We start from the raw sequence: 113,573 nt of genomic DNA on the forward strand, positions 1-113,573 counted from the left end.
GCCGGCCGGGTCTCCGACGCGGCGACGACCACCACGTTCAGCGCCGCGACGTCCACCCCCCGGGCGTGGGCCCGGGCCCGCTGGGCCGGACCCACCGGCGCGGTGGAGACCAGGAGCTCGGTGAGCAGGCTGCCGCTGACCCGCTCCTCGGCCTCGGCGACCGCGGTCTCCTTGAGGATGAGCAGCCCCATGATCTGGGCGGCCCGCTCCAGCGTGCGCAGGTCGACCGCGCTGGGCTCCTCGTCCCGGGACAGCAGGAGCGCGCCCAGGTAGGTGTCGCCCGCCTGCACCGTGGCCGCGCTGTGCCAGCTGCCGTCGTCGTCGTCGGTGGCGGTGGCCCACCGCCCGGTGCGTCGGGCCTGCTCGACGACGTCGGCCGGGGACGGCCCGATCGCCGCCCCCACCGCGCACCGGGCGGTGACCGCGCCGGCCCGGTCGAAGACCGTGACCTCACCACGCAGGTGTTCGACGAGCAGCCGGGCGATCTCGTCGGCGCCGCCGCCGGTCAGCACCACCCGGGCGAGGGCCTCGTGCACCGCCTGGGCCCGCTCGGTGACCGCGACCTGGTGTTCGATCGTCCGGTACGCGGCCTGCAGCTGTTTGAGGGCCGAGCGGCTCTCGTCGTAGAGCCGCGCGTTGTTCAGCGCGATCGCCGCGTGGTCGGCGAACGCGCTGAGCAGCGCCACCTCGTCGTGCTCGAACGGGCGCTCGGTGCGGTCCGCGGCGAACAGCACGCCGATCACCTCCTCACCGACCAGCAGCGGGACGCCGAGCAGCGCGACCATGCCCTCCGGGACGACGAGACCGTCGAACGTGCGGTCGTGCGGGACGTCGGTGGTCTCCAGGTAGTTGCTCACCCAGGCCGGTGCGCCGGTGGCGATGACCCGGCCACCCACGCCGGTACCGGAGGGCACGCTGGCCTCCTGGAACGTCGGGGAGATCGTGCCCTGGGACGCCTTCAGCGTGAGCTTGCCGTCGGGGCCGACGAGCGAGAGGTACGTGAAGTCGGTGCCGACCAGCTCGTGCGCCTCCCGGACGATCGACTCCAGCACCGCGTCGGGCTCGCCCAGGGCGGTCAGTGACCGCGCGGTGGCGTAGAGCGCGCTGAGTTCGCGCTCGCGCCGCCGCCGGTAGGACACCAGGTCCGGCGACTCGCTCACGGTGGGAAACTCCTCCACCTCGGTGGCCACGGAAGTGGAGTGATCATCCCTCACCGAGGCCTCGTCACCCTCCTAGAGTTCTGCGGAACACAGGTGTGACCCGTGCCACAACGAGGGGGCGCGTGATGCGCGGATTGATGCAGGACCGTCCGCTGACGATTCCGACGTTGCTCTCCCGCGTCGAGACCAACTTCGGGCACAAGCGGGTCGTCACCGGCGACACCGTGGCGACCTGGAGCGAGGTGGCGCCGCGCGTCCGCCGGCTCGCCCGGGCGCTCGACCACCTCGGCGTGCCGCCCGGCGCGTGCGTCGGCACGTTCGCCTGGAACAGCCAGCGTCACCTCGAGCTCTACCTCGGGATCCCGGCCTCCGGGCGGATCCTGCACACGGTCAACCACCGCCTCTTCGCCGACCAGATCACGTTCATCGTGAACGACGCCGCCGACGACGTCCTCTTCGTCGACCGGACGATCCTGCCGGTGGTCTGGCCGCTGGTCTCGTCGTTCCGGTCGGTGCGGCACGTGATCGTGATGGACGACGGCGGGGACTTCCCGCTCCCGGACGACCCGCGGATCCTCGACTACGAGGACCTGCTCGCCCAGCGGAGCGGTGAGCCGCTGGAGCTCGCGGTTCCGGACGAGAACGCGGCCGCGTCGCTCTGCTACACGTCCGGGACGACCGGCAACCCCAAGGGGGTCCTCTACAGCCACCGGTCGGTCGTGCTGCACAGCCTGCTCCTGCTCGGCGCCGACGTGTTCGCGTTGAGCGAGAAGGACGTGGTCGCGCCGATCGTGCCGATGTTCCACGTGAACGCGTGGGGTCTCCCCTACGCCGCGATGCAGTGCGGCGCCGACCTGGTGCTGCCCGGGCCGCACACCGCACCCGAGCAGCTGGTCACCCTGCTCTCCCGCCACCGGGTCACGTTCTCCGCCGCCGTCGCCACGGTCTGGCGTGACCTGGTGCCGCTGCTGGCCGGCTCCGACCTGGGCAGCCTGCGCCACATCGCGTGCGGCGGCGGCGCGGTCGACGACGCGCTGTCCCACGCGTACGAGAAGACGATCGGGATCCCGCTGACCAACGCCTGGGGCATGACCGAGACCAGCCCCGTCGTCACCACCTCCCGGCTGGGCACCCACCACGTCGGGCTGACCGGGGACGAGCGGCGCCTGCTGCTCGGCACGCCCGGCCCGGCGGTGCCCCTGACCGAGTTGCGTGTCGTGGCCGACGACGGGGTGCCGCAGCCCCGCGACGGAACCACACCCGGCGAGTTGCAGGTCGCCGGGGCGACGATCGCCGGCGCCTACTACGGCGCCGACAGCGGCGCGGACTCGTTCACCAGCGACGGCTGGCTGCGTACCGGGGACGTGGCGACGATCGACCGCTGGGGTTACCTGCGCATCGTCGACCGCACCAAGGACCTGGTGAAGTCGGGCGGCGAGTGGATCTCGTCGGTCGAGCTCGAGAACGCGATCATGGCCGATCCCCGGGTGCGTGAGGCGGCCGTCGTCGGCGTCGCCGACCCCCGCTGGGGCGAGCGCCCGGTGGCCTGCGTGGTTCCCGCCGACGGTGTGCACCTCACCGGCGACGACGTGCGTGCGCACCTGCGCGGCCGGGTCGCCTCGTGGTGGATCCCCGAACGCGTGGAGCTGCTCGACGAGATCCCGAAGACCGCGACCGGCAAATGGTCGAAACAGACACTCCGCCAACGGCTGGGAGGCCAGCGTGCCGATTGAACCGCGCCTGATCGTCACCGGGCACACCCCGGACGGCCACGCCGTCTTCGTCGAGGACCGCCACCCCGAACCGGTACGCGTCCAGGCGCTGCCCGGCGCCGACTTCTTCCTGCTGTGGGGCACCCCGGACGGCACCGCGCGGGTCGGTTCACCGAACCCGTCGCCGGTGCTGCGGCCCTACTTCCCCGGCCTCGGGGGCAGCCGGGCGCTCTTCCTGCGCTGGGCTCCGCACGCGGACGCCCCCGACGCCCCGGACCCCGGCACCGTCCGGAGCGAGGTGGCCGACACGCTGCCCGGGCTGCTGGACCCGTTCGAGGACGACGGCGACGGGATGCACACCACCGACACCGTCGACTACGCGATCTGCCTCGAGGGCGAACTGCGCCTCGAGCTCGACCACGGCGCGCAGGTCACGCTCACCCCCGGCACCTGCGTGGTGCAGCTCGGCACCCGGCACGCCTGGAAGAACACGAGCGACCGGCCCGCACTGATGTGTTACGTCCAAATCGGAGCTGTACGTGATTGAGGAGTCCGGCATGCCGCACAGACCCTGGCGCCGCGTCGTCGTCACCCTCGGGCTCACCGGGGCGTTACTGGCGGCGGGCGGCTGCGCCGGCTCCCCGCAGACCACGAGCGCGAGCACCGGCGGCCCGAAGGGCAAGACCGTCAGCTTTGTCGGGTACGGCAGCACGAACCAGTGGGGCGCCTACTTCAACGGCGTCTTCACCAAGAAACTGACCGCGGAGGGCGTCGAGGTCAAGGACCTGACGACGATGGACCCCGGCACCGCGGTGCAGAACTTCAACCAGGCCATCGCCGAGAAACCCGACCTGATCGTCACCGCGCTGCTCGACACCACGTCGATGGCGGTGCCGATCCGGAAGGCCAAGCAAGCCGGCGTCCCGGTGCTGGTCTTCGACGGGCGCCCGGACCCGAAGGTCGACGGCGACGTCATGCAGGTCGTCTCGGACAACGTCGCGCTGGGCACCGCCGCCGCGCAGAACATCATCGAGGGCCTCACCGCGCAGGGGAAGAAGTCCGGCCAGGTCTTCGTGATCACGGGCACGGCCTCGTCGCTGGTCACCCAGGACCGGATGAAGGGCTTCGAGGCCGAGATGGCGTCCGCGCCGCAGTTCCAGGTCGTCGACGTGCAGGACGGCAACTGGGACCCGGCCCGCTCCGGCCAGCTCGCCACCCAGCTGCTGGCGAAGTACGGCTGCGCCGGGATCCAGGCGGCCTACGGGATGGCCGACTACATGGCGCTGCCGATCATCGCGTCGGCGAAACAGGCCGGCTGTCCGGTCGCCGGACCGAACGGGCTCGTCGTGACCAGCAGCAACTGCTTCAAGGCCGGGATCGACGCGATCCGGGCCGGCACGCTCTACGGCACCGCCACCGAGGACCCGGGCACGATCGCCGAGCAGACCGCCGACTACGTGCTGCGGTACTTCAACGGGGAGAACCCGCCGAAGAAGGAGACCGTCCGCGAGGAGCGGGTCACCGCGAAGAACGTCGAGCAGTTCGCGGCCCAGTGCAGCAACGCATGAGCCTGATCCGGGTCGACGGGTTGTCGAAGTCGTACGCCGGCACGGTCGCGGTCCGCGGGGTGGAGCTGGAGCTGCGGGCCGGGGAGATCCACGCGCTCTGCGGCCACAACGGCGCGGGCAAGAGCACCGTGGTCCGGCTCCTCTCCGGCCAGGAGAGCCCGGACGCCGGCTCGATCGCGGTCGACGGCGTCCCGGTCGAGCTGAAGACCCGGCGGGACGCCCAGACCGCCGGGGTGGCGCTGGTGGACCAGGAGCTGAGCGTGGTCCCGTCGCTGACCGTGGCCGAGAACCTGCTGCTCGGCGACCGCGACGCCGGCTGGCTCAACCGGCGCCGGGCCCAGCACCGCCGGGCCCGGCGGATGCTCGACGACCTCGGGCTCACCCACGTGCGCCCCGAGCAGCGGCTCTCCACGCTCGGCCTGGGCGAGCGGCAACTCGTCGAGATCGCGCGCGCGTTGGGCCAGCGCGCCCGCCTGGTCATCCTCGACGAGCCGACCGCCACGCTCACCGACGTCGAGAGCGAGCACGTCTACGCCGCGGTGCGCAGCGTCGCCGCGGCCGGCTGCGCGGTGCTGTTCGTCTCCCACCGCCTCGGTGAGGTGCTCGCGCTCTGCGACCGGGTCACCGTTCTGCGCGACGGCGCGGTCGTCACCACCAGCGACGCCGACGCGCTCACCGTGCCCGCGCTGATCCGGCACATGCTCGGCGAGAGCCCGGCGTCGGCGCCGCGGACCCGGGCGGAGTCCGGCGAGACGGTGCTCGAGCTGACGTCGGTGAGCGTGCCCGGCCGGTTCGGCGACCTGTCCCTCCGGGTGCGCGCGGGCACGATCTACGCGATCGCCGGGCAGCTGGGCTCCGGGGCCTCGGACGTCCTGCGCGGGCTGGCCGGCCTGCACCCGGCGCTGGCCGGCCAGGTCACGGTCGGCGGCGCCCGCCTGCGCACCGCCGACCCGGTGGCCGCCGCCCGCGCGGGGATCGCGTTCGCGTCCAACGACCGCAAGTCCGAAGGCCTGTTCCTCGACCGCTCCACCGGGGTCAACCTGCTCGTGACCCGGATCCCGGCGCTCAGCCGGTTCGGCCTGGTCGGCGCGCGCCGCTGGAAGGAGACCGCGTCGCGGCTGGGCGAGCGGTGCGGTTTCCCGGCGAACCAGCTGGCCCGGCCGGTGGGCCGGCTCAGCGGCGGCAACCAGCAGAAGGCGTTCGTCGGCCGCGCGCTGGACCGGTCCGGCACCCGGGTGCTCCTGCTCGACGACCCGACCCGCGGTGTCGACGTCGGCGGCCGGGCCGCCGTGCACGGCCTGGTGCGGAACGCCGCCGCCCAGGGCGTCGCGGTGGTGTTCTCGTCCACCGAGCTCGACGAGCTGGTGGACCTGGCCGACGTCGTCGTCACGATGTACCAGGGCCGCACGGTGGCCCGGCACGACGAGGCCGTCCCCGGTGACGTCCTGCTGCACGAGATGACCCACGGGACGGAACCCGGATGAGCGCGGTCACCGCCGAGCGGCGGATCGTCCGTCCCCGGCGGACCGACGTCCTCCCCGTCGCGGCGCTGCTCGTGCTCCTCGCCGTCGGAGCGTCGACCCCGCGCTTCCTGAGCCTGGACAACGTCAAGGCCATCCTCACCTCGGCCAGCCTGATCGGCATCGCCGGGCTCGGGCTGACGCTGATCGTGATCGGCGGCACGTCGGTCTCGCTGGCGATCTCCCAGTCGGTCGCGGTCAGCGCGATGGTGTTCCTCGCCGTGCAGTCGGCCGGGCTGGTCGTGGCCCTGGTCGTCACGATCGTCACCGGTGCGCTGATCACCGGTCTGCAGGGCCTGGTGGTGGGGTACGGGGAGGCCAACCCGATCGTGCTGACGATCGCGGCCGGCTTCGCGCTGACCGGGCTCGCGACCGGGGTCGGCGGCGGCACGTCGGTGTCCCCCACCGGCACCGGCTACACCGTGCTGAACGCGACCCCCGGTGGCCTCCCGCTCAGCGTCTTCACGTTGGTGCTGCTCACCGTCGCGGTGCAGGCCGTTCTCGACCGCAGCGTCTTCGGCCGGCTGCTCTACCTGACCGGCGAGAACCGGCCGGCGGCCCGCGCCGCGGGCCTGCCGGTCGGCCGGGTGGTCACGGTCGCCTGGGTGCTGGCCGGGGCACTGTTCGCGATCGCCGCCGCGTTCAGCGGCGCGTTCAACACCAGCGCGAACATCAACCTCGGCGGCACGCTGACGTTCGACGCGATCGCCGCGGTGCTCGCCGGTGGGACACCGATCGCGGGCGGCAAGGGATCGGCCCGGCGGACGCTGGCCGGCGTGCTCCTGATCGCGACCGTCTCCGACATCCTGCTGCTCCGCGGGTACAGCACCGGCGCACAGATCATGGTCAAGGGCCTGATCGTCCTCGCCGTGATCCTCGTGGTGCACCTCCGCACGACGAGAGGCCGCCCATGAGCCGGTTCGCACGGCCGGAAGTCCTGGTCCCCGGCGTCGCGCTCGGTGCCACGCTCCTCGTCTTCGCGGCGCTCCCGCTGCGCACCGGCCAGCTGCTGACGCCGTTCGACGCGTACAACGCGCTGCAGGTGCTGGCCCGGCTGGGGCCGCTGATCCTGGCGCTCGGGCTCACGATGATCGCCGGTGAGTTCGACCTGTCGGTGGTCGGGACGTACGCGTTCGGCGGGATGCTCGCGGTCACCTACGGCCAGGACCACTGGGCGCTCGGGCTGCTGCTCGCGCTGGCCGCCGGCGTCGCCGTCGGGGTGCTGCAGGGTGTCGTCGTCGCGCGGTTCCGGATCTCCTCGATGCCGGTGACGCTGGCGACCTACATCACGCTGCTGGGGTTGACCAGCTCGCTCTCCGGCGGGCTGAGCAAGACGTTCGACAACGCGGACGTGACGCTCTGGGTGGACCGGCCGGTCCTGCAGGTGTTCTCGCCGCGCAGCCTGCTCGCCCTCGTCGTGTTCCTGGTGCTGGCGCTGGTGCTCGCCGGGTCGCGCTGGGGGCGGGAGATCCGGGCGATCGGCGGTGACCGCCGCGCGAGCCGGGTCTCCGGCGTCCGCGACGACCGGCTGCTCGTCGGTCTGTTCGCGACCTCCGGTCTGCTCGCGGCCGGCGGCGGCGCGCTGCTGAACTTCAGCCTGGGCTCGGCCAACCCCGACCCCGGCGTCCAGCCGCTCATCCTGGCCGCGGTCGCGGCCCTGCTCGGCGGGGTCTCGCTGGCCGGCGGGCGCGGAAGCGTGCTGGGCCTGCTGGCCGGTGCGCTGACGATCGCGTTCCTGGCGCAGGTCGTGACCGTGGCCGCGCTGCCCACCTACGTCAGCCAGCTGTTCTACGCGCTGCTGCTCGCGGGGGTGGTCGCGGTGGACGCGCCCGGCCTGCGCCGCGGTGTGCTCCGACTCCGAAAGGTGCGGCGATGAAGCTCTACGACGGACTCCGGTTCCCCGAAGGCGCCCGCTGGCGGGACGGACGGCTCTGGTTCTCCGACATGCACACCGGCGAGGTCTTCCGGGCCGACCCGGCGTCCGGGAAACCACCGGAGGTGGTGGCCCGCATCGACGACCAGCCGTCCGGGCTCGGCTGGAGCGCCGACGGTTCGCTGCTGGTCAGCTCGATGACGCGCCGGCTGGTGATCCGGGTCGGCCCGGACGGCACGCAGAGCGTCTTCGCCGATCTCTCCGGCCACACCGACGCCCCGATCAACGACCTGGTCGTCGACGACGACGGCCGGGTGTACGTCGGCGGCTTCGGGTACGACCTCTACGCCGACGCCCCGCAGCGGCCGGGGCCGATCTTCGTGCTGGAGCCCGACGGCCGGGCCCGGGTGGCCCGCGACGACCTGGTCTTCCCGAACGGGGCGGTGGTGCTGCCCGGATCACGGACGCTCGTCGTCGCCGAGACGTGGGCGGCGCGGCTCACCGCGTTCACGATCACCGGCGACGGCGACCTGGTCGACCGGCGGGTGTGGGCGCCGTTGCCGGCCGGCGCCACCCCCGACGGCCTGTGCGTCGACGCGGAGAGCGGCGTCTGGGTGGCGGACATCAGCAACGGGCGGTTCCTGCGCGTCCGTGACGGGGGCGAGGTCACCGACCGCATCGACGTCGGTGACCGGGCGCCGGCCGACTGCGCGCTGGGCGGACGGACGTTGTACCTGCTGACGGCGAACAGCTGGCAGCCGTCCGAGACCGGCGTGCGAGCCGGCCGGGTGGAGACCGTGGAGGTGTCGGTCCCCGGCCCTTGAGTCAGCCCGACCCCCGAGTCGTCGAACCGCGGCCGGCTCGGCCCGAAGCCGGCCACGGACGCCGACCGGTCCGCGTCGGGACCGAACCGGGTGGACGGGCTGTCGTCGAGGCCGCTCCAGGTCGCGATGCCGCAGCACTCCGCCCGGGCGCAGCACCCGGCGCAGCGGCTACGCGACGCCGTTCGCGTTCACCGCCGCGTTCCGCCGCCGGGACGGCGTCCCGCCGGGCCACTACCGACACTCCGGAGTGGTCGACCGACGTCACGGGACGGCGAGGCGGTCGACCAGGAGTTCCACCCGCCGGGCGGTGTCGCCCGGCGGGAGCCGCCCGGCCCTCGTCAGCGTGGCGACCCCGTGCAGTGCCGCCCAGAACACCTCGGTGAACAGGCCCGGGTCGACACCGTCGCCGGCCACCGCGCCGAGGCTCTCCTTCAGGGCCGCGAACGCGTCCTTCAGCGGCTCGGGGGTGTCGTCGCGGGCGAACGCGAGGCCGCCGTCGAGCTGGAACATCGCGTCGTAGACCGCGGGGTTGCGGACGGCGAAGTCGAGGTAGGCGTTGGCCAGCGCGGCGACCCGCTCGCGGGGACCGTGCGCGCCGGACGCCGCGGCCCGCACGGCCGCGGCCATCTCGGTGGCACCGTCGATCGCCACCGCGCCGATGATCTCGCGTTTCCCGCGGAAGTGGCTGTAGAGCACGGGCTGGCTGTACTCGATGCGCTCGGCGAGCAGCCGGGTGGTGACCGCGTCCCACCCCTGTTGCTCGGCGAGTTCCCGAGCCGTGGCCACGATGAGCCGCTCACGTTCCGCGCGCTCACGCTGCTTGCGTTCCTGGACCGACATGGATGGATCCTAGCACCGCTAGACAATCGAGCGGCAATAGTATTAGCGTTGGCACATCCGCTAGCAGCGCTAGATCAAGGTGGTCATCGTGCTCGACGTCCTCGCAGTTGTCACCGTCGTCGTGGTCGGCCTGATGGTGGGCGTGGAACTCGCCGTCTCCGTCGTCCTCAACCCGATCCTCGACGCCCTCCCCGGCGACGCCGGCCAGCTCGGCCGGGCCCACGGCGGCCGGATGCTCGGCGCGGCGATGCCGGTCTGGTACATCACGTCGCTGGTCCTGGCGGCGGGCTGGGCCGTCGCCGGGTGGTCGGAGCCGGGCACCGGTCTGGTCCTCACCGCGGCCGGGTTGCTCGTCGTCAGCGTGGTCATGTCGGTCCTGCTGCTCGTCCCGATCAACAACCGGGCCAAGACGTGGACGCCGGAGAACCGGCCCGCCGACTGGAAGGAGCAGAGCCGCCGCTGGGACCGCCTCCACTACGTGCGTGTCGCCGTCATCGTCGCGGCGTTCGCGTTAGTGACCAGCGCCCTGGCCTGAGCGCCGTCCATGTTGCAGGCTGGGGTCATGACCGCCGACACCGCACGGGACGCGATCTACACCGACGGCATCACCGCGCTCCCCGGCGCCTTCGACGTCGCCTGGGCCGACCGGATGCGTGCCGACATCGAGGCCGCCTTCGCCGAGGCCAGGGCGCGGCCGGGCGGTGCGGTCGGCCGCGGCCCGAACCGGTACTACGTGGAGATCCACCCCGAGCAGCTCAGCGGCTTCGTCGACCTGGTCTCGCACCCGTGGGTGCGGGCGGTCTGCGCGGCGGTGCTGGGCGAGGACTACCGCATCGTGGAGCTGGGCTTCGACATCCCGTTCGCCGGCGCGGTCGCCCAGCCCTGGCACCGCGACTTCCCGATGCCCGACGTGACCCGCACCGACCGGCGGCTCGACTCGCTGGCGTTCAACCTGACCGGGGTGGACACCACCGACGAGATGGGCCCGTTCGAGATCGCGCCCGGCACCCAGTTCGACGACGAGCCCGACTTCGAGCACGGCATGTTCCCGCCCCGGTCGCGCTACGACCGCTACGAGGCGCTGGCCGTGCGCAAGTACCCGCGCCGGGGCGACATCTCCGCCCGGTCGGCGCTGACCATCCACCGCGGCACCGCGAACCGGTCGCCGCTCGCGCGGCCGGTGCTGGTGCTCGGCGTCGACGCCGCCGACGCGACGAACGACGACAAGCACGACCTGGCCGTCACCGAGCGGTACTGGGCGGCGCTCCCGGCCGACGTGCGCGCCCACCTGACCTGCCCGGTCGTGGAGCGGCTGACCCCGATCACGCAGAAGCACACGATCGAGGGCCTCGTCATGGGGGCGGAGTGACGCTGTCGTCCCAGCCTTCCTGCGGCGTCGCGCAGGTGCCGCGGAAGACGTACTGGGACGGCAGTTTGCGCTCCCGGCTGCTCCAGTCGATCGGGGGCCGGCGCTGCTCGGAGGGCAGGTACCCGAGGCGGTAGACGGCCATCAGCTCCAGGTCGTCCGGCACCTGGAGCAGGGCCACGATCTCGTCCCAGCGGCCCGGTACCTCCATCGGGAACGAGACGAACTGGATGCCCATGCCGAGCTCGACCGTGGTGAGCCAGACGTTCTCCATCGCCGCGCCCATGCTGAACACCGAGTAGAACGAGGACAGTTCGCCGGGCCGGTACTCCGCCCGGTCGAGCATCACGCCGAGGAGCAGCGGGGACCCGGCGACGAGTTTGCGGTTCTCCTCGCCGAGGCTCTGCGGCACCCGCAGGACGTTCATCAGCCGCTGGCCGCGCGAGGTGAACACCTGGCCGGTGAACGGGCGCAGCGGTGCGGGCAGGCGGTCGAACAGCATCCCGTCGCGACGACGTTCCATCTCCTCGCGGCTGAAGCGGAAGTACGGCTTGTAGCGTTCGAAGAACGTGCCGTTGGACATCGCGGTGGTCATGCTCTCGCCGCTGATCCTGCCGATGGCCTCGATCGTCGCCCGTTCCTCGACGATCACGAACCGCCACGGCTGGCTGTTGAGCTGCGACGGAGCCCGTCCGGCGACCTCCATCAGCAACCGCTGGTGCTCCTCGGAGACCGGGTCGGGAAGGAACGCCCCGTTCGTCGTCTTGCGGCGACGCAGCACGTCGAGGAATTCCATCAGTCTCTCCTCCGGACCAGGACCAGTGCGGCCACGAACGCCGGCGCGGCCGTCCCGGCCAGCGCGGCGTGCCGGCGCAGGCGCCCGCCGGCGTACGGCAACGCGGCCAGCGGACCGACCGCGGGGAGCAGCGCCAGACCGGCGGCACGCCGCTCGGCGGCGCCGGCGACGAGCGCGACCGCGGTCAGCGACACCGTCGCGGCGTAGAGCGCGTGGTGCACCCAGCGGATGCGTGCGTTGTCGATCAGGCCGGCGGCAACCGCGGTGCCGAAGGCCGTGTTGGCCGCGTAGCTCGCGGCCGCGGCGGTGACCAGGGGGCGGGTCAGTGTCATCAGTCGTCTCCCGGAGGAGACAACTGCCCACTCGACGCCGGTCGAAACTCAGGCCTTGCGGGCCACCCCGCAGTACACGGCCAGCTCGGCGGGGTCGGTGCCGGGCTCGGGGCGCCACCGGGGGTTCGACACGACGCCCGGCTCGACCAGTTCCAGACCGTCGAAGAACGCGGTGATCTGTTCGACGGTGCGCAGGGTGTAGTCCACCGCGCCCTGGCGGTGGGCGGTCGCGGCGGCGTCGTCGTTCTGCGGGGTGGTGATGCTGTCGTTGATCGCGAGGTAACTGCCGCTGGGCAGGGCGTCCACGATGGTGCGCACGATGCCGGCCGGATCGTCGTCGTCGGGGACGTGGCCGAGGATGCCGATCATCATGACGGCGATCGGGCGCGAGAAGTCGAGGGTGGCCGCCGCGGCCTGGAGGATCTTCTCCGGGTCGCGGGCGTCGGCGTCGACGTAGTCGGTGGCCCCTTCGGGGCTGCTCGTCAGCAGCGCACGGGCGTGCACCAGCACCAGTGGGTCGTTGTCGACGTAGACGACCCTCGACTCCGGCGCGATGCGCTGGGCCAGCTCGTGGGTGTTGTTGACGGTGGGGAGGCCCGGCCCGATGTCGAGGAACTGGCGGATGCCGGCCTCGCCGGCCAGGAACTCCACGGCGCGGGCGAGGAACCGGCGGCCGGCCCGGGCGAACTCGGCCATCTCGGGAAGGCGGGCGACGACGGCGTCGGCGGCGGCCCGGTCGGCGGCGAAGTTGTCCTTGCCCCCGAGCAGGTAGTCCCACATGCGCGCGCCGGCCGGCTGGTCAGTGCGTAACCGGGCCTGCAGGTCGAACTTGGGGCCGCTGGTCATTCCTCTGCCTTCCGTCGGCTGAAGTCCATCCTGCCCGATGCAGCATAGTGTGGACGCCGCGTTCCGTTTATCGCGCACGACCTCGCCGTCCCTCGATCAGCGCACCGGCGCGAGCAGCACCTCCCGCACCGCGCGCAACAGCTCCACCGCCTGGGCCCCGTTGACGACCCGGTGGTCGTAGGCCACCCCCAGCTGCACCACGGACCGGGTCACCGGTGCACCGTCGGCGTCGAGCCGCACGACCGGCTGCACCCCGGCCAGCGAGACCGCGCAGACCGTCCCCGGGAGCACGATCGGCACGGCCACCGTCACGTCGTCGTCGGTGTGCAGGGCGAGCAGCACGTTCGCCCCGGTCAGGTCGGCGGGCCGGAAGCTGCCGCGCAGCGCGGTGAGCCGGTGACGCATCAGCTCCTTCGCGACCTCGGCGACCGGCTTCGCGGCGACGTCCCGGACGACCGGGACGTGCAGCCCCTGTCCGACGTCGATCGTCACCCCGACGTCGATCCGGTCGGGCCGGCGGACGGCGCCGGGCTCGACGTAGGCGCCGAAACAGTGCGGGAACCGGTCGGCGACGGCGCCGAGCGCCGCGACGACCAGTTCGGGCAGCCCGATCAGGCAGCGGTGGGTCCGGCTGAGCTCACGGGCGTGGCGTAGCGCGTCGTCGACCGGGACCGCGATCGCGACGAAGCCGGTGGGCACGGACCGGTGCGATTCGCTGACCACGGCGGCCACCGCGCGCTGCACCGGGGAGAGCGGCTCGGTCCGGCCGGGGTCGGGCGGCGTCAGCGCGTCGAGGTCGGCCACCCGGATCACCGGCCGGCCGAGGGCGCGGACGGCGGCGAGGTCGATCCCCCGCTCGGCCATCACCCGCCGGGCCGGTTCGGTGACGATCGGCTCGCCCGCGAGTGGCTCCCCTTCGGGCCCCGGCGTGCCCGGCCGCGGCCCGTCGGGCACGCGCGCGCCGACCGGCAGGACGGTGGCGATGACCTGGCCGACGGCGCACTCGGTGCCCGCCGCGACCAGGTGCCGGAGCACCCCGGCGTCGGCGCAGGCCAGGTCCTCGGTCGCCTTCGACGTCTCGACGGTCGCGACCAGGTCACCCGGGCGCACCGGCTCCCCGGTCGCGACCAGCCACTCGACCAGCGTGTACTCGGTGTCGTTCGAGTTCAGGCGGGGAACGCGCAGCTCGCTCACCGGTGGCCCCGCTGCACGGTCGCGCTGATGGTTCCGGCCTGCACGAGAACCTCCTCCTCCAGATGGGCGGCGGCGGGCACCACGCCGTCGGCCGCGCTGACCACCCGCACCGGCCCGCGCAGCTGTCCCCACAGCGCGGTGTGCAGCTGGTGCGCGAGGTCGGCGGCCCAGGTGCCACCGGCCGTCCCGTCCTCGACGATCACGACCTGACCGGCCCGGGCGGCGGCCGGCAGGATCGGCTCCAGCGCCGTGCGGTCCAGCCGCGCCGGCACGTACAGCTCGCACGTGATCTCCCGACTGATCAGGAGCTCACGCATCGCCACCAGCGCACGCTCGGCGACGCCGCCGGGGGTGATCAACACGCAGTCAGGCGGGTCGATGCCGGCGATGCGGACCACCGCGGTACCCGGCCACGGCCCCACCAGGTCGTAACGGAACAGGTCGTCGGCGGTGCCGGGCGGCCGCCGGAGCCCGGTGTAGAGCACTTTGTCCTCGAACACCAGCGCGGGTACCCCGCGGCCCAGCACGCCGGTGAACAGGTCGGCGCAGTCGTGGAACGGGCTGATCTCGTAGACGTCCAGATCGGGCACACCGAGGAAGTGCTTCTGGAGGCTCTGGCTGTGCGTCGGGCCGTAGCCGCGCCGGCCACCGGTCGGGCATCGCACGACGACCGGCATCGGCAGCCGCTGCCCGTACATGCTCACCGACTTGGCCGCGAAGTTGACGATCTGGTCGAACGCGAGCGTCACGAAGTCGGCGAACATCATCTCGACGATGGCCCGGTTCCCGGCCAGCGCGAGGCCGTTGGCGATTCCGACCAGACCGGCCTCGCTGATCGGCGTCGCCACGACCTGGCGCGGGAAGCGGGTGGAGAGCCCGCGGGTGATCTTGAACGCGCCGCCGTAGGGGTCGGTGATGTCCTGGCCGAGCAGGTAGAGCCGGTCGTCGGCGGCGAGCGCGGCCCCGAGCGCGGCGTTGAGGTGCTCGGCTACACGCTGACGGGCTGCCACTGCTCCACCTCCGCGGCGGCGCGGCCGGTGGCCGGGGGGCGGGCGGTGACGTCGCGGACGACCGCGGCGACGCGGGCACGTTGCTCGGCGTCGAGCCGGTCGAACTCGGGTCCGTCGAGCCGGGCGTACCAGTCCTCGGCACGCAACCGGTCGAGCTCGTCGGCCGGGCGGGGATCGTCGCCCTTGCTGTGCGGGCCGGCGCGCCGGGTCGCGAACTCCACCACCAGCGGCCCCGCGCCCCGGCGCACGCGCTCCACCGGCCCGGTGAGCGCGTCGCGCGGCACGGACACACCGGGTCCGGTCGCGTCGACGTGGAGGTGCTCGACGCCGAACGCGGCGGCGCGGCCGGCGATCGTGCCGGCCATCGCCGCACCGGTCGGGGTGCTCTGCGCGATGCCGTTGTGCTCGACCGCGACCAGCAGCGGCAGCCGCCACAGCGCCGCCATGTTCAGCGCCTCGTAGACCGCGCCCTCGCCCCAGGTGCCGTCGCCGACGTAGACGCAGGCCAGCCGCCCGGGTTCGGAGCGGGCCAGGTGCAGTGCGGTGCCGGCCGCCACCGGCAGGCTCTCCCCCTGCACCCCGGTCGAGAGGTGCCGGCCGCGACGCAGGTGCTGGCTCCCGCCCACCCCGCCGCTGACCGCGCCGTCGCGGCCCAGGATCTCGGCCAGCAGCCCGGCCGGGTCGTCGAAGCGGGCCAGGTAGTGGCCGTGGCCCCGGTGGTTGCTGAACACGAAGTCGTCCGGGTCGAGCAGCGGGCTGAGCGCGACCGGCACGGCCTCCTGACCGAGGCAGGTGTGCGTGGTGCCGTGCACCTCGCCCCGCGCGAACAGGTCGAGCAGCGCCAGTTCGAAGTGCCGGATCAGCAGCATCATCCGCAGGTCGTCGGGGTTCACGTCGCCACCTTCCGCCGGGCGATCAGGGCCGCCAGCGCACGTCGCCGGGCCGGGTCGGGTGCGGTGGGCGGCGGCGGCTCGGCCGGGGTGAGGCCGGTGAGGTACCGCTCCAGGGCCCGGGCGTCGAGACCGCCGACGAACTCCGCCGCCGCGCGCCGGCCCTGCTCGGCCAGCGCGGTGTAGTGGTCCGGGTCGTCCAGCAGCCGGCGCAGCGCGGTCCGCCACGGGGCCAGGTCCTGGGGCGGCACGACCGGTCGCGGGTACGGTTCGTCGGCGCGCTGCGGGTGGTAGGCCTCGATGGTGCGGACCGGAAGCAGGTGCGGCACGCCGAGCTTGGCTTCGCGCAGGCCGCCGACGTCGGCGGCGAGCACCGGTACCCCGTGCAGCATCGCCTCCACCGCCGTGTAGCCGAACGTCTCGTCCCAGAGCGAGGGCATCAGCAGCACCCGGGTGCGGGCCAGCAGGTCGGCGATGTCGTCCACCGGCGCCGCGATCTCGATGGAGGGCCTGCGGGCCAGCGCGGCGCGCTCGGCGGCGTCGGTTCCCCAGGTCGGCACGGCGAGGAACGGCACGTCCGGCTCGGCGTCGGCCAGCCCGAGCAGGACGTCGAGGCCTTTGACGCCGCACGGGTTGACGAGCGTCACCGCGCCGGTGTCCGGCCGGCCGAGCCGCGGGTGCGGGCCCGGGCCGTAGACGTGGGGCCGGATCAGCGTCGCGTCGAGCCCGGCCCAGCGGTGGGCGTACTCCTGGGCCGCGCGGCTGACCGCCACCACCCCGGCGCAGCGCCGGACCAGCCGCAGCCCGGAGCCGCCCGGGTAGAACGACCGCGGCCCGAACGGGGCCTGCTGGAGCGTGTGCAGCAGGTAGACGACCCGTCCCGGGGTGGCGCGCAGCGCGGTGCCGAGCACGACCAGCCCGGGGTCGTCGGAGGGTACGAGCGTCCAGTCCGGACGCTCCGCGGCGGCCACCGCGGCGATCCGGGCGACCGACCGGACCGTGTGCACCTCCACCCCGCGGTGCTCGAACACCGTGTCGGCGTCACCGGGCGCCACGGCCACGCAGCGGTGCCCGGCGGCGGCCAACTCCTCCAGCAGCATCCGGTTGGACTTGGTGGCGCCCCCGTGACCGGGGAGGTACCGCATGTTCTGGGCCAACAGCACCCGCATCCGTCACCCGCCCTCGGCCAGCAGCGCCGCCAGCTCGGCCTCGGACATCCCGTCGAGTTCGGCGAGCGCGCGGGCGAGGTCGTCGGCGTCGGCGGCGTCCAGCCGGGCCGTCGTGACGACGTTCGCCGCGGCCCGGACGGTCAGGTCGGTCTCGAACAGCGCGTCGACCGGCAGCTCCAGGCCGAGCTCCTCACGCACCCGGGCGAGGAACCGCACCAGCGTCAGCGACTGCCCGCCGAGCGCGAAGAAGTCGTCGTCGGCCGAGGTGGGGCGCAGCCCGAGGTCGGTCCAGATCCGGGCGACCGTCGACTCGGTCGCGTCCATCTACGACGCCTCCCGCGCGGTCAGCGGACGCATGTCGGTCCAGACCGTGTCGATGTGGTCGAGGCACTCCTGCCGGGTGCCGACCGTGCCCTCGGCCCGCCAGCCCGCGGGCCGGTCGTAGTCGGTCGGCCAGATCGAGTACTGCTCTTCGAGGTTGAGGACCACCTCGTACTGACGCTCGGTGCTCATCTCCGTCGCTCCTTCTTCTTCTCCGCCAGCGCCTTCGCGCCGATCAGGTCGTCGGGCATCGCGTCCGGCACCCGGTCGTCGAACCGCGCCAGGCTGGGCAGGCGCAGCGAGATCAGCACCTGCGCGACCATCGCGGCCGCCAGGAGCAGGAACAGCAGGGCGATCCCCCGGCCCTCGCCGACGCCGATGAGCGCGCCGACGCTGCCGGCGAGCGCCCCGTCCGGGGCCATCAGCGGCTCCAGCAGCGCGCTGCCGAGCGGCGCCACGACCGCGTAGCCGATCGGGATCGTGGAGAACGCGATCACGGTGTTCACCGCGAACACCCGGCCGTGGTAGCGCTGCGGGACCTTGACCTGCACCACGGTCGTGTAGACGCCGTTGGCCAGCGTGAGCCCGAACGACATCCCGAACGCGCCGAGGGCCACCAGCCACTCGCTCGGGCGCAGACCGGGCACCGCGCTGAACAGCGCCAGCCCTCCGACGACGAGCAGCATCCCGCGCACCCGGTCGTGCCGCGGCCCGCCCCAGACGCTCATCAGCAACCCGCCGAGCACCGCCCCCAGGCCACCGGCCATGCTGGTGCGCGCCACCGCCTCCAGGTCGGAGAACGACAGCACCAGCGGCGAGAGCAGCAGGAACAGCGGGGTCATGAAGAGGTTGAGCACCGCGAAGAACAGCAGCACCGGGCGCAGGCCACCGGCTCCCAGCGAGTAGCGCCAGCCGCCGACGACCTCCTGCCAGAACGTCTCCCGCCGCACCCAGGCCATCGTGTTCGGGAACCGCACGAACAGCAGCACCGCGATGCCGACGCCGTAGCTGAGCACGTCGGCGAGCAGGATGCCGGGCAGCCCGATCGTGGCCAGCAGCCCGGCCGCCACCAGGGGCACCAGGAACTGTCCGGCGCCGAAGCTCATCTGCACGACGCCGTTGGCGTGCCCGAGGTAGCGCTTGGGCACCAGCTGCGGCACCGCCGACGCGAACGCCAGCCGCTGGAACGTCAGCGCGACCGAGAGCGTCACGAGCAGCACGTAGATCGCGCCGACGCCGAGGTTGCCGGTGAGCGCGAGGCCGAGCAGCACGGCCTGGCTGCCGCCCGCGGCGGCGTCCGCGAGCAGCATGACCCGGCGCCGGTCGTAGCGGTCGACGACCGCGCCGGCGAACGGCGCGACGAGCATCCCGGGCACCAGGCCGAGGACCGCGAACGTCGCGAACTTCACCAGCGAGCCGGTCTGCGTGTAGATCCACAGCGGGATCGCGAACTCGCTCAGCGCCGAGCCGACGATCGAGACCAGCTGTGCCGCGGCGACCGTCCCGAAGCGGCGCAGGCTCGGCTCCGGCCCCGGCGAGCCCCCCGGAGCCGACGCGGCCGGGGCGGGCGGCGTGCCGGGCCCGGCCGGCGGCGCGGTCGAGCGGCCCTCGACCCGCCACCCGTTCTCGGCGTCGCGCCGGAGCTCGTCGGTGCGGTGGACGGTGGTGACGATCTCGGCGAGTTCGGCGGCCCGGTACTTCAGGAAGAAGTGCCCGCCCTCGTCCAGGACGACGAGCGATGCGGACCGGGCCAGGAAGTGCCACTCGCGGTAGCGCTCCTGGTAGAACTCGGTCTGCGGGTCGCGGTTGCCGACCACCGAGACGATCGGCGCACGCAGCCCGGCGCCGCCGCCGGCGAACAACCCGGTGAAGTACTCCTCCGCGATCTCGGAGGCCTTCCGCATGTTCGCGACGATCACGTCCGACTCGGCCGGGTCCAGCTCGGCCATGTCGACGCCCATCGAGCGCAGCCAGTTCTCGTAGACCCGGTTGCCGAGCAGCCGTTCGCGCCCGGCGATCCGCGACAGCAGCGACAGCACCCGGCCGGTGGGGCGCGCGAACGGGAACACCGCTCCGATGTAGACCGCCTCGACCGCACGGCCGGCCGCCTCCAGCCGCCGGGCCGTCTCGACGGCCAGCGAGGAGCCCACCCCGCAGTGCCCGTAGACGATCACCGGGCCTTCGATCCGCTCGATCACCTCGGCGACGCACTGCGCGGCCAGCTCGTCGAACGGCAGCGGGTCCTCACGCAGCCCGATGTCCTGGCCGGGGATCGCGACCGAGTACAGCGACCAGCCGGCCGGCAGCGCGTCGGCCAGCGGCTGGTACACCACCGCGCTGCCGCCGCCGTAGGGAACGCAGACCAGCGTGGCCACCCGCTGCGCGGCCGGGACTTCCCGGGTGAGCTCGTTGAGCAACCGGCGCGGCCCCCGTGCCCGCGCCGGTTGCTCGACGAGCGCCGCGAGGTCGCGGATCGTGCGGTGCGCGAACAGGTCGAGCACCGACACCCCACCGGCGGCGACCGTACGCAGCCGCGCGGCGACCTGGGTGGCGATCAGCGAGTGGCCGCCCAGGTCGAAGAAGTCGTCGTCGATACCGAGGGTGTCGACGCCGAGCAGCTCCGACCAGATACCGGCGATCAGCCGCTCGGTGTCGGTGCGCGGCTCCACCAGCGCGGTCGACGTGTCGCGCCGGATCACCGGGGCCGGCAGCGCCCGCCGGTCGAGTTTCCCGCTCGGCGTCAGCGGCAGGGCCGGCAGCTCGACGAACGCGGCCGGCACGAAGTGGTCGGGCAGCACGCTCCGCAGCGCGCTCCGCAGCGCGGTGTCGTCCACGCCGCCGGGCGCCACCAGGTAGGCGACCAGGCGTTTGTCGCCGGGGTTGTCCTCGCGGACGACCACGGCGGCCTCCCGCACCTCCGGCCGGCGACGCAGCTCGGCCTCGATCTCCCCGAGCTCGATCCGCAGGCCGCGCAGCTTGACCTGGCCGTCCATCCGCCCGAGGAAGTCCAGGGTGCCGTCCGGGCGGAAGCGGGCCAGGTCACCGGTCGCGTACATCCGGGAGCCGGGCGGGCCGAACGGGTCCGGGCCGAAGCGTTCGGCGGTGAGCGCGGGCCGGTTCAGGTACCCGGTGGCCAGGCCGACCCCGGCGATGAACAGCTGACCGGGCAGCCCGACCGGCACCGGCCGGAGCCGGTCGTCGAGCACGTACAAAGACAGGTTCTGGATCGGCTCGCCGATCGGCACCCGCGGCAGCCCCTCCAGCGCGTCGGCACCGCACGGCCACGCGGTGACGTCGATCGCCGCCTCGGTGGGGCCGTAGAGGTTGTGCAGCTCGGCCGGGAGCAGCGCCAGGCACCGGCGGGCCAGGTCGACCGGGAGCTCCTCGCCGCTGCAGATCACCCGGCGCAGCGACGCGCAGCCGCTGACCCCGTCGGCGCCGAGGAACATCGCCAGCATCGAGGGCACGAAGTGCAGCGTCGTGACGCCCTCGGTACGCACCAGGTCACGCAGGTACTCGGCGTCCTTGTGGCCGCCGGGTTTGGCCAGTACGAGCCGGGCACCGGCCAGCAGCGGCCAGAAGAACTCCCAGACCGACACGTCGAAACTGGCCGGGGTCTTCTGCAGGACGACGTCGTCGTCGCCGAGCCGGTAGGTGCGCTGCATCCAGTCCAGCCGGTTCACGATGGCCCGGTGGGTGTTCGGCACCCCCTTCGGCCCGCCGGTGGAGCCCGACGTGTAGATGACGTACGCCGGGTCAGTGGGCCGGGGCCCCGGTCCCGGTTCGCCGCCGGCGGCGTCCGTCGGGGCGTCGTCCAGGACGATCCGCCGTTCGCACGTCAGCAACGTCGCGAAGCGGCGCTGGGTGAGCACCACCGACGCGCCGCTGTCGGTGAGCATGTGCTCCAGCCGGCGCACCGGGTACTCCGGGTCGAGCGGCAGGTACGCGGCGCCGGTGCGCAGCACCGCGTAGAGCGCGACGACCAGCTCCGGCGACCGCTCGGCGCAGACCGCGACCAGGTCACCGGGTCCGACGCCGAGCGCACGCAGCCGGCCGGCGAGCTCGGCGGCGCGGGCGTCGAGCTCGGCGTAGGTCAGGTCCGCGCCCTCGAACGTCACCGCGACCGCGGCCGGGCGGCGGCGCACCGTCTCGGCGATCAGCGACGGCAGGGTGGCGTCGGCGGGCAGCTCGACCGGTGGGCCGCTCCGCGCGGACCGCTCGTCCGCGGTGGTCAGTTCGAGGCCGGAGACCGGCCGGTCCGGGTCGTCCAGCGCGGCCGAGAGCAACCGGTGCAGGTGATCGGCGAGGCGCTCGACGGTGTCGGGCCGGAACAGGTCGATGTTGTAGACGAACGTCGCCCACAGGTGCCCGGCGGGGTCGTCCCGGACGTAGATCTCCAGGTCGAAGCGCGTCGCGGTGACCGGAGCCGACCAGTGTTCCAGCGTCGTGCCGTGCGGGGCCCGGCCGCTGTGCTCGGCGTAGTTCTGCAGCGCGAACAGCACCTGGAACAGCGGCGAGCGGGACACGTCCCTGGGCACGTTCAGGGCCTGCACCAGCTGCTCGAACGGCAGCTCCTGGTGGGCGAACGCGTCGAGGCACGTCTCCCGGGTGCGCCGGACGAGTTCGGCGAACGTCGGGTCACCCCCGAGCGAGGCGCGCAGCGTCAGCGTGTTGACGAACATCCCGACGAGCTTCTCCAGCTCACCGTGGGTGCGGCCGGCCACCGGCGACCCGACCGCGAAGTCCGACTGCCCGCTGTAGCGGCCCAGGAGCGCGTGGACACCGGCCAGCAGCACCATGTAGGGCGTCGCGCCGGTGGTGTCGGCCAGCCGGGCGACGCCGGTGCGCACCGCGGCTCCGAGGTCGACGGTGTGCTCCGCGCCGCGGAACGTCTGCCGGGGTGGGCGGGGGTGGTCGGTCGGCAGGTCCAGCGGTTCGAGGCCGGCGACCGCGCCCCGCCAGTAGTCGAGGTCGGCGTCCTTCTCCGGCCCGTCCGTCCGGGTGCGCTGCCAGGCCGCGTAGTCGCGGTAGCGCACCGGGAGCTCCGGCAGGTCGGCCGGGCGGTCGTCGTAGAGCGCGGTGAGCTCGTCGAGGAACAGGTCCATCGACCAGCCGTCGGTCACGACGTGGTGGATCGCCAGCACGAACAGGTGGTCCACCGGCCCCAGCCGGAGCAGCAGCGGGCGCACGAGCGGGCCGGTGGCCAGGTCGAACGGCTGCGTCACGTGCGCCTCGACGCGGGCCTGGGCGTGCTCCTCGGGCACGTCGACGACGGCCATCCCGATCGTGTCCGCGGCGCTCGGTGGGTCGACGGTGAGCACCGGCCGGCCGTTACCGGCGTCGGTGAACCGGCTGCGCAGCGGCTCGTGCCGGGCCACCACGCCGCGGACCGCGGCCAGCAGCGCCGCGGTGTCCAGCGGGCCGCGGATCCGCAGGACCACCGGGATCGTGTAGGCGCCGCTGCCCGGGGTGAGCTGCTCGAGGAACCACAGCCGCTCCTGGGCGAACGAGAGCCGCGGCGGCTCGTCGTCCGGCCGGGCCGGGATCGTCGTCACCGGGGCGGCGCGGCGACGCAGCCGCCGTTCGAGCAGCGCGCGTTTGGCCGGGGAGAGTGCGTCGGTCGTCATGGCGTCGATCCCTCCTCGGCGGCCAGCAACGCCGCGGCCTCGTCGTCGGACAGGTCGGCCAGGTCGGCGACGAGCGCCTCCTCGACCGCGGCGGCGAACCGCTCCAGCACCGGGTGGCCGAACACCGTCCGCAGCGGGATCCGGGTCCCGGTCGCCGCGCGGAGCCGGGCCAGCATCTTCATCGCCAGCAGCGAGTGGCCGCCGGCGGTGAAGAAGTCGGTGTGCAGCCCGACCCGGTCGAGGTCGAGCAGCTCCGACCAGACGTCGGCGACGAGCTCCTCGGCGGCGGTGCGTGGCGCCACGTAGGGCGCGGGTGCGCTGAGCACCGGCGCCGCCCGCCGGGTCAGCCGGCCGAGCACCGGGCGGTCGGGATCGGACAGCAGCCCGGTGAGCAGGGCCGCGAACCGTTCCGCCCACTGCGCCACGGTGTCGCGGTCGAACAGGTCGGTGCGGTACCCGAAGACCAGCCGCAGGCCGTCCGGCGTCCACCAGGCGTCGAGACTCAGGTCGTACTTGACCTGCCGGAACTCGGCGTCGAAGAACTCCGCGTCGACGCCGGGCAGCAGGTCGGTGCCGGCGGCGTCCTCGGTGTGCAGCGTGAACATCGTCTGGAACAGCGGGGTGCGTCCGACGTCGCGCGGGAGGTCGAGCGCGCCGAGGATCCGGTCGAACGGGACGTCCTGCCGGGCGTAGGCGGCGAACGCGGTGTCCCGGACGCGGGCCACCAGCTCGCGGAACGTCGGCGCGCCGGTCAGGTCCGCGCGCAGCGCCAGCGTGTTGACGAAGAAGCCGATCAGGTCGGCCACCTCGACCCGCGGCCGGTTCTCGACCGGCGTGCCGACGCAGAGGTCGGGCGAGCCGGTCAGCCGGGCCAGCAGCACCTGGTAGGCCGCGAGCAGCACCACGAACGGTGTCGCCGACGACTCGGCGGCCAGCCGGCGCACCCCGCGGACCACCGGCTCGGGCAGGTCGGCGACGAGGAAGTTCCCGGCCGAGGAGGGCTCCGCCGGGCGCGGCCGGTCGGTGGGCAGGTCCAGCGGCGGCACGCCGGCCAGCTGCTCCCGCCACCAGCCGAGCTCCTCGTCGTCGGTCCGGGCCCGCTGCCAGGTCGCGAAATCGGCGTACTGCACCGGGAGGGCGGGCAGCTCACCGCCGGCGTAGGCCCGGCGCAGCTCGGCGGCGAGCACCCCGGCGGAGCGGCCGTCCCCGGCGATGTGGTGCAGCACGACGGCGAGCACGTGGTCCTGGTCGCCGAGCCGGACCAGCCCGGCCCGGATCAGCGGCCCGGTGGCCAGGTCGAACGGGGTGTTGACCCACTCCGCGACCGACCGGCGGGCCTCGTCGGGGCCGGACGCCTCCGCGCGCAGCAGCGTGATCCCGCGGGCCGGCAGCACCTCCTGCACCGGTTCGCCGTCGACCTCGGCGAACCGGGTACGCAGGGCCTGGTGCCGGTCGACGACGACGCCGAGCGCGTGCTCGAGCCGCGCCGGGTCGAGCGGTCCACGCAGCCGGTACGCCAGGTGGATGGTGTAGGAGGCGTCGTCGGGGTCGAGCTGGTGCAGGAACCAGAGCCGTTCCTGGCCGAGCGAGAGCGGCGCGGGACCGGCGTCCGCCGGGCGGACGACGACCGGCCGGTCGGTGGTGCCGGGGCGGGCACGCAGCCGGTCGATCGCCGCGGCCAGACCGGCGACGGTCGGCGCGGCGAACAGCGTGCGGACCGTCAGGTCGCAGTCGACGAGCGTGCACAGCCGGGCGACCGCGCCGGTCGCCAGCAGCGAGTGGCCGCCGAGCGCGAAGAAGTCGTCGTGCACGCCGACCGAGTCGAGGCCGAGCACCGCGGCCCACACCTGGGCCACCAGTTCCTCGGTGGGCGTGCGCGGGGCGAGGTAGCCGGTGACCGGCCGGTTGTCCGGGGCCGGGAGCGCGCGCCGGTCGACCTTGCCGTTGGTGGTCAGCGGGATCTCGCCGACGGCCACCAGGTGGGTCGGGACCAGATAGGACGGCAGCCGCGCGGCCAGCCCGGCACGCACCTCCGCCGGGTCGGCCTCCCCCACCAGGTACCCGACGAGCGTCCGGTGCCCACCGGAGTCGGTGCGGGGCACCACGACCGCCTGCCGGACGCCCGGCTGGGCGCCGAGCGCGGCCTCCACCTCGCCGAGCTCCACCCGGTAGCCGCGGATCTTCACCTGGTCGTCGAGCCGGCCGAGGAACTCCAGCCGGCCGTCGGCCCGCCAGCGCACCCGGTCGCCGGTGCGGTACATCCGGGTGCCCGCCGGGCCGAACGGGTCGGGGCGGAAGCGGTCCGCGGTGAGGCCGGGGCGGCCGTGGTACCCCCGGGCGAGGCCGTCTCCGGCGATCCAGAGCTCGCCCGACGGCGCCGGGGTCAGGTGGTCGTCGAGGACGTAGAGGCGGGTGCGGTCGATCGGCCGGCCGATCGGTGGGCGCCCGGTCACGTCGTCGCCGCCGAGCGCGGCGGCGGTGGCGATCACCGTGGCCTCGGTGGGGCCGTAGGTGTTGAGCACCTCGACGCGGTCCCCGACGTGCCGGCGCCAGGTCGCGAGCGCGTCGGCACGCACCTGGTCGGCGCCGAGGATGAGCAGCCGCAGCGACTCCGGGAGGCGCACCTGGTCGAGCGTGGTGACCAGCTCGTGCCAGTACGGGGTGGGGAGGTCGAGGACGGTGACCGGGTGGTCCTCGAGGAGGTCGGGCAGGTCGTCGCCGGGGGGCAGCAGCACCAGCCGCGCACCGGAGGTGAGCGCCGGCCAGACCTCCTCGACGTGGGTGTCGAAGCTGACCGAGGCGAACTGGACGACCTGGTCGGCCGGGCCGAGGGCGTAGCGGCGGCGCATCCACTCGACGCGGGCGGCGAGGGCCTCGCGGGTGACCACGACGCCCTTGGGGGTGCCGGTGGAGCCGGAGGTGTAGATGAGGTAAGCGGGGGCGGCGGGCGCCGGCGCCGCGAGCACGGTCCGGGCCGGCGTGCGGTCGCCGGTGAGCACCACGTGGTCCACCGGCGGGAAGTGGTCGTGGGGTGCGTCGGTGACCAGCACGGTCGCGCCGCTGTCGCGCAGCAGGAACTCGATCCGCGCGGGCGGGTGGCCGGCGTCGATCGGCACGTACGCGCCGCCCGCCTCGAGCACCCCGAGCAGCGCCACGATCAGCTCCGCCGAGCGGGGCAGCGCGACCGCGACCGGCGTCTCGGGCCCGACGCCGAGCGCGCGCAGCCGGGCCGCGAGCCCCCGGGCCCGCTCGGCCAGCTGCGCGTACGTGACCTGGTCGGTCCCGTCGACGATCGCGACCGCGTCCGGTGCGCGGCGCACCCGCTCGGCGACCAGCACGACGACGTCGGCCGGGGCGCCGTCGGGGAACGTGCCGGTGCCGGCGGCCAGCAGGCGGGACCGCTCGGACGGCGGCACCAGCTCCATCGCGGACAGTGGCCGGTCCGGGGCGGCGACCGCCGCGCGCAGCAGCGCCTCGAGCCGCTCGGCCACCCCGGACGCGGTCGCGGCGTCGAACAGGTCGGTGCGGTAGTTGAGGGCCAGCGCGAGCCCGTCGGGTTCCCGCCAGAACTCCGCCATCAGGTCGAACTTCGCCGACGCGACGCCGTCGTCGAACAGTTCGGCACGCACGCCCGGCAGCACGTCGGTGCCGGCCGCGTCCTCGGTGTGCAGGATCAGCATGGTCTGGAAGAACGGGTGGAAACTGGCGTCGCGCGGCAGGTGCCAGGCCGCGGCGAGCCGCTCGAACGGGATCCGCGGGTACCCGAACGCGCTCAGGACGGTGTGGCGGACACGGCCGAGCAGCTCGGCGAACGTCGGGTCGCCGCTCAGGTCGGCGCGCAGCGCGAGCGTGTCGGTGAACATCCCGATCAGCGGCGCGACCTCGGGCCGGGCCCGGGCCGACGCCGACGTGCCGACGCAGAAGTCGCTCTGCCCGCTCAGCCGGGAGAGCACCGCCTGGTAGGCCGCGAGCAGCACCACGAACAGCGTGCTGCGCCGGGCCACCGCGAGCCGCTCGAGCGCCTCGGTGAGCTCCACCGGCAGCCGGTGACGCACGAACGCGCCCCGGGTGCTGGGCAGCGACGGGCGCGGCCGGTCGGTCGGCAGGTCCAGCACCGGCACCCCGGCGAGCCGGTCGCGCCAGTACACGAACGCGTCGTCCTCGCCGGCGCGGACCACCGCGCGCTCCCAGACCGCGAAGTCCGAGTACTGCACCGGTGACGCCGGCCGCGGCGCCCCGGCGTAGGCGCGCCGGAGGTCGTCGACGAGCAGCGCCAGCGACTGCCCGTCGCCGCCGATGTGGTGCACGACGAGGCACCAGACGTGGTCGTCGGGCCCGAGGCGGATCAGGCCGGCGCGGATCGGGCGGTCGCGCTCCAGGTCGAACGGCGCGTTCGTCCACCCGGCGACCAGCGTCCGCGCCGCACCCACCGGATCCGGCGCGGTGGTGACGTCGACGCGGGTGGCCACGACGTCGCCGGGTGGGTCCACCAGCAGCGCGGGCGCACCGTCGATCAGCCCGAACCGGGTACGCAGGGCCTCGTGGCGTGCGACGACGGCGGTCAGCGCGCGGTCCAGTGCGTCCGGGTCGAGCGGGCCGGCGCACCGGTAGACCAGCGGCATGTTGTAGGAGGCGTCGTCCGGGTCGAGCTGGTGCAGGAACCAGAGAGGCTGCTGGCCGCGGGACAGGGGCGCGGGTTCGGCGCCGGCCGGGCGGGGCCGGATCGGGCTCCGCGCCGCGGCGGCGAGCGCTGGCTCGGCCCGGGCCGGGTCGGCGGAGGTCCGGTCGAGCTCGGCGGCGAGGTCAGCCACGACCGGCCAGGTGAACACCGCGGCGACCCCGACCTCGCGGCCGAACCGCTCCGACAGCAGCGCGGCGACCGTCATCGCGAGCAGCGAGTGGCCGCCCAGCGCGAGGAAGTCGTCGGTGGCGCCGACCCGGTCGAGCCCGAGCACCTCGGCGAACACCGCGGCGACGACGCGCTCGGCCGGCGTGCTCGGCGGCCGGTGGTCGGCGGACTCCGGGGTGGGGTCCTGGGTGGGCAGCGCGGCCCGGTCGAGCTTGCCGTTCGGCGTCGACGGCAACTGCTCCAGCGCGACGTACCGGCGCGGCACCATCACGTCGGGCAGCGTGCGGGCCAGCGCGGACCGCAGGCGGCCCGGCTCCCACGGCGCGCCGGGCACCGGCACGACGTAGGCCACCAGGGCCCGCTCGCCGGTCACGTCGCCGGTGACCGCGACGGCGGCCGCGGCGACGCCGTCGACCGCGCCGAGCCGGTTCTCGATCTCGCCCAGCTCGACCCGGTGCCCGTTGAGTTTCACCTGGTCGTCGGTGCGGCCGAGGAACACGAGCTGACCGTCGCCGCGCCAGCGGGCCAGGTCGCCGGTGCGGTAGACGCGCGCGCCGGGCGGCCCGTCCGGATCGGGGCGGAACCGGTCGGCGGTCAGGCCGGGGCGCTCGAGGTAGCCGCGCGCGACCCCGAGGCCACCGATCCACAGTTCACCGACGGCTCCGACCGGCACCGGGCGACCGTCCTCGTCGGAGAGGCGGACCCGGGTGTTGGCCAGCGGCGTGCCGATCACGACGTCCTCGACGCCGGCCGGGACGTCCCAGACGCAGGACCAGACCGTGGTCTCGGTGGGGCCGTACACGTTGAGCAGCCGCCCGACCCGCGACCGCAGCCGCCGGGCCAGCACCGGCGGCAGCGCCTCGCCGCCCACCAGCGCGGTCACGCTCCGGCCGGTGCCCTCGTCGCCGAAGCCACCGGCGAGCAGGAGTCGCCAGCGGGACGGCGTGGTCTGGACGTGGGTGACGCCCTCGCGGTGGATCAGCGCGGTCAGCGCGCGGCCGTCCCTGGCCGCGGCGTCGCCGGCGACGACCAGCCGGGCGCCGGTGACCAGCGGCAGGTAGAGCTCGAGCGCGGCGATGTCGAACGCGAGCGAGGTGACCGCGAGCCACCGGTCGGCCGGTGCGGCGTCCAGGCGGTGCGCGAAGTCGGCGATCAGGTTGCCCAGCGCCCGGTGCTCGACCGCCACGCCCTTGGGGCGCCCGGTGGAGCCGGACGTGTAGAGGACGTACGCGAGGTCGTCGGGCTCCGGCCCGCCGGTCGGCTCCTCCCCCACCGGGCCCGGCGCGGGCGGGTCCACCGGAACGACCGGAGGCGTCGGGGGCAGCCGGGCCTCCCGGGCGCGTTCGGTCACGATCAGCGCGGCCCGGCTGTCGGCGAGCACCAGCGCCTGGCGGTCGCGCGGGTACCCCGGGTCGACCGGCACGTAGGCGCCGCCGGCCCGCCACACCGCCAGCGTGGCGACCACCAGCCACGGTGACCGCTCCAGGCACACCGCGACGAGCGTGCCCCGGCGGCACCCGGCCGCGCGCAGCCGCGCCGCCAGCGCGGACACCTCGCGGCCCAGGTCGCGGTAGGTCCAGGGGAGCCCGGCTCCGGTCACCGCCACCGCGTCCGGGATCGTGGCGACGCGCTCGGCGACGAGCTCCGCGACCGTGCGCGCCGGCACCTCGCGCGCGGTGGCGTTCCAGCGGCGGAGCACCTCGCGGTCCGCCCGGGGGGTGCGGCCGACGTCCTCCAGCGGGGCGTCCGGTGCCTCGCCGAGCGCGTCGACGAGCGTCCGGAACGCCTCCGCGAAACGCTCGACCGCGCCCGGCTCGGCGGCGCCGCGCGGGGTGCGGAACGTCAGGTCGGTGGTGCCGTCCGGTAACGGGGTCGCCTCGACCGTGAGATCGAGCGCGTCGGCGCCGACCTCGTGGTGCCACACCTCGGTCGTCAGGCCGGGCCAGCTCCCCTCGTCGGCGCGGTGCCGGTGGACGTGCAGCGCGGCCTGGAAGACGGGGTGGACGCCGGGACGGCGCGGGGCGCGGGCGGCCAGCCGGTCGAACGGCACCTCGTGCGCGAAGGCCTCCGTCACGCCGGTACGGACCCGGCGCACGACCTCGGTGAAGGTCGCCGCGCCGGCGAGGTCGGTGCGCAGCACCAGCGGGTTGAGGAAACAGCCGACCAGCGGCTCGAGCTCCGTGCGGGGACGGCCGGCGGAGACGGTGCCCACCGTGACGTCGGTCCGCCCGGTGTACCGGGCGAGCAGCACGTCGAGCACCGCGAGCAGCGTGACGAACGGCGTCCGGTCGCCGCTGACCGCACGCAGCCGCTCCAGCCGCCCGGCGGCCAGCCGCAGCCGCACGCTCTCGGTGCCGGCCGCGCGGCGCGGCGCCGGGGTGAGGAACGGCAGGTCCAGCTCCGGGAGCGGCGGCGCGAGCCGCTCGCGCCAGTAGCGGTCGGCCGACGCGGGCACCTCCTGCTCCGCGGCCCAGCACGCGTAGTCCGCGTAGTCCGGTCGCACCTGCGTACGGGGGGCCTCCCCCGCGTACCCGGCGGCCAGCTCGCGCAGCACGACGTCGATCGACTGCTCGTCGAACGCGATGTGGTGCCCGGCGAAGAGCAGGACGTGGTCGTCGTCGGACAGCCGGCACAGCGTCAGCCGGAACAGCGGGCCGGTGGCCAGGTCGAAGCGTTCGGCGGCCGCCGCGGCGGTGATCGCCGCGACCCGTTCCTCGCGGGCGGCGGACCCGGTCACGTCGACGAGGTCGATGCGTGCCGGCGCGGCCGGACCGACGATCTGGTGCGGAACGCCCCCGGTCACGCCGTACCGCGTGCGCATCGACTCGTGCCGGTCGACCACCCCGGTCAGCGCCGTGCGCAGCGCGTCGAGGCGGAGCGGGCCGCGTAGCCGCAGCCCGAACGTCGCGTTGGGCACCGCCACCGCGCCGGTGCCGACCTGGTCGGCCAGCCACAGGCGCTGCTGGGCCGGGGTGCACGGGAACGTCCGCCCGTCGCGCGGCTGGAGCGGGATGGCCGACGGGCCCGGCCCGCTCCGGGCGCCGAGCAGTGTCGCCAGCGCCGACCGGCGCCGTGGATCCAACGTGGACAAACGGTCGGCGACAGGTGAAGCCATGGACGTAACCCCCGAAACGTCATCGCTGGTGTCGGTGAGGAAACGGCGAATTGGCCGGGAGGGAGGGCCTCGGAGGCCGTCGAACCGGTTGTGTAAGCGCTTTCAGCGTGTCCGAACGGTACTAACCGCACTACGTAGCGTCAAGAGTTCGTGTAACCCGGTGGACACGTGCGCGATACTCGGCCGATGGCGGTCGTCCTGCTCGTCACCCACGGATCCGGCGGTGACGTGCTGCCGTTCGTCCGCATCGGAGCGGCCCTCGCGGCCCGGGGCCACGACGTCAGCCTGCTGACCCACGCGCCCTACGCCGCGCGGGTGCGCGCGGCGGGCCTCGAGTTCGTGCCGATCGACACCGAGGAGTCCTATCCGGAGAGCCAGGTCGGCATCGACGTGCGCAGCCCCGACGAGCTGCGCCGCCACTACCGGAAGGCGGGGCTGTTCGCGCAGCTCGACGCCGAGGTGGCGGCGCTGGCCGAGCGGCACCGTCCGGGTGCGACGGTGCTGGTCGGACGGCACACGTCCGCGCTGTCGGTGCTGATCGCCGCCGAAGCGCTCGGCGCTCCGGCGGTCACGGTCGCGGTCGCCCCGGTCCAGTTGCTCGTCGCGCCGGCCGCGGCGCTCAACCTGGCCCGCGGGCTCGCCGACGGCGTCGGAGCGGTGCGGGCCCGCCACGGCCTGCCCGCGCGCACCGACTGGCTGCGCTGGCTCGGCTCCTCCGCACGCACGCTGGGCCTCTGGCCGCGGTGGTTCGACGCGGCCGGTGCGCCCGCGCCGCCCGGCGTCGACCTGGTCGGTTTCGTCACCGGCGACGACGAGCCGGCGACCACCGACGACGAGGCGGCGACCACCGACGACGCCAAGAAGGCGACCACCGACGACGCCGCGGCGGCGGCCACCGACGGCGCCGACCGGCTCGCCGGTGCGCCGCTGCTCGTCACCGGCGGCACCGGCGCGATGCTGCACCCCCGCTTCTACCCGCTGGCGCTCGACGCGGTCGCACGCACCGGGCACCGCGCGGTGGTCGTCGCCCCCGACCGGGCCCTGCTCCCGGCGCGCCTGCCCCCGCACACGCGCTGGTATCCGCGGTTACCGTTCCCGGCCGTGGTGCCGCGGGCCGGGGCGCTGCTGCACCACGGCGGCATCGGCACCGCGGTCAGGGCGCTGCGCTCGGGCACACCGCAGGTCATCCTGGCCCACGGCGCCGACCGCCCGGACAACGCCGCCCGCCTGGCCCGGTTCGGGCTCGCGCGCTGGACCGACGTCGACCGGGCCTCGCCGGAGCTGCTCGCCGACCTGCTCACGACCGCGCTGCGACGCCGCGCCCGGCCGGCCGGCGAGGACCCGGCACGCAGCAGCGAGACCGCCGCCGACCTGATCGAGGCGACGCTGACGCAGCCGCCCCCGGCCCCGGTTCGCGCTCTCTCCGCGGCTCAGAAACGGCTGCTGCTGCGCAAGCTCCTCAGGTGAAGAACAACGGCACGGTCGACGCGAGCGCGTTGTTCACCGCGTGCACGAACACGCCCGGCCACAGCGACCCGCTGCGCCGGAACAGCACCGCGGTGACGATGCCGACGGTGAACGCGACCGGCATCACCGGGTTGATGCCGTGCGCGACCGCGAAGACCGCCGCGCTGGCCGGCACGCTGACCCAGGCGCCGTAGCGTCCGAGCCCGTTGGCGAGCACCCCGCGGAAGTAGGACTCCTCGCCGAGCGGCGTGAGCACGGCACCGAACAGCAGCGTGGCGGCCAAGGCCAGTACACCGCCGTCCGCGGCCGACTGGTAATCGCCCTGGATGTTCTCCGAGTCACCGGTGAACGCCACGTAGAGACCCGACGCGACGAGGCCGAGCAGGAAGCAGAGCAGGCCGCCACCGGCGCCGGCCAGCAGCCACTTCCCCGTGGTGCGCCGGAAGCCGAACGGTTCGAGCGTGCGGACGCGGATCGCGAACGCCGCACCGAACGCGATCAGGCCGATCACGCCCGAGAGCGCGAGCGCGGCGATCCCGGAGAAAACCTCCTGGTCGTCGGGGATGCTGCGTAAGAGGACGACGGTGACGACGATCGCGCCCAGGTAGGCGAGCCCACCGACGAGGATCTCGGGCCACCCGGGCCGCGGCCGGGTGAGCACAGAAGGCGGCATGACGAGGGGGTCTCCTTCAGGAGTTGAGGATGCGGTTGACGCGGTGCAGCACGTCGAGCTGGGCCGGGTTGTAGAGCTCGCGCAGAGCGCGGTTTATCACCTCGTCGGCGAACGAAAACCCCCGCGGAGCACGGGCGCGTAACCCGGCGACGTCCGGGTGCTCGGCCAGCATGCGTTCGGTCCGGGCCGCGTAGGCCTCCGCGACCTCCTGCCGCCGGTCCTCGTCGGCGTCCGCGGGCAGGCTCTCCAGTGCCCGCGCCTCGGGCTCCAGGTCGGACGTGCGCACCATCTCGCGCAGCGCCGCCATGCCCGCGGCGTCGAACACGCGTGAGTAGATGAGGATGAGCGCGCGGTCGGCGTCGGGCAGGTTCGCGCCGATCGCCCCGAACCCTTCGGGCAGGTCGACCGGGGCGCGCTCGCCGAGGATCACCGCGAGCTCGGCACGCACCCGCTGGAGCCGTTCGATCGTCGCGGCCAGCTCGGTGTCGAGCACCCGCAGCGCGTCCTCGGGCCGCTCGTCGGCCTCCCCGAGGTCGGCGATCTGCGCGAGCGGCAGGCCCAGGTCGACCAGCCGTTTGATGCGCAGCACCCGCACGAGATGACGCACGCCGTACTGCTTGTACCCGTTGGCGGCCCGCTCGGGTTCCGCCAGCAACCCGACCTCGTGGTAGTACCGGACCGCCTTGACCGTCGTGCCCGCGAGATCGGCGAGCTGGCGCGTGCTCCACGTCATGCGGTGATCCTCAACCGTGCCCTCGGGGCACGGTCAAGCGGCCTCACGCGCCGGCCAGCACCCAGTTCCCGCGGCCGAGCCGCTTCGCGTCGTACATCGCGCTGTCGGCCGACCGGAGCAACGCCGACGGCACGACGCCGGCCGGGTCGTCCGCGCCGTCCGCGCCGGTCAGGGAGGCGATACCGATGCTGACGCCCACCCGCAGCTGCTCGCCCCGGTACGGGACCGGCTCGGCGACGTCACGCAGCACCCGGTCGGCCAGCTCGATCGCGTCGGCCTCGGTCGCGCCCGGACAGAGCAGCACGAACTCGTCCCCGCCGAGCCGGGACACCAGGTCGGTCCGGCGGACCGCGGCCGAGAGCCGCGCGGCCACCGCTTGGAGCACGGCGTCGCCGGCCTCGTGCCCGAGCCGGTCGTTCACCTGCTTGAACCCGTCCAGGTCGAGGTAGAGAACGGCCACCGGGGTCGCGGCCTCACCCAGGCGGTCGGTCAGCACCGACCGGTTCGCCAGCCCGGTCAGCGGGTCGTGGTGGGCCTGGTAGGCCAGCTGGGCCTGGGTGCGCTCCTGCTCGCGCACGGCGGCGGTGAAGCGGGCCAGGATGAACGCGGCGCAGGCGGCCGTCGCGGCCAGCGCCGCCACCTCGGTACCGCCCACGTCCGACCGCAGGATCGCCAGCGTCGGCGCGGTCATCAGCGCGCACCCGAGGAAGAGCACCCGGGCCGCGTGCAGCGTGCGCAGCCGCGCCCCGGGGCGGAGCAGCTCGGTGCTGGCCGGGTGGAGCAGCGCCGCGACGAGCAGCCCGTTGCCGGCCAGCACCAGCGGGCCGAGCCGGGCGACCAGGTCGTAGGACACGACGTAGGGCAGCAGGTTGTACCCGAGGTCCACCGCCAGGTACACGGTGACGCCGCCGAACAGGTACTGGGTCGGCCGGCCCCGGCCACCCGGGGAGAGCGCGATGATCAGCACACCGGCCAGCAGGACGACGTCGGCCACCGGATAGAGCGCCGGTACCACCGACGAGGCCAGGCTCTCCCCCGTGGCGAGCAGCGGCGAGATGAGGAACTGCCAGCTGAGCATCGCCGCGGCCATGGTCAGCGTGGCACCGTCGAGCACCGCGCCGCGCAGCTGGCCCGGAGCCCGCCGACGCGCCATCTGCACGAGCGCCACCGCGAGCAGCGGGTACCCACCGAGCCAGCAGACGTCCGACGGCCCGACCGGGGGAACCGTGAAGAAGTAGTACTGCACGGCCTCGATGAGGTCACCGGTCATCCACAGCGTGATCGCGGCCGCGACCAGGAGGCCCGGGCCGCGGTCCGGGCGGCTGCGTCGCACCGCCGAGCGCCACGCGAGCCCGACGACGACGGCGTAGGCGACGAGGTAGCCGACCGAACCGGGAGTGGTGGCGTAGGAGAGGACGCTCGCCGTGACACCGAGGAGGACGAGGGCGAGGAAGATCGCGGTTCTGCGGGCACTCATGCCGTTCTGATCGGCGCGGGCGCCCCCGAGTCAAGCCGACGGGGCGACCGCCCCCCGACCGCTCCCGTGGCGCGCCGGGGCGGCGAGCCGGTCGAGCAGGAACGTCAGGATGAACCGCTGGCCGGCCACCGTCGGGTGGACCCCGTCGTCCTGCAGGTTGCCCGGCGCCGCGGTGCGGGTGACCTCGTGCAGGTCGATCGCGCCGGGGTCGGCGTCCCGGACGGCGGCCGCGATCTCGGCCACCGCGGCCGCGCTCCAGTGCACCGGGACGTCGGCGAACGACGCGTCGACCCGGGCCTGGTCGACCGCGGTCGGGGTGATCGTCGTGACCTCGGCGCCGAGGTCACGGGTGATCAGGTGACGCAGCGCGCGGAGGTTCCGCCCGGTCTCCGCCGTGGTGGCCATCCGGTACCCGCCGGCCCGCCCGTGGGCGCGGGCGTCGTTGGTGCCGAGCAGAAGCAGCACCCGGCTCGGCTCGGCTGCCTGCAGCAGGTCGAACCGCTCGATCACGTCGGCGGTGGTGTCGCCGCTGACGCTGAGGTTCACCAGCGTCGGGCCGTCGCCGCCGTCGAGCTCCAGCGAGGCCCGGAGCAGCTCGAACCAGCCGAGCCGGTCGGCGGTGATCGAGTCGCCCACCGCGACGACCCGCTCGCCGGGCCGGTAGGGCAGCGCCCGGAGCGCGCGCCGGTACGTCTCGTCGCCGAGCAGCTGCGCCGCGGTGGCCCGCAGCTCGTCGTCGAGCGACGCGATCAGGTCCTCGACGACGCCGGCCGGGCAGGAGAGCATGCCGGCGAGCAGTTCGGTGTGCAGCGGCGCCGCGACCGGGAAACGCCCGAGCATCGGCCACCGCTGGGTGCGGGTGTAGCGCAGGAAGTGCCGGCGCTCGTCGTCGCCGTAGCCGCTGGTGTTGATCACCCTTTGCTCGAGCCCTGGAGCAGCGCCGCGACGAAACGGCGCTGGAAGACGAGGAACACCGCGAGCGTCGGGACGAGGATGAGCAGCGCGCCGGCGCAGAGCAGCGGGATGTTGGTGCCCCACTGGCCCTGGAACGCGCCGAGCGCGCCGGCCATCGTCCGTTTGGCCGGGTCGTCGACGAGCACGATGGCCAGCAGGAACTGGTTCCACGTCCAGAGGAACAGCAGGATCGCCAGCGACGAGAGCGCGGGCATGGCCAGCGGCACGTGCACCCGCCAGAACAGCTGCCAGGTGCTGGCGCCGTCGATGCGTGCGGCCTCGGACAGCTCCTCGGGCATCGTGGTGAAGTGGGCCCGCATCCAGACCACCGAGAACGGCATGAACAGGCCGATCAGCGGGAGGATGATCGCCCACCGGGTGTTGAGCAGGCCGAGATCGCGCACCTGGTAGTAGAGCGGCGTGATGATGCCCTCGAACGGCAGCGTGAGGCCGAGCACGAACGCGAGGAAGCCGATCCGGTGGCCGGGCATCCGCAGGTGGCCGAACGCGAAGCCGGCCATCGTGCCGAACACCAGCGAGATCGGCACGACGCCGAGCACGATCAGGCCGCTGGAGACCAGCAGCGCGCCCATGTTCGCGACCTGGAACGCGTCGACGAAGTTGCCCCACTGCGGGCGGTCGGGCCAGGCCAGCCCGGACGGGTAGGTACCCGAGGGGTGCAGCGCGGTGACGAAGAGGCTGATGAACGGGATGATCGTGACGGCCATCAGGAGCACGAGCAGGACGCGCCCGGTGACCGTCTCGCCCCGTTTGACGATCACCGCGAACCGTCCCGGGTGAAGCGCTGGATGGGCAGGACACAGGCGAGCACGAGCACCACCAGGGTCACGGCGAGGGCCGAGGCCATGCCGACCTCGCGCTCGGAGAACGCGAGGTAGTAGATCTCCAGGCCCGGTACCGACGTGGCTCCGCCGGGGCCGCCCTGGGTGGACACGTAGACGATGTCGAAGCTGGCGAGCGCCGCGATCACGGTGACCGTGACGCAGACGCCGATCTCCTGGCGCAGGCTCGGCAGCGTGATCGAGACGAACTCGCGGATCGGGCCGGCGCCGTCCAGGCGGGCCGCCTCGTAGAGCGCGGGATCGATCTTGCTCATGCCCGCGAGCAGCAGCAGCGTGCACAAGCCGACCAGGACCCAGGCGCCGATGATGCCGACGGCCGGCAGCGCGGTGTCGAAGTCCCCCAGCCAGGCCCGGGTGACCCGGTCGAGCCCGACGCCGGAGAGCAGCGCGTTGACCAGACCGGTGGACGAGAGCAGCCAGCTCCACATGATGCCGGCCGCGACCAGCGGGATGACCTGGGGAAGGAACAGCACGGTGCGGGCCACGGTGGCCAGCCGGCTGGTCGCGATGCCCCGGATCGCGGCCGCGACGAACAGGCCCAGCAGCACCGGGATCAGGCTGAAGAACAGGATCAGCTCGAGCGCGTGCAGGATCGTGGCGAACAGCTCCGGGTCGGTCACCAGACGCTGGTAGTTGTCCAGGCCGACCCAGGTGCTCGCCCCGATGCCGTTCCACTCGTAGAACGAGTACTGCACGGTGAGCAGTAGCGGGCGCAGCACGAACGTGGCATAGACCAGCACCGCGGGCGCGGCGAACAACCACCCCACCCACGAGCGCCGAGGGCGGCGCGCTCGCGCGCGCCGCCCGGTGGCCGGTTGCGCCATCAGCGCTTGACCTGGCTCTCGTAGTCCTTCTGTACCGACTTCAGCAGCTCCTCGGGCGTCTGCTGGTCGGCGGCCAGCTTCTGCAGCTGCGGGGTCCAGCTCTTGGCGTAGATCGCGCCGGTGGCGTTGGCGATGAAGTCCATCGCGCCGTTGTCCTGGCCGATCTTCGCGCCGGCGTCCAGCGTGGCCGCGGTGACCGTGTCCTTCGCGACCTCGGGCATGTACGCGTCGGCCGGGCCCATCGGGTGCGAGCCACCGATCTTCACGTCGATGTCGCGGGCCTGCTGGTTGGTGGCGACCCAGTTCAGGAAGAACGCGGCGCAGTCGGCGTTCTTCGACTTACTGCCGATGCCGAACGTCAGCGGGGCGGACATCGCGGCCTGCTTGCCCCCGGCCTTCGCCGGCGGCATCAGGAAGAAGCCGACGTTGCCGGCCATCTGCTTGTCGAGGTTGCCCGACTCCCAGTCGCCGTCGAAGATGAACAGGTTCTTGCCGCCGATGAAGCGGCTCATCATCGTCGCGTAGTCCTGCGAGTTGATGTCCGGCGCGAAGTAGCCGGCCTTCAGCCACCGCTGGAGGTGCTGGGTGGCCTGGAGGTTCGTCGGCGTGTCGATGGTGGCGCCGGCCTTCTGGTAGATCCAGTCGTTGATGCTGGCCGAATCACCGTACGACGCCATCAGGTTCTGCAGCGGGAACGCCAGGCCGCCGGTCGCGCCGCCGTTGAACTGGTTGATCGGCACCAGCCCGGCCGCCTTGGCCTTCTGCAGCACCGCGTCGAACTCGGCCAGCGTGGTCGGCGGCTGGGTCATGCCGGCCTGCGCGGCGAGCTTCTTGTTGTAGAAGACGCCGGTCATGCTGAAGTTCAGGCCCATCGCGTAGAGCGGGCCGTCACCGCGTTCGCCGTTGGCGTTCACCCGCATCTGCTCGAGCTGCGACGCCGGCCACTTGTCCCACCCGAATCCCGTGGCGTAGCCGTCGAGGTTCTTGAGCAGGCCGTCCTTGGTGAGCTCGGAGACCTGGGGCAGGCGCATCAGGTCCGGCGGGTCATCGGCCAGCACCCGGGGCGCGTTCTGCGTGATGACCGCGAACTGGTCCTCGCGGATGTCCCACTTCACGTTCGGGAACTGCTTGGTGAACTCGGTGGTGAGCTCTTTCGGCAGCGGGAAGCCGGTCTCGAAGTAGCCCTTCATCGTGACCGGGTCCTTGCCGCAGGTCGCGTTGGTCACCGGCGCGGCACTGGCACTCGCCTCGCTGTTGCCGCCGTCTCCCCCGGGCGCGCTGCAGGCCGCGGCCGCGAGGAGCCCGGTGAGCGTCAGTGCGGCGAGCCACGGTCGACGGATGGATCTGTAAGCCACGTCAGGCCTCCAGGGAAGGAAGAGCGGGGAACACGCCGCGCTCGCGTAACAAGCACGAAACCGTATGGCGCGAGGCACTGTCAAGCGTTTCTATAAAAGCACTTTTATGAACGACGGCGAGCGACCCACGCCGGTATCGCACCAGCGTGTTCAGGTGGTGGAACGCTCGATCACCCGGACGTCGAGCACCGTCGTCGAGCGCACGCGTGCACCGTCGACGTGCCCGAGGAGGATGTTCAGTGCCGCGCGGCCCGACTCCTCGAACGGCTGGCGGACCGTGGTCAGGTCGGCCGCGGTCGCGCTCTCGCCGTCGTCGAAGCCCATCACGGCCACGTCCGCCGGCACCCGCAGCCCCCGGTCGCGGGCGGCCAGGAGCACGCCGACGGCGAGCAGGTCGTGGTGGGCCATCACGGCGGTGGGCCGGTCCGGCGCGTCGAGCAGCGCGGACGCCGCCCGGCGGGCGCCGTCGACCGAGTTCTCGCTGGTCGCCACCACGACCTCACCGCCGGCCGCGGTGAGGACCTGCTCGAAGCCGGCCAGCCGCTTGATCGCCTGCGACTCGTAGTCCGAGGCCTGGCGTTCGAGCAGGTAGCCGACGCGGCGATGGCCCCGGTCACGCAGGTGCGCCGCGGCCAGCCGGCCACCCTCGTGGTCGTCGACCATGACCCGGCTGAACAGCGCGCTGCCGGCGTCGACGACCACGGTCGCCAGCCGCCGCTCGCGCAGACGGGCGGCGATCGCGTCCTCGATCGGCAGCCCCATGACGATCAGCCCGTCCAGCCGCCCGTGGATCGGCATGCTGGCCAGCACCGGTGAGGACGCCGCCGCGGCCGACTCGTGGTCGAACACGACGACGTCGATCTCCAGCTCGGCCGCGGCCGACAGCACCCCGGCCAACCGGCGCAGGTAGGACCCGTACGCGGTGAACGGAGCCATCACCCCGATCCGCCCGGTGGTGCGACGGGCCAGGCTCACGGCCTGCGCCTTCGGAACGAAACCGAGCTCGTCGGCGGCGGCGAGCACACGCGCCCTGGTCGCCGGGCTGACGCGGTCGGGCTTGTTCAGCACGTTCGAGACGGTCGAGATGCTGACCTGTGCGCGCTCGGCGACCTCGTAAATCGTGACCCGGTGGTCCGCGCCCAACGTCGCCTCGCTTAACGCCTGCGGTGTCGCTAGAAGTGTTTTACCAGAAGCACTCTATAGGTGGCGAACACCGCCGTTCGGCAGGAATCTCGCCAACCACGGCGGCAACCACCAGACCGCCCGGCCGAACAGCGACAACACCGCCGGCCCGAGCGTCATCCGCACCAGCAGCGCGTCGACCGCGACGCCGACCGCCAGACCGACACCCAACGACCTGATGATGCCGTCCCCGGACGGGATGAAGCTCGCGAAGATGCTGATCATGATCAGGGCGGCGGCGGTGACCACCCGGGCGCTGTACCCGGTGCCGACGACGACGGCGTCGTCCGGCGGTGCGCCGCGCAGGTGCTCCTCGCGGACCCGGGTCACCAGGAAGACCTCGTAGTCCATGGCCAGACCGAAGAGCACGCCGACCAGGAAGATCGGCAGGAAGCTGTCGAGCGGGCTCGGGAGCACCAGCACCAGTACCCCGAACGAGGCGGCCACCGACATCAGGAAGCCCAGCACCGCCTTGACCGGGATGAGCACGCTGCGCAGCATCACGGTCAGCAGCACGAAGGCGAGCCCGAGCACGATCGCCAGGTACGGCCACAGGGCCCGGTTGAGCTTCTCGGACACGTCGACGTCGACAGCGGTCCGGCCGGTCACGGCGAGCGTCGCCCCGCCGGTGAGCCGGGCCCGCTCGGCCCGGATCGTGTGCACGAGCTCCCTGGTCGCCTCGCTGGTGGGGCCGGTGGCCGGAAGGACGGTGAACATCGCGGTGTCCCCGGTCCGGTTCACGGTGGGCGGCGTGGCCACCACGACCCCGTCGAGGCCGGCGACGACCCGCTGCGCCCGCGCGCTCACCGCCGGGGCGTCGGCGCCCCGCACCACGACGAGCAGCGGCCCGTTGACCCCGGCCCCGAACCCGGCGGCGAGCTGGTCGTAGGCCTTGCGCTGGGTGGAGTCGGCCGGGGCGGTGCCGTCGTCGGACAGCGCCGTGCGCAGGTCGAGCGCCGGCGCGGCGAGGAGCCCGACGACCACGACGCACAGCACCGACGCGACGATCCGGTGCCCGACCACCGACCGGGTCCAGCGTTCGCCCCGGCCACCGGCACCGGCCCGGGGGCCGATGCGGCGACCGGCCACGCCGAACAGCGCCGGCAGCAGGGTCAGGCTGAGCACGACCGCGACGGCGACCGTACCGGCCGCCGCCACCCCCATCGCGGCCAGCAGCGGGATGCCCACCACGGCGAGCGCGGCGAGCGCGACGACGACGGTCAGGCCCGCGAACACGACCGCGGTGCCGGCCGACCCCACCGCCCGGCCGGCGGCATCGTCGCGGTCCCGGCCGGCCGCGAGTTCGTGCCGGTAGCGCGAGAGCAGGAACAGCGCGTAGTCGATGCCGACGGCCAGGCCCAGCATGGTGGCCAGCGCCGCGGTGTTCGACGGCAGGTCGAGGAAGCCGGTGGCGATCGTGATCCCGAGCGTGCCCGCCGTGACCCCGACGATCGCGGTCAACAGCGGCAGGCCGGCCGCGACCACCGAGCGGAACGTGACCAGCAGGATGACTGCGGCCACGGCGAGACCGAGCAGCTCGGTGCCGCCCGACGCCTCCTCGGCCTCGGTGACCTCACCCGCGTACTCGACGCCCAGGCCCGCCCGTCGCGCGGTGTTCCCGGCGTCCCGGAGCGCGTCCCGGTCGGCGGCCCCGATGTCGGTCGCGTGCACCGGGTAGGTGACGGTGGCGTAGGCGGTCCGCCCGTCCGGGGCCACCGTCCCGGCCTCGTACGGGTCGCTGACCGCCGCGACCCGGGGCGCGTTACGCAGCGCGGCGACCGCGGCGCGCACCGCCGACCGCTGGTCCGGGCCGGTGAGCACGGAGTCGCCGGACGCGGTGAAGACCACCCGGGCCGAGGAGTCCACACCGAACTCCGCCTCGACGACCTCCAGCGCCCGCCACGACTCGGTCCCGGGCAGGGACACCGCGTCGTCGGTGGGGCCGGACAGGGTGGCCGCGCCGACGCCGAGCGCGGCCAGTACCAGGGCCCAGACGGCCAGGGTCAGTCGGCGTCGGCGGAAGCAGGCCCGCCCCAGCCGGTACAACACGCTCTCCACGGAGGTCCTCCTTAGACGATCGCTCCACGGTCGCGGGCCGGGCCCGGTCTGTCGTCCGGTCAGCGCAGGCCGCGGCGTACCGCGGACGCGGTACCCGGGCGGGCCCCGGTACTGCGTGCACAGGTCGTCCCGACGTGGCCGCCCGTTCTACCGTCGTCGCATGTCCCTCGATCGGTACCGCGGCCCGCTCAGCGACGTCGTGCTGACCGCGGCCGGCGTGCTCACCGTGCTGTTCGTCGGCTACCACTCGGTGCGACCGGCCACGATGGCGGTCTCCGTGGTTTTCGCGCTCCCGCTGCTGGCCCGCCGCCGGTACCCGGTTCCGACGCTGCTGGCCGCGATCGTGCTCGGCACGCTCGTGATCGTGGCCGGGCGGCCCCCGGACGGGTTCTTCGTCGTCGCCGGGGCGTTCACGTACTCGGCCGGGGTCTGGAGCGCGCGCCGGCGGCCGTGGCTCTACGCCCTGCTCGTCTGGGGCTCGATGATGGTTGCCGGTTCGGTGGTCTTCGGCACCGACTGGTGGACCACCGACCAGCTGACCACGTTCTCGTTCGTGTTCGGCGGCGCCGCGATCGGGGACTCGATCCGGATGCGTCGCGCGTACGTCGCCGAGGTCACCGAACGGGCCCGGCAGGCCGAGCTGAACCGCGAGGAGGAGGCGCGCCGCCGGGTCATCGACGAGCGCCTGCGGATCGCGCGCGAACTGCACGACGTCGTCGCCCACCACATCACGGTGATCAGCGTGCACGCCGGCGCCGCCGGTCACGCGCTGCGCGACGAGCCCGACCGGGTGTGGCCCGTGCTCGACCACATCCGCACCGCGGCCGACACCGTGCTCGAGGAGATCAAGTCGGTGGTCAGCGTCCTGCGCGACCCGGACGAGATCAGCAGCACCGAACCCGCGCCCGGCCTGGAGCGGCTCCCGGAGCTGCTGGCCGGCCTGCGCGGCGCGGGTCTGGGCGTCCACCACCGGCAGCACGGCGACGCCCGGCCGCTGCCGGCCATCGTCAGCCTGGCCGCGTACCGGATCGTGCAGGAGGCGCTGACCAACGCACACCGGCACGGCGAGGGTGAGGCGACGCTGGAGGTCGACTACCGCGCCGATACCGTGTGCCTCGACGTCACGAGCCGGATGGCCCCGCCGGAGCGGCGCCGGACCGGCTCCGGTCTCGGGCTGATCGGCATGCGTGAGCGGGCCGAGGCCGCCGACGGCACGATCACGATCGGCCCGCTCGCCGACGGCCGGTACCGGGTGCGTGCCGAACTGCCCGCCGGCCGTGTTCTCGAAGGGATGACGTGACGATCCGGGTGCTGCTCGCCGACGACCAGGAACTCATCCGGGCGGGCTTCGCGATGATCATCGGGACGGCACCGGACCTGGAGGTGGTCGGCGAGGCGGCCGACGGCAACGAGGCGCTCGAGTTCTGCCACCGCACCCGGGTCGACGTCGTGCTGATGGACATCCGGATGCCGCACCTGGACGGCATCGAGGCCACCCGGCGCATCGGCGCCGACCCCCGGCTGGCCGGTGTGCGTGTCCTGGTCCTCACGACGTTCGACGACGACGACAACGTGCTGCGTGCCCTCCGGGCCGGCGCGAGCGGCTTCCTCGGCAAGAACGTCGCGCCGGGTGACCTGGTCCGGGCCATCCGGGTCGTGGCCGGCGGGGAGGCCCTGCTCTCGCCCCGGGCCACCAGCGGGCTGATCAGCCGCCTGGTGCGCTACGTCGAGCCGCCGGTGGACCCGGGCCCCGAGCTCGCGCTGGTCACCGCGCGGGAGAAGGAGATCCTGCTGCTGGTCGCGCACGGCCTGTCCAACGACGAGATCGCCGGGCGCCTGCACCTCTCCACGCTGACCGTGAAGACGCACATCAACCGCACGATGATCAAGCTGCGTGCCCGCGACCGGGCGCAGCTCGTCGTGTTCGCCTACCAGCACCAGCTGGTCAGGCCGGGAGATGCCCTACCCGACCGGTAGCGTCGGCCGGCTGCTCGGGGACCATCGGCCCGGACGTCGTCAGGTGGTGGTCGACGAGCGGCGCCAGGCCCGGTGCGTAGCGCGACAGGATGTGCTGGAAGCGGACCTGGGCCAGCGGCCCGAGCGAGTCGTAGACGCTGGAGAACACCTCGCGGGCGCGGTGGCGCGGCCATCCCTCCGGGAGCACCTGGCTGGGCAGGCCCGGGTCCAGGCCGGGGAAGGAACGCCACACGTCCATCACCGCGGTGCGTTCCACCAGCGCCTCGCTCGACCGGATGTCGCCGTCCAGGATGCGCTGGTAGAGCGGTTCGAAACGGTCGATGAAGTCCTGGTACACCGCGCTCAGGTGGTCGAGGTCCCAGGCCGAGAGCGGGTGCCGCCCGGCGTCCTCGCCGACCGCGTCGAGGCTGGTCGCGCGGAACACGCTGGCGTCGCGGATGCCGCACTCGCGCACCACGGCCTTGGCGTCGGCCCCGGAGGCGTCGCCGCCGGCCGACACCCACACCCCGTCGTAGAGGCAGGCGAACCCGAGCCAGCGCAGACGCGTGCGCAGCGTGTGGCGGACGTCGCGCTGGTCCTCCGGGATCGAGAACGCCACCACCAGCCAGGTGCCGTCCCACTCGGCCCCCGCGTCGGTGCCGAACGAGAGGATGCGCGTACCGCCCTCGACGATCGTCTGCCTGGTGGTCGGGGCCAGACCGTAGTAGGTGTGGCGGCCCACTTTCGACGCCGACAGCAGGTTGCGCCGCCGCAGCCGGCTCAGCGCCGCGCGGGCCGACGCCGAGGAGATGCCGAACTCGTTGGCCAGCGCGACCAGCCCGGCCGAGGGCAGGTGCTCGCTGCGCGCCCACCAGTAGTCGCCGAAGAGCGTCACGAACAGGTGCTGCGGGTTGGGGCCGCCCTGCGCGCGGGGCAACCGGAAGTCACCCTCGATCGGTTCGCCGGTCACGAGGCGAGCCCGTCCAGCCAGGCCGAGATCCGGGCGTTGACCTCGTCGGCGTCGTAGGCGCGCGCGTCGGCGTTCTCCAGCTCGATCTCGAGCACCGGGAAGCCGGCGCGGCGCAGGCACCGGCTGGTCGCCCAGGCGTTGCGCGAGTCCGCGCTGACCAGGTGCACCACCCCGTGGACGCCGTGCGAACGGGCCTCCTTCGCGTACCACTCCCCGCTCCACGGCGGGGTGTACATCTGGTCGTGGAACGCGCAGAAGCGGGCCGCGAGCGCACGCAGCGGGTCGTCGCCGTAGCGTGCGTAGGCGTCGGCGGCGAGCGCCAGGTACATCGACCACACGAACACCGCCCCGTGGGAGCGTTCGAACCGGCGGTAGAAGTCCATGTCGTGCCAGAGGCCGCGGCCGATCCACATCAGACGCAGACGCTCCGGCTCGGCGGCCGCACCGGCGCCGGCCTCGACCCGCTCGCGCACCTCGGAGTAGAGCCGCTCGGCCGCGTCCACGGCCCACTGCGTGCCCCGGTGCCACTGCGGGATCATGACGCTGGGGATGACGTCGCTGACCCGGATCGGGCACGGGCGGGCGCTCGCCAGCAGGTCACGGGTGCGCCGGTTCCACTCGGCCTGCGCGTTGGACAGGCGCATGACCTCGCGCAGCCGCGACTGGCGCAGCGGGCGCCCGGTCAGCGTCTCGACGTGCCGGATCAGCCCGAGCAGCTCCTCGGCCATCAGATCGATCCGGGCCGGGCCGATCGCCTGTTCCCAGCGGTCGGGCATCAGCTCCCACCAGTTGACCGGCACCTCGGGCTCGGCGGCGCTCTCGAACGCGTAGTAGGGCACGCCGAGTTCGGACTCCCAGGCCTGGAAGACCTTGTGCAGGACGTCGCCGGAGGTCTCCGCGACGACGAGCGACGGGCGCGGCAGCCCGCCCCAGGGGCCGCCGTCGGCGTCCGGGCCGAGCAGGCCGGCCAGCGCCAGCGAGTTGTACTGCTCGCTGGTGTCGGGGAAGCCGAGGCCACGCAGGCGGCTCAGGTAGGTGCCGGAGAGCCGCTTGGCCCCGATGATCGAGGCCCACCACTGGTTGACGACGTACGGGACGTCCATCGCGCGGAAGATCTCCTGCGGGGCGTCCGCGTTCGCGAGCACCAGCGGCTCGCCGTCGGCGGCCCGGCGCTGCACGTCGGCGAACCAGGACCGCTGGTGGTCCAGCGCGGCCCGGGCCGAGGCGGGACGATCGGTCATCGCGGGCCATCTCCTCTCACGGCCGCCACGTCGACCGCGCCGTACTCCTGCGCGGCGAGCAGCACGGCCGGTACCGGCACGGCCGCGGCCACCGCGCGGAAGTCCCACAGCGGGGCGTCGTCGTGCGTCCGGACGTAACTGAGCACGTGGTGGGCGCCGGTGCGGGCCACCGCCGCCGCCGGGGGTTCGGTGACCGTCCGGCTCTGGTACCACTCGGCCAGACCGTCGAGCGTCGGCGGCGCCGGCGGTGGTTCGCCCGCCCCGTCGCCCCAGTCGTGGTCTTCGCCGACGACCAGCCAGCCGTCGTCCTCCAGGCTGCGGTAGACCCCGGGCTCGTCGTGCGCGCTGCCGGTGAGCAGCAGGGGGACACCGGGCCGCGGCTCGCGCCCGGCCAGCTCGCCGAGCGCGCCCCGCAGCAGCGGCAGGTACTCGTCGACCGGCAGCGCGCTGCCCGCGCCGACGAGCGTGAGCGCCTCGACGCCGGTCAGCGCACGGTGGCCGGGGCCGCGCAGCACGGCCAGCGCGCGCCGGGCCGCGCGGACCTCGTCGTGCGCCGCGGCCGCGGCGGCCAGCGCGTCGTCGTCGATCGCGGCGCCGACGAACCGCTCCAGGCGGCGACGGAGCTCACGCAGCCGCACCAGGTTGTACGCCGCGGTGCTGCGGTGCGGCAGGTGCAGCACGTCGACCAGCCAGACCGGCGGGAGGTGCGGCTCCAGCCCGAGCCGGCGGATCTCGCGAAGGGCGTAGAACAGCTGGAGCGACGCTTCGCTGTCGTGCGAGACGAGCAGCAGGTCGAGCGGCGGCGCCTCGTCGAGCAGCCCGGCGAAGAGGCTCAGCGTGGCCGCGTCGACGCCGGCGCCCAGGTACTCGAGCGCGTGGCCGAGCGGGCGTCCCGGCCGGCCGGAGAGCCGGACCGGCAGCGCGCCGGCCGCGGTGACGAGCTCGACCGGCACGTCCGCCCCGACGTAGCCGACGACGGTGCCGCCCTGCCCGCGCCAGCTCCGGGCGCGGGCGTACCGGTCGGCGTACGCCGCGTCGAGTGCGGTCACAGTGCGCCGCTCTCGCGCAGCCCGGTGATCCGGTCCCCGTCGTAGCCGAGCACCGTCCGCAGGACGTCGTCGGTGTGCTCGCCGAGGCGGGGCGCGGGCAGGTCGAAGCCGGCCGCCGACTCGGAGAACCGGATCGGCAGCCCCGGGCCGGACACCTGGCCGGTGGCGCCGTGGTCGGGGTGTTCGAGGTCGACGACCTCGCCGCGGCCGCGCACCAGCTCGTCGTGGATCGCCTCGGCGGGCGCGCGCACCGGTGCGGCGGGCACGCCGTGCTCGGCCAGCACCGCCACGATCTCGTCCCGGGTCCGGGCGCCGGTCCACGCGTCGAGGCGCGCGTGCAGTTCGGTGGCGTGGCCGACCCGCTGGTCGCGGGTGCGGAACCGGGGGTCGTCGGCGAGTTCGGGCGTCCCCATGGCGCGGAACACCCCGGCGGCGAACGTGTCGGTGGGCGCGCAGAGCGCCACCCAGCCGTCCTTGGCCGGGAACATGCCGAACGGGGCCAGGCGCGGCAGCGTGCGCCCGGTGCGGGTGGGGGCCCCGAGCAGCTCGAACGCGTCGAACGGCTCGATCGAGAGCAGCGACGTCAGCGCGCCGAGCATCGAGACGTCGACCTGCTGGCCGACGCCGCTCTGCTCGACCTCCACGATCGCCGACAGGACGCCGATCACCGCGAACAGCGGGGCGAGCAGGTCGGCGATCGGCAGACCGACCCGGACCGGGTCGCTCTCCGGCTCCCCCGACGTGTACATCACGCCGCTGAGCGCCTGGATGATCGAGTCCATGGCCTTGCCCGAGCCCGGCGCGCCCTGCGCCCCGAAACCGCTGATCGCCGCGTAGATGATCGACGGGTTGACCTCCCGGCACGCGGTGTAGCCGATCCCGAGCCGGTCGGCGGTGCCGGCGGCGTAGTTCTCCACGACGACGTCGGCGTGCCGGACGAGGTCGAGGAACACGTCCCGGGCCGCCTGCTGCTTGAGGTTGAGCGTGATGCTCTGCTTGTTGCGGGCCCGGCCGATCAGCGAGACCGACATGTCGTCGGCGCTCCCCCGGTCCATCCGCAGCCCGTCCGCGCCCAGGTAGGGGGCGTTGTTGCGTGAGCTGTCGCCGCCGGTGGCCGGGTTCTCGATCTTGATCACGGTGGCGCCCAGCCCGGCCAGCAGCAGCGTGGCGTAGGGCCCGGCCAGCGCCGTGGTGAGGTCGAGCACGATCCGCCCGCGCAGTGGTTTGTCGCCCGCGTTCATCGCGTCGCCTCCAGTTCGTCGAGGAACACCGCGATCTCGCGCACCAGGCGCTCCGGCCGCTCCTCGGCGACGAAGTGGCCCTCGTCCTCGAAGAGCACGGCCTTGGCCCGCGTCACGTTCCGGGCCGCGCGCAGCGTCGACTCCGGCGAGATCACGCCGTCGCGCATTCCGGCCAGGATGAGCACCGGCACGTCGATGGTGCGCAGGATCGCGGCGACCGCGTCGTTCGTCGTCGCCTCCGGGAACGGCATGCCCTGGTTGATGCGTGCCTCGTCGTCGGTGAAGCTCTCCTGCCGGCGCAGGATCGCCGCGATCGTGCGGTCCCGGAGCGCGGCGCGCTCCGGGGTGTCGGTCTCCCCGCCGAGGCGGCGGAACTGCCGTTCGATCTCCGCGACGTTCCCGCGGTTCTCGATCACCGAGCGACGCCCGGCCGACGAGGACGTGTCGCCGTTCCGGTCGTGCGGGGTGCCCACCACCGAGATCAGGGCACGCAGCCGCTCCGGGACGCGGCGGGCGAGGTGCCAGCCGATCCCGGCGCCGTGCGACACCCCGGTGTAGACGAACCGCTCCGCGCCGACGTGGTCGGCCAGCGCCAGCACGTCGTCGCCCCACTGGTCGAGCCAGCCCTGCGCCGGCGGCTCCGGCTGGTGGTCCGACCGGCCGAAACCGCGGGCCTGCAGCGCGAACACGCGCGCGCCGATCGGGGGGTCGGCGAGCACCGCGGGGTAACCGCTGAAGCCCATCGCGCAGGAGAGGACGACGTCCGTGCCGGTTCCGTGCTCGTCGTACCAGAGCTTCGTTCCGGACACATCAAGGTAGGGCACGGGGGCACTCCAGGAATTGAGCGGTGGCGGTGGCGAGCAGCGTCTCGGTGTCCTCCCGGAGCAGGAGTCCCTCCTCGACGAGCACGCGGCACCGGGCGTCGTAGCGGGCGAGGTAGTCCTCGGCCGAGGGGTACCGGCGGGCCAGCACGGACGGCTCCAGCGGGACCAGGTGGCCGCGGAGCCACGCCATCAGCGCGGGGTCGGCGACCGGGGTCCACGGCGACGGCGTGACCTCGGTGACCGCCGGTGTGCTGTGCGGGTCGTAGCGGCCCAGCGGCTCGTCGATCCAGGGTGGACGGACCCCGCCGAGCACGTTGCCGTCGGCGTCCCGGGCCGGCCGGTGGTCGTCGCCGTAGGGGAACCGGTCGGCGCGCGGCGGCGGGACACCGTCGCGGACCCAGTCGTCGAGCCGGGCGAAGACGGCCCTGCCGATCAGGTCGAGCCGGGCGCCGCTGGGCCGCTCGACGATCGGGATCGGCGCGGCGCCGGCCACCCGCGGGCCCAGCGAGTCGTGCGAGGTGCCCGCGACCTGGTAGAGCCGGTACCGGTCGCTGTCGGGCCGCAGGTGGGGCTGGTGCGTCTCGGACTCCAGCTCGCTGAGCAGCTCGACGACCGGGACGTCATGGTCGGCGATCGTCCGGCGCGGGTCGTCGGCCGGTACCTCCCACTCGTCGGACAGGCCCGGGTAGCCGGAGGTCCCGGCCCCGCCGGACGAGATGCCGAGCACGTACCCGTCGAAGACCGGCGCGCCGGTGGGCCGGCGGCGGCGCCGGTGGAAGCCGTCGCCGAGGAACACGCGGGCGAAGCTGCCGGTCATCGACCAGCCCGAGAGGTAGACGCGGGCGGCCCCGGCGGCGGCGCGGAGGGCCTCGGCGACGTCGGCGACCAGCTCGTAGCGCAGGTTCGGGGCCGGGATCGACAGCGCGCCGTACCGGGCCGGGTCGACCTCGGTACGCAGCCACCCGGCGAGCCGGTGGTCCTGGGTGACGCCGGCCCAGGCGCCGCCGGTACGCACGATCCAGCCGTGCAGGACCTGCCAGGTGAGCGCGGTGTCGTACTCGGGGTGCAGCGGCTCGACCTGGAGCACACCGGTGAACCGGTCGTCGTCCGCGGGACGGCGCACCAGCACCCGGGTGGTGTAGGGCACGTCCCGCCGACGCCGTTCGGCGACGCCCGACGCGTCGTAGCCCCACTCGTCGGCGACCCCGCGGACGAGGTACTCCTCCTCCCGGTAGCCGGCGGCGGCGAGATCCGGGGCCGGGCCGGTGCCCGGGAGCAGCTCCAGCGCGGTGACCGTCACGCGACCACCGCCCGGACGTCGGGCAGCTCACCGACGCGGTGGCAGGCCGCCACGGTGCCCGCCGCGGTCGCCCGGAGCACCGGACGCTCCTGCGCGCAACGCTCGACCGCGAACGGGCACCGGTGCCGGAACGGGCAGCTCTCCCCCAGCGCGTCGGCACGCGCCGGCGCGTGCCGGTACACCTCGCGGGCCGCGCGGCGCTCGCGCTGCCGGACCGGGTCGGGCACCGGCGACGCGGCCAGCAGCGCACGCGTGTACGGGTGTTCCGGGCTGCGGTGGATCGCCGCCGCCGGACCCGACTCCATCACCCGGCCGCGGTAGAGCACGACCACGGTGTCCGCGAGGTGCTCGACGACCTGCAGGTCGTGGGAGATGAACAGGTACCCGATCCCGCGTTCGGCCCGGATGTCGCCGAGCAGGTTGAGCACCTGGGCCTGGATCGACAGGTCGAGGGCGCTGACCGCCTCGTCGCAGATCACCAGCCGCGGGTCGACGATCAACGCGCGGGCGATCGCGATGCGCTGGCGCTGGCCGCCGGAGAACTGGGCCGGGTAGCGCGCGGCGGCGTTCCCGCTCAGCCCGACCCGGTCGAGCATCGCGGCGACCCGGTCGCGCACCTCACCCGGCGCGGCCTTCCGGCGTTCCCGGCCGAGCTGCGCCAGCAGGGGCTCGGCGACGGTGTAGCCCACCGTCTTGCTCGGGTCGAGCGAGCTGGTGGGGTCCTGGAACACCGCCTGGAGGTCGGTGACCGGCTTCCGGCGACGCACCCGCTTCGGGTCCAGCGCCACCCCGTCGAAGCTGATCGTGCCCGCGGAGACCGGGGCGATGCCGAGGATCGCCTTGGCGATCGTCGACTTGCCCGACCCCGACTCACCGACCAGGCCGAGCGTCTCACCCGGCCGGACCGCGAGGTCGACGGTGTCGACGGCCCGGAACGTGCGCCGCCGCGGTGCGGGGTAGTCGACCTGGAGCTGCTCGACGCGGAGCAGGTGTTCGGCGCTCACCGGGTGGCCTCCTGTTCGAGCAGCACGGGGATCCGGATGCACCGGGACCGGTGGTCGGCGCCGACGTCGACGAGCGGGATCGCCTCGCCGCGGCACTCCGGCTCGGCCAGCTCGCACCGGTTGGCGAAGCGGCAGCCGGTGGGCCAGTCCTCCGGCGAGGGCACCGTGCCCGGGATCGCGCGGATCGGCTGCCCGATGCCGGCCTTCTCCGGGCTGGAGGCCAGCAGCGCGGCCGCGTAGGGGTGCGCGGGCGCGGCGAACAGCGCGTCGACCGCGGCCTGCTCGACGACCTGCCCGGCGTAGAGCACCAGCACCTCCGAGCACATGTCGGCGATGACCCCGAGGTTGTGGCTGACCAGCAGGACCGCCATGCCGTTCTCCTGCTGCAGCCGGCGCAGCAGGTCGAGGATCTCGGCCTGCACGGTGACGTCGAGCGCGGTGGTGGGCTCGTCGGCGATCAGCAGCCGGGGCCCACCGGCCAGCGCCATCGCGATCGCGACCCGCTGCGCCATCCCGCCGGAGATCTGGTGCGGGTAGCGACGGGCGACGTCGGCCGCGTCCGGGATCTCCACCATCGTGAGCAGCTCGACCACGCGCTCGGTCACGGCCTTGCCGCGCTTGCCCTCGAGGGTGCGCACGACCTCGCCGACCAGGGATCCGATCCGGAACGAGGGGTCCAGCGCCGCCATCGGCTCCTGGGAGATCATCGCGATCTCGCGCCCGCGGAGCGCACGGAAGTCCGCCTCCCGGAGCGCTTTTCCGTCGAACACGACGTGGCCGGATTCGACCAGGCAGTTGGTGGGCAGCAGGCCGATCAGGGCCCGCGCGGTCATGCTCTTGCCGCTGCCGGACTCGCCGACGAGCCCCACCACCTCACCCGCGGCGATCTCGAACGACACGTCGTCGAGCAGCCGGAGCGGGGTGTCGCCGCCGACCGCGACCGACAGCCCCTGCACCGAGAGCAGCGCGTCGGACGGCGCCGCGGCGGTACCGGCCGGTGCGGTGCGGTGCCGGGCCCGCCCGGTGCCGGCCGCGGACTGCCGCTCCGAGGTGGCGTCACGCACGACGTCGCCGAGCACGCCGAAGGCCAGCACGGTGAGCGCGATGATCGTGCCCGGCGGCACCAGCATCCACGGGTCCTGGCTGAACACCGACGCGGCCTCGGCGACCATCCCGCCCCAGGTGGGTTCGGGCGGCTGCGGTCCCAGGCCGAGGAACGTGAGGCCGGTCTGCACGCCCAGCGCGATCGCCGCGAACAGCGAGGTCTGGACGATGATCACGCCGCGGCAGCGGCCCAGCACGTGACGCAGCATCACCTGGGTGCGCGAGAGTCCCATGAGCTCGGCCGCGGTGACGTACAGCTCCTCCCGCGCGACCAGCGCGGCGCCGCGGACCAGGCGCATCAGCCCGCCGGAGCTCAGCACCCCGAGCGCGATCATTGCCACCGGCAGGCTGTTGCCGAAGATCGCGAGCACGGCCAGCAGGATCATGATCGCCGGGATCGACATCAGCAGCTCGGCCAGGCGCATCAGCGCGCGGTCGACCAGGCCGCCGAAGTAGCCGGCGACCAGACCGGCCGGTACCGCGACCAGCAGCTGCGCCACCACCGCCTCCACGACGCCGAGCAGCGACGACCGGCCGCCGAACAGGATCCGGCTCAGCAGGTCCCGGCCGAGCACGTCGGTGCCGAGCCAGTACGTGCCGGACGGGAGCCCGCGCACCGCGTCGATGTGCTGGTCGAGCGGGCCGAACCGGGTGAGCAGCGGCGCGCACACGCAGGCGGTCGTCAGCAGCGCGAGGAACACGACCGCGACGGCGCCGCGCGGGGTGCGCAGGACGGCACGGACCAGTCCGCCGCGGGCCGGACGCGCCTGGACTCCGGAACTCATGAGGCCCGCACCTTCGGGTTGAGGAAGCCGTACGCCAGGTCCACGAGCACGTTCACGACGATCACCAGCATGGTGAAGTACACGCCGAGCCCGAGGATGACCGGCAGGTCGTGGTCGAGCGTCGACTGCGTGGCCAGGCTGCCCAGCCCGGGCAGGACGAAGACGCTCTCGATGAAGACCGAGCCGCCGACCATGCCGACCGCCACCACGCCCATCGCGGTGACGATCGGGATCGCGGCGTTGCGCAGCACGTGGACGAAGACGATGCGCCGCTCGGACACGCCGTTGGCCCGCAGCACCCGCACGTACTCCGCGCCGAGCGTGTCGAGCACCGAGTCGCGGGTCTGTTTGCCGATGATCGCGATGCCGAGCAGGCTCAGCGCCGCCACCGGCATGGCCAACGAGCTGATCCACTCCGACGGCGACGCCGTGAGAGGCACGTACCCGGTGGCCGGGAAGAGCCGGAACTGCACCGCGAACAGCGAGACCAGCACGATCGCGATCCAGAAGTTCGGCAGCGCGAGCCCGATCAGCGACAGCACGTCGACCACGCGGCCGAGCACCCCGCCGCGGACGGCGCTGACCAGCCCCAGCGCCACGCCGATCACCGTGCTCACGACCAGGGCCGTGAGCACCAGCGACAGCGTGACGCCCAACCGGGTGTTCAGCGTCGTCCAGACGTCCTGGCCGCTCAGGATCGAGGTGCCGAAGTCGCCGTGCAGGACCCCCGCCAACCAGCTGCCGTACCGCTCGTACCAGGGCTGGTCGAGGCCGAGCTGGTTCCGGAGGTAGGCGACGGCCTCGGGCGTCGCCTGTTCGCCGAGGATGGTCCGGGCGGCGTCGCCGGGCACCAGCGACGCGAGCCCGAAGACCAGCACGGAGACGACGAACAGCAGCGGCACCGAGAGCGCGAGCCGATTGGCGAGAAGTCGCAGCATGAGGGGATCCTCAGGCCTTTCGCCAGGCGAGCTCGGGAGTGGGCCCGACCGGCATCGGGTTCGGGTTGCCGACCGACGCCGAGATGCCCTCGAGCTTCGAGCTCACGTAGTACACGTTCTCGGTGGCGATCAGCGGGATCAGCCAGGCCAGCTCCTGGAAGCGCTGGGAGGCCTGCTGGTAGAGCGCGGTGCGCTCGGAGCCGTCGGCCGCCGACGCGCGCTGCATGATGCCGTCGAGCTGGGCGTCCTTGTGCCCGAACGGGTTGAACAGCCCGCCGGAGACCTGGCTGTAGTTCTGGAACATGTTCGGGCCGGCGCTGGGCCAGATCGAGGCCGCGTACTTCTTGCTCGTGGCCTCCCCGATGAACGCCGGGACGGTCGTCGAGACGACCTTGAGCGTGACCGTGATCCCGATGGCCTTGAGCGCGTCGGCCACCGCCTGGGAGTAGGTGGTGTTCCGGTCGAGGATCGACTCGGTCAGCACGGTGAGCGGGAAGCCCTGGGCGTACCCGGCCTCGGCCATCAACGACTTGGCCTTCTGCAGGTCGAACGTGTAGCCGATGCTCTCGTCGTAGCCGTCGGCGCCTTCGATCAGCTGCTGCGTGCTGGGCTTGGTGAAGTTCGCGCCGAACGCCTTGGACAGCGCGTCCCGGTTGATCGCGTAGCCGATCGCCTGGCGCACCCGGGGGTCGGCCAGCGGCTTGCTGATCGTGCCCTCGGTGTCGCCGAGCACCAGCTCCCAGTTGAAGAACGGGGCCTTGACGATGTTCAGGCCGGCCGCCTCGGCCGCGTCCGCGGTGGCCGGGCTGCCGGTGGCGTAGTCGACCTGGCCGGTCGTCACCGCGGAGAGCACGGCCTGCGGGTCACCGATCACCCGCACCGAGACCTTGGAGAACTGCTGGGCCTTCGGGTTGAAGTAGGAGGGGTTCTTCGTGTAGCTGTACCGGCTGCCCGCCACCGACGTCGCGTTGTCGTAGACGTAGGCCCCGGTGCCGTCGCTCTTGGTCAGCAGGCTCTGCGGGTTGGCCACGCCGTCCGGGCCGATCAGCACCCCGATGCCGTGGTACTGGTCCATGGTGCCGGCCGCGTCGGGGTTGGCCGTCTTGTAGGTGATCCGGACCGTCTTCGGCCCGGTGGCCTCGACCTTGTCGACCGCGCCGACCGACGGGGCCAACGGCCCGCCGGCCTTGAGGAAGTACTGCATCGACGCGACCGCGGCCTCGGCCGTCAGCGGCTTCCCGCTGGCGAACTTGACGCCCTCGCGCAGCGTGAGCTCGAAGACCTTGTTGCCGGCGCCGACGTACTTCCAGGACTCCGCGAGGTCCGGCTCCAGCTTGCCCTCGTTGCTCAGGTGGATCAGCGAGTCGTAGGCGAGCGCGGTGTAGACGGTGGAGCCACCGGCCCCGGCCAGCGCCGGGTTGAGGCTGATGGGCACGCCGGTGAACTGCAGGTTCAGCTCCGAGGTGTTGCCGCCGCTCGTCGACGACGAACCGGAGGTCGTGCACGCGGCCAGCGTCAGCGCCATCGCGCTGGCCACCGCCGCCGTCAACAATCTCGAGCGGTGAAGAGTCGGCATTGATTCTCCAAGACCTGGGGGTGGGGTCCGGGGACCGGGTCAGGCGAACGTAATACATGTGGTGTCACACGACAAGATAACTGTCACACGTTTACGGCCGGATCTTTGCCGGCCTCGACGAGCGCCCTTGTGGTTCGGCCGCTGATGAGCAGCGAATATCAGGTCAATTAGGGACTGATGGCGCAGCATGTAGCCGGACGAGCGTTATGGATTCTGCAATCCCGTCACGGGTGACAGATGGACGGACGGGTGCCGCGTCAAGCGTTCAGGCGGCGGTAGCGGCGCAGGCGCGCGAGCCCGGCCGTGTCCGGCCGGTCGGCCGGTGCGGCCGCGACCGCGTCCAGGCGCCGGCGCGCGAGCGACGGATCGAGCTCCGGGCCGATCGCGACGAGCTCGCCGACCGGCGGCGGCTCCGGCAGCGCCGCGACGTGCACCAGCGACCCGACGACGTTGACGACGAACCCCTGCTCGCCCCGGGAACCGACCACCCGCACCCGGCCTTTGAGCCGGTAGGCGCCGGCGGGCGGAGTTTCGAGCAGGTCGATCAGCGCGGTCGGGGAGACCGGGCGCACCAGCTCCACCGAGGCCGCCCGTGCGTGGTCGTGGTCGTGGGCGTGCTGGTTCGCGTGGTGTTCGCGGATGAGGCGGGCGATCGGGAGCTGGTCGGCCGGGTCCTCGTCGGCGGCGGTGTCGAACACCAGCGCCGGGTCGATCCGTCCGTACCGGGCCGTCACGATCGGCACCTGCGGGTGACGTCGCCGCACCCGCTCCCGGATGCGCGCCAGCACCGTCTCGCGCTCGTCGTCGGGCAGCAGGTCGGCCTTGGTGACGACGACGAGCGTCGCCGCCGCGTACCGCGCCGGCGGTTCGGTCCAGCGGTCCACGGTACGGAAATGCTCGACCGCGTCGACCACCTCGACGAGCCCACCGGGCCGGACGTTCCGGGCGCCGCTGAAGCCGATCAGGCGGGCCACCGCGATCGGATCGGCCGCGCCGCTGGCCTCCACCAGGATCGCGTCGAGCCGCAGACGGGGCTGCGCGAGCCGCCGGAGCGCGTCGTCGAGGCCACCGGCGTCCGGCAGACAGCACACGCACCCACCCGAGATGGCGGCGGCGTCGTCGACCTGGCCGGCCACCAGAGCGGCGTCGACGTTGAGCGTCCCGAAGTCGTTGACGACCACCCCGAGGCGCGCCCCCGGACGCTGCAACAGGTGGTTGAGCAGGCTCGTCTTCCCCGCCCCCAGAAACCCGGTCAGCGCGATGACCGGTACCCGCCCTCCCCCTCGCATACCGGGAATCTATCCGGCACGGCGAGGTCGGTGTCCTGTGCACCGCTCCGGCGCGGACCCCGTCCCCGGCCGCGCCGCCAGATCGGACCGGCTCCAGTTGCCGGGATCGTCTCAGGATCCGGGTGTCACTGCCAATCAGCTGTCCAGAGACCGCTCCGAGCGGCCGGGGACACAGCGGTGAGGTGGAGACGTTGACCAGAGTGTTCAGCGACGCCCGGGTGAGCACCAAGATCATCCTGACCGTGGCGGTGATCGCGGTGGTGGCCGCGGTCATCGGCTCGGTCGCGTGGTCCCGGATGAGCAGCCTGGACGACCGGGTACAGGGGCTGACGAGCAAGAACATCGCCCGGCAGGCGAGCCTGCTCGAGCTGCGCGACGGCATCTCCGACATGTACCGCGCGCTCTACCTCTACCAGGTCACCAACGGGACGGACAAAGCCGGCTTCAAGGCCGAGGTACCGAAGGCCCAGAGCGAGGTGGACGCCGCGCTGGAGCACTACCGGTCGACGCCGGATCCGCGCTCCGACTGGCAGAAGCAGGTGACCGCGTTCGGTGACGCCTGGACGCTGTACAAGGCGCTCGTCAACAGCCTGACCTTCCAGCAGGCGCCGCCGGCCGGCGTGACGCTCCCGGCCACGATCCCCGAGCAGATCACCGCGTGGAACCAGGCCGAGGACACGATGAACAGCTCGGTGGACGAGCTCATGACGCTGGAGCGCGCCGGCGCCAAGAAGGCGGGCACGTCCGCCCACGAGGAGGCCGCGTCGGCCCAGACGCTGATCGCGATCCTGCTCGTGATCGGGCTGGTCGTGGCGATGGCGCTGGCGGTGCTGGTCGGCCGCGGCGTCTCCCGGCGCCTCTCGGCCGTCCGGACCGTGCTGGACGCGGTCGCCGACGGTGACCTCACCCGCCACGCCGACGCCACCGGGCGCGACGAGGTGGGGATGATGGCCACGGCGGTGAACCGGGCGACCGAGTCGATCCGCCAGACCGTCGCCGCGCTGTCGAGCTCGGCCCGGTCGCTCGGCGACTCCTCCCAGCAGCTCTCGGCCTCGGCCGAGGCCATCGCCGGCAACGCGCACGAGACGTCGTCGCAGACCAGCGTGCTCGCCTCGGCGTCGGAGGACGTGTCGCGCAGTGTCCAGACGGTCGCGGCCGGCACCGAGGAGATGGGCTCGGCGATCCGCGAGATCTCCCAGTCGGCGAACGACGCCGCCGGGGTGGCGTCGCAGGCGGTGACCGCGGCCGCGGCGACGAACGCGACGGTGGCCAAGCTCGGTGAGTCGTCGGTGGAGATCGGCAACGTGGTCAAGGTGATCACGTCGATCGCCGAGCAGACCAACCTGCTGGCGCTCAACGCGACGATCGAGGCGGCGCGGGCCGGTGAGGCGGGTAAGGGCTTCGCGGTGGTCGCGAACGAGGTCAAGGACCTCGCCCAGGAGACCGCGAAAGCGACCGAGGACATCTCCCGGCGCGTCGAGACCATTCAGGCCGACACCGACTCGGCGGTCTCCGCGATCGAGCAGATCTCCGGGATCATCGCGCAGATCAACGACTACCAGATGACGATCGCGTCGGCGGTCGAAGAGCAGACCGCGACGACGAACGAGATGAGCCGCTCGATCATGGAGGCCTCCACCGGCTCGACGAGCATCGCCGACAACATCGCGACCGTCGCCGCGGCCGCGCAGACCACGACCACGACGGTCGCGGAGACCCGGCGCTCGGCCGAGGAACTCGCCCGGATGTCCGCCGACCTCCAGTCCCTGGTCAACCGTTTCCGGGTCTGACCGCCGGCACGGCGTCGAGACGGGGGTAGACCCGGCGCGCGTTGCCCTCGTACACCAGCCGCCGGTCGTGGTCGCTGAGCGGCACCGCGTCCACGTACCGGCGGGTGTCGTCGAAGTACCGGCCGGTCTCCGGGTCGATGCCGCGTACCGCGCCGACCGCCTCGGAGCCGAACAGGATGTTGGGCACGTCGATGACACCGAACAGCAGGTCGATGCCCGGCTGGTGGTAGACGCAGGTGTCGAAGAAGACGTTGCCCAGCACCGACTCCGACGGCGACGGCCGGCCGAGCATGTCGGCCAGGCCGCGGAACCGCCCCCAGTGGTAGGGCACCGCTCCCCCGCCGTGCGGGATCACGAACCGCAGCTCGGGGAAGTCGGTGAACACCTCGCCCGTCAGGAACTGCATGAACGCGGTCGTGTCGGCGTTGAGGTAGTGCGACCCGGTGGCGTGGAAGTTCGGGTTGGTCACCGCGGACACGTGCACCATCGCCGGGACGTCGAGCTCGACCATCGCCTCGTAGAGCGGGTACCAGCTCCGGTCGGTCAGCGGCGGCGACGTCCAGTGGCCGCCGCTCGGGTCGGGGTTGAGGTTGCAGCCCACGAAGCCCAGCTCGAGCACGCAGCGGCGCAGCTCGGCCACGGAGTTCGCGATCGGCACGCCCGGCGACTGCGGCAGCTGACCGACGCCGGCGAAGTGCTCCGGGAACAGCTGGACGACACGCGCGACGAGGTCGTTGCTGACCCGGGCCCAGTCCGCGCTGACCGTCTCGTCGCCGACGTGGTGGCCCATCGCCGAGGCCCGCGGCGAGAACAGCGTCAGGTCGATCCCGCGCTCGGCCATCAGCGGTAACTGGTTGCCCTCGATCGTCTCGCGGATCTCGTCGTCGGTGATCGCGGGGTAGGGCGGCGGGCGGCGGCCGTCGTCGAAGGCCGCGCGCTGGGCCTCCCGCCAGGAGGTGTGCGCCGCGGGGGCGGTCGTGTAGTGACCGTGGCAGTCGATGATCACCGGCGCCCTCCCCCTGCCCACGAGATTGTTGACAAACTAGCTGAGCGGGAACACCGACTGGGCCCACGGCGGCCGGCTCGACGGCTGGATCGAGGTCACCCACTTCACCCACCAGAACCCGCGCCGGCCCGGCGCCGCGATCCGGGCCGGGAAGCCGTGGCCGACGCTCAGCGGCCGGCCGCCGACCGCGGTGACCAGCCACACGTCGTCGAGCGTGTCGGCGCCGAACCAGCGCGCGTAGCCGGTCACCGACCGCACCTCGACGCTCCGGCCGGGCACGACGTCGGCGGCGGCCAGCAACGCGCTCAGCCGCACGCCGTCCCACACCTGGCTGCTGTACCAGCCGCTGGTGCAGTCGAGCACCGCGGTGAACCGCTCGTGCGGCAACGCCAGCACCTGGTCCCGGTCGAACCCGGCGGTCCCCACCCGCAGGCGCCACTGCCCGGCGTCGACGCGCTGGATCCCGTCGTTGATCCACGACGTGACCTCGAGCTCCGGCTTGGGCACCGAGCCGGTGAAGCGCCGGCCGGTCGCCGCCCAGGTGTCCCAGGCCGCGGTGGCCAGCCCCGCGCCGGCGCCGAGCACGGCCAGTCGCAGCAGCGCCCGGCGGTCGACGTCGGTGCGTCGCGGGCGCACCCAGTGGCCGAGGAAGTGCGCCAGCACCGCGGCCACGGCCCCGATCGCGGCCCCGACGTGGATCTGCATCAGCGTCAGCGGCCCGACGTACTCGACCCGGCCGGTGGAGTGCAGCAGGCCGCTGCCGATCGTGACCAGCACCAGGACCAGCAGGACGAGCGAGAGCGCCTTGACCGGCCGCCGCTGCCGCGGGTTGCCCAGGCCGCGGCGGATCACCACCGACTTCCACGGCGCCAGCAGCAGGATCGCGAGCGCACCGGCCGCGTGCAGCTGGATGAGGTCGAGCGGCCAGTTCACGCCGATCGTGTTGGCGCCCAGCCCGGTGAGCACGCCGGCGACGAGCAGCAGGCCGAGCACGAGGTCCACCCGCCGCCCGCCCTGCCGGGCCCGGAAAGTCACGCGCATGCGCCGAACGCTAACGCGCTCGACGTACGACATTCTTGTCGTGTATTCTGGTTCGTAGATGGGGAGTACCCGAGGCACCACGCGTTCGCCGTCATGACGGGCCCGGCCGATCCGGGCCCCGGTGGACCGGCCGCCGCGACCGGCGGCCCGGGGAGACCGTCGACCGCATCGCTGACCGGCCGCGCCGGTCAGCCGGTCGAGAGGGCTCCGGTTCATGACAGTTCCGTGGTGGGCGTGGGTCGCGGTGATGACCGCGGTGGCGGCGATGCTGGCCGTCGACTTGTTCCTGCACCGCGACAACCACGTCGTCGGCTTCCGCGAGGCCGTGATCTGGTCCGGCATCTGGATCGCCGCCGGGCTCGCGTTCGGTGCCGTGCTGTGGTGGTGGCAGGGCGGTGAGGTCGCCGGCACCTACTACGCCGGGTACCTCATCGAGAAGGCGCTGTCGATCGACAACGTCTTCGTCTTCGCGTTGATCTTCACGTTCTTCGCCGTGCCGGAGACCGTGCAGCACAAGGTGCTGTTCTGGGGGGTCATCGGCGCGCTGGTGTTCCGGCTGGCCTTCATCTTCGTCGGCGCGGAACTGCTCGAGACGTTCTTCTGGACCGCCTACGTCTTCGGCGCGTTCCTGGTCTGGACCGGTTACACGATGGCGTTCCGGCACGGCGAGGAGACCCCGCCCGACCGCAACCCCGTGGTCCGCCTGGTGCGTCGGATCGTGCCGACCGACGCCCGCTACCACGGTGACCGTTTCTTCACCCGGGTCGACGGCAAGCGCGTCGCCACGCTGCTCTTCGTCGTCCTGATCGCGGTCGAGGCGTCGGACCTGATCTTCGCGATCGACTCGGTCGCCGCCATCCTCGCGATCACGACGAGCACGTTCGTCGTCTGGACGGCGAACGCGTTCGCGATCCTTGGGCTGCGCAGTCTGTACTTCTGCCTGGCCGGGCTGCTCCGCCGCTTCGTGCACCTGCACTACGGCCTCGCGCTGCTCCTCGCGTTCGCCGGCGTGAAGCTGATCCTGTCCGAGACCCCGGTCGGCAAACTGCCGATCCCGGTGACGCTCGGCGTGATCGTGCTGACGATCGGCGCGTCGATCGTCTCCAGCCTCCACGCCACCCGCCGAAGCGCCGGGCCCCGGTAAACTCGTCCGACGGACAACAGCGGTCAGCCGGGGAAGGTCATGCCTGAGTGGACGTTCCTCACCAACCACGCCCACGTGCTGCTGTGCATCGCCCGCGATCCCGGCATCCGCTTCCGTGACCTCGCCGGTCAGGTCGGCATCACCGAACGCGCCGCCCAGCGCATCGTCGCCGACCTGGCCCGGGCCGGGTACGTCACCACCACCCGCGACGGGCGGCGCAACCACTACCAGCTCGACCCGTCGCTGCCGCTGCGCCACCCGCTGGAGCACCGGCACCTGATCGGCGAGCTCCTCGACATCCTCCGCGATCCCCCGACGCCCTAACCGAGGTGGCGGACGACGACGCCGAGCACGTTGCGGCCGGCGAAGTAGCCCAGCTGGCGGGAGTCGACGCCGGCCGGGTTGTCGGCCGCGACCACGAGGCAGTCCGGCGGCGTGACGTCGTCGGCCGACGCGTGCACCCGGAACGTGTCGCTGCGCGGCACCGGGTCGCCGGGGAGCGCGACCAGGCGCTTGACCATCCACAGCGGGTTGTCCAGCGCCGGCGGGCCGACCGGGCGGCCCGCGGCCACCACGATCACCTGCCCGACCCGCAGCGCGCCGACGCCGGCCCGGCGGACCAGCAGCCGGTCACCCCGGTGGTAGGTGGGTTCCATGCTCACCCCGGTGACCGTCACCACCGCCAGCGTCCGCCGGACGACGCCGACGCCCGCGCCGACCAGCAGGACGAGGACCAGCACCACCGCGGCGATCGTCACGGCGCCGCCACCGGTTCCTCCGCGTACCCGGCGGCCTGCAGCCGGAACAGGCGGGCGTACACCCCGTCGGCCGCGAGCAGCTCGGCGTGCGTCCCCTGTTCGGCCAGCTCACCCTGGTCGAGGACGAGGATGCGGTCGGCGTCGCGGAGCGAGCCCATCCGGTGCGAGATCAGCAGGCTGGTCCGCCCGGCGCGGTGGCTCCGCAGCCCGGCGTGGATCTGGTACTCGGCCTCGGCGTCGAGGCCGGCCGACGGCTCGTCGAGGATCATCAGGTCACGGTGGTCGCGCAGGAACGCGCGGGCGACCGCGACCCGCTGCCACTGCCCGCCGGACAGGACGACGCCGGTCGACGGGTCCTCCCGGTCGGCTTCGGTGAAGAACATCCGGGAGAGCAGCGTGCGGTACCCGGCGGGCAGGCCGGCCAGCTCCGCGTCGACGCCGGCGCGCCGGGCCGCCGCCCGGATGCGCTCCTGGTCGTCGAGCCCGGTCAGGTCACCGAGGCCGATGTTCTCCGCCGCGGTGAGGTCGTACTCCACGAAGTCCTGGAACACCGCGGTGATGCGTTCGCGCAGCGCGGCCGGGTCGAGCTCGCGGAGGTCGACGCCGTCCCAGTGGATCGTGCCGCGCTCCGGATCGTAGAACCGGCAGAGCAGCTTGATCAGCGTGCTCTTGCCCGACCCGTTCCGCCCGACCAGCGCGGTCGCCCGGTCCGGCGGGATCGTCAGCGTGACCCCGCGCAGCACCCAGGGCGCGTCCGGGCCGTAGCGGAACCAGACGTCGCGCAGCTCGATCCCCCGGGTCAGCGCGGGTACCGGCGTGGGCCGCGACGCCACCGGCAGGTCGGGCCCGGCGGTCACCACGGTGCGGAGGTGACCGAACATCAGCAGCTGGTGGTGGAGCTGGGCGAGCTGGTTGATCGCTCCGGCCAGCGCGCTCTGCACCCCGGCGATCGCCAGCAGGAACAGCGACACGTCGCCGATCGACAGGCTGCCCGAGCGGGCCGCGCGCACGGCCCACACCAGGCCGCCGCCCGCGACGACCGCGCCGAACAGCGCCAGGCCGCCCTGGGTGAGCAGGTCCCGGCGGTCGATCCGGCGCCGGGCGTCGTCCGCGGTGCGGCGTTCGGTGAGCATCCGGGTGCGCAGGAACGCCGCGATGCCGAAGAGCCGGATCTCCTTCGCCGCGTCGCTGCTGGTCAGCAGGTTCCGGTAGAACAGCTCCCGACGTTCGACCGGGCTGATGTCGAACGTCATGTCGGCGCGGGCGCGGGAGAGCCGGAACTCCGCGACGAGCGTGGGGACGGCCGCGACCAGCACCACGGCGGTCATCACCGGGCTGAGCACCAGCAGCGACCCGACGAACCCGCCGAGGGCCAGCAGCGAGCGCACCGAGGCCAGTCCGCTGCCGACGACGGCACCCGCGGCCCGCTCCCCCTCGCCGGCCAGCTGGAGCCGGTCGAGGAAACGCGGGTCCTCGAAGCGGCCCAGCCCGACGAAGCGCCCGACGGCGGTGTGCAGCCGTTCCGCGCTGGCCAGGTTCGCCGCTCGCCCCACCTCGGCCTGCAGGTACTGCTCGAGCTGGGGCAGCGTCGCGGTGGCGATGCCGGCCACCGCCAGCGCGACCGCCACCGCGACCAGCTCACCCAGCGGCGCGGCCGTCGCGACCCGGTCGATCGTGCCGCGGGTGGCCCAGGCGGCGCCGACCGGGGCCGCGGCGCCGGCCAGCGCGACGAGCGTCAGCAGCACGACCGGGCGACGCGCGGACCGCCAGGCGATCCCCGCGGCCATCCCGGCCGCCGCGCGCACGCCGGTCAATGCGCCGGCACCGGGGCGGGGAGCGCGGCGACGTCCCCGCCGCTGACCGTGACCCGGCCGGCGGCGTCGACGATCACGACGCCCGGGAACGCGCGCGCCGCGAACGCGGGGACGACGACCGTGCGTCCCGGCGGGTCGGTGACGACCCGGGCCACCGGCGAGAGCAGCGACACGTACCGTCCGGCGTCGCCGGGCATCGCCTCCACCACCGCGACGACCCGCTCCGCGCCGCCGGGGAAACCGGCCGCGTACTCGACGAACTCCGGCAGGAGGTCCTCGCACGCCGGGCAGCCGGGGCTGAAGAAGCCCACCAGCGTGTCGCCGGTGAGCGACTCCTTCGACCAGGTCGCGCCCTCGACGTCGGTCACCGCGAAGTCGTCGACGACGGTGCCGACCGGCGGCATCGGCTGGTCGAACGCGGTGCGGTGGTGGTCGGCCGACTGCGTCCGCAGACGCTTGAGCACCGCGGTCAACAGCATCAGGTTGACCAGTCCCAGCAGGCCGACGGCGACGACGGCGGCAACGAGGTACGGCATGTCAGGTCCTATCCACTGCTACGGAGCCGGGCGTGAGGAGATCGGCGACGTCGTCGAAGGAGATCGTGAGAACGGCGAGTACCAGGGCGCCGAAGGCGGCGATCGCCACACCGGCCGGGTGCGCTCCGTCCAGCGGCGCGGGTACCGCGGCCGCCGCGGCGGCACCACCGGTCGCGAGGACGGCGAGCAGGCCGTTGCGCACCGCCGCCGCGACGCCCAGCGGACGGGCGGAGGCACCGAAGCAGCGGCACGGCGCGGTGACCCCGCGGCGGACCGCGCCGAGGATCGCGACGCCGAACGCGCCCAGCAGGGCCGCCCCGAGCACCAGCCCGGCCACCGGCACGACCGGGAGCGTCGCGACGACGACGAGTTCGGCGACGACCACGAGGAGGGCCGCCGGCCGCGCCGCGCGGAACCGGGGCGGCAGGAGGCGGCCGGTGGAGGCCACGAACGCCGCGTAGGCCGCCCGGCCACGCAGCTTGCTCACGGCGGAGACGGCGAAGACCACCCAGAGCGTCGCCGCGGCGACGAGGACGAGATAGCGCACAGCCCGGCCTTTCGGGGGTCCGGAGTGGACGGCCCGCCCACCGTGGTGGGCGGGCCGACGGTCAGCAGGTCTGGCAGCTACCGCAGCCCCACGGCTCGCAGACGCCCTGGATGCAGTCGCGGCGGCACAGCTTCGAGTAGGTGCTGGCGCAGTAAATGCACTTGGTCTGCATCGCCGCCGATGCGGTGGTCGACGGTGCGATGAGGGCCAGTAATCGATCGGCCAGACGGGTCATGTCCGCACTCCCCTTGATCGTCGGTGCAACCGGTGGCTCGATCGTAGGTTTGGCGCCGCACGCCGATCAACGGATGAAACCGCAGGTCAGCGACGTTCTTTACGCGTTCTCTACCGGATCTGCACGCGGCCGCGTTCCGATCACGACGGACAGTCGAGCGGCGTCGGACTCGTTGCCGAGCCGCCGGAAGATCTCCCGTGCGGTCAGCCCGGCGTCGCGGGCGGCGACCGGGTCACCGGCACGCAGCCAGGCCGACGCGAGGCCCGCGAGCGCCTTCGCCTCGGCCTGCAGGTTGCCCGCCTGCCGGTGCAGCGCGACCGCGTCGGTGAAGTGCGCCACCGCCCGGCGCGGGGCACCGGTGCGCAGCGCCAGCCGGCCGAGCCCGTCCAGCGCCATCGCCTCGCCGAAGTCCGACCGGCTGGCCGTGCTGAGCGCGAGGCCGCGGTCGAGCAGGCGCTGCGCGCGGGGGTCGCCGGACTCGACGTAGAGCCCACCCAGGTGCGCGCAGAGGAACGCGAGCTGCACCGGGTCGCCGGTCTCCTCGGCGATCGTGACCGCCTCGGCCAGCGCCGCCTCCGCCGGCCCCGGTTCGCCCCGGTCGCGGTGGGCGAGCCCGATCAGGCCGAGCAGCACGCTCACGTCCCGGGAGCTGCCGAGTTCCCGGGCGAGCGGAAGCGCGCGCCCGGCCGCCGCGATCGCGTCGGCCTGGCGTCCCTGCTGGCGGCGGAGGATGCCACGCAGCTGCCAGACGTGGACCTCGCCGAGGCGGTAGCCGACCCGGACGGCCGCCGCCAGGCTGGCGTCCAGGCACTCCTCGACCCGGTCGGTCGCGCCGAGCACGCGGTGGACGGTGGCGGCGAGGTAACCGGCGTCGGCCTCGCCCGGCGCGTGCCCGGCCGCGCGGAACAGCTCGAGCGCGCGCTCGGCGGAGGCCAGCTTCTCGCCGATGTCCGACCCCGGCTTCGAGGTGTAGAGGTCGGCGAGGTTGCGGCTCATCACCGCCTCCCCCAGCGTGTCGCCGGCGGCCCGGCACGCGTCCAGCGCCAGCCGGTGGACGCGGCTGCCCTCCTCGGAGTAGTCGCGCAGCTCGTAGTAGGAGTGCGCGGCCGCGGCCAGCGGCCAGGCCAGGTCGGCCCGGCCGAGCGCGGCGCTGCGCGCGACCAGTTCCCCGATCGACTCGCGCTCGGCGTCGAACCAGGCGAACGGGTCCCGGACGACGTCCAGCGCGACCGGCTCGGAGGACGTCGGCGACGGGATCGGGGCCAGGGTGCGGGCCGGCAGCCGGCCGGTCGCCCGCTCGGCGAGCGCGCACCACGCCCGCACCGCGCACTCCAGCACCGCGGCCGGGTCGAGGTCGGGGTCGGCCGCGGCGCGTTCGCGGGCGAACAACCGGACCAGGCCGTGGAACCGGTACCGGGCCCGGCCGCCGTCGTCCGGGCCGGCCGCGTCGAGGAGCCGGTGGTCGACCAGGGCCTCGACCGCCTCGTCGGCGGCGCGCTCGTCGACGTCGGCGACCAGGGCGACCGCCCAGGCCGGGAACGCGGTGACGTCGAGCACGGCCAGCCGCCGCAGGACGCGCCGCTGCCGGCTGCTCAGCAACGCGTACCCGGCCCCGATCCCGGCCCGGACGTCGAGGTCGTGCAGGCGCAGCTCGTCCAGCCGCCGCCGCTCGTCGGCGAGCCGCTCGACGAACCACTCCAGCGGCGTCTCCGGCGCGCTGGCGATCCGGGCCGCCATGATGCGCACGGCCAGCGGGAGCCGCCCGCACAGGTGGAGCAGGCGCCGCGCGGCGTCGAGCTGCCCGCGGACCCGGTCGGCGCCGACGACCCGTTCCAGCAGGGTCAGCGCCTCGTCCGGGGTGAACACCTCGAGCTCGACGAAGTGCGCGCCCTCCAGCGCGGAGAGGCGGGCCCGGCTGGTGACCAGCACCGCGCAGCCCGCTCCGCCGGGGAGCAGCGCGCGGATCCGGCGTTCGTCGGGCGCGTTCTCCAGCACGACGAGCACCCGGCGATCGGCGACGATGCTGCGCAGGAGCGCGGCCCGCTCGTCGGCGCGGTCGGGCACCGCGGACCCCGGCACCCCGACCGCGCGCAGGAACATCGCGAGCACGTCGGCCGGCTCGGCCGACCGGTGCGTCTCCCCGGTCAGGTCCGCGTAGAGCTGCCCGTCCGGGTACCAGGCCCGCAGTCCGTGCATGAGCGTGACGGCGAGCGCGCTCTTGCCGACCCCGGCCCGCCCGGAGATCGCCACCACGCGCAGCGCCCGCGCCTCGGGCTCGGTGAGCACCGCCAGGCAGCGGGCCAGCTCGGCGTCGCGGCCGGTGAAGTCGGAGACGCCGGCCGGGGCCTGGGAGGGCGGCGACCAGCCCGCGCCCCGGCGGTCGGGCCGGGGGTGCGGAGCGGGGACGTCCTCGGCCGCGAGGATCATCCGGTGCGCCGCGCGCAGCTCCGGCCCCGGATCGATGCCCCGCTGCTCGACGAGGCGTTTGTGCGCGGCCAGGTAGACGTCGAGCGCCTCGGCCCGCCGCCCGGCGGCGTGCAGCGCACGCATCCACTGCGCCAGCAGCCGTTCCCGGGTGGGGTGCTCGGTGACCAGCCGGCGCAGGTCACCGAGCACCTCGGTGTGGCGCGAACACGTGAGCTCGGCCTCGATCCGCGCCTCGACCGCGACCAGCCGGCGTTCCTCCACCCCCTCGACGAACGCGGTGAGCGTCCGCGTGCGCGGGACGTCGGCGCAGGCCGGGCCGCGGTGCAGGGCGAGCGCGTCGGCGAGCAGCAGTGCGGCGCCCTCCGGGTCGCCGCGCCGCAGCGCGGTCGCGCCCCGGGCGCAGAGCGCGTCGAACAGGTCGACGTCGACCGCGTCCGGCGGGAGGTCGAGCCGGTAGCCCCCACCGCTGCCGACGATGACCCGCGCACCGTCGGCGCCGAACGCCCGGCGCAGCGCGGACACGTAGCCGCGGACCAACGTCCCCGCCGACGCCGGCGGACGGCCGTCCCAGACCTCGTCGGCCAGCCGCCCGGCCGGGACGTGCTCGCCCCGGTGGCGGACCAGGACGGCGAGCAGGGCCCGCGCCCTGGCACCGCGGACCGGACGCCACTGGTCGCCGCCGCGCACCTCCAGTGAACCCAGGCAGCGGCACCGCAGGATCATCCGACCACCCTCCGCATCGGACCGAGCACTCCGCCAGCATCCAGTACCGGCGCCAGTGGGGCGTGCGGGCCGGGTGGGTGTCAAGGAACCGTCAAGAAACCCGCCGCGGCTGTTAGGGCGGTGTCAACGGCGGCGGCGGGGGCCGTTTCTGCGCGTTCACTCACCGGTGGGCATCGAGACCGCTGCCCGACCTACCGGACCTGGAGTGTCCCCATGCTTGACCTGGCCTTCGTGGCCCTCGTCGTCGCGTTCTTCGCGCTCGCGGCCCTCGTCGCCCGAGGGGTGGAACGGCTGTGAGCGCCGAGAACGTCGTGGGCTTGATCGCGTCGGTGCTGCTGATCGGCTACCTGCTGGTCGCGCTGGTGCTTCCGGAGAAGTTCTGATGAGCGACGTCGCAGCCGGGCTGCTCCAACTCCTCGCGCTCGTCGTCGCGCTGGGGGTCGCCTGGAAGTACCTCGGCGACTACCTGGCGCGGGTCTACGAGTCGCCGAAGCACTACCGGGTGGAACGACTGGTCTACCGGCTCGCCGGGGTCGACCCGGACGCCGACCAGCGCTGGCCGGTGTACCTGCGCGGCGTGCTGGCGTTCTCCGCGGTCGGTGTCGTCGGCCTCTACGCGCTGCAGCGGCTCCAGGGGCATCTGCCCTGGAGCCTCGGGTTCGGCGGCGTCGACCCGGCGCTGGCGTTCAACACCGCGGCGAGCTTCGTCGCGAACACGAACTGGCAGGCCTACTCGGGTGAAGCCGTGATGGGTCACCTGGTGCAGATGGCCGGGCTGGCCGTGCAGAACTTCGTCTCCGCGGCCGTCGGCCTGGCCGTCGCGGTGGCGCTGATCCGGGGGTTCACGCGCAAGGGCACCGACCGGCTCGGCAACTTCTGGGTCGATCTGTTCCGCGGCAGCTTCCGGATCCTGCTGCCGATCGCGGTGCTCGGCACGCTCGTGCTCGTCGCCTCGGGCGTGGTGCAGAACCTGGCCTCGCCGCACGAGGTGAGCACGCTCGCGGGCGGCTCGCAGACGGTCACCGGCGGCCCGGTCGCCTCCCAGGAGGCGATCAAGGAGCTCGGCACCAACGGCGGTGGCTTCTACAACGCGAACTCCGCGCACCCGTTCGAGAACCCGAACGCGTTCAGCAACTGGTTCGAGATCTTCCTGATCCTGCTGATCCCGGTCGCGATCACCCGGGCGTTCGGGCGGATGATCGGCGACCGCCGCCAGGGCCTGGCGATCCTCGGCGTCATGACGACGATCTTCGCCGGCATGCTGGCGATCGTCTGGTCGTTCGAGGCCCGCCACCCCGGGCTGGCCTCGCAGCTGGCCGGCACCGCGATGGAGGGCAAGGAGACCCGCTTCGGCGTCCCCGGCTCGGCGCTGTTCGCGGTCGCCACCACCGGCACGTCGACCGGCGCGGTCAACTCGTTCCACGACTCGTACTCCGCGCTCGGCGGTGGTGCGGTCCTGCTGAACATGCTGCTCGGCGAGATCGCGCCCGGCGGCGTCGGGTCCGGCCTCTACGGCATCCTGATCATGGCGATCCTCGCGGTGTTCATCGCCGGCCTGATGGTCGGGCGCACCCCCGAGTACCTGGGCAAGAAGATCCAGAGCCGGGAGATCAAGCTCGTCTCGCTCTACATCCTGGCGACGCCGATGGCGGTGCTGGTCGGCACCGGCCTGGCGATGGCGTTCGAATCCACGCGCGGCTCGATGCTCAACTCCGGCCCGCACGGGTTCTCCGAGGTCTTCTACGCGTTCGCCTCCGGGGGCAACAACAACGGCAGCGCGTTCGCCGGCCTGTCGGCGAACACGCCGTTCTACAACACCGCGATCGGCCTGGCCATGCTCGTCGGACGCTTCCTGCCGATGATCTTCGCCCTCGCGCTGGCCGGTTCACTGGCCCGGCAGCAGCCGGTGCCGGTCACCGCGGGCACGCTGCCCACCCACCGGACGCTCTTCGTCGGCCTGCTGGTCGGCGTGATCCTCATCGTCACCGGCCTCACCTACTTCCCCGCTCTTTCTCTCGGCCCGCTCGCGGAGGGGCTCTAAATGACCACCACACTCGATCAACCCCCGGTGCAGACCCCCGGCCCGGAACCCCGCCGCGTCCAGAGCGGTCTGCTCGACCCGAAACTGCTGCTCACGTCGCTCCCGGGAGCGGTGAAGAAGCTCGACCCCCGGGTCATGGTGCGCACGCCGGTCATGTTCGTCGTCGAGGTCGGCTCGGTCGTCTCGACCGTGTTCGCGATCGTCGACCCGAGCGTCTTCTCGATCGTCGTCGCGGTCTGGCTCTGGCTCACCGTGGTGTTCGCGAACCTCGCCGAGGCCGTCGCCGAGGGACGCGGCAAGGCCCAGGCCGAGACGCTGCGCCGCACCAAGACCGAGACGGTGGCGCGCCGGGTGACCGGCGAGGAGGTCCCGGCGACCGCGCTGGTCCCCGGTGACCTGGTCGTCGTCGAGGCCGGGCAGCTCATCCCCGGCGACGGCGACGTCGTCGAGGGCGTCGCGAGCGTCGACGAGTCGGCGATCACCGGGGAGTCCGCGCCGGTGATCCGGGAGTCCGGTGGCGACCGCAGCGCGGTCACCGGCGGCACCCGGGTGCTCTCCGACCGGATCGTCGTCAAGATCACCGCGAAGGCCGGCGAGAGCTTCATCGACCGGATGATCGCGCTGGTCGAAGGCGCGTCCCGGCAGAAGACGCCGAACGAGATCGCGCTCAACATCCTGCTCGCCAGCCTCACGATCGTGTTCCTGCTGGCCGTGGCCACGCTGCAGCCGTTCGCCGCGTTCGCCGGCGCGTCCCAGCCGCTCATCGTGCTGGTCGCGTTGGTCGTCTGCCTCATCCCGACGACGATCGGCGCGCTGCTCTCGGCGATCGGCATCGCCGGCATGGACCGGCTCGTGCAGCGCAACGTGCTCGCGATGTCCGGCCGCGCGGTCGAGGCCGCGGGTGACGTCACCACGCTGCTGCTGGACAAGACCGGCACGATCACCCTGGGCAACCGGGAGGCCACCGAGTTCCTCGCGGTCGGCGGGGTGAGCCCGGCCGAGATCACCGGGGCCGCCCAGCTCTCCAGCCTGGCCGACGAGACGCCGGAGGGCCGCTCGATCGTGGCCCTGGCCGGAGGACACGTCGAGCCGCCGGCCGGTGTCGTGTTCGTGCCGTTCACCGCGGAGACCCGGATGTCCGGCGTCGACCTCGGCGACCGGCAGATCCGCAAGGGCGCGGCGAGCGCCGTGCTGAAGTGGATCGGCGGCTCCCCCTCGGCGGAGGTCGGGTCGATCGTCGACACGATCAGCGCGTCCGGGGGCACGCCGCTCGTCGTCGCCGAGAAGGTGGGCGACGGACCGGCCCGGGCGCTGGGCGTCATCCGGCTCAAGGACGTCGTCAAGAGCGGCATGAGGGAACGGTTCGACGAGCTGCGCCGGATGGGCATCCGCACGGTGATGATCACCGGCGACAACCCGCTCACCGCCAAGGCGATCGCCGACGAGGCCGGCGTCGACGACTTCCTCGCCGAGGCCACCCCCGAGGACAAGATGCGGCTGATCCGGGCCGAGCAGGAGGGCGGCAAGCTCGTCGCGATGACCGGCGACGGCACCAACGACGCCCCGGCGCTCGCGGCCGCCGACGTCGGCGTCGCGATGAACTCGGGCACGTCGGCCGCGAAGGAGGCCGGCAACATGGTCGACCTCGACTCCGACCCGACCAAGCTCATCGAGATCGTCGAGATCGGCAAGCAGCTGCTGATCACCCGGGGCGCGCTGACCACGTTCTCGATCGCCAACGACGTCGCCAAGTACTTCGCGATCATCCCGGCGATGTTCGTGACCGCCTACCCGAGCCTCGACACCCTCAACATCATGCGGCTGCACAGCCCGCAGTCCGCGATCGTCTCCGCGGTGATCTTCAACGCGCTGGTCATCGTCGCGCTGATCCCGCTCGCACTGCGCGGAGTGCGGTACACGCCTTCGTCGGCGTCGGCGATGCTGCGGCGCAACCTGCTCGTCTACGGACTGGGCGGGCTGATCGTGCCGTTCGTCGGGATCAAGCTCATCGACCTCGTCGTGCAGTTCGTCTTCTAAGGAATTCCGATGGCTTCACTCCGGCAGTACGGCGCCGCCCTGCGCGCGCTCCTCCTCTTCACCGTCGTCCTCGGCCTGGCGTACCCGCTGGTCATGACCGGTGTCTCCCAGGTCGCCTTCCACCACCAGGCCAACGGCTCGATGACCGCGCACGGCTCCACCCTGCTCGGCCAGTCCTTCACCGACGCCGACGGCAACCCGCTGCGCCAGTGGTTCCAGCCGCGCCCGTCGGCGGGCGGTTACGACCCGCTCGCCTCCGGCGCCTCCAACCTCGGCCCCAACGCCGAGGACCAGGTCAAGGCGGTCGAGGAGCGCCGGGCGCAGGTCGCCGAGTTCGACGGCGTCGCACCGGCCGACGTCGCACCGGACGCGCTGACCGCGTCCGGGAGCGGCCTCGACCCGCACATCAGCCCCGAGTACGCCCGGGAACAGGTCGCCCGGGTCGCCGACGCCCGCGGGCTGCCGGTCGACGAGGTGCGGAAGCTGGTCGACGAGCACACCCAGGGCCGCATCCTGGGCTTCCTCGGCGAGGACCGCGTCAACGTCCTCGCGCTGAACACCGCGCTGGCCGGGCTCTGATCGTGGGCAGCCCCGGGACACTGCGGATCTACCTCGGGGCTGCCCCCGGCGTCGGCAAGACCTACAAGATGCTCGACGAGGGACGACGGCGGGCCGAACGCGGCGCCGACGTGGTCGTCGGCTTCGTCGAGACCCACGGCCGGGCCGAGACCGCCGCCCAGCTCGGCGACCTGGAGATCGTCGGCCGCCGGACCCTCACCTACCGGGGCGCGTCCTTCGAGGAGATGGACCTCGACGCCGTCCTCGCCCGGCGCCCGGAGATCGCGCTCGTCGACGAGCTCGCGCACACCAACGTCCCCGGCAGCAGGCACGCCAAGCGCTGGCAGGACGTCCGGGCGCTGCTCGAGGCCGGCATCCACGTGCTGTCCACGGTGAACGTCCAGCACCTCGAGTCGCTCAACGACGTCGTCGAGACGATCACCGGCGTCCCGCAGCGCGAGACGATCCCGGACGCCGTCGTGCGCGCCGCCGACCAGGTCGAACTCGTCGACATGGCGCCCGACGCGCTGCGCCGCCGGATGGCGCACGGCAACATCTACCGGGCCGACAAGATCGACGCCGCCCTCGGCAACTACTTCCGGGTCGGCAACCTCACCGCGCTGCGCGAACTCGCGCTGCTCTGGACGGCCGACAAGGTCGACGAGGCGCTGCGCCGGTACCGCGACGAACACGACATCGACGGCGTCTGGGAGGCCCGCGAACGGGTCGTCGTGGCCGTCACCGGCGGCCCCGAGGGCGACACGCTGATCCGGCGCGCGGCCCGGATCGCCGCCCGCTCCCAGCAGGGCGACCTGCTCGCGGTGCACGTCTCGCGCAGCGACGGCCTCACCGGCGCCGACCCGGCACGCATCGAGGACCAGCGGAACCTGGCCGAGTCCCTCGGCGGCACGTTCCACGCCGTGGTCGGCGACGACGTGCCCAGCGCGCTGCTCGACTTCGCCCGCGGCGCCAACGCCACCCAGCTCGTCCTCGGCACCAGCCGGCGGCCCCGCTGGCAGCGGGCGGTCTCCGAGGGCATCGGCACCCGGGTGATCGCCGAGTCCGGGCCGATCGACGTCCACATGGTGACCCACGCGCAGGCCGGCGGCGCGTGGAAACCCCGGCTGCCCAAGCTGACCGGCGGCCTCACCGCGCGGCGGCGCTGGTACGGCGTCGCGCTCGCGCTCGTCGGTCTCCCGCTGCTCACCGGTGTGCTGACGCTCGCCGAGGGACACCTGGACCTGTCCAGCGAGCTGCTGCTCTACCTCGGGTCGGTGGTGCTGGTCGCGCTGGTCGGCGGCGGCTACCCGGCCGTGGTCGCCGCCGCGCTCGGCACGGTGCTGGTCAACTGGTTCTTCACCCCGCCGGTACGCACGTTCACGATCGCCGAGTTCGACAACCTCGTCGCGCTGGGTGTCTTCGTCCTGGTCGCGCTGGCCGTCGCGTGGGTCGTCGACCTGTCGGCGCGGCGCCGCAGGCAGGCGTCCCGGGCGCAGGCCGAGGCCGAGATGCTGTCCGCGTTGAGCCGGGGCGTGCTGGCCGGCGGCCGGGCCCTCCCGACCCTGCTCGACCAGGTGCGCGACGCGTTCGGCCAGGAGTCGGTGACGCTGCAGGAACGCGTCGACGGGCAGTGGCTGACGATCGACGCGGCCGGCGAGCCCACCGGCCCGCCCGGCACCGACGTCCCCGTCACCGACACGCTCCACCTGGTGCTGCGCGGACGCCGGCTGCCCGCCTCCGACCGGCGGGTGCTGGCCGCGTTCGCCGCCCAGGCCGCGGTGGCGCTGCGCCAGGCCCGGCTGAGCGCCCAGGCCGCCGAGGCGGCCGACCTGGCCGAGGGCAACCGGATGCGCACCGCGCTGCTCGCCGCGGTCAGCCACGACCTGCGCACGCCGCTGGCGTCGATCAAGGCGTCGGTGACCGCGTTGCGCTCGGAGTCGGTGCGCCTGGACGACGACGACGTCGACGAACTGCACGCGACGATCGACGAGTCCGCCGACCAGCTCAACGCGCTGATCGACAACCTGCTCGACATGAGCCGGCTGCAGACCGGTGCGGTCAACCCGCTGCGCCGGCTGGTCAGCCTCGAGGAGATCGTGCCGGCCGCGATCGCCGGGGCCGACCGGCTCGGCGCCCCGGTCCGGTCCGAGGTCAGCGTCGAGGTGTCGGAGTCGCTGCCGCCGGTGCTCGTCGACCCCGGCCTGCTCGAGCGGGCCCTGGCCAACCTGGTCGGCAACGCGGTGCGGCACGGCGGGGGGCGGCCGGTGGCGGTACGGGCCAGCGCGTTGGCCGGCCGCGTCGAGATCCGTGTCGTCGACACCGGCCCCGGGGTGCCCGAGGCCGACCGCGACCGCATCTTCGGTGCGTTCCAGCGCCTCGGCGACCGGCCCGACGGGAACGGCGTCGGGCTCGGCCTCGCCGTCGCCCGCGGTTTCGTCGAGACGATCGGCGGCACGCTCGAACCCGAGGACACCCCCGGTGGCGGCCTGACCATGGTCGTCTCCCTGCCCACGAAAGACACCCCGTGACCAGAATTCTCGTGGCCGACGACGAACCGCAGCTCCTGCGCGCGCTCCGCATCACCCTGCGGGCACGGGGGTACGAGGTCGAGACCGCGCCCACCGGCGCCGCCGTGCTCGAGGTCGCCGCGCGACGGCACCCGGAACTGATCCTGCTCGACCTGGGCCTGCCCGACCTCGACGGCATCGAGGTCATCGAGGGCCTCCGGCCCTGGTACGACGGCTCGATCGTGGTGCTCTCGGCCCGGCACGACCCCGACGACAAGGTCCTCGCGCTGGACGCCGGCGCCGACGACTACGTCACCAAACCGTTCGGTATGGAAGAGCTGCTCGCCCGGCTGCGAGCCGCGGTGCGGCGGGCCGCGCCGGCCCCGGACTCCGTCGTCGTGACCACCGACGCGTTCACCGTCGACCTGGCGGCCAAGCGGGTGACGGCCGGCGACCACGACGTCCGGCTCACCCCCACCGAGTGGGGCCTGCTCGAGGTGCTGATCCGCAACCCCGGACGCCTGATCGGCCACAAGCAGCTGCTCAGCGAGGTCTGGGGGCCGGCCTACCAGCAGGAGTTCGGCTACCTGCGGGTGTACGTCGCGCAGCTGCGCCGCAAGCTCGAACCGGACCCCTCCCGGCCGCGGTACCTGATCACCGAGGCCGGGATGGGTTACCGGTTCGAGCCGTGAGCGGTCAGCAGCTCAGGTCGCGCCCGAGCAGGTCGGCCGTCGTCTCCCGGCGGATCGCCAGGCGCGCCTCGCCCTCGTGCGCCACGACCAGCGGCGGGCGTCCGACGAGGTTGTAGTTGTTGGCCAGCGAGTGGTGGTAGGCCCCGGTACCGGGCATCGCGAGCACGTCACCGGGCCGGACGTCCGCGGGCAGCGGCACGTCGCGCGCCAGGACGTCGCCGGCCTCGCAGTACCGTCCCACCACGGTCGCGGGCGTCGTCGGCGCGCTGGTGAGCCGGCCGATCCGCCGCACCGTGTACCGCGCGCCGTAGAGCGCCGGGCGCAGGTTGTCGCCCATGCCGCCGTCCACCGCGACCAGCCGCGTGCCCCCCGCGGTGGTCTTGCACGTCAGCACCCGGTAGAGCGTCACCCCGGCCCTGGCGACGATCGCCCGGCCCGGTTCGACGGTCAGCCGCGGCACCGGGATCCGGTGCCGCCCGCACTCCAGTGCCAGCAGTTGCCGGACGCGGGCGGCGAACGCCTCCACCGCGAAGTCCTGGTCCCCCTCGACGTAGGGCACGGCATGGCCGCCGCCGAGGTCGAGCTCCATCGGGAGGTCGGTGCCGCGTTCGTGGCGTATCCCGGCCAGGAACGCGACCAGCTGGCTGATCGCGCGCTCGTACCCACCGAACCGGGTGACCATCGAGCCGATGTGGCAGTGCACCCCGGCCAGGCGCAGCGCGTGCTGCCCGAGGACACGGCGGGCGGCGTCCGCGGCCGCGCCGGTCGTCAGCGACAGACCGAACTTCTGCTCCTCGACGCCGGTCGTCAGCGCCGCATGCGTCCCGGCATCGACGCCCGGGACGACCCGCAGCAGCACCCGCTGCCCGGCGGCGTCGTCGGCGAGCGCGGCCAGCCGGGCCACCTCCCCCACCGAGTCGATCACCACTCGCCCGACGCCGTACTCCAGCGCGGTCCGCAGGTCGTCGGGCGTCTTGGCGTTGCCGTGCAGCACGATCCGCCCGGCCGGGAAGTTCACTCGCCGGGCCACCGCGAGCTCACCGGCCGAGCAGACGTCCAGCGCCAGCCCCTCCTCGGCGATCCACCGCGCGACCGCACCGAAGAGCAGGGCCTTGGACGCGTAGGCGACCTCCACGTCCGGCCCGAACGCGGCCCGGTAGCGCCGGCAGCGCGACCGGACGTCGGCCTCGTCGAGCACGTAGGTGGGGGTGCCGAACTCCTCGGCGACCGCGGTGAGGGACACCCCGCCGACCAGCAGGTCACCCTGCCGTCCGGGCCGGGTGGTGAGCGGCCAGACCCCGGGCGCGACCCGCGGGGAGAGCGACGAGCGCAGCGACGGTAACAACTCCGGCAGTGTCATGACCTCATCGTGAGCCGCGCCGCACCCGCTGACGGCCCTCCTTGACGGGGTCCTGACGCCCACCGGCCCGTTCTTGACGGCGCGTTGATGTCTTCCGGTGCCGGGGTCCCGGCGCCCGCGTCGTACTGTTCGCGCAGGCCATCGTCGTGAGCATCGGATGACATCATGAGCGAGCAGGAGCAGCCGGCGCCGGCGTCGCGCGGGCGGGACGTGGTGCGTCTCGGGGTCGTCGTGGGTGCGCTCGGCGTGGTGTTCGGGGACATCGGGACCAGCCCGATCTACACCCTGCAGACCGTGTTCAGCCCCAGTGACCCGCATCCGGTGCCGGTGAGCGCGAACAACGTGTTCGGGGTCGTCTCGCTGATCTTCTGGTCGGTGATGATCATCGTGACCGTCACCTACGTCCTGCTGGCGATGCGCGCCGACAACGACGGCGAGGGCGGCATCATGGCGCTGATCACGCTGCTGCGCCGGATCGGTGGGCCGCGCACGGCACGCACGTCGGCCGTGCTGGCCGGGCTCGGCATCTTCGGCGCCGCGCTGTTCTTCGGCGACAGCATGATCACCCCGGCGATCTCGGTGCTCTCCGCGGTGGAGGGGGTCAAACTCGTCGAGCCGTCGTTCGACCAGTGGGTCGTGCCGATCACCGCGGTGATCATCGTGGCCCTCTTCCTGGTGCAGCGCCGGGGCACCGCCGCGGTGGGCCGGTTCTTCGGCCCGGTGATGATCGCCTGGTTCGTCAGCATCGGCGCGCTCGGCGTCACCGGCATCGCGAAGCACCCGGGCATCCTCGAGGCGCTGTCGCCGACCTACGCGATCGGGTTCCTCGCCGGTCACTTCGGGATCGCGTTCTTCGCACTGGCCGCGATCGTGCTCGCGGTCACCGGCGCCGAGGCCCTCTACGCCGACATGGGGCACTTCGGCCGCCGGGCGATCGTCCGCGGCTGGCTGTTCCTGGTCCTGCCCGCGTGCATGCTCAGCTACTTCGGGCAGGGCGCGCTGATCCTCCAGGACAGCGCCAACATCAGCGGGCCGTTCTTCCTGCTCGCCCCGGGCTGGGCCCGGCTGCCGCTGATCGTGCTGGCCACCGCGGCCACGGTGATCGCGTCCCAGGCCGTCATCACCGGCGCCTACTCCGTCGCCGCGCAGGCCGCGGAACTGGGCTACCTGCCCCGGCTGCGGATCGCGCACACGTCGACGACCACGTTCGGGCAGATCTACGTCCCGTGGATCAACTGGCTGCTGCTGGCGTCGGTGCTGACGCTGGTGTTCGCGTTCCGCAGTTCCGCCGCGCTCGCGTACGCGTTCGGCATGGCGGTCACCGGCACGATCACGATCACGACGCTGCTGTTCTTCTACGTCGCCCATTTGACCTGGACGACCGTGCCGACCTGGCTGCTGGCCGCCGGCGCGACGACGTTGCTGCTCGTCGACGCGCTGTTCGTCGCGGCCAACCTGACCAAGCTCGTGCACGGGGCGTGGCTGCCGCTGCTGATCGCGCTGACCGCCTTCACGATCATGACGACCTGGCAGCGGGGCCGGGCGATCGTCACCGCCGAACGCAACCGGCAGGAGGGTTCGCTCACCGAGTTCATCGAGACGATGCACAGCGACACCCCGCCGATCACCCGGGTGCCGGGCACCGCGGTGTTCCTCAACCGGGGGCGGACGACCGCGCCGCTGGCCCTGCGCGCGAACGTCGAACACAACCACGTCCGCCACGAGCACGTCCTGATCCTGGCGATCGAGACGCTGCCCGTCCCGCGCGTGCCGGCCGCGGACCGGATCGTGATCGACGGCCTCGGCCACCCCGACGACGGGATCAGCTTCGTGCACGCCCGGTTCGGCTACGCGGACACCCCCGACGTCCTCGGCGCGCTGCGCCGGATCGATCCGGCCGCGATCGAGCGGCCGCTGGACGTGGACGGCGCGTCGTACTTCCTGTCCAAGATCGATCTGCGGCTCGGCCCCGAACCGACGATGGCCCGGTGGCGCAAACGGCTGTTCATCGCCACCTCGTACATCACCGCCGACGCGGCCGAGCACTTCGGGCTGCCCCGCGACCGCACGGTGATCATGGGCTCGCACGTCGAGGTCTGACCTCAGGGCAGGAACTTCTCCAGCACCGCGTCGAACGCCTGCGGGTTCTCCGCCTCGCGCACCGCGGGCCCGTCCGGCCCGTGCAGGTTCGCGGCCAGTTCGAGCAGTCCGCCGACGTCGAAGATCGCCCCGGACTCGGTCCGCTCGCCGACCGCCAGCCAGGGCACGGCGGCCACGGCGGCGGGCTGGTCGACCACGACGAGCCGGCGCAGCCGCCCGGTGCCGTGGTTGTCGATGTAGCTCCACAGCACCGACGCGCCCATCGACCACCCGAGGCCGTCGACCTCGTCGAGACCGAGGTGGTCGAGCAGCCGCGCGGACCCCCGGAGTCGCGGTAGGTGAGCTCCACGCCGTCGTCGGTGGTGAAAGTGGGCATCGGGCCGCCTCCTCGTCGAGTTGCCCAGCAGTGTCGGCCGCGTCTCGCCCGGGTCACTACCTCCGGACGACGAGAGTTCAGCTCTCCTCGTGCACCGATTGTCGAAGGCGCGCCTCGAGGACGTCGAGCATCGCGAACCCGAGGTGCAGCGCCAGCCGGGTCGCGCCGTCGGCGAGGTCCAGGCCGGTCAGGTCGTGCACGCGCCCCAGCCGGTAGTACAGCGACGTGCGGTGGACGTGCAGCGCGGCGGCGGCCAGCGGGCCGTTGCCGGCCGCGTCGAGGAACGCGCGCACGGTGGCGGCCAGCTGCGGGTCGAGCGCGCGTAGCCGCTGGAACTCCGGGGGCAGCGTGCTCGCGGTCAGCTCGGCGGGCGGGATCGCGAGCAGCGGACCGTAGGCCCCGAGGGCGTCCCAGGCGGCGACCGGGCCGCGGAGGCCCAGCTCGGCGGCGTGCCGGGCCAGCCGGGCCGGGCCAGCCGGGCCTGGCGCAGCGATCGGGCGGCGTGGCCGGGGCCGTCACCGGCGCCGCCGATCCCAGCCACGCACCGGAACCGCCCGGCGGCGAGCTCGCGGACACGCTCGAGCACCGCCTCGACGCGCCGGATGACCGGGTCCGGGCCGCCGATCAGCAGCACCGCGCGCCCGTCGTCGACGGCCACCAGCTCGCTGGACCGGCCCCACCCGGCCAGCGCCGCCCGCAGCGCCACCTGCACGTGCGGCGCCGCACCGCCGGTCACCGCCACGTCGACCGCGGTGAGCGGCGCGAACTGCCGGCCGCGGCCGGTGGCGTGCAGTGCCGCGACCGCGTCGCGCCGCGCGGACGGGTCGGCTCCGGTCAGGTCGAGCACCAGGTGGGTGTCGTCGTCGGCCGGGAGCGCGGGCCCGCGGTCGTCCTGGAGCGCGAGCGCCAGGTCCGCGGCGATCTCGTTGACGCGGTTGAGCTCGGAGATCGTGAGCGTGCCGGAGGCGTCCATCACCATCAGCAGCCCCAGCAGCTCACCTTTCCAGCGCACCGGCACGCAGACGCGGGCGTGCATGCCGATCTCCGGGTTCGGCGGGATGACACCGGCCCTGGTCCAGCTCGACACGCCCTGCGCCAGCACGTGGCCGCGTGCTCTCGGCCCGGCACCGTGGTTGAGCAGCGCACGGACACGGACCGGGTCCTCGTCGCCGTAGTGCGCGCTGGCGTAGAGCATCTGCATCGCCGGGTCGTTGACGACGACCGAGCGCGCCAGCTCCGCGGCGAGCTGGTCGATCACGGCGGCGACGGCGCGGGAGGCCACGTCGGGATCGTACCTTCGACAATCGGAGCAACGGTTCGCGGATTTTTCGTCCCGGGTCGGTGGGCGGCGGTCCGGCCGGGCGGCACGCTCCTGCTCATGACCGAGCGCGAACTGTCCGGCCGCGTCGTCGTCGTCTTCGGCGCCGGGTCCAGCGGCACCGGGTTGAGCAATGGGGAGGCCGCCGCACTCGCCTACGCCGAGGCCGGCGCGGTCGTCGCGGTGGTCGACCGCAACCGGGTGGAGGCCGACCGCGTCGCGGGGGAGATCACGTGCGCCGGTGGGCACGCGCTCGCGGTCACCGCGGACGTCACCGACGAGGACTCGGTGGTCGCCGCGATCGACGAGGTCGTCGCGGCGCTCGGCACCCCGCACGTGCTGCACAACAACGTCGGGGCCGCGGTGACCGGCGCGATCACCGAGATCAGCCCGGACGAGTGGAACCGGGGCCTGGCGGTGAACCTGACCAGCGCCTATCTCACGTGCCGGCACACGATCCCGCTCCTGCGCCGGGCCGGCCGGGGGGGCGATCGTCAACGTCTCCTCGCTCTCGGCGATCCGCGACACCGGGTACGTGTACCCGGTGTACAGCGCGGCGAAGGCCGGCGTGAACCAGCTGACGGTGTCGCTGGCGCTCGCCTACGCGGCCGACGGCATCCGCGTCAACGCCGTGTTGCCGGGCCTGATCGAGACCCCGATGGTCACCGCGCAGGTGACGTCGGATCCGGCCGCGCTCGCGGCGCGCCACGCGCGGAGCCCGACCGGGCGGATGGGCTCCCCGCGCGACGTCGCGAATGCGTCGGTGTTCCTGGCCTCCGACCGCGCCGCCTACGTCAACGGCGTCTGCCTCCCGGTGGACGGCGGCCTCTCGGCCCGCTGCGGTTAGTTCGCCCTCGCCCGCTCCCACATCCGGGTGTAGGCCTCGGCGCCGGCGAGCATCTGACGGCGCAGTTCGGGGCCGTCCGGGCCGCCCGGACGAGCAGGTCGGTGAGCCAGGCCGCGTAGAGCCCGTACTGGGCGACGCCGTCGGTGTTCAGGTCGAACGTGCGCGACCCCCACACCTGACGCTGCGCGGTGGCGCCACGGGCAGCCCGGGACGCCCAGCGCGAGCAGCGCCGCGAGCTCGTCGCTGACCAGCGGCTGTTCGTTGTCCGACGGGCCGGTGTCGCGGACCGAGCGTACGTACCGACGGCCTCAACCGTCCAGGGAGGACGGACCACCGAGCGCGCGCCGGATCGCGGACTCGGCGTCGGACATCGAGACGCCGGCGGGGACGACGAGCACCGCCACCGGCTCACGACGCGACGCCGGGTCGAACGTCGCGCGCACGTCCGCCAGCGCGGTCTCGACCTCGGCCTGCGGATCGTCGGACTCCCCGCGCAGCCACCGGCGCAGCACGTGGTTGTGGGCGGCGACGACGGCGGCCGAGGTGAGCTCGGCACGCAGCTCCGCGGCCTCGGACCCGTCGCCCCAGCCGCCGAGGAAACTGCGGAACAGCCGCTGGTACCGGGCGCCGCTGATGAGCTCGCGGTCACGCAGCGCCTCGACCGCCGAGGTCAGGCGGTACCGCTCGCGGGCCCGTTCCCCCTCGGCGACGTAGTGGAACAGCACGATCTTGACCGCCTCGGTCACCGCCTTGAGCGCGGAGTCGGCGGTGGTGGAACGCAGCCGCTCCTCGACGCGGCGCAGGAGCTCGTCGTGGTCGGGGAAGATCACCGCTTCCTTCGACCCGTAGGCCCGGAAGAACGTGCTCCGGCTGACGCCGGCCGCAGCGGCGATGTCCTCGACCGAGGTCTCCTCGTAGCCGCGGGTCGCGAACAGCCCGAACGCCGCCTCGGCGATCGTGTCCCGCCCTGTGCCCATCGACCGTCCTTCCCTCGGTAACGGTGGACATTCTGCCGTCTGAAACTTAGTCTCAAAAATTGACACTGAGCGTCAGGAGGCGATCGGTCATGGACGCGGCACTCGCCCGGTGCGGGCTCTTCCAGAACGTCGACCCGCAGGCCGCCGAGGCGCTGGCGTCGAACCTCAAGTACCTCGACTACTTCAAGCGTGACGTCGTCTTCGCCGAGGGTGACCCCGGCGACTCGCTGTACGTCGTGCTGGAGGGCAAGGTCAAGCTCAACCGGCGCGCGCCCGACGGGCGGGAGAGCCTGCTGGCCGTGCTCGGGCCCTCCGACCTGCTCGGCGAGCTCGCCGTGTTCGACCCGGGCCCCCGCACGGCCAGCGCCGTGGTGGTGGCCGACGCCCGGGTCGCGCAGATGCGCCGCGACCAGTTGCGGCCGTGGATCGCCGCGCACCCGGAGATCGGGCCGCAGCTGCTCCGGGTGCTGGCCCGCCGGTTACGCCGCACCGGCGACCAGCAGGCCGACCTGATCTTCACCGACGTGCCTGGGCGACTCGCCAAGGCGCTGGTCGAGCTGGCCCAGCGCTTCGGCCTGCCCGAGCGGCCGGGGACCGGCGGCGCGGTCCGGCTCAACCACGACCTGACCCAGGACGAGCTCGCCCAACTGGTCGGGTCGTCACGCGAGACCGTCAACAAGGCCCTGTCGGGTTTCGCGACCCGCGGCTGGATCCGGCTCGAGGGACGCGCGATCGTGCTCCTCGACCGCGACCGGCTGGTGCAGCGCGCGCGCTGACCGGACGGGCCCGCGGCGCGCGTCAGAACGGCTCCGGCCCGAACCGGCCCCAGGCCACGAAGATCGCGACCGCGAGGTAGACCAGGTCGGGCACGATCGTCGTCCGCTCGCCCCGGCGCAGCCGCATGCCCGCCGCGCCGGCGAAGAGCAACGCCACGCACACCGCGGTCACGGGCACCAGCACGGGCGCGATCCCGAGCACCGCGGGCAGGATCAGCCCGGCCGCGGCCAGCAGTTCGAGCACGGAGATGCTCCGGAGCGCGGCCGGGCGGAAGTCCCTCACCCATTCCGCGGCGGGCCCCACGGCGGCGATCCGTTCCCGGGGAACGACCGCTTTGGACGTACTGATCAGCAGGACGGTGGCCAGCAGCGACGCGGCGATCCACAGTGCGAGGTTCATCGAGGCTCCCGGAAGGCAGAAGGTCACCCACGAGACACCGCCGGACCCGCCCGTGTGACGGTCGCCGCTGTGCCCGGGAGAGCGAGCAGGCTCTCGGCCGTGGCCACCACGGCTTCCTCGGCCGGGCGGGGATCCCAGCCCAACACGGTCCGGATCCGCTCGATCCGGTACTCCTTCACCGGCACGTCCGGCCCGGGCGCCTCCTCGACCGGGAGCCGGTCGGCCAGTTCGGGGAACCGGCGCCGGAGGATCCGGGCGATCTCCAGGTAACTGCAGCCGGCCTGGCCCGACGTGCACAGGAACCGCTGTCCCGCCGCCTCCGGGATCGTCATCGCGCGCACGTGCGCGTCGGCCACGTCACGCACGTCGACGACCCCGAACGACGCTTTCGGGACGGTCGGCATCGCGCCGTCGAGCATCGCGCGCACCAGCCCCACCGACGTCGAGTAGTCCGGGCCGAGGACCGGGCCGAAGATACCGGTCGGGTTGATCACGACCAGCTCCGCGCCGACCGCACCAGCGACCTCCCACGCAGCACGTTCCGCGATCGCTTTCGACCGGATGTAGGCCGGCAGGTCGCCGGCCGGGTCCGTCCAATCCGACTCGTCGTAGGGGCGGTTCACCGGCGCTCCGTACCCGATCGCCGCGAACGACGACGTCAACACCGTGCGGCGCACACCGGCCGCGTGCGCCGCCCGCAGCACCCGCAAGGCACCCTCCCGCGCCGGCACGATGACCTCGTCCGGGTCCGACGGCTCCCCCGCCGGAAACGGCGACGCCACATGCAGAACGAACTCACACCCCTCGACAGCAGCGACCCAACCCGCATCAGCCGTCAGATCCGCCTCGACAACACCCAGCGCAGCGCCCGGCCGAGCCACCATCGCCCGCACAACACCAGCCCGCCGCAACGACCGCACCGTCGTACGGACCTCGTACCCGGCCTCGAGCAACCGCACGACCGTATGCGCCCCGACGAACCCACTACCACCGGTGACCAGTACTCGCGCCACAGAACCCTCACCTCAACTCGGACGCGGCCCGGGTGACCTCGTCGATCGCCCGTTCTTCGGCCGCACGGTCGCCGCGCTCCCGCGACCCCCACAGCAGCACCTTCGCGTCGAGGTACCGCCGGCGGCTGCGCAGCGTTTCGATCTGGTCGGCGATCTGGGCGGCGTGCTTCTCGAACAGCTCGCGCTGGCGGCGCGCCGCGTCCGGGGCGTCCGACAGCTCACGCAGGTACGCGCGCATGTCGTCGATGCCCAGGCCGGCCGTGCGCAGGCAGGCCAGCGCCTCGATCGTCCGTACGGTGTCCGGGTCGTAGCGGCGGTGCCCGCTGTTCTCGTCGCGGGGCACCGGCGCGATCAGCCCGATGCGCTCGTAGTACCGCAACGTCGCCTCGGGCAGACCGCTGCGCCGCGCGACTTCCTGGATCGCCACCATGAGGTGAGTCTGCCGACCTTGAAGCGCTTCAAGTCAAGGGCGACCCGCTCCCTAGGATGGGTGGCATGTCCGATTCCGCGGCGGCGCCGGTGAGCGCCCGGCCGACCGCCACCGACGCGTTCCGGCTCGCGCGGAGGACGTTCATGGCCGGCGAGCGGGTGGACCTGAAGGGCCTCGCGGCCGCGCTCGACGTCGACCGCAGCACGCTGTTCCGCTGGCTGGGCAACCGGGACCAGCTCCTCGTCGACATCCTCATCTCGCTCAGCGACCCCACGCTCGACACGATCGTCCGGGGCACCGAGGGCACCGGCGGGCGGCGGGTCGCCCGGATCGCCGGTGCGTACGCCGCCGCGCTGATCGACGCGTCGTACTACCGGCAGTTCATGCGGCGGGAGCCCGAGCGTGCGCTCCGCCTGATCACGACCAAGGCCAGCCCGGTGCAGCGGCGTGTCGTCGACGCGTTCGCCCGCCTCCTCGAGCAGGAGTCCACCCGGGGCGCGCTGCACCATCCACTCGCGACGCCCGACCTCGCCTACCTCATCGTGCGGATCATCGAGTCGTTCATCTACGCCGACCTCATCACCGGCGAGGAGCCCGAGGCGGCGAAGGTCGAGACCGCGGTCGCGGCGATCCTGCGCGCCGACTAGACCCTTGACCGGGCCGCAGCGCTGATGCACCATTTTTCGAAACGTTGCATCAGCCGGCCCGACGAGGGGACACGGACATGACCGAGGTGCACGGCCACGCCGACGACCGCTTCTCCGCCGTGAGCGACGCACTGGCCAAAAACCTGGCCGACGGCGTCGAGGTGGGCGCGAGCATCGTCGTGAACATCGACGGCGAGGACGTCGTCGACATCTGGGGCGGCCACCGCGACGCCGCACGCACGCAGCCGTGGACCGAGGACACGATCGTCACGGTCTGGTCGTCGACCAAGACCGTCACCAGCCTGGCCGCGCTGATGCTCGTCGACCGGGGCCTGCTCGACCCCTACGAGCGGGTCGCCCGCTACTGGCCCGAGTTCGCCGCCAACGGCAAGGACGCCGTCGAGGTGCGTCACCTGCTCAGCCACACCTCCGGCGTCTCGGCCTGGGAGCAGCCGTTCGCCGCCGAGGACAGCTTCGACCTCGTCGCGTCCACCGCCAAGCTCGCCGCCCAGCCGCCCTGGTGGGAGCCGGGCACGGCGAGCGGCTACCACGCCAGCAACTTCGGGCACCTGATCGGGGAGCTGGTGCGCCGGGTGTCCGGCCGGAGCCTGACCGACTTCGTGGCCGCGGAGATCGCCGGCCCGGCCGGGGCGGACTTCCGGCTCGGAGCGCGCCCGGCCGACCACGGCCGGATCGCCACGATGCTCGCGCCCACCGCCGCCCCGCCGGTCGACCTGCCGACACCCGACCCCGACAGCGTCTTCGTCAAGACCCTGATGGGCTCGTTCCAGGACCCCGCGCTCGCCAACACCCCGCGGTGGCTCGCGGCCGAGAACGGCGCCTGCAACGGCCACGGCAACGCCCGCTCGCTGGCCCGGATCGTCTCGGCGCTGGCCCTGGGCGGTGTCACCGGCGGGGTGCGGTTACTTCACCCCGAGACGATCGAGCTGATCTTCGACGAGCAGGCGCACGGCGTCGACCTGTTCCTCGGCATCCCGCTGCGCTGGGGCATCGGCTACGCGCTGCCGGAACCCGAGGGCACGCCGTTCGTCCCGGCCGGGAAGGTGTGTTTCTGGGGCGGCTGGGGCGGTTCGCTGATCATCGCCGACGTCGAGCGCCGGATGACGATCAGCTACATGATGAACCAGATGCAGCCCGGCATCATCGGCTCCGCGGTGTCGGCCGCGTACTGCGACGTGATCACCGCCTGCGCCGCGGGGGCGTGAGCTCGTCAGTGCCAGTCGCTGATCGGGACGTCGCCCGGCGCGGGCGCGCCCCGGCCGGTCTCGACCAGCGACTTGAGGCTGAGCAGGAACGTCGCCCACTTCGTGCTGCAGTGGTGCATGAACTCGACCGGCTCCGCCCAGCCCCGGTGTTCGAACAGGACGATCGTGTAGTCGCCGTCGCGGCGCAGCGTCCAGTCGATGGTGGTGCCGATCCACTCCGCGGGTCCGTCGGCGACCCGCCAGGTCACCCGCTCGGCCGGGCGCGTCTCGACGACGTCCATGTCGAAACCGCCGACCGGCGGGAACCGGAACCGCAGCTGCCCGCCGGTGCCCCCGTCGCCGGTGGTGTCCTCGGTCCACCAGCCGGCCAGGCCCGTCGGCGTCGTGAGCGCCTCATACACCGCTTCCGGGCTCGCGCCGTGCACTCCGACGCGATGCAGGATGTCGGCCATCGTCACTCCTCCGTGTTCGTCGTGCCGTGCTGGATCGCTTCGGCGATCCGCTTGATGCGCTGCAGGCGGGCGTCCCACGCCGTGCCCACCGAGGTCAGCTGGGCCACCGCGACCGCCAGCTGGGCGTCGTCGACGCGGTAACGCCGTTCCCGGCCGGCCGCCGTCGCCCGCACCAGGCCGACGCGGTCGAGCACGCCGAGGTGCTTGGCGACCGCCTGCCTGGTCACCGGCAGCTGCCGGCCGAGCGAGCTGGCGGTGCCCCCGCCGTCGGCGAGCAGCAGGTCGAGCATCCGGCGCCGGGTGGGGTCACCGATCGCCGACCACAGCTCGTCGTCGACCGCCACGGGTGACGTCACGGCCGGACCTGGAGCGTCGCGACGTACGGCGCCAGCCGCGGCAGGAAGTGATCCCAGCCGGTGACGTGGTCGCGGTACTGCTGCTCGAGCACCGCGATCTCCCAGCCCTGCTCCCGGAAACCGGTCTCGCGGAACGCCAGCAGCGTGCCCGCGCCGGACGGACGCAGGTCGAACGTGACCAGCAGCGAGTTGGAGTCGGTCGCGGGCTGGTCGGCCGGGTGTGCCCACCGGAACGAGAAGGTGCGCGGCGGCACCGCGTCGACGACGGTGAACGGCACCACCTTGCCGGCGTCGCCGTCGCCGAACGTGATCTCGCCGACCGACCCGGGGACGGGTTCGTAGCGGGCGGTGTCCGGCCACCACTGGGCCAGGTGTTCCGGTGTGCTCACCACGTCGAAGACGACCTCGGGTGCCGCGTCGATGTAGATCTCGCGCTCGATCGTTCCGTACTCCATACCAACCTCCCGCAACCTTTGGTTGCAAGAAACCTACCGGGTCGGCACCACTAGCGCAACCTCCGGTTGCAATCAGGCCGGCGGTAAGCCGAACGGGCGGAGTTCATCGCGACCGGCTCCGGTCGACGTTCTCGACGAAGTCGTGCACGGTCGCGGCGAACGCGTCCGGCGCCTCCTGGGCGATCAGGTGCCCGACGCCGGGGATCGTCACCGCGGTGACGTCGCCCCGCGTGACCTGGCGCATCGTCCGCTCGGTGAAGGGCGCGTTGATCCCGTCGACGGCGAGCACCGGCATCGTCAGCGGCTGCGACTCGGCGAGCGCGCGGGTGCGTGCGGCGTCGTCCAACGAGGAACGGTAGAGGGCCTGGGTGCCGCGCCAGCCGCCGTCGCGCGCGTAGGTGCGGGTGAACTCGTCGAGGTCGGCCTCGGTGACCGCTCCCGGCACCGTGGTCATCAGGCCGACGGCCCAGTCGAGCATCGTGCGCTCGCGGCCGGCCAGGAACAGGTCGGGGATCCCGGGGGCGGCGAGGAACCCGACGTGCCACGAGCCGCCGTTGACCACGTCGGCCAGCATCTGAAGGCCGAACCCGGGGAGCGTCGTCTCGACCGCGGTGACGCTGCGGACGTCGTCGGGGTGGGTGGCCGCGAACCGGACGACCGGGCCACCGGCGATGTCCTGGCCGGTCACGTGCACCGGACCGACCCCTAAGTGGGTCACCAGCCGGTGCAGGTCCTCGGCGACCGCGGCCAGGTCGGAGTCGGCGGGGTCGGAGTCGCCGAAGCCCGGCAGGTCCACCGCGAACACCCGGTGGTGTTCGGCCAGCAGCGGGATGACTCCGCGGAAGGCCCACCAGGTCTCCGGCCAGCCGTGCACGAGCAGGATCGGCGAGCCGGCCGTACCGGCCGAGACGTAGTGCAGTGCGCCCGCGGTGTGGTGCGTGACGCCGTCGAGTGACACCGGCATGGGAAACCTCCAGAAATAGACAACCAGGTTGGCTGTTAAATTAGCCAACCTGGTTGTCTTCGTCAAGATTCCCTACGCTGCCCCCATGGCTTCTCGATCGGGCGCCGACCTCGCCCTGCTCCTGCTGGGCAGCTACCGCAACCTCGTGGACGAGGTGACGAACGAGCTGGCCGCCCGCGGCTATCCCGACTCGCGCCCGTCGCACGAGTACGCGATGCGCGCCATCCGGGCCGGTGCCGACAACGCCTCCGAGCTCGGCCGCCGGCTCGCCGTCACCAAACAGGCCGCCGCGAAGACGATCACCGTGCTCCTCGACCGCGGCTACGTCACCGCCGAGGCCCATCCCGACGACGCCCGGCGCAAGCGCATCGAGATCACCGAACGCGGCCTGGCGCTGATGCGTGAGGGCGAGGCGATCTTCGACGAGGTGCGGGCCCGCTGGGCGCAGCGCCTCGGCGTCGCGGAGCTCGAGCGCCTGGAGGCCCAGCTCGCGCAGTTCGTCGGGGACTCCCCGATCCGCCTGGACGCCCCGGGCTGGGCCGCGCAGTAGCTGGGCCGCGCAGTAGCTGGGCCGCGCTGTAACCGTCCGGTCAGGTGGCGAGGGTGGCCGCCGGGGCGAGCTCGTAGGTGCGCGCGTACCCGTTCTCGACGCCCACCAGCAGCTCCACCACCGCGAAGTAGCGGTCCCAGAACGGCGTCTCGCGCAGCGCGTCGATCAGCAGCCGGTAGGCGTCGTGGTCGACAGCCTCCCAGACCCAGACGTCGGTGACCCGGGCCGAGTAGAACTCCGTGTCGTAGAAGCGCGACCGGACACCCCGGGTGCGTGACTCGATCACCGGGACGACGTCGGTGGTGAAGGCCCGCACGCGTTCGGCGACGGTCATCGCGAGCCACTCCGGGTTCGTCTTCACCAGCATGAACGCGGTGACCGGGTAGTCGGTGGGATCGGTGGACATCGGATACCTCCGAAGAGCGGGATCAGTGCCGCTCCAGGATGCGAACCACCGTCGCATCGCGACAATGGGAACATCAGCAACGAACCCTTGCCCGAACTGGAATGACGCCCGTGAGCAGCCCGAACCTCGACGCGAACCTCGCCGTCGCGCTCGACGCCCTGCTGGCCGAGCGCAGCGTGACCCGGGCCGCCGCGCGGCTGCGCACCTCGCCGGCGGCGATGAGCCGCACGCTGGCCCGGCTCCGCCGCGTGCTGCAGGATCCACTGCTGGTGCGGGCGGGTCAGGCGATGGTGCTGACGCCCCGGGCCGAGGCGCTGCGTGACGAGGCCGCGGCCGTGGTGGGCCGGCTGGCGGCCCTCCTCGCGCCCGGCGGCGACGTCGACCCCGCCGTCCTGCGGCGCACGTTCACCGTCCAGGCGTCGGACCTGCTCGGCGCGGCGCTGGCGCCGGGGCTGCTCGGGCTGGCCCGGCTCCGGGCGCCGGGTGTGTCGCTGCGGGTGCTGACCGAGGACTGGGAAGCCGGTCCGGCGCTGCGGAACGGCCGGGTCGACCTGGAGGTCGGCGCGGTCGACCACGCCGACCCGGAGACCGTGGTCGAGGAGCTGGTCACGCTGCGGATGGCGGCCGGTGTCCGGGCCGGGCACCCGCTCGCCCGGGGGCCGGTGACCGCCGCGCGGCTGGCCGCGGCCGACCACGTCGCGGTGAGCCGCCGCGGGCACTTCAGCGGCCCGCTCGACGTCGCGCTGGCCGAGCAGGGGCTGCGCCGCCGGGTCACCGCGGTCCTCCCCGGACATCTGGCCGCGATGGCGCTGGCCGCGGCCGGCGACGTGGTGTGCCTGGTGCCGGTCGCGCGGCCGGACGAACCGCCCACCCCGGTCGGCGTCGCCGCGCGGGCGCTGGGGCTGCACCTGCTGGAGATTCCGGTGGCGCTCCCGCCGCTCACGATCAGCATGGCCTGGCACCCGCGCCACACGGCCGACCGGGCCCACCAGTGGCTGCGCGACGCCGTCCGCCGGGTGCTCCGACCGGCGTAACCGCACGGGACCGGGTCAGTACCATGGGCGGGCCTTCCTCCGAACGAGCCGATGTGGAGTGCGATCATGCCGCTGGACGGGCCGGACATCGACACGTCAGTGGCGCACCCCGCCCGGCGCTACAACTACTGGCTGGGCGGCAAGGACAACTTCGCCGCCGACCGGGAGTCCGGCGACGCGATCGCCGCCGCGTTCCCGGGCATGGTCGTCGCCGCGCGGGAGAACCGGAAGTTCCTGCGCCGCGCGGTGCGCTACCTCGCCGCCGACGCCGGCGTGCGCCAGTTCCTCGACGTGGGCACCGGCATCCCGACCGAGCCGAACCTGCACGAGGTGGCGCAGGCCGTCGACCCGTCGGCCCGGGTCGTCTACGTCGACAACGACCCGATCGTCCTGGCGCACGCGAACGCGCTGCTGACCGGGACCGATCAAGGGGTGACGACGTACGTCGACGCCGACGTGCGCGACCCGGCCCGCATCCTCGCCGAGGCCCGGGCGACGCTGGACTTCGACCGGCCGATCGGGCTGACCCTGCTGGCGATCATGCACTTCGTGCCTGACGCCGACGGGGCGCACGCGCTGGTGGCCGAACTCGTCGACGCCCTCGCGCCCGGGAGCTACCTGGCGCTGAGCCACGCCACCGGCGACTTCATCCCGCCGGAGATCGTGGCCGAGATGGCCAAGCGGGACGCCCGCTCGAAGTCACCGGTGGTCGACCGCGACCGGGCCGCGTTCGCGCGGTTCTTCTCCGGCCTGGAACTGGTCGACCCCGGCATCGTGACGGTGGCGCGCTGGCGCGAGGACACCGAGGAGGGCGACCGCCCGGCCGACGAGACGGTGTCGCTCTACGGCGCGGTGGCCCGCAAGCCGTAACGCCTACGACGGGTCGGGGCGCACCCGGACCACCCGCTTGCCGAACCCGTGCCGCGTCGCGACGTCGGTGTAGGCCCGCGCGATCTCGTCGAGCGGATACTCGGCTTCGATCGGCACGACCAGCCGCCCGGCCGCGATCAGGTCCAGCAGCTCGGCCCAGATCGTCGGCGAGAGCGCGTCGCCGTTGCCCTTCGCCCGCACTCCGTACCGCTGGACGGCGGCGTGGTCGGTGATCGTGTTGATCCGGTCCGGTGACACCCCGAGCCGGATCGCGAGGTCGACGTTGCCGCGCCCGAACGTGTCGATGAACGCGTCCGGACCGTCCGGCACCAGCTCGCGCACCCGGGTCTCCAGGCCCCGCCCGTACTCCACCGGCTCGATGCCGAGCCCCCGGAGCCGGCGCGCGTGACCGCTCGAGGTGGAGCCGACGACCCGGGCGCCGGCGAGTCGGGCCAGCTGCCCGGCCAGTACACCGACGCCGCCGGACGCCGCCGACACGAAGACCGTCTCGCCGGGCTCCGGGGCCACCGCGGCGACCGTCGCCCAGGCGGTGGCACCCGCGGCCGGCACGACCGCGGCCGGAGCGAAGCCGAGCCCGGCGGGCTTGGGCGCCGCGGAGCCGGCGTCGACGACCGCGAAGTCCGCCATCGCGGCACCCGGCGCGAACCCGACGACCTCGTCGCCGACCGCGAAGCCGCGGACACCGGGCCCGAGCGCCGCGACGACCCCGGCGAAGTCGTGCCCCATGCCCTGCGGGAACCCGGCCGGTCCACTCGCGAACATCCCCAGCCGGATGGCGTTCTCGGCCGGGTTGAGCGACGCCACCACGACCTCGACGAGCAACTGCCCGGCGGACGGTTCGGGGCGCGCGACCTCGACGACGCTCAGGACCTCGGGCCCGCCGTATCTGGTGAACCGCACTGTCCTCGACACGATCGGTGGCCGGTTCTCAGGCGGCGGGGGTGAGCGCCGCCGCGCGGACGGCCTTCAGCGCGCCGGCCCAGCTCTCCAGCTGGTCGAACAGCACCTGCGCCGCTCCGACGTTCATCTCGGCCGGCGTGAACTCGCTGAAGTTCGCGAAGTCGGTGTACATCGAGAAGCTGAGCTGCTGCTGGACGTGCGCCACCTGCAGCTCGCTCAGCACGCCGCGCAGGTGCTCGATCGCCCGGGCCCCGCCGACCGCGCCGTAGCTGACGAACCCGGCGACCTTGTTCGTCCACTCCTGGTACAGGAAGTCGATGGCGTTCTTCAGGACGCCCGACGTGGAGTGGTTGTACTCCGGGGTGACGAACACGTAGCCGTCGAACCCGGCGATCGTGTCGGCCCAGACCTTGGTGTGGTCCTTGGAGTACAGCGCCGGCCCGGCCTTCGCCGGAATCGGCTCGTCCAGGTGCGGCAGCGGGAAGTCGGCCAGGTCGACCAGCTCGTACTCGGCGCCGGTGCGCCCGGCCGCCTGCGCCAGCACCCAGTCGGCGACCACTGCGCCGTTCCGACCGGGGCGGGTGCTTCCGATGATGACGGCGATCCGCAGCGATGACATGACTACTCCCTCGTTACATGAATGTTCATGCGAGACGGTAGCAGGCTACTACGTGAAAATTCATGTGACGGTAGACTCAGTCGGTGACGACCGAGAAGCCGGCGTGGCTCGACGCCGACGAGTTGCGGGCCTGGCGTGCGCTGCACGCGGCGACGGTCGTCCTGCCGGTCGCGCTGGACGTGCAGCTGCAACGCGACGCCCGGATCAGCTATCTGGAGTACTACGTCCTGGCCGGTCTGTCCGAGCAGCCCGATCGCACGCTGCGCCTGAGCGAGCTGGCGATCCTCACCGGGGCCGAGCTGTCGCGCATCTCGCACCTGATCGTCCGGCTGGAGAAGCGCGGCCTGGTCCTCCGCCGCCCCGACCCCGACGACGGGCGCTACACCAACGCCGTGCTCACGGACCTGGGCTGGGAGAAAGTGGAGCAGGCCGCGCCCGGCCACGTGGCGACCGTTCGCAGCCTGCTGTTCGACGGGGTCGACCCATCCGGGCGCGAGGAGCTCGAGCGCACCGCGGGTCGGATCGTCGCCGCACTGCGGGAGACCGACCTCCCCTTGGCGCCGACGATCCGGAAGGCGCTGGGCGCTCCCGGGCCGGCGTCGGACGAGCGTGCGTAGGCGCAGCGCGGCCCGTCCTCGTCAGGCCTGGTCGTCGTACCCCTCGTCGGCGCGCTCCCGGCGCAGGTGGTCCTCTGCCCGGCGGCTCAGGTCGTCGTTCTCGGCGGCCAGCCCGGCGAACATCGGCTCGACCTGTTCGGACGGGCGCGCGGGCGGGAGGAGCGGGATCGCGGCGTCGACCACCGCGTGCACCAGGACGGGCCGGTCGGCCGCGAGCGCCTCGTCCCACGCGGCGGCCATCTCCTCGGGCGAACCGACCCGGATGCCGCGCAGGCCGAGCAGCTCGGCCCACTGCGCGTACGGCACGGCCGGGAGGTCCTGCGAGGTGGCGAACCGGGGCTCGCCCTCCATCTCGCGCTGTTCCCAGCTGACCTCGGCCAGATCGCCGTTGTCGAGCACGCAGACGACGAACCGGGGGTCGGCCCAGTCGCGCCACCGGGCCGCCACCGTGACCAGCTCGGCGAGGCCGGTCATCTGGAACGCGCCGTCGCCGGCGAGCACGACCACCGGCCGGTCGGGGTGCGCGAGCTTGGCCGCGAGCCCGTACGGCAGCCCGCACCCCATCGACGCCAGCGTGCTCGACAGGTGCGCGGGCACGCCCCGGGGCAGCCGCAGGTGCCGGGCGTACCAGTAGACGACCGAGCCCACGTCCACCGCGACCTGGGCGTCGTCGGGCAGCCTGCCGTTGAGCGAGCGCACCACGTACTGCGGGTTCAGCGGCTCCGCCGACGCGTCCGCGCGTGCGGTGGCCGTCTCGTGCCACTGCCGCACCCACTGCTCCACCTGGGTGCGCCAGGCCGGCCGGGGACGCGGTTTCACCGCGGCGATCAACGCGCGGAGGGTCTCGGCCGCGTCCCCGGTCAGCGGCACCTCGACCGGGTAGCGGACGCCGAGCCGCCGTCCGTCGATGTCGATCTGCACCGCCCGGGCCTGACCGGGCGCCGGGTAGAACTCGGTCCACGGGTCGTTGGTGCCGACCAGCAGCAGCGTGTCGCAGTTCTGCAGCAGCGCGGCGCTCGCGGTCGTCCCCAGGTGCCCCATGACTCCGGTGTGGACCGGGAGTTCCTCGTCGAGCACCGGCTTGCCGAGCAGCGACGCCACGATGCCCGCGTCCAGCCGCTCGGCGAGCTCACGCACCTCCGGGGCGGCCGCGTAGGCGCCCTGGCCGACCATGATCGCGATCCGTTCACCGGCGTCGAGCACCTCCGCGGCGGCGCGGACGTCGTCGTCGTGCGGGAGCACCCGGGCCGGACGCCACCCGGGGCTGGTGACGAGCACACCGTGCTCGTGCGCGGTCGGGTCGGGCGCCGGCGCGGTCTGCACGTCGTGCGGCAGGACGACGCAGGTCGGGCTGCGGGTGGCGAGCGCGGTGCGGAACGCCTTGTCCAGCAGCATCGGCACCTGCTCCGGGGTGTGCGCCGACTGCACGAACTGCGCGCAGACGTCACCGAACAACCGCACCAGGTCGATCTCCTGCTGGTAGGAGCTCCCGAGCACGGTCGAGCTCTGCTGGCCGACGATCGCGACCACCGGTTTCGAGTCCAGTTTCGCGTCGTAGAGCCCGTTGAGCAGGTGCACCGCGCCCGGCCCCTGCGTCGAGAGGCAGACGCCGGCACCGCCGGTGTACTTCGCGTCCCCGACGGCCATGAACGCGGCCGCCTCCTCGTGCCGGGCCTGCACGAACGCCGGCCGGCCGGCCCGGCGCAGCGCCCCCATCACCCCGTCGATGCCGTCGCCGGAGTACCCGAACACCCGCTCGACGCCCCACGCGGACAGCCGTTCGACGACCAGATCGGACACGGTCCGCTCACCCATGGCTGCTCCCGGAGACGTCGACGACGGACTCCGCCGACTACCCCGGCACCACCGCGCTAATCCTGTCCCCGTGGCGCCTAGTCGTCGGACTCGGTCCCGGCGTTCACCCGGGTCGCCGTCCTGGTCGTGGTCGTCGCCGTGCCGGACACCACGACGTGGGCACCGGCCGGCAGCGCGTCCAGCGTGGTGACCTCGTCGTTCAGCACGATCCGCGCGGTGCCGGCCACCGGGACCGTCACGCTGGTGCCGCGCTGGCGCTTCGGCCCCTTGACCGTGAGCGTGACGTTGGTGGACGTCGTCGCGGTGAGCGTGCCGGTGAGCGTGAACCGGGTGACCTTCACCGGCTTCTTGACCTCCGGGCTCTTCCGGCTCTCCGGCGCTTTCCGGTTCTCCGGGACCCGGTGGTGCTCCGGGGCCTTCGTGGCCGACGCGGCCCGCACCGCGGCGGACGGACTCGCCTGCGCGGGCGCGGCGACCGCACCGGCGACGACCGCGCCGACGACGAGGGGCAGTACGGAGAGAGCTGAGCGGCGCATCGGGAACTCCTGATCGCTGTCGGTGGACGGCTCCACCATCAGCGGGGCCAGGAGCGCGGACCGGTGCCGGTCGGGTGCGGTGCGGCTGCGAGGCCACCGGCCGTTGGGCGGCGGAGGGCACCGTGGCCAACGTCGTCAACCCGGGCGGGGTCGCGACCGGGCTGCAGCGTGACCTCACGGCCGCGCTGACGCCGGTCAGAACGTCCGCGTCACCGGGCGCGCGGGCTCGTAGGCAGGCCAGCCCGGGTCGCCGGTCCGGGCGAACGCGACCCAGGCTCCGTGCATCCGGTCGGCGAGCCCGGCCGGCGCCGGGCCGGGGCCGAGCAGGCCGGTGTCGCCGTGCAGCCAGGGTTCGTCGGCGACGTCGAACACGAACGGCAGCTCGACGGTGTGCGCCGCACCGAGACGCCCGTCCAGCGCACCCGAGCGGTGCCGGAACGAGTAGGCGTGGGTGCGCCCACCGGAGAGGCGGGCGTGCGCGTCGGTCATCCGGGCCGTCCCGGCGCCGAACAACGCCCGGCCCAGTACGGCCGACCGCCGCTCCCCCGGCGTCGAGCCGCCCGACCACGCCGCCCCGGCCCGGTGCTCGCCGACGCGGGCGACGAGCGCCTCCACGTCGGCGTCGGTCGAGGTCTCGAACGCACCCTGCGGCACCAGGTACAGGTGGCCTTCCTCGCTGTTGGTGCCGATCAGGAGGTCGACGTCGGCGGCCGGGCCGTCGGCCAGCGCGTCGGCCGGCTGGGTGTCGAGCACCGGGCCGAGCGGGCTGAGGCCCACCAGCGGGTCGGTCGCCGTGGCGGTCCGGAGGTCGAGCCCGCTCAGCGCGGGCAGCACGCCGACGAACCGCTCGTCCGGCACCGCGCCGAACGCGGCGACGGTCGGCTCCACGTCCAGCGCCGCGGCCGCCGCGGCCGTGACCCGGCGGGCCTGTTCGGGGGTGAACGCGCCGGTGCCGCTGCCACTCTGGACGATCGCGCGCCGGAACAGGCCCTTCGCGTCACGCGTCGCGAGCAGCGCGCCGACGAGCGTCGCGCCGGCGGACTGGCCGGCGAGCGTGACGTTCGCCGGGTCCCCGCCGAACGCGGCGATCGAGTCGCGTACCCAGGTGAGCGCGGCGAGCACGTCGAGCAGGCCGCGGTTGGCGGGCGCGCCGTCCAGGTCGAGGAAACCCGGGACGCCCAGCCGGTAGTTGAGCGTCACCAGCACGATCCCGTCGCGGGCGAAGGACCGGCCGTCGTAGAGCGCGGCCCCGCCGGTGCCGGTGACGAACCCGCCGCCGTGCACGAAGACCAGCACCGGACGCGAGCCGGCGCGGGCGGCCGGCGTGGTGACGTCGACGGTCAGGTACTCCTCGCCGCGTACCCAGCCGGGTCCGAAGTAGGGGGTCAGGTCGAGCCGGCCGAAGGCACGCACCGGCTGGGGCGCGGTCGGCGAGGGCCGGGTGGCGTCCCGGATTCCGCTCCAGCCCGGGTGGGGCACCGGCGGAGCGAACCGTCCCGCACCGGCCGGTGGGGCCGCGTAGGGGATCGCGCGGTAACGCTCACCGGCCTCGCCACGCCGGCCACGGACCGCGCCGGCCGCGGTCTCGACGATCGGGTGCACAGCCGTGTCCTCTCGGTGGTGGACGGGTACGGCGTCGAGCGTGCCCGGGCGGGTGGGCGGCAACCAGACCCGCGGAAAGCTATCCCCGGCCGGGGCAGGCTGCGCGCCGCTCGGTCGCGCACACTGGGGGCGTGGAACGACACGCGCGACTCGGTGAATTCCTCCAGGTCCGGCGCAGCCAGCTGACCCCGGACGGCGTCGGTCTTCCGGACGGCGTCCGGCGCCGCCGGGTGCCCGGGCTGCGTCGCGAGGAGCTGGCGATGCTGGCCGGCGTCAGCGTCGGCTACTACACCCGGCTGGAGCAGGGTCAGTCGCAGAACGCGTCCGTGCAGGTCCTCGACGCGATCGCGGACGCGTTGCAGCTCGACGCGGCCGACCGCACGTACCTGCACTCGCTGGCCACGCCGGTCAGCCGGTCGGCGAAGGCCGGGCCGCCGCCGGACGAGACCGCGTCGGCGGACCTGCTGACGCTGCTGGGCGCCATGACCGGCGTGCCCGCGGTCGTCCTCGGGCGACGCAACGACGTGCTGGCCTGGAACCCGCTCGGCCACGCCCTGCTCGCCGGTCACCTGGACGTCACCGGCCCGTCCCGCGCCGACGAGCGCCCGAACATGTCGAAGGTCGTGTTCCTGGACCCCCACACCCGCGACCTCTACGTCGACTGGGACGCCAAGGCGCGTGCCGTGGCCGGGAACCTGCGCCTGGCCGCGGGGCGGCACCCGCACGACCGCGACCTGCTCGCGCTGATCGGCGAGCTCACGGTCGCCAGCCCCGACTTCGCCGCGATGTGGGCCGACCACACCGTCCAGGACTGCGCGAGCGACGTCTACGACCTGCGCCACCCGCTCGTCGGCTCGCTGCGGGTGCAGCAGCACACGCTCAAGCTCAACCAGGCTCCCGACCAGTCGCTGGTGGCGATGACGACCGAGCCCGGGTCACCGTCGGCGACCGCCGTGACGCTGCTGGCCCAGGCGATCGGCGAGCGGGCCTGACCGGTCACCGGGCGACGGCCGCGCGCAACGCGGAGGCCAGCCAGTCGAGGTCCGCGCGGGCGTCGTCCGCGCCGCGCTGACCACGGACGCGCGACACGAGCACCCGGTAGGTCTCGGCCCGCGCGTCGATGCCGGCTTCGACGCAGGCCAGCACGGCCGCCAGGGGCTCCGCGTCGCCGAACGTCGCCGCGACGAACGCGGCCGCGCCCGGCGTCCCGGGACCGACGCCGCGCTCGCGCACCGCGCGCACCTGCTCGACGACCTCACGGGCCCAGAAGACGCGTGCACCGGGCGGCGTCGGCTCCCCCGCCGGCGTCGGCACGCTGAGCTCCAGGAACGTGCGCATCCGGGCGCGGAACCCGGGATCCTGCACGAGTTCGGCCAGCTCGATCCAGGCGTCCACCTGGTCGGGGGTGGGCTCGTCGGGCAGGTCGATCCGCAGCGCCCGGAGCCGGTCCCGGAGCTCGGGGCGGAGGTCGAGGTCGCCGAACACGTCGTGTTTGAAGTCGTCGATGATCCGCAGCCGTTCGCCGGCCGAGATCCGGGCCAACCGGTTCATGAGCGCTGCCTCCTGGGCGGTCGAGTGGCGTTTCGAGACGGTGGACAGCACGGCCCGGCTCACCTTGAGCGCACGGATCTGCGTGTCGATCGCGGCGACGTGCGTGTCCGCGACCGCGGCGAGCGTCGTCCGCCCGTCGAGCACGCCGACCACCTCGTCGAGCCCGAGGCTCAGTTCACGCAGGGTGCGGACCAGCTCGGCGCGGGCCGCGCCGCCCACGTCGTAGAGCCGGTACCCGCCGGCCGACCGGGTGGCCGGCGGGAGCGCGCCCTCGTCCGACCAGAACCGCAGGGTCCGAACCGGAATGCCGGTACGGTCCGCGAGCTGGCCGATGGTCAGGAGTTCGGGGGGTTCGTCCATGCGACGATCCTCGACGTTCCAGCGGCTGGAGAGTCAAGCGGCGCGGGGCACCAGGACGACGAACGCCAGGCCCGACGTGGAGTCGGCGAGGTCGAGCGCCGCCGCCGGGTCGTCCAGGCCGACCACCCGGGGCTCCAGTGCGGACAGGTCGAGCACGCCGCCGCCGACCAACCGCCACACCGCGGCGACCGTCTCCGGACGCGCCATCCACGAGCCGCGGACCGTCATCCGCCGCCGCATCAGGTCCCCGTAGGCGAGCGTCAGGTTCTGGCGCACCCCGCCGATCAGGACGAGCGTGCCGCCGGGCCGCAGGGCGTCGTACCCGGCGAGCGTCGGGCCGGGATCGGGCACCGCGCCGAGCGCGTCGACGGTGACGTCGGGTTCGCCGGCGGCGCGGATCGCGGCCGCGTCGGCGGGCCGGTCGCCGGTGAGCCGGACGGTGACCACGCGGCGGTCGAGCGCCGCGAGCCGCGCCAACGCGTCGGGGTTGCGGCCGACCGCCACCACGCCGGACGCGCCCCGGGCCAGGGCCACCAGCACCGCGGCGCCACCGAGCTGCCCGGTCGCGCCGAGGACCGCGACCCGCTCGCCCGGCTGCTGACCGGTCAGCGCCTCGGCGGCGATCGACAACCACGGCAGGAACGCCAGCCGCGGGTCGTCGCCGGCTCCCGGCACCGGCACCAGCACCGAGGCGGGCAGCACCGCGCGCTCCGCGAACGTCCCGTCGCGCCACCGCTCCTGCAGCCGCGCGACGACCGGGGTCCGCTCGCCGCGTCCCCCGATCCCGGTCCAGCCGACGATGAACTCCGCCCCGGCCTCCCGGAGCAGGCCGGCGTTGACGACGACGTCGCCGGGCGCGAACCCGGTGACGTCGTCGGCGACGGCCACCACCCGGGCGAGGCCGCCGGCGCCCAGCACCAGCGGGGTCGGGATCGATCCCCGCGTCCCCCCGGTGAGCACCGAGGAGTACGCGGGGACGTGCACCGCGAGGACGTCGACGAGCACACCGCCCGCACGCAGCGAGGGCTCCGGAACGTCCAGGAGCCGCAGTTCGTCGTCGGTCGAGTTGAGTTTCCAGGCACGCATAACGTCAGCGTGCGCGTTCGTTAGCCTGGTATCCAGTAACGGCTTATCCTGGTATCGAGGCTGCCACGATGGAACGACACGAGCTCGGACGCTTCCTGCGCAGCCGCCGGGAGCACCTCACCTGCGCCGACGTGGGGCTGCCGGTCACCGGCCGGCGGCGTACCCCGGGCCTGCGCCGGGAGGAGCTGGCGATGCTGGCCGGCATCAGCACCACCTGGTTGACCTACCTCGAGCAGGGCCGCGACGTCCGGGCGTCCGACCAGGTCCTCGCGTCGCTCACCCGGGCGCTCCGGCTCAGCCCGGCCGAACGCGACCACGTGTACGCGCTGGCCGGTTTCCCGGGGCCGGTCGCCCCGGCCGAACCGCTGGCACCCCACGTCGACGACGTCGCCGGCGCGCTCGGCCCGCACCCCGCCTACGTGACGGCGGCCGACTACGAACTCCTCGCCTTCAACGCCGCCGCGGAGGAGCTGTTCCGCGGCCTGGCGCGGATGGGCAACCTCGCACGCTGGCTGTTCACCGACCCGGCCGCGCGCGACCTGCTGCCCGACTGGACGGAGATCGCCCAGGACGTCCTGGCCCGCCTGCGTGCCGCGCAGGGCCGGCACCCGGGCGAGGAACGGTTCACCCGCCTCGTCGCCGACCTGCACGACGCCAGCCCCGAGGTGCGCAGCTGGTGGCCCCGCCAGGACGTCCGGGCCACCCGTTCGGGTACCAAACGGGTCCGCCACCCCCGGCGCGGCGTCCTCACGCTGTCCTACGTGTCGTTCCAGGTGGCCGACCACCCCGACCAGACGCTCGTGGTGTACCTGGACCCGGGCGCGGGTGACCGGCCTTGACCTTTGCGGCTAATGATCGTAGCTTTTAGCTAATGCTATTAGCGAACGCGTCGAGGGACGGGAGATCCGATGCCCGCGTTCCCGACGGCCGACGCCCGTGCCTAGAGCCGGCCTCGCCCCGGCCACGGTCGTCGCGTGCGGCGCCGACCTCGCCGACGAGGTCGGCCTGGCCAACCTGACCATGGGCCTGGTCGCCGCGCGGCTCGGTGTCCGGACGCCGTCGCTCTACCGGCACGTCGGGTCGCTCGACGCGCTGCACCGCGGCATCTCGGTCCAGGCCCGGCGGGAGTTCGTCCAGGTCCTGGCCCGGGCGGCCGCCGGGAGGTCCGGCCCGGACGCGGTCCACGCGCTCGCCGACGCCTGGCGCCGATGGGCCCGCGACCACCCCGGCCGCTACGTCACCAGCGTCCGCGCCGCGGTGGGCGACGACGAGGAGGACCGCCGCGTCACCGACGAGGCCCGGCGGCTGCTCGACGACGTGCTCGCCGGTTTCGACCTGCCCGGCCCCCGCGCCGTCGACGCCGCCCGCGCGATCCGCGCCGCGCTGCACGGCTTCGTCACGCTCGAGGTGGGCGGCGGCTTCGGCCTGCCCCGCGACGTCGACCGGAGCTTCCGCTCCCTGGTCGACACCCTGATCGGCGGCCTCCGCCCGCACCGCGACGCGGCGGAACCCGACCGAACCGGACGACCCGCCTGATCGACGCCGTCCTCGCCTCCGGAGAGCACCGACCGGGACCGACGTCGACGACGTGGTCGAGCAGCTCGGCCACGACGACCTCTCAGTCGTGCTCCGTGCGGCCGGGGCCAGCGCGTCGGAACGGGTCGACGTGCACCTTCGGGCCGGGTCCGGCGCCGGCCGGGCGCCGACCGGCGAGCACGTCGGCGACCTCCTCGAGCCCGACCGTCGCCGCGACCAGCGGACGAGGGTCGACGGCGCCGGACGCGTAGGCCGCGATGGTGGCGTCGAGACCGGGTGAGGCGGAGAGCACGCCCACCGCGGTGACGTCCTTGAGCGCCAGCGTGCGGGTGTCGACCAGGCTGGGGCTCCCGGCCAGACCGATGTAGACGACCCGGCCGGCCGGTTCGACCAGCGCCAGCGCCCGCGCGGGCAGGTACGCGGCGTTGGAGGCGTCGACGACCGCGTCGAACGGCAGGTCGGGCAGTTCCGGTTCGGTCCACGCGTCGGCGAACCCGAGGCCGCGGGCGAACGCGAGGCTCTCCTCGTCGCGCCCCAGCAGGTGCACCTCGGCGCCCGCCGCACGCAGGAACAGGGCGGTGAGCAGCCCGATCGTGCCGGGGCCGAGCACCAGCGCGCGGTCGCCCGGACCGACGTCCGCCGCCCGCGCCGCGCGCCACCCGTTCCCGCCGGGCTCGACGAGAGCGCCGAGGACCGGATCCACGCTGTCGGGGATCGCGTGCAGCGACGTCACCGGGACCGCGATCCGCTCGGCCAGCGCACCGGCGCGGCCGCCCCGGATGCCGACCTCCTGGCGGTGTTCGCACACGTGCTGGTGTCCGCGCCGGCACCGGCGGCAGGTGCCGTCGCCGATCATCGTGTCGCCCATGACCCGGCGCCCGATCCAGGCCCGGTCGACACCGTCCCCGACCTCGGCGACGAGCCCGGCCCACTCGTGGCCGAGCCGCATCGGGTAGGACGAGTGCCCCTGGTGCAGGTAGGCCATCTCGCCGGTGAAGAACTCCACGTCGGTGCCGCACACCCCGACCCGTTCGACCCGGACGACGACCTCGCCGGGCACGGCGACCGGCGGCGGGACGTCCTCGACCGCGGCCCGGCCGGGGCCGTGCAGCACGAAGGCTCTCATCGGAACGCACCGAGCGCGTGGCGCACCTCGTCGACGGCGTCGGTGAGGGTGGCGAGCGGCGTGCGGTAGGTCAGCGCGCTGATGCTGATCGCGCCGGACGGGGTGGCCGGTGACGTGGCGTAGACCGGCACGGCGAGGCAGTTGACACCGACCTCGTTCTCCTGGTCGTCGACCGCGTACCCCCGTTCCCGGCTGCGTCGCAGCTCGCGGAACAGGTCGTCGGCGTCGCCGAGCGTGTTCGCGGTGCGCCGCACCAGCGGTTCGTCGCCGACCCAGTCGCGCACCGCGTCGAGCGAGTCGAGCCGGTAGGCCAGCAGCAGCTTCCCGACGCCGGTCGCGTGGGCCGGGTTGCGTCCGCCGATCGTGGAGGTGAGCCGCACCGCGCCGGAGGGCGGATCGACCTTCGCCCGGTAGACGATCTCCCGGCCGTCGAGCACGGCGTAGTGCGCGGTCTCGCCGAAGCGGGCGGCCAGGGTCTCCAGGACCGGGCGGATCCGCACCTGCTCCGGGCGCAGCTCGTGGTGAGCGAAGGCCATCCGGAGGAACTCGTCGCCGAGCACGTAGCGTCCGCGTTCGTCCTGGTCGGCCAGGCCGGCGCGGCGCAGCGCGGCCAGCGCGCGGTGCACGGTGGGCTTCGGGCTGCCGATCGCGCGGGTCAGCTCCTCCAGCCCGGCCCCGTCGGGGTGCCGCGCGAGTTCCTTGAGTACCGCGAGTACCCGGTCGGATCCGACCAGCTGGTGTGTAGTGTCCATCTCATTCCGGAAGATAGACCACCGTTTCGACAGGTGGAAGACATGGCTCGCACTGATCCTCTGCTCGCCGCGCTGGAGCGCGCCGTCCCCGGCGGGGTCTCCACCCGCGCGTCGGACCGGCTGGGGTTCGCCCATGACGCGTCGCACTACCTGCTGACGCCGCGGGCCGTCGTCACCCCGCGCACCGCCGCCGAGGTCGGGCGGCTGCTGGCGGTCGACGGCGTCACGCTGACGTTCCGGTCGGGCGGGACGAGCCTCTCCGGGCAGGCCACCAACGACGGTGTGCTCGTCGACACCCGGCGGCACTTCCGGACGATCGACGTGCTCGACGACGGCGCGCGTGTCCGGGTGCAGCCGGGCGCCACCGTGCGCGCGGTCAACGCCCGCCTGGCCCGCTCGGGCCGCAAGCTCGGCCCCGACCCGGCCAGCGAGATCGCCTGCACGATCGGCGGCGTGGTCGCGAACAACTCCAGCGGCATGGCGTGCGGCACCGAGTTCAACACCTACCGCACGCTGGAGTCGGCGGTGCTGGTGCTCCCGAGCGGCACCGTGCTCGACACCGCGGCACGCGACGCCGACGACCGGCTCCGCGCGCTCGAACCCGACCTGTACGCCGGGCTGGCGCACCTGCGTGACCGGGTACGCGGCAACCCGGCGTCGGTCGCGACGATCGAACGGCTCTACCGGATCAAGAACACGATGGGGTACGGCCTCAACACGTTCCTCGACCACACCCGCCCGGTCGATCTCCTGCTGCACCTGGTCGTCGGCAGCGAGGGCACGCTCGCGTTCGTCGCCGAGGCCACGTTCCGCACCGTGCCCCGGCACGCCCACGCGGCGACCGGCCTGCTGCTCTTCGACGACCTCGCCGCCGCCACCGGCGCACTGCCCACCCTCGTCGACGCCGGGTTCGCCACCATCGAACTTCTCGACGCCACCAGCCTGCGTGTCGCCCAGCGCGACCCGCTGGCCGTCGGGGCCCTGCGCGCGCTGGCCGTCCGCGACCACGCGGCCCTGCTCGTCGAGTTCCAGGAGCCGGACGCCGACACGCTCGCCGACCGGGTCGCGGGGACGGTGCTCGACGGCCTCCCGCTGGCCGCACCGGCCACGCTGAGCCGCGACGCCACCGAACGCGCCGCGCTCTGGCACATCCGCAAGGGCCTCTACACCACGGTGGCCGGCGCGCGGCCGTCCGGCACCACCGCGCTGCTGGAGGACGTCGCCGTCCCGGTGCCCGAGCTGCTGCCGGTCTGCCGGTCGCTCACCGCGCTGTTCGAGGAGCACCGCTACACCGGCAGCGTCATCTTCGGGCACGCCAAGGACGGCAACATCCACTTCCTGCTGAACGAGAACTTCGACCGCCCCGACCTCGTCGAGCGCTACCTCGCGTTCACCGACGACATGGTCGACCTGGTCCTCGGGCACGGCGGGACGCTCAAGGCCGAACACGGCACCGGGCGCATCATGGCCCCGTACGTCCGCCGCCAGTACGGCGACGAGCTCTACGACGTCATGCGCGAACTCAAGCGGCTCGTCGACCCGCGCGGCCTGCTCAACCCGGGTGTCCTGCTCGACGAGGACCCCACCGCGCACGTCAGCAACCTCAAGACCACCCCGACCGTGGAGGAGGAGGTCGACCGCTGCGTCGAGTGCGGTTACTGCGAACCGGTGTGTCCGAGCCAGGACCTGACCACCACCCCACGCCGACGCATCGTGCTGCGCCGCGAGATCGCCCGGGCCCGCGGCACCGCGCTCGGCCGGGAACTGGCGGCCGAGTACCGCTACGACGCGGTCGACACCTGCGCGGTCGACGGGATGTGCCGCACCGCCTGCCCGGTCCTGATCGACACCGGCGACCTCACCCGCCGCCTCCGCGCCGAGAGCGCCGGCCCGGTCGCGCGGAGGACCTGGGCGACCGCCGCCCGGCACTGGGACGGCGTCACCCGGCTCGCGGCGACCGGCCTCACCGCGGCCAGGGCGCTGCCCGCCGCGCCGCTCACCCGGGCCGGCCGGAGCCTCTTCGGCGCCGACGCCGTGCCGGCCTGGTCACCCGACCTGCCCCGGGGCGGCGCCCGGCGGACCGCCCGCCCGGCCGCGGACCCGGCCGCGGTCTACTTCCCGGCCTGCGTCTCGACGATGTTCGCGGGCGGTGTCGAGGCGGCTTTCCTGGCCCTGTGCGAGCGCGCCGGAGTTCCCGTGCGGATTCCCGACGGGATCGCCGGCCTGTGCTGCGGAACGCCCTGGAAATCCAAAGGTCACGTCGAGGGTTACGCGCTCATGCGTGACCGTGTCGTCCCGGTGCTCCGCGACGCCACCGACGACGGGGCCCGGCCGATCGTGGTCGACGCGTCGTCCTGCACCGAGGGGCTCGCCCGGCTGCTGACCGGCGCCCGCGTGGTGGACGTCGTCGCGTTCGCCGACGAGGTCCTGCTCCCCCGGCTGCCCGCCGCCCGGCGCCTGACCTCGCTGGTCCTCCACCCCACCTGCTCGTCCACCCAGCTCGGGCTCGACCCGGCGCTGCGCCGGGTCGCCGCGGCCGCCGCCGACACCGTGGTCGAGCCCGACGACTGGGGCTGCTGCGCGTTCGCCGGTGACCGCGGCCTGCTCCACCCGGAGCTGACCGCGTCGGCCACCGCCCGGGAGGCCAGGTCGGTCGCCGCGCACCCGGCCGACGCGTACGCCTCGGTCAACCGCACCTGCGAGCTCGGCCTGAGCCGCGCCACCGGCCACCCGTACGAGCACGTCGTCGAGATCCTCGAACGTGTCACCCGGCCCGAAGGAGACGCATGAGCAGGTCCGCACTGGTCACCGGCGGAGCGAGCGGGCTGGGCGCGGCCAGCGCCGCCCGGCTGCGTGCCGAGGGCCTGACCGTCACCACGCTCGACCTGCGCGGCGCGGACGTCACCGCCGACGTCACCGACGAGGACGCCCTGCGCCGCGTCGCCACCGACATCGGGCCGGTGGACGTCCTGGTCAACTCGGCCGGCGTCATCGGCCCCAACAAGCTGCTGCTCGACACCACCGCGGACGAATGGCGCCGCGTCTTCGACGTCAACGTGCTCGGCACCGTCAACACCCTGCGGATCTTCGCCCCCGGCATGCGTGGGCGCGGCTGGGGCCGGGTGGTGAACTTCGCCAGCATGGCCGGCAAGGACGGCAACCCCGGGCTGTCGATCTACTCCGCCACCAAGGCGGCCGTCATCGGCCTGACCAAGTCCGCCGGCAAGGAGCTGGCCACCAGCGGGGTGCTGGTCAACGCCATCGCCCCGGCCGTCATCGCCACCCCGATGAACGACGACACCGCGCCCGAGGTGCTCGAACACATCACCGGCCTGATCCCGATGAAGCGGGTCGGGCGCCCCGAGGAGGTCGCCGAACTGGTGGCGTTCCTCGCGTCGGACCGGGTCAGCTTCTCCACCGGCGCGGTCTACGACATCAGCGGCGGCCGCGCGACGTACTGACGTTCCTGTGGATGAACGAGCCAACCTCCGGAACGGCCGTCCTACAATCGACCCGGGAGTTTCCGCTGATCGGGAACTCCACCGAGGCCGCACGCCCGTCGGAAGGAGAGCCGTCGATGACCAGATCGCACGCTTCCGGTGACGTGCCGCTCATCCCGCTTCCCGCGCTGACGCTTCCCGCCCTCCGGCAGGCCGTGGCTACTCTCGTTCCCTCGCGCCTGCCTGAGTTCTTCAATGACATGCAGGCCGCGTTCGTTCGCGCCGGCGACGAGGACAGCGTGGTACCGATCCGCATGTTCTACCGCCAGTGGGGTGTCGTCATCGAGATCGAACGGCACCCGCACACGGCGGCGCGGCTTCACGCGGCGGAAGCCGGGCTCGACGACCCGGACCCGAAGGTTCGCCAACGCGCGATCCAGGAAGCGGGGGAGATCGTCCGTGCGGCCCACCGCCAGGTCGCCGGTGGCTGATTGGCGTTGGAGCTGCGACCCCGACGGGTTATTGGACGACCTGAGCACCGGGGTCCGCGCCGAAGTCGAACACCTCGCGAGCGAGATCACGGTCCGCGACTCGATGGTCTACCTCGACGGGGCTGCTTACACCGGCACCGGCCCAGGCTTACGAACCGAGAGCCGCGGGCGCTTGATGCTGACCTACCTGACCGACATCCGCGGCGAACAGATCGTCATCGTTCAGGTCACGTGTTTCGACTGAGGCACTAGCGGGCCGCGCGACGTACTGACTCTTGCGTGGATGTCCTATCGTGCCGCACATCGCCGCATTGATGGCGATGAGTGATCGAACCCAGCCGGTTCCAGCAGTCCGGCGTTCACGCCAGGGCGACACGCCCGAGGCGGGGTAGATCTCGGCACGCAGGAGTTCACCACACATGCACGCGAACCAAGGACGGCGCAACCGCCGTCTCGTCCTCCGCCGTGCGGCGATGCTGTTCGCCGCGCTCGCGGTCGTCGCCGCCGGCTGCGCCGATGTCGCTGGAGACAACGCGGCCTCGGCGGCCACCACCCGGGCCGCCGCCGTCGAGGCGTTCCTGCCGAACGCGAAGTTCGACTACCAGATCAGCGCCGGGTACACCCCCGCGAGCGGGGTGAAGGTCGTCAGCCGGGACGTCAAGGACACTCCGGCCGGGCTCGGCTACGACATCTGTTACATCAACGGCTTCCAGACGCAGCCCGACGAGAAGGGCAGCGACGGGCAGCCGCTGGAAGGCACCAGCAAGTGGTTCGCCGACGACGCGACCCGCAAGCAGTTGCTGCTGCCGAACCCGACCCCGGACTACCCGACGGCCACCGAGAACCAGCAGTACTCCAAGCCGTACTACGTCGACCCGGGCTGGCCGGACGAGATCATCTTCGACCTGCGCACCGCGGCCAAGCGCACGGCGCTCGCGGCGATCGTCGGGAAGCAGATCCAGGCCTGCGCCGACAAGAAGTTCGACGCGGTCGAGGTCGACAACCTCGACAGCTTCACCCGCGCCTACAGCAACCTCTCCGACCGCAAGCTCGCGCGGGAGGGCAAGGAGCCCAAGGAGGGCGCCCCGCGGCTGATGAGCCAGAGCGACGCCCTCGCGTTCGCTTCTTTGCTGATCACGAAGGCCCACAGCCTGAACCTCGCGATCGCCCAGAAGAACACGGCGGAACTGGGTGACGAGGGCAAGGCCGCGGGCTTCGACCTGGCCGTCGTCGAGGAGTGCGGCGCGACCACCGAGTGCGAGGACTACGCCGAGGTCTGGGGCGGGAACTGGGTCGACATCGAGTACTCCGCGAACGGCTTCAGCAAGGCTTGCAGCAGCGTGAAGTCGACGATCTCGGTCGTCCAGCGCGACAAGGACGTGACGAAGCCGGGCTCCACCGGCTACGTCTACGCCGAGTGCTGACCTGAGAGAACCGTGGGGTCGCCCGGCCCCGACGAGCCGGGCGACCCCACGGCCGTCAGCGGCTGACCGGATCAGCGGTCACGTCGGCGGGGTCCAGGCCAGAGAGGTCCGCGACGCCCTCCCAGTCGCCCGGGTGCCGGCAGGCGGCCGCGCCGAGCCGGGCGCCGGTGAGCAGGCGGTGTTCGGCCGGTCGCCCGGCGACGAGGTCGGCCAGGTAACCCCCGACGAACGCGTCGCCGGCCCCCACCGTCTCCACCGGGCCGCCGAGCGGTACGGCCGGCACCGCGTGCCGCGTGCCCTCGACGCAGGCGACGGCTCCGGCGGCCCCGGCGGTCACGACCACGTGCGCGAACCCCCGCTCCGCCAGTGCGAGCGCGGCCGCTCCGGCGTCGCCGCCGGCCCAGGCCGGCAGCAGGTACGGCACCTCGTCGACGCCGGCGAACACCAGCTGGGCCCGGGCGGCGATCGCGCGGTACACCGGCGACGCGGTTCCGGCCGGCCAGAGACGCCCGCGGTGGTTCACGTCGAACGAGACGGTCGCTCCGGCCGCGCCGGCCCGGTCGAGCAGGTGGTCGACGGCGGACCGCGCCCCGTCGGACAACGCGGGGGTGATGCCGGTGAGGTGCAGCAGCGTCGTCGGGGACAGCGGGATCCGCTCGACGTCCTCGGGGCTCAGCCGGCTGCCCGCGCTCCCCCGCCGGTAGTAGACGACGCCGGTGCGCCCGTCGGCGCTCCGCTCCTTGACCAGCAGCCCGGTGGGGCCGCCCGGATCGACGACCGCGTGCACGTCCACGCCCTCGGCACGCAGCTCACGGACGACGCGACGCCCCAGCGAGTCGTCGCCGACCCGCCCGTACCAGCTGACCGGCGTGCCGCAGCGGGCCAGCGCCATCGCGACGTTGGCCTCGGCGCCGCCGGTGGAGACCGCGACCCGCGGCGCGCACCACAGTGGGCCGTCGTCACCGGCGCGGAACACCGCCAGGGCTTCGCCGACGGTGACGACCCGCTCGATCATCGCCCCACCGCCGCACGGAACTCGCGGGCCCGCGCGGTGATCTCGTCGAAGCGCCCGGCGCCGATCGCGTCCCGGGGTGCGATCCAGCTGGTGGAGACGGTCAGCACGGGGTCGAGGTCGTAGTCGGCGGCGGTGCCGATGCCGATCCCGCCGCTGGGCACGAAGCGGACGTCGGGGAACGGCGCGTGCAGGGCGGGCACCAGCGCGGCGCCGCCCAGCTGCGCGGCCGGGAACAGCTTCACCACCGTGTGCCCGGCCGCGCGCGCCGACATGAGCTCGCTCGCCGTGGCCACCCCGGGGATCGCGGGCACGCCGTGCCGGCTCGCGCGGTTGCTGAGCACCGCGCTGAACCCGGGGCTCACCACGAACCGCGCCCCGGCGTCGACGACGCGGT

The 113,573-nt window shown here is 73.5% G+C and carries 102 protein-coding genes and 1 pseudogene (1 of these 103 running past the window's edge); 38 read left to right on the forward strand and 65 right to left on the reverse strand.

The annotated features are described in order from the left end of the window. Positions 1–1,160: GAF domain-containing protein (locus ABD437_RS13700; protein ID WP_344649179.1), on the reverse strand; the 1,160-nt coding region annotated here is incomplete at its 3' end. Between the two features lie 125 nt (positions 1,161–1,285). Between ABD437_RS13700 and ABD437_RS13705 the strand changes: the two genes are divergently transcribed. The 7 genes from ABD437_RS13705 to ABD437_RS13735 are packed head-to-tail and all read left to right on the forward strand — an operon-like array spanning position 1,286 to position 8,657. Next, the gene (locus tag ABD437_RS13705) at positions 1,286–2,893 is read left to right on the forward strand and encodes a long-chain fatty acid--CoA ligase (protein WP_344649461.1); all 1,608 of its coding nucleotides are present in this window, start codon (positions 1,286–1,288) and stop codon (positions 2,891–2,893) included. Further along, on the forward strand, positions 2,883–3,419 hold the full coding sequence (locus ABD437_RS13710) for a cupin domain-containing protein (protein ID WP_344649180.1): 537 nt from the start codon (positions 2,883–2,885) through the stop codon (positions 3,417–3,419). Before ABD437_RS13705 ends, ABD437_RS13710 begins: the two co-directional genes overlap by 11 nt. A 10-nt stretch (positions 3,420–3,429) precedes the next feature. Continuing rightward, complete coding sequence (locus ABD437_RS13715; RefSeq protein ID WP_344649181.1) at positions 3,430–4,440, forward strand: sugar ABC transporter substrate-binding protein; 1,011 nt, start codon at positions 3,430–3,432, stop codon at positions 4,438–4,440. Next, on the forward strand, positions 4,437–5,924 hold the full coding sequence (locus ABD437_RS13720; RefSeq protein ID WP_344649182.1) for a sugar ABC transporter ATP-binding protein: 1,488 nt from the start codon (positions 4,437–4,439) through the stop codon (positions 5,922–5,924). The genes ABD437_RS13715 and ABD437_RS13720 overlap by 4 nt, the downstream gene beginning before the upstream one ends. Then, positions 5,921–6,874, forward strand: a complete 954-nt coding sequence (locus ABD437_RS13725) for an ABC transporter permease (RefSeq protein ID WP_344649183.1) — start codon at positions 5,921–5,923, stop codon at positions 6,872–6,874. The genes ABD437_RS13720 and ABD437_RS13725 overlap by 4 nt, the downstream gene beginning before the upstream one ends. Continuing rightward, positions 6,871–7,836 carry an ABC transporter permease subunit gene (locus tag ABD437_RS13730; RefSeq protein ID WP_344649184.1) on the forward strand — a complete coding sequence of 322 codons (966 nt, stop codon included), beginning with the start codon at positions 6,871–6,873 and terminating at the stop codon, positions 7,834–7,836. Before ABD437_RS13725 ends, ABD437_RS13730 begins: the two co-directional genes overlap by 4 nt. After that, positions 7,833–8,657 (forward strand): SMP-30/gluconolactonase/LRE family protein, encoded by an 825-nt coding sequence (locus ABD437_RS13735; protein WP_344649185.1) that lies wholly within the window; start codon positions 7,833–7,835, stop codon positions 8,655–8,657. The genes ABD437_RS13730 and ABD437_RS13735 overlap by 4 nt, the downstream gene beginning before the upstream one ends. Positions 8,658–8,918: 261 nt before the next feature. Here the strand turns inward: ABD437_RS13735 and ABD437_RS13740 are convergent, their stop codons facing one another. Next, a complete protein-coding gene (locus ABD437_RS13740; RefSeq protein ID WP_344649186.1) occupies positions 8,919–9,497 on the reverse strand; it encodes a TetR/AcrR family transcriptional regulator in 579 nt (192 codons plus the stop codon). 88 nt (positions 9,498–9,585) lie between these two features. On the opposite strand from ABD437_RS13740, the gene ABD437_RS13745 reads away from it, so the two are divergent. Further along, a complete protein-coding gene (locus tag ABD437_RS13745) occupies positions 9,586–10,032 on the forward strand; it encodes an anthrone oxygenase family protein (protein WP_344649187.1) in 447 nt (148 codons plus the stop codon). Between the two features lie 27 nt (positions 10,033–10,059). Further along, positions 10,060–10,866 carry a phytanoyl-CoA dioxygenase family protein gene (locus ABD437_RS13750; RefSeq protein ID WP_344649188.1) on the forward strand — a complete coding sequence of 269 codons (807 nt, stop codon included), beginning with the start codon at positions 10,060–10,062 and terminating at the stop codon, positions 10,864–10,866. Here ABD437_RS13750 and ABD437_RS13755 read toward each other — a convergent pair. The 11 genes from ABD437_RS13755 to ABD437_RS13805 all read right to left on the reverse strand — a co-directional run bounded on the left by ABD437_RS13755 (position 10,850) and on the right by ABD437_RS13805 (position 31,012). Then, complete coding sequence (locus tag ABD437_RS13755) at positions 10,850–11,659, reverse strand: nitroreductase family protein (RefSeq protein ID WP_344649189.1); 810 nt, start codon at positions 11,657–11,659, stop codon at positions 10,850–10,852. The two genes, ABD437_RS13750 and ABD437_RS13755, sit on opposite strands and share 17 nt — an antisense overlap. Next, the gene (locus ABD437_RS13760) at positions 11,659–11,991 is read right to left on the reverse strand and encodes a hypothetical protein (RefSeq protein ID WP_344649190.1); all 333 of its coding nucleotides are present in this window, start codon (positions 11,989–11,991) and stop codon (positions 11,659–11,661) included. Before ABD437_RS13760 ends, ABD437_RS13755 begins: the two co-directional genes overlap by 1 nt. Positions 11,992–12,039: 48 nt before the next feature. Then, positions 12,040–12,837, reverse strand: a complete 798-nt coding sequence (locus ABD437_RS13765; RefSeq protein ID WP_344649191.1) for an SAM-dependent methyltransferase — start codon at positions 12,835–12,837, stop codon at positions 12,040–12,042. 96 nt (positions 12,838–12,933) lie between these two features. Next, on the reverse strand, positions 12,934–14,031 hold the full coding sequence (locus ABD437_RS13770; protein ID WP_344649192.1) for a 2-oxo acid dehydrogenase subunit E2: 1,098 nt from the start codon (positions 14,029–14,031) through the stop codon (positions 12,934–12,936). Next, positions 14,028–15,041 carry an alpha-ketoacid dehydrogenase subunit beta gene (locus tag ABD437_RS13775; RefSeq protein ID WP_344649193.1) on the reverse strand — a complete coding sequence of 338 codons (1,014 nt, stop codon included), beginning with the start codon at positions 15,039–15,041 and terminating at the stop codon, positions 14,028–14,030. Before ABD437_RS13775 ends, ABD437_RS13770 begins: the two co-directional genes overlap by 4 nt. Beyond that, the gene (locus tag ABD437_RS13780) at positions 15,020–15,913 is read right to left on the reverse strand and encodes a thiamine pyrophosphate-dependent dehydrogenase E1 component subunit alpha (protein WP_344649462.1); all 894 of its coding nucleotides are present in this window, start codon (positions 15,911–15,913) and stop codon (positions 15,020–15,022) included. Before ABD437_RS13780 ends, ABD437_RS13775 begins: the two co-directional genes overlap by 22 nt. Before the next feature lie 17 nt (positions 15,914–15,930). After that, on the reverse strand, positions 15,931–17,100 hold the full coding sequence (locus ABD437_RS13785; RefSeq protein ID WP_344649194.1) for a glycosyltransferase family 4 protein: 1,170 nt from the start codon (positions 17,098–17,100) through the stop codon (positions 15,931–15,933). Positions 17,101–17,103: 3 nt separating this feature from the next. After that, positions 17,104–17,424 carry a phosphopantetheine-binding protein gene (locus ABD437_RS13790; RefSeq protein WP_344649195.1) on the reverse strand — a complete coding sequence of 107 codons (321 nt, stop codon included), beginning with the start codon at positions 17,422–17,424 and terminating at the stop codon, positions 17,104–17,106. Beyond that, the gene (locus ABD437_RS13795) at positions 17,425–17,613 is read right to left on the reverse strand and encodes an MbtH family protein (RefSeq protein ID WP_344649196.1); all 189 of its coding nucleotides are present in this window, start codon (positions 17,611–17,613) and stop codon (positions 17,425–17,427) included. Further along, on the reverse strand, positions 17,610–23,048 hold the full coding sequence (locus ABD437_RS13800; RefSeq protein ID WP_344649197.1) for a non-ribosomal peptide synthetase/MFS transporter: 5,439 nt from the start codon (positions 23,046–23,048) through the stop codon (positions 17,610–17,612). Before ABD437_RS13800 ends, ABD437_RS13795 begins: the two co-directional genes overlap by 4 nt. Continuing rightward, complete coding sequence (locus tag ABD437_RS13805; protein WP_344649198.1) at positions 23,045–31,012, reverse strand: amino acid adenylation domain-containing protein; 7,968 nt, start codon at positions 31,010–31,012, stop codon at positions 23,045–23,047. The genes ABD437_RS13800 and ABD437_RS13805 overlap by 4 nt, the downstream gene beginning before the upstream one ends. A 186-nt stretch (positions 31,013–31,198) precedes the next feature. Between ABD437_RS13805 and ABD437_RS13810 the strand changes: the two genes are divergently transcribed. Next, positions 31,199–32,479: a glycosyltransferase gene (locus ABD437_RS13810; protein WP_344649199.1), complete on the forward strand. Its 1,281-nt coding sequence runs from the start codon at positions 31,199–31,201 to the stop codon at positions 32,477–32,479. Here ABD437_RS13810 and ABD437_RS13815 read toward each other — a convergent pair. The 9 genes from ABD437_RS13815 to ABD437_RS13855 all read right to left on the reverse strand — a co-directional run bounded on the left by ABD437_RS13815 (position 32,472) and on the right by ABD437_RS13855 (position 42,598). Beyond that, on the reverse strand, positions 32,472–33,152 hold the full coding sequence (locus tag ABD437_RS13815) for a CPBP family intramembrane glutamic endopeptidase (RefSeq protein ID WP_344649200.1): 681 nt from the start codon (positions 33,150–33,152) through the stop codon (positions 32,472–32,474). The two genes, ABD437_RS13810 and ABD437_RS13815, sit on opposite strands and share 8 nt — an antisense overlap. A 16-nt stretch (positions 33,153–33,168) precedes the next feature. Continuing rightward, positions 33,169–33,885 (reverse strand): helix-turn-helix domain-containing protein, encoded by a 717-nt coding sequence (locus ABD437_RS13820; protein ID WP_344649201.1) that lies wholly within the window; start codon positions 33,883–33,885, stop codon positions 33,169–33,171. A 43-nt stretch (positions 33,886–33,928) separates the two neighbouring features. Beyond that, positions 33,929–35,362, reverse strand: a complete 1,434-nt coding sequence (locus tag ABD437_RS13825) for a diguanylate cyclase domain-containing protein (protein ID WP_344649202.1) — start codon at positions 35,360–35,362, stop codon at positions 33,929–33,931. A gap of 30 nt (positions 35,363–35,392) precedes the next feature. Beyond that, on the reverse strand, positions 35,393–36,277 hold the full coding sequence (locus ABD437_RS13830; protein ID WP_344649203.1) for a GDSL-type esterase/lipase family protein: 885 nt from the start codon (positions 36,275–36,277) through the stop codon (positions 35,393–35,395). After that, complete coding sequence (locus ABD437_RS13835; RefSeq protein WP_344649204.1) at positions 36,274–37,098, reverse strand: carbohydrate ABC transporter permease; 825 nt, start codon at positions 37,096–37,098, stop codon at positions 36,274–36,276. The genes ABD437_RS13830 and ABD437_RS13835 overlap by 4 nt, the downstream gene beginning before the upstream one ends. Further along, positions 37,095–38,003 carry a carbohydrate ABC transporter permease gene (locus tag ABD437_RS13840; RefSeq protein WP_344649205.1) on the reverse strand — a complete coding sequence of 303 codons (909 nt, stop codon included), beginning with the start codon at positions 38,001–38,003 and terminating at the stop codon, positions 37,095–37,097. Before ABD437_RS13840 ends, ABD437_RS13835 begins: the two co-directional genes overlap by 4 nt. Then, complete coding sequence (locus tag ABD437_RS13845; RefSeq protein ID WP_344649206.1) at positions 38,003–39,358, reverse strand: ABC transporter substrate-binding protein; 1,356 nt, start codon at positions 39,356–39,358, stop codon at positions 38,003–38,005. Before ABD437_RS13845 ends, ABD437_RS13840 begins: the two co-directional genes overlap by 1 nt. Before the next feature lie 150 nt (positions 39,359–39,508). After that, a complete protein-coding gene (locus ABD437_RS13850; protein ID WP_344649207.1) occupies positions 39,509–40,501 on the reverse strand; it encodes a LacI family DNA-binding transcriptional regulator in 993 nt (330 codons plus the stop codon). A 54-nt stretch (positions 40,502–40,555) separates the two neighbouring features. Next, positions 40,556–42,598 carry an MMPL family transporter gene (locus ABD437_RS13855; protein ID WP_344649208.1) on the reverse strand — a complete coding sequence of 681 codons (2,043 nt, stop codon included), beginning with the start codon at positions 42,596–42,598 and terminating at the stop codon, positions 40,556–40,558. 160 nt (positions 42,599–42,758) lie between these two features. Here ABD437_RS13855 and ABD437_RS13860 point away from each other — a divergent pair, with 160 nt between their 5' ends. Both ABD437_RS13860 and ABD437_RS13865 read left to right on the forward strand, forming a co-directional pair. After that, positions 42,759–43,898: a sensor histidine kinase gene (locus ABD437_RS13860; RefSeq protein ID WP_344649209.1), complete on the forward strand. Its 1,140-nt coding sequence runs from the start codon at positions 42,759–42,761 to the stop codon at positions 43,896–43,898. Continuing rightward, positions 43,895–44,575 (forward strand): response regulator, encoded by a 681-nt coding sequence (locus ABD437_RS13865; protein ID WP_344649210.1) that lies wholly within the window; start codon positions 43,895–43,897, stop codon positions 44,573–44,575. Before ABD437_RS13860 ends, ABD437_RS13865 begins: the two co-directional genes overlap by 4 nt. Here ABD437_RS13865 and ABD437_RS13870 read toward each other — a convergent pair. The 11 genes from ABD437_RS13870 to ABD437_RS13920 form a co-directional block, all read right to left on the reverse strand. Then, complete coding sequence (locus ABD437_RS13870; RefSeq protein ID WP_344649211.1) at positions 44,544–45,524, reverse strand: PaaX family transcriptional regulator; 981 nt, start codon at positions 45,522–45,524, stop codon at positions 44,544–44,546. The genes ABD437_RS13865 and ABD437_RS13870 overlap by 32 nt on opposite strands. Next, positions 45,521–46,765 carry a 2-hydroxyacyl-CoA dehydratase gene (locus tag ABD437_RS13875; protein WP_344649212.1) on the reverse strand — a complete coding sequence of 415 codons (1,245 nt, stop codon included), beginning with the start codon at positions 46,763–46,765 and terminating at the stop codon, positions 45,521–45,523. Before ABD437_RS13875 ends, ABD437_RS13870 begins: the two co-directional genes overlap by 4 nt. Next, positions 46,762–47,814, reverse strand: coding sequence for a 2-hydroxyacyl-CoA dehydratase (locus ABD437_RS13880; protein WP_344649213.1), 1,053 nt, complete (start codon positions 47,812–47,814; stop codon positions 46,762–46,764). Before ABD437_RS13880 ends, ABD437_RS13875 begins: the two co-directional genes overlap by 4 nt. After that, positions 47,811–49,055, reverse strand: coding sequence for a CaiB/BaiF CoA transferase family protein (locus ABD437_RS13885; protein WP_344649214.1), 1,245 nt, complete (start codon positions 49,053–49,055; stop codon positions 47,811–47,813). The genes ABD437_RS13880 and ABD437_RS13885 overlap by 4 nt, the downstream gene beginning before the upstream one ends. Further along, entirely contained in the window at positions 49,052–49,879 is an 828-nt protein-coding gene (locus tag ABD437_RS13890) for an alpha/beta fold hydrolase (protein WP_344649215.1), read from the reverse strand. The genes ABD437_RS13885 and ABD437_RS13890 overlap by 4 nt, the downstream gene beginning before the upstream one ends. Next, a complete protein-coding gene (locus ABD437_RS13895) occupies positions 49,866–51,179 on the reverse strand; it encodes an alpha/beta hydrolase domain-containing protein (protein WP_344649216.1) in 1,314 nt (437 codons plus the stop codon). Before ABD437_RS13895 ends, ABD437_RS13890 begins: the two co-directional genes overlap by 14 nt. Next, entirely contained in the window at positions 51,176–52,183 is a 1,008-nt protein-coding gene (locus tag ABD437_RS13900; protein WP_344649217.1) for an oligopeptide/dipeptide ABC transporter ATP-binding protein, read from the reverse strand. The genes ABD437_RS13895 and ABD437_RS13900 overlap by 4 nt, the downstream gene beginning before the upstream one ends. Next, positions 52,180–54,072: a dipeptide/oligopeptide/nickel ABC transporter permease/ATP-binding protein gene (locus ABD437_RS13905; protein WP_344649218.1), complete on the reverse strand. Its 1,893-nt coding sequence runs from the start codon at positions 54,070–54,072 to the stop codon at positions 52,180–52,182. Before ABD437_RS13905 ends, ABD437_RS13900 begins: the two co-directional genes overlap by 4 nt. Continuing rightward, entirely contained in the window at positions 54,069–55,010 is a 942-nt protein-coding gene (locus ABD437_RS13910; RefSeq protein ID WP_344649219.1) for an ABC transporter permease, read from the reverse strand. Before ABD437_RS13910 ends, ABD437_RS13905 begins: the two co-directional genes overlap by 4 nt. Positions 55,011–55,020: 10 nt before the next feature. Beyond that, entirely contained in the window at positions 55,021–56,586 is a 1,566-nt protein-coding gene (locus ABD437_RS13915) for an ABC transporter substrate-binding protein (protein WP_344649220.1), read from the reverse strand. A 257-nt stretch (positions 56,587–56,843) separates the two neighbouring features. Beyond that, positions 56,844–57,875, reverse strand: coding sequence for a CobW family GTP-binding protein (locus tag ABD437_RS13920; RefSeq protein ID WP_344649221.1), 1,032 nt, complete (start codon positions 57,873–57,875; stop codon positions 56,844–56,846). A 200-nt stretch (positions 57,876–58,075) separates the two neighbouring features. On the opposite strand from ABD437_RS13920, the gene ABD437_RS13925 reads away from it, so the two are divergent. Further along, a complete protein-coding gene (locus ABD437_RS13925; protein WP_344649463.1) occupies positions 58,076–59,665 on the forward strand; it encodes a methyl-accepting chemotaxis protein in 1,590 nt (529 codons plus the stop codon). Here ABD437_RS13925 and ABD437_RS13930 read toward each other — a convergent pair. Both ABD437_RS13930 and ABD437_RS13935 read right to left on the reverse strand, forming a co-directional pair. Next, positions 59,646–60,671: an amidohydrolase family protein gene (locus tag ABD437_RS13930; RefSeq protein ID WP_344649222.1), complete on the reverse strand. Its 1,026-nt coding sequence runs from the start codon at positions 60,669–60,671 to the stop codon at positions 59,646–59,648. The two genes, ABD437_RS13925 and ABD437_RS13930, sit on opposite strands and share 20 nt — an antisense overlap. Before the next feature lie 36 nt (positions 60,672–60,707). Beyond that, positions 60,708–61,712, reverse strand: a complete 1,005-nt coding sequence (locus ABD437_RS13935; RefSeq protein WP_344649223.1) for a molybdopterin-dependent oxidoreductase — start codon at positions 61,710–61,712, stop codon at positions 60,708–60,710. A 214-nt stretch (positions 61,713–61,926) separates the two neighbouring features. On the opposite strand from ABD437_RS13935, the gene ABD437_RS13940 reads away from it, so the two are divergent. After that, a complete protein-coding gene (locus tag ABD437_RS13940; RefSeq protein WP_344649224.1) occupies positions 61,927–62,856 on the forward strand; it encodes a TerC family protein in 930 nt (309 codons plus the stop codon). Positions 62,857–62,895: 39 nt separating this feature from the next. Further along, positions 62,896–63,180 (forward strand): helix-turn-helix transcriptional regulator, encoded by a 285-nt coding sequence (locus tag ABD437_RS13945; protein WP_344649225.1) that lies wholly within the window; start codon positions 62,896–62,898, stop codon positions 63,178–63,180. On the opposite strand, the gene ABD437_RS13950 is transcribed toward ABD437_RS13945, so the two are convergent. The 6 genes from ABD437_RS13950 to ABD437_RS13975 all read right to left on the reverse strand — a co-directional run bounded on the left by ABD437_RS13950 (position 63,177) and on the right by ABD437_RS13975 (position 69,896). Beyond that, positions 63,177–63,614: a S24/S26 family peptidase gene (locus tag ABD437_RS13950; protein ID WP_344649226.1), complete on the reverse strand. Its 438-nt coding sequence runs from the start codon at positions 63,612–63,614 to the stop codon at positions 63,177–63,179. The two genes, ABD437_RS13945 and ABD437_RS13950, sit on opposite strands and share 4 nt — an antisense overlap. Next, on the reverse strand, positions 63,611–65,419 hold the full coding sequence (locus ABD437_RS13955) for an ABC transporter ATP-binding protein (RefSeq protein WP_344649464.1): 1,809 nt from the start codon (positions 65,417–65,419) through the stop codon (positions 63,611–63,613). Before ABD437_RS13955 ends, ABD437_RS13950 begins: the two co-directional genes overlap by 4 nt. A 5-nt stretch (positions 65,420–65,424) precedes the next feature. Continuing rightward, positions 65,425–65,964 (reverse strand): TlpA family protein disulfide reductase, encoded by a 540-nt coding sequence (locus ABD437_RS13960; protein WP_344649227.1) that lies wholly within the window; start codon positions 65,962–65,964, stop codon positions 65,425–65,427. A gap of 1 nt (position 65,965) precedes the next feature. Beyond that, positions 65,966–66,511, reverse strand: coding sequence for a MauE/DoxX family redox-associated membrane protein (locus tag ABD437_RS13965; RefSeq protein ID WP_344649228.1), 546 nt, complete (start codon positions 66,509–66,511; stop codon positions 65,966–65,968). A 61-nt stretch (positions 66,512–66,572) separates the two neighbouring features. After that, positions 66,573–66,746, reverse strand: coding sequence for a hypothetical protein (locus ABD437_RS13970; RefSeq protein ID WP_344649229.1), 174 nt, complete (start codon positions 66,744–66,746; stop codon positions 66,573–66,575). Between the two features lie 99 nt (positions 66,747–66,845). Then, positions 66,846–69,896, reverse strand: coding sequence for an AfsR/SARP family transcriptional regulator (locus tag ABD437_RS13975; RefSeq protein WP_344649230.1), 3,051 nt, complete (start codon positions 69,894–69,896; stop codon positions 66,846–66,848). Between the two features lie 293 nt (positions 69,897–70,189). Here ABD437_RS13975 and ABD437_RS13980 point away from each other — a divergent pair, with 293 nt between their 5' ends. Genes ABD437_RS13980 through ABD437_RS14005 form a run of 6 tightly spaced genes read left to right on the forward strand, consistent with a single transcriptional unit; the run spans position 70,190 to position 77,731 of the window. Further along, entirely contained in the window at positions 70,190–70,279 is a 90-nt protein-coding gene (locus tag ABD437_RS13980; protein WP_344649231.1) for a potassium-transporting ATPase subunit F, read from the forward strand. Further along, on the forward strand, positions 70,279–71,937 hold the full coding sequence (gene kdpA, locus ABD437_RS13985) for a potassium-transporting ATPase subunit KdpA (protein WP_344649232.1): 1,659 nt from the start codon (positions 70,279–70,281) through the stop codon (positions 71,935–71,937). The genes ABD437_RS13980 and kdpA overlap by 1 nt, the downstream gene beginning before the upstream one ends. Then, positions 71,938–73,974, forward strand: a complete 2,037-nt coding sequence (gene kdpB, locus ABD437_RS13990) for a potassium-transporting ATPase subunit KdpB (protein WP_344649233.1) — start codon at positions 71,938–71,940, stop codon at positions 73,972–73,974. It begins immediately after the preceding gene. Positions 73,975–73,983: 9 nt separating this feature from the next. Next, positions 73,984–74,553: a potassium-transporting ATPase subunit KdpC gene (gene kdpC / locus ABD437_RS13995; protein WP_344649234.1), complete on the forward strand. Its 570-nt coding sequence runs from the start codon at positions 73,984–73,986 to the stop codon at positions 74,551–74,553. A gap of 2 nt (positions 74,554–74,555) precedes the next feature. Beyond that, entirely contained in the window at positions 74,556–77,060 is a 2,505-nt protein-coding gene (locus ABD437_RS14000) for a DUF4118 domain-containing protein (RefSeq protein WP_344649235.1), read from the forward strand. After that, entirely contained in the window at positions 77,057–77,731 is a 675-nt protein-coding gene (locus tag ABD437_RS14005; RefSeq protein WP_344649236.1) for a response regulator, read from the forward strand. Before ABD437_RS14000 ends, ABD437_RS14005 begins: the two co-directional genes overlap by 4 nt. 4 nt (positions 77,732–77,735) lie before the next feature. Here ABD437_RS14005 and lysA read toward each other — a convergent pair whose 3' ends face one another. After that, positions 77,736–79,091, reverse strand: coding sequence for a diaminopimelate decarboxylase (lysA, locus tag ABD437_RS14010; RefSeq protein WP_344649237.1), 1,356 nt, complete (start codon positions 79,089–79,091; stop codon positions 77,736–77,738). A 165-nt stretch (positions 79,092–79,256) separates the two neighbouring features. Here lysA and ABD437_RS14015 point away from each other — a divergent pair, with 165 nt between their 5' ends. Beyond that, a complete protein-coding gene (locus tag ABD437_RS14015) occupies positions 79,257–81,191 on the forward strand; it encodes a potassium transporter Kup (protein WP_344649238.1) in 1,935 nt (644 codons plus the stop codon). Positions 81,192–81,193: 2 nt separating this feature from the next. Here ABD437_RS14015 and ABD437_RS14020 read toward each other — a convergent pair whose 3' ends face one another. The 3 genes from ABD437_RS14020 to ABD437_RS14030 form a co-directional block, all read right to left on the reverse strand. Beyond that, positions 81,194–81,454 carry a hypothetical protein gene (locus tag ABD437_RS14020; RefSeq protein WP_344649239.1) on the reverse strand — a complete coding sequence of 87 codons (261 nt, stop codon included), beginning with the start codon at positions 81,452–81,454 and terminating at the stop codon, positions 81,194–81,196. Positions 81,455–81,644: 190 nt separating this feature from the next. Continuing rightward, a complete protein-coding gene (locus ABD437_RS14025; protein WP_344649240.1) occupies positions 81,645–81,860 on the reverse strand; it encodes a helix-turn-helix domain-containing protein in 216 nt (71 codons plus the stop codon). A 65-nt stretch (positions 81,861–81,925) separates the two neighbouring features. Continuing rightward, entirely contained in the window at positions 81,926–82,849 is a 924-nt protein-coding gene (locus ABD437_RS14030; protein ID WP_344649241.1) for a GAF domain-containing protein, read from the reverse strand. A 96-nt stretch (positions 82,850–82,945) separates the two neighbouring features. Between ABD437_RS14030 and ABD437_RS14035 the strand changes: the two are divergent. Next, positions 82,946–83,732: pseudogene (locus ABD437_RS14035) on the forward strand (SDR family NAD(P)-dependent oxidoreductase). Positions 83,733–84,040: 308 nt separating this feature from the next. On the opposite strand, the gene ABD437_RS14040 reads toward ABD437_RS14035, so the two are convergent. After that, complete coding sequence (locus ABD437_RS14040; RefSeq protein WP_344649242.1) at positions 84,041–84,709, reverse strand: TetR/AcrR family transcriptional regulator; 669 nt, start codon at positions 84,707–84,709, stop codon at positions 84,041–84,043. An 89-nt stretch (positions 84,710–84,798) separates the two neighbouring features. On the opposite strand from ABD437_RS14040, the gene ABD437_RS14045 reads away from it, so the two are divergent. Next, the gene (locus ABD437_RS14045; protein WP_344649243.1) at positions 84,799–85,485 is read left to right on the forward strand and encodes a Crp/Fnr family transcriptional regulator; all 687 of its coding nucleotides are present in this window, start codon (positions 84,799–84,801) and stop codon (positions 85,483–85,485) included. Positions 85,486–85,507: 22 nt separating this feature from the next. Here the strand turns inward: ABD437_RS14045 and ABD437_RS14050 are convergent, their stop codons facing one another. From ABD437_RS14050 to ABD437_RS14060, 3 genes are read right to left on the reverse strand one after another with little or no spacing between them, the layout of a single operon-like run. Further along, positions 85,508–85,885 carry a DoxX family protein gene (locus tag ABD437_RS14050; RefSeq protein ID WP_344649244.1) on the reverse strand — a complete coding sequence of 126 codons (378 nt, stop codon included), beginning with the start codon at positions 85,883–85,885 and terminating at the stop codon, positions 85,508–85,510. Between the two features lie 23 nt (positions 85,886–85,908). Next, positions 85,909–86,898 (reverse strand): SDR family oxidoreductase, encoded by a 990-nt coding sequence (locus ABD437_RS14055; RefSeq protein ID WP_344649245.1) that lies wholly within the window; start codon positions 86,896–86,898, stop codon positions 85,909–85,911. A 7-nt stretch (positions 86,899–86,905) separates the two neighbouring features. Then, positions 86,906–87,328 (reverse strand): MerR family transcriptional regulator, encoded by a 423-nt coding sequence (locus tag ABD437_RS14060; protein WP_344649246.1) that lies wholly within the window; start codon positions 87,326–87,328, stop codon positions 86,906–86,908. Between the two features lie 65 nt (positions 87,329–87,393). On the opposite strand from ABD437_RS14060, the gene ABD437_RS14065 reads away from it, so the two are divergent. After that, on the forward strand, positions 87,394–87,975 hold the full coding sequence (locus ABD437_RS14065) for a QsdR family transcriptional regulator (protein WP_344649247.1): 582 nt from the start codon (positions 87,394–87,396) through the stop codon (positions 87,973–87,975). 77 nt (positions 87,976–88,052) lie between these two features. Further along, positions 88,053–89,201, forward strand: coding sequence for a serine hydrolase domain-containing protein (locus ABD437_RS14070; RefSeq protein ID WP_344649248.1), 1,149 nt, complete (start codon positions 88,053–88,055; stop codon positions 89,199–89,201). Positions 89,202–89,206: 5 nt separating this feature from the next. On the opposite strand, the gene ABD437_RS14075 is transcribed toward ABD437_RS14070, so the two are convergent. The 4 genes from ABD437_RS14075 to ABD437_RS14090 all read right to left on the reverse strand — a co-directional run bounded on the left by ABD437_RS14075 (position 89,207) and on the right by ABD437_RS14090 (position 91,428). Beyond that, positions 89,207–89,653: an SRPBCC family protein gene (locus ABD437_RS14075; RefSeq protein ID WP_344649249.1), complete on the reverse strand. Its 447-nt coding sequence runs from the start codon at positions 89,651–89,653 to the stop codon at positions 89,207–89,209. Between the two features lie 2 nt (positions 89,654–89,655). Further along, positions 89,656–90,009 (reverse strand): ArsR/SmtB family transcription factor, encoded by a 354-nt coding sequence (locus ABD437_RS14080; RefSeq protein WP_344649250.1) that lies wholly within the window; start codon positions 90,007–90,009, stop codon positions 89,656–89,658. After that, positions 90,006–90,464: an SRPBCC family protein gene (locus ABD437_RS14085; RefSeq protein ID WP_344649251.1), complete on the reverse strand. Its 459-nt coding sequence runs from the start codon at positions 90,462–90,464 to the stop codon at positions 90,006–90,008. The genes ABD437_RS14080 and ABD437_RS14085 overlap by 4 nt, the downstream gene beginning before the upstream one ends. Before the next feature lie 103 nt (positions 90,465–90,567). After that, positions 90,568–91,428 (reverse strand): alpha/beta fold hydrolase, encoded by an 861-nt coding sequence (locus ABD437_RS14090; protein WP_344649252.1) that lies wholly within the window; start codon positions 91,426–91,428, stop codon positions 90,568–90,570. Between the two features lie 85 nt (positions 91,429–91,513). On the opposite strand from ABD437_RS14090, the gene ABD437_RS14095 reads away from it, so the two are divergent. Then, entirely contained in the window at positions 91,514–91,978 is a 465-nt protein-coding gene (locus ABD437_RS14095; RefSeq protein ID WP_344649253.1) for a MarR family winged helix-turn-helix transcriptional regulator, read from the forward strand. Positions 91,979–92,018: 40 nt separating this feature from the next. Here the strand turns inward: ABD437_RS14095 and ABD437_RS14100 are convergent, their stop codons facing one another. After that, the gene (locus ABD437_RS14100; protein ID WP_344649254.1) at positions 92,019–92,384 is read right to left on the reverse strand and encodes a darcynin family protein; all 366 of its coding nucleotides are present in this window, start codon (positions 92,382–92,384) and stop codon (positions 92,019–92,021) included. A 101-nt stretch (positions 92,385–92,485) separates the two neighbouring features. Here ABD437_RS14100 and ABD437_RS14105 point away from each other — a divergent pair, with 101 nt between their 5' ends. Further along, on the forward strand, positions 92,486–93,418 hold the full coding sequence (locus ABD437_RS14105; protein WP_344649255.1) for a LysR family transcriptional regulator: 933 nt from the start codon (positions 92,486–92,488) through the stop codon (positions 93,416–93,418). A gap of 66 nt (positions 93,419–93,484) precedes the next feature. After that, positions 93,485–94,288, forward strand: a complete 804-nt coding sequence (locus ABD437_RS14110) for an SAM-dependent methyltransferase (RefSeq protein WP_344649256.1) — start codon at positions 93,485–93,487, stop codon at positions 94,286–94,288. Positions 94,289–94,291: 3 nt separating this feature from the next. Here the strand turns inward: ABD437_RS14110 and ABD437_RS14115 are convergent, their stop codons facing one another. Then, entirely contained in the window at positions 94,292–95,209 is a 918-nt protein-coding gene (locus tag ABD437_RS14115) for an NADP-dependent oxidoreductase (RefSeq protein ID WP_344649257.1), read from the reverse strand. 28 nt (positions 95,210–95,237) lie between these two features. Next, on the reverse strand, positions 95,238–95,828 hold the full coding sequence (locus ABD437_RS14120; RefSeq protein ID WP_344649258.1) for an NADPH-dependent FMN reductase: 591 nt from the start codon (positions 95,826–95,828) through the stop codon (positions 95,238–95,240). A gap of 83 nt (positions 95,829–95,911) precedes the next feature. Between ABD437_RS14120 and ABD437_RS14125 the strand changes: the two genes are divergently transcribed. Then, entirely contained in the window at positions 95,912–96,445 is a 534-nt protein-coding gene (locus ABD437_RS14125; protein WP_344649259.1) for a MarR family winged helix-turn-helix transcriptional regulator, read from the forward strand. Between the two features lie 21 nt (positions 96,446–96,466). Here ABD437_RS14125 and ABD437_RS14130 read toward each other — a convergent pair whose 3' ends face one another. The 3 genes from ABD437_RS14130 to ABD437_RS14140 all read right to left on the reverse strand — a co-directional run bounded on the left by ABD437_RS14130 (position 96,467) and on the right by ABD437_RS14140 (position 100,398). After that, positions 96,467–98,260, reverse strand: coding sequence for a thiamine pyrophosphate-requiring protein (locus tag ABD437_RS14130; protein WP_344649260.1), 1,794 nt, complete (start codon positions 98,258–98,260; stop codon positions 96,467–96,469). A 77-nt stretch (positions 98,261–98,337) separates the two neighbouring features. Further along, positions 98,338–98,796, reverse strand: a complete 459-nt coding sequence (locus ABD437_RS14135; RefSeq protein WP_344649261.1) for a hypothetical protein — start codon at positions 98,794–98,796, stop codon at positions 98,338–98,340. A gap of 195 nt (positions 98,797–98,991) precedes the next feature. After that, entirely contained in the window at positions 98,992–100,398 is a 1,407-nt protein-coding gene (locus ABD437_RS14140) for a carboxylesterase/lipase family protein (RefSeq protein WP_344649262.1), read from the reverse strand. Between the two features lie 131 nt (positions 100,399–100,529). On the opposite strand from ABD437_RS14140, the gene ABD437_RS14145 reads away from it, so the two are divergent. Then, positions 100,530–101,390 (forward strand): helix-turn-helix domain-containing protein, encoded by an 861-nt coding sequence (locus tag ABD437_RS14145; protein ID WP_344649263.1) that lies wholly within the window; start codon positions 100,530–100,532, stop codon positions 101,388–101,390. Between the two features lie 4 nt (positions 101,391–101,394). Here the strand turns inward: ABD437_RS14145 and ABD437_RS14150 are convergent, their stop codons facing one another. Continuing rightward, a complete protein-coding gene (locus tag ABD437_RS14150; RefSeq protein WP_344649264.1) occupies positions 101,395–102,309 on the reverse strand; it encodes a helix-turn-helix domain-containing protein in 915 nt (304 codons plus the stop codon). Between the two features lie 33 nt (positions 102,310–102,342). After that, positions 102,343–103,395 carry a zinc-binding dehydrogenase gene (locus tag ABD437_RS14155; protein ID WP_344649265.1) on the reverse strand — a complete coding sequence of 351 codons (1,053 nt, stop codon included), beginning with the start codon at positions 103,393–103,395 and terminating at the stop codon, positions 102,343–102,345. A 68-nt stretch (positions 103,396–103,463) separates the two neighbouring features. Here ABD437_RS14155 and ABD437_RS14160 point away from each other — a divergent pair, with 68 nt between their 5' ends. Both ABD437_RS14160 and ABD437_RS14165 read left to right on the forward strand, forming a co-directional pair. After that, positions 103,464–104,234 carry a helix-turn-helix transcriptional regulator gene (locus ABD437_RS14160; RefSeq protein WP_344649266.1) on the forward strand — a complete coding sequence of 257 codons (771 nt, stop codon included), beginning with the start codon at positions 103,464–103,466 and terminating at the stop codon, positions 104,232–104,234. Positions 104,235–104,331: 97 nt separating this feature from the next. After that, the gene (locus tag ABD437_RS14165) at positions 104,332–104,931 is read left to right on the forward strand and encodes a TetR/AcrR family transcriptional regulator (RefSeq protein WP_344649267.1); all 600 of its coding nucleotides are present in this window, start codon (positions 104,332–104,334) and stop codon (positions 104,929–104,931) included. An 82-nt stretch (positions 104,932–105,013) separates the two neighbouring features. Here ABD437_RS14165 and ABD437_RS14170 read toward each other — a convergent pair whose 3' ends face one another. Both ABD437_RS14170 and ABD437_RS14175 read right to left on the reverse strand, forming a co-directional pair. Then, on the reverse strand, positions 105,014–106,057 hold the full coding sequence (locus tag ABD437_RS14170; RefSeq protein ID WP_344649268.1) for a zinc-dependent alcohol dehydrogenase: 1,044 nt from the start codon (positions 106,055–106,057) through the stop codon (positions 105,014–105,016). Further along, positions 106,054–106,809 carry an IclR family transcriptional regulator gene (locus tag ABD437_RS14175; RefSeq protein ID WP_344649269.1) on the reverse strand — a complete coding sequence of 252 codons (756 nt, stop codon included), beginning with the start codon at positions 106,807–106,809 and terminating at the stop codon, positions 106,054–106,056. Before ABD437_RS14175 ends, ABD437_RS14170 begins: the two co-directional genes overlap by 4 nt. Positions 106,810–106,851: 42 nt before the next feature. Here ABD437_RS14175 and ABD437_RS14180 point away from each other — a divergent pair, with 42 nt between their 5' ends. The 5 genes from ABD437_RS14180 (at position 106,852) to ABD437_RS14200 (ending at position 112,164) form a co-directional block, all read left to right on the forward strand. Next, positions 106,852–109,599, forward strand: a complete 2,748-nt coding sequence (locus ABD437_RS14180; protein WP_344649270.1) for an FAD-binding and (Fe-S)-binding domain-containing protein — start codon at positions 106,852–106,854, stop codon at positions 109,597–109,599. After that, on the forward strand, positions 109,596–110,270 hold the full coding sequence (locus tag ABD437_RS14185) for an SDR family NAD(P)-dependent oxidoreductase (RefSeq protein WP_344649271.1): 675 nt from the start codon (positions 109,596–109,598) through the stop codon (positions 110,268–110,270). The genes ABD437_RS14180 and ABD437_RS14185 overlap by 4 nt, the downstream gene beginning before the upstream one ends. Positions 110,271–110,281: 11 nt before the next feature. Beyond that, positions 110,282–110,740 (forward strand): hypothetical protein, encoded by a 459-nt coding sequence (locus ABD437_RS14190; protein ID WP_344649272.1) that lies wholly within the window; start codon positions 110,282–110,284, stop codon positions 110,738–110,740. Next, positions 110,733–110,984 carry a hypothetical protein gene (locus ABD437_RS14195; RefSeq protein WP_344649273.1) on the forward strand — a complete coding sequence of 84 codons (252 nt, stop codon included), beginning with the start codon at positions 110,733–110,735 and terminating at the stop codon, positions 110,982–110,984. Before ABD437_RS14190 ends, ABD437_RS14195 begins: the two co-directional genes overlap by 8 nt. A 175-nt stretch (positions 110,985–111,159) precedes the next feature. Then, positions 111,160–112,164, forward strand: coding sequence for an endo alpha-1,4 polygalactosaminidase (locus ABD437_RS14200; protein ID WP_344649274.1), 1,005 nt, complete (start codon positions 111,160–111,162; stop codon positions 112,162–112,164). A 55-nt stretch (positions 112,165–112,219) separates the two neighbouring features. On the opposite strand, the gene ABD437_RS14205 is transcribed toward ABD437_RS14200, so the two are convergent. Together ABD437_RS14205 and ABD437_RS14210 are read right to left on the reverse strand one after the other, a co-directional pair. Then, positions 112,220–113,179 (reverse strand): sugar kinase, encoded by a 960-nt coding sequence (locus tag ABD437_RS14205; protein ID WP_344649275.1) that lies wholly within the window; start codon positions 113,177–113,179, stop codon positions 112,220–112,222. Continuing rightward, positions 113,176–113,573, reverse strand: the 3' portion of a protein-coding gene (locus ABD437_RS14210; RefSeq protein ID WP_344649276.1) for a bifunctional 4-hydroxy-2-oxoglutarate aldolase/2-dehydro-3-deoxy-phosphogluconate aldolase. Its footprint extends 220 nt past the window's final position; 398 of the gene's 618 nt are visible here — the last part of the coding sequence; its start codon lies off the right edge, out of view; its stop codon occupies positions 113,176–113,178. Before ABD437_RS14210 ends, ABD437_RS14205 begins: the two co-directional genes overlap by 4 nt.

It is taken from the genome of Cryptosporangium japonicum (assembly GCF_039524755.1).
GTDB classification, from domain to species: Bacteria; Actinomycetota; Actinomycetes; order Mycobacteriales; family Cryptosporangiaceae; genus Cryptosporangium; species Cryptosporangium japonicum.

Bases quoted from the DNA above. Each gene is read 5' to 3' on its own strand.
- ABD437_RS13705 (WP_344649461.1), top strand. From the start codon at position 1,286: ATGCGCGGATTGATGCAGGACCGTCCGCTGACGATTCCGACGTTGCTC.
- ABD437_RS13715 (WP_344649181.1), top strand. From the start codon at position 3,430: ATGCCGCACAGACCCTGGCGCCGCGTCGTCGTCACCCTCGGGCTCACC.
- ABD437_RS13720 (WP_344649182.1), top strand. From the start codon at position 4,437: ATGAGCCTGATCCGGGTCGACGGGTTGTCGAAGTCGTACGCCGGCACG.
- ABD437_RS13725 (WP_344649183.1), top strand. From the start codon at position 5,921: ATGAGCGCGGTCACCGCCGAGCGGCGGATCGTCCGTCCCCGGCGGACC.
- ABD437_RS13730 (WP_344649184.1), top strand. From the start codon at position 6,871: ATGAGCCGGTTCGCACGGCCGGAAGTCCTGGTCCCCGGCGTCGCGCTC.
- ABD437_RS13735 (WP_344649185.1), top strand. From the start codon at position 7,833: ATGAAGCTCTACGACGGACTCCGGTTCCCCGAAGGCGCCCGCTGGCGG.
- ABD437_RS13740 (WP_344649186.1), bottom strand. From the start codon at position 9,497: ATGTCGGTCCAGGAACGCAAGCAGCGTGAGCGCGCGGAACGTGAGCGG.
- ABD437_RS13750 (WP_344649188.1), top strand. From the start codon at position 10,060: ATGACCGCCGACACCGCACGGGACGCGATCTACACCGACGGCATCACC.
- ABD437_RS13755 (WP_344649189.1), bottom strand. From the start codon at position 11,659: ATGGAATTCCTCGACGTGCTGCGTCGCCGCAAGACGACGAACGGGGCG.
- ABD437_RS13760 (WP_344649190.1), bottom strand. From the start codon at position 11,991: ATGACACTGACCCGCCCCCTGGTCACCGCCGCGGCCGCGAGCTACGCG.
- ABD437_RS13765 (WP_344649191.1), bottom strand. From the start codon at position 12,837: ATGACCAGCGGCCCCAAGTTCGACCTGCAGGCCCGGTTACGCACTGAC.
- ABD437_RS13780 (WP_344649462.1), bottom strand. From the start codon at position 15,913: ATGATGCTGCTGATCCGGCACTTCGAACTGGCGCTGCTCGACCTGTTC.
- ABD437_RS13785 (WP_344649194.1), bottom strand. From the start codon at position 17,100: ATGCGGGTGCTGTTGGCCCAGAACATGCGGTACCTCCCCGGTCACGGG.
- ABD437_RS13790 (WP_344649195.1), bottom strand. From the start codon at position 17,424: ATGGACGCGACCGAGTCGACGGTCGCCCGGATCTGGACCGACCTCGGG.
- ABD437_RS13795 (WP_344649196.1), bottom strand. From the start codon at position 17,613: ATGAGCACCGAGCGTCAGTACGAGGTGGTCCTCAACCTCGAAGAGCAG.
- ABD437_RS13800 (WP_344649197.1), bottom strand. From the start codon at position 23,048: ATGACGACCGACGCACTCTCCCCGGCCAAACGCGCGCTGCTCGAACGG.
- ABD437_RS13805 (WP_344649198.1), bottom strand. From the start codon at position 31,012: ATGGCTTCACCTGTCGCCGACCGTTTGTCCACGTTGGATCCACGGCGC.
- ABD437_RS13810 (WP_344649199.1), top strand. From the start codon at position 31,199: ATGGCGGTCGTCCTGCTCGTCACCCACGGATCCGGCGGTGACGTGCTG.
- ABD437_RS13815 (WP_344649200.1), bottom strand. From the start codon at position 33,152: ATGCCGCCTTCTGTGCTCACCCGGCCGCGGCCCGGGTGGCCCGAGATC.
- ABD437_RS13820 (WP_344649201.1), bottom strand. From the start codon at position 33,885: ATGACGTGGAGCACGCGCCAGCTCGCCGATCTCGCGGGCACGACGGTC.
- ABD437_RS13825 (WP_344649202.1), bottom strand. From the start codon at position 35,362: ATGAGTGCCCGCAGAACCGCGATCTTCCTCGCCCTCGTCCTCCTCGGT.
- ABD437_RS13840 (WP_344649205.1), bottom strand. From the start codon at position 38,003: ATGGCGCAACCGGCCACCGGGCGGCGCGCGCGAGCGCGCCGCCCTCGG.
- ABD437_RS13860 (WP_344649209.1), top strand. From the start codon at position 42,759: ATGTCCCTCGATCGGTACCGCGGCCCGCTCAGCGACGTCGTGCTGACC.
- ABD437_RS13875 (WP_344649212.1), bottom strand. From the start codon at position 46,765: ATGACCGATCGTCCCGCCTCGGCCCGGGCCGCGCTGGACCACCAGCGG.
- ABD437_RS13885 (WP_344649214.1), bottom strand. From the start codon at position 49,055: ATGAACGCGGGCGACAAACCACTGCGCGGGCGGATCGTGCTCGACCTC.
- ABD437_RS13905 (WP_344649218.1), bottom strand. From the start codon at position 54,072: ATGAGTTCCGGAGTCCAGGCGCGTCCGGCCCGCGGCGGACTGGTCCGT.
- ABD437_RS13910 (WP_344649219.1), bottom strand. From the start codon at position 55,010: ATGCTGCGACTTCTCGCCAATCGGCTCGCGCTCTCGGTGCCGCTGCTG.
- ABD437_RS13915 (WP_344649220.1), bottom strand. From the start codon at position 56,586: ATGCCGACTCTTCACCGCTCGAGATTGTTGACGGCGGCGGTGGCCAGC.
- ABD437_RS13920 (WP_344649221.1), bottom strand. From the start codon at position 57,875: ATGCGAGGGGGAGGGCGGGTACCGGTCATCGCGCTGACCGGGTTTCTG.
- ABD437_RS13935 (WP_344649223.1), bottom strand. From the start codon at position 61,712: ATGCGCGTGACTTTCCGGGCCCGGCAGGGCGGGCGGCGGGTGGACCTC.
- ABD437_RS13940 (WP_344649224.1), top strand. From the start codon at position 61,927: ATGACAGTTCCGTGGTGGGCGTGGGTCGCGGTGATGACCGCGGTGGCG.
- ABD437_RS13945 (WP_344649225.1), top strand. From the start codon at position 62,896: ATGCCTGAGTGGACGTTCCTCACCAACCACGCCCACGTGCTGCTGTGC.
- ABD437_RS13960 (WP_344649227.1), bottom strand. From the start codon at position 65,964: ATGCCGTACCTCGTTGCCGCCGTCGTCGCCGTCGGCCTGCTGGGACTG.
- ABD437_RS13970 (WP_344649229.1), bottom strand. From the start codon at position 66,746: ATGACCCGTCTGGCCGATCGATTACTGGCCCTCATCGCACCGTCGACC.
- ABD437_RS13975 (WP_344649230.1), bottom strand. From the start codon at position 69,896: ATGATCCTGCGGTGCCGCTGCCTGGGTTCACTGGAGGTGCGCGGCGGC.
- kdpA (WP_344649232.1), top strand. From the start codon at position 70,279: ATGAGCGACGTCGCAGCCGGGCTGCTCCAACTCCTCGCGCTCGTCGTC.
- kdpB (WP_344649233.1), top strand. From the start codon at position 71,938: ATGACCACCACACTCGATCAACCCCCGGTGCAGACCCCCGGCCCGGAA.
- kdpC (WP_344649234.1), top strand. From the start codon at position 73,984: ATGGCTTCACTCCGGCAGTACGGCGCCGCCCTGCGCGCGCTCCTCCTC.
- lysA (WP_344649237.1), bottom strand. From the start codon at position 79,091: ATGACACTGCCGGAGTTGTTACCGTCGCTGCGCTCGTCGCTCTCCCCG.
- ABD437_RS14015 (WP_344649238.1), top strand. From the start codon at position 79,257: ATGAGCGAGCAGGAGCAGCCGGCGCCGGCGTCGCGCGGGCGGGACGTG.
- ABD437_RS14020 (WP_344649239.1), bottom strand. From the start codon at position 81,454: ATGGGCGCGTCGGTGCTGTGGAGCTACATCGACAACCACGGCACCGGG.
- ABD437_RS14040 (WP_344649242.1), bottom strand. From the start codon at position 84,709: ATGGGCACAGGGCGGGACACGATCGCCGAGGCGGCGTTCGGGCTGTTC.
- ABD437_RS14045 (WP_344649243.1), top strand. From the start codon at position 84,799: ATGGACGCGGCACTCGCCCGGTGCGGGCTCTTCCAGAACGTCGACCCG.
- ABD437_RS14050 (WP_344649244.1), bottom strand. From the start codon at position 85,885: ATGAACCTCGCACTGTGGATCGCCGCGTCGCTGCTGGCCACCGTCCTG.
- ABD437_RS14060 (WP_344649246.1), bottom strand. From the start codon at position 87,328: ATGGTGGCGATCCAGGAAGTCGCGCGGCGCAGCGGTCTGCCCGAGGCG.
- ABD437_RS14065 (WP_344649247.1), top strand. From the start codon at position 87,394: ATGTCCGATTCCGCGGCGGCGCCGGTGAGCGCCCGGCCGACCGCCACC.
- ABD437_RS14070 (WP_344649248.1), top strand. From the start codon at position 88,053: ATGACCGAGGTGCACGGCCACGCCGACGACCGCTTCTCCGCCGTGAGC.
- ABD437_RS14075 (WP_344649249.1), bottom strand. From the start codon at position 89,653: ATGGCCGACATCCTGCATCGCGTCGGAGTGCACGGCGCGAGCCCGGAA.
- ABD437_RS14085 (WP_344649251.1), bottom strand. From the start codon at position 90,464: ATGGAGTACGGAACGATCGAGCGCGAGATCTACATCGACGCGGCACCC.
- ABD437_RS14090 (WP_344649252.1), bottom strand. From the start codon at position 91,428: ATGCCGGTGTCACTCGACGGCGTCACGCACCACACCGCGGGCGCACTG.
- ABD437_RS14095 (WP_344649253.1), top strand. From the start codon at position 91,514: ATGGCTTCTCGATCGGGCGCCGACCTCGCCCTGCTCCTGCTGGGCAGC.
- ABD437_RS14100 (WP_344649254.1), bottom strand. From the start codon at position 92,384: ATGTCCACCGATCCCACCGACTACCCGGTCACCGCGTTCATGCTGGTG.
- ABD437_RS14105 (WP_344649255.1), top strand. From the start codon at position 92,486: ATGACGCCCGTGAGCAGCCCGAACCTCGACGCGAACCTCGCCGTCGCG.
- ABD437_RS14110 (WP_344649256.1), top strand. From the start codon at position 93,485: ATGCCGCTGGACGGGCCGGACATCGACACGTCAGTGGCGCACCCCGCC.
- ABD437_RS14120 (WP_344649258.1), bottom strand. From the start codon at position 95,828: ATGTCATCGCTGCGGATCGCCGTCATCATCGGAAGCACCCGCCCCGGT.
- ABD437_RS14130 (WP_344649260.1), bottom strand. From the start codon at position 98,260: ATGGGTGAGCGGACCGTGTCCGATCTGGTCGTCGAACGGCTGTCCGCG.
- ABD437_RS14135 (WP_344649261.1), bottom strand. From the start codon at position 98,796: ATGCGCCGCTCAGCTCTCTCCGTACTGCCCCTCGTCGTCGGCGCGGTC.
- ABD437_RS14150 (WP_344649264.1), bottom strand. From the start codon at position 102,309: ATGGACGAACCCCCCGAACTCCTGACCATCGGCCAGCTCGCGGACCGT.
- ABD437_RS14155 (WP_344649265.1), bottom strand. From the start codon at position 103,395: ATGCGTGCCTGGAAACTCAACTCGACCGACGACGAACTGCGGCTCCTG.
- ABD437_RS14160 (WP_344649266.1), top strand. From the start codon at position 103,464: ATGGAACGACACGAGCTCGGACGCTTCCTGCGCAGCCGCCGGGAGCAC.
- ABD437_RS14170 (WP_344649268.1), bottom strand. From the start codon at position 106,057: ATGAGAGCCTTCGTGCTGCACGGCCCCGGCCGGGCCGCGGTCGAGGAC.
- ABD437_RS14175 (WP_344649269.1), bottom strand. From the start codon at position 106,809: ATGGACACTACACACCAGCTGGTCGGATCCGACCGGGTACTCGCGGTA.
- ABD437_RS14180 (WP_344649270.1), top strand. From the start codon at position 106,852: ATGGCTCGCACTGATCCTCTGCTCGCCGCGCTGGAGCGCGCCGTCCCC.
- ABD437_RS14185 (WP_344649271.1), top strand. From the start codon at position 109,596: ATGAGCAGGTCCGCACTGGTCACCGGCGGAGCGAGCGGGCTGGGCGCG.
- ABD437_RS14190 (WP_344649272.1), top strand. From the start codon at position 110,282: ATGAACGAGCCAACCTCCGGAACGGCCGTCCTACAATCGACCCGGGAG.
- ABD437_RS14200 (WP_344649274.1), top strand. From the start codon at position 111,160: ATGCACGCGAACCAAGGACGGCGCAACCGCCGTCTCGTCCTCCGCCGT.
- ABD437_RS14205 (WP_344649275.1), bottom strand. From the start codon at position 113,179: ATGATCGAGCGGGTCGTCACCGTCGGCGAAGCCCTGGCGGTGTTCCGC.